The organism is Streptomyces sp. NPDC048255 (assembly GCF_040652415.1).
Classification (GTDB): domain Bacteria; phylum Actinomycetota; class Actinomycetes; order Streptomycetales; family Streptomycetaceae; genus Streptomyces.
The window spans coordinates 56358-170986 of sequence record NZ_JBEZMA010000004.1; the positions used below are offsets into that span (position 1 = coordinate 56358).

The 114629-nt window shown below is 71.4% G+C and carries 99 protein-coding genes, 5 tRNA genes and 2 pseudogenes (2 of these 106 cut by a window edge); 28 read left to right on the forward strand and 78 right to left on the reverse strand.

Going from position 1 to position 114629, the window contains the following annotated elements; all coding sequences use genetic code 11:
- The 12 genes and pseudogenes from AB0D94_RS05610 to proS form a co-directional block, all read right to left on the reverse strand.
- On the reverse strand, positions 1-266 hold the 5' portion of the coding sequence (locus tag AB0D94_RS05610; protein ID WP_362046451.1) for an NUDIX hydrolase. Its footprint begins 202 nt before the window's first position; the window shows 266 of its 468 coding nt (coding positions 1-266); it begins with the start codon at positions 264-266; its stop codon lies off the left edge, out of view.
- 67 nt (positions 267-333) lie between these two features.
- Positions 334-1116: a signal peptidase I gene (gene lepB / locus AB0D94_RS05615; protein ID WP_362045957.1), complete on the reverse strand. Its 783-nt coding sequence runs from the start codon at positions 1114-1116 to the stop codon at positions 334-336.
- Between the two features lie 44 nt (positions 1117-1160).
- The gene (lepB, locus tag AB0D94_RS05620; protein WP_362045960.1) at positions 1161-2066 is read right to left on the reverse strand and encodes a signal peptidase I; all 906 of its coding nucleotides are present in this window, start codon (positions 2064-2066) and stop codon (positions 1161-1163) included.
- 210 nt (positions 2067-2276) lie between these two features.
- A pseudogene (gene lepB / locus AB0D94_RS05625) lies at positions 2277-2984 on the reverse strand (signal peptidase I); the annotation flags it as partial.
- Positions 2985-3045: 61 nt separating this feature from the next.
- Positions 3046-3780, reverse strand: coding sequence for a signal peptidase I (gene lepB / locus AB0D94_RS05630; protein WP_362045963.1), 735 nt, complete (start codon positions 3778-3780; stop codon positions 3046-3048).
- Positions 3781-3824: 44 nt separating this feature from the next.
- A complete protein-coding gene (rplS, locus tag AB0D94_RS05635) occupies positions 3825-4175 on the reverse strand; it encodes a 50S ribosomal protein L19 (RefSeq protein WP_031144161.1) in 351 nt (116 codons plus the stop codon).
- A gap of 132 nt (positions 4176-4307) precedes the next feature.
- A complete protein-coding gene (trmD, locus tag AB0D94_RS05640; RefSeq protein ID WP_362045968.1) occupies positions 4308-5129 on the reverse strand; it encodes a tRNA (guanosine(37)-N1)-methyltransferase TrmD in 822 nt (273 codons plus the stop codon).
- Positions 5129-5698, reverse strand: a complete 570-nt coding sequence (rimM, locus tag AB0D94_RS05645; RefSeq protein WP_362045971.1) for a ribosome maturation factor RimM — start codon at positions 5696-5698, stop codon at positions 5129-5131. The genes trmD and rimM overlap by 1 nt, the downstream gene beginning before the upstream one ends.
- A 165-nt stretch (positions 5699-5863) precedes the next feature.
- Entirely contained in the window at positions 5864-6103 is a 240-nt protein-coding gene (locus AB0D94_RS05650; RefSeq protein ID WP_030011889.1) for an RNA-binding protein, read from the reverse strand.
- A gap of 2 nt (positions 6104-6105) precedes the next feature.
- Positions 6106-6543: a 30S ribosomal protein S16 gene (gene rpsP / locus AB0D94_RS05655; protein WP_215150440.1), complete on the reverse strand. Its 438-nt coding sequence runs from the start codon at positions 6541-6543 to the stop codon at positions 6106-6108.
- A 191-nt stretch (positions 6544-6734) separates the two neighbouring features.
- Entirely contained in the window at positions 6735-7331 is a 597-nt protein-coding gene (locus tag AB0D94_RS05660; protein ID WP_362045976.1) for a hypothetical protein, read from the reverse strand.
- Positions 7332-7530: 199 nt separating this feature from the next.
- Complete coding sequence (gene proS, locus AB0D94_RS05665) at positions 7531-8943, reverse strand: proline--tRNA ligase (RefSeq protein WP_362045979.1); 1413 nt, start codon at positions 8941-8943, stop codon at positions 7531-7533.
- A 131-nt stretch (positions 8944-9074) separates the two neighbouring features.
- On the opposite strand from proS, the gene AB0D94_RS05670 reads away from it, so the two are divergent.
- Positions 9075-9791 carry a methyltransferase type 11 gene (locus AB0D94_RS05670; protein ID WP_362045982.1) on the forward strand — a complete coding sequence of 239 codons (717 nt, stop codon included), beginning with the start codon at positions 9075-9077 and terminating at the stop codon, positions 9789-9791.
- A gap of 70 nt (positions 9792-9861) precedes the next feature.
- On the opposite strand, the gene ftsH is transcribed toward AB0D94_RS05670, so the two are convergent.
- The 6 genes from ftsH to AB0D94_RS05700 all read right to left on the reverse strand — a co-directional run bounded on the left by ftsH (position 9862) and on the right by AB0D94_RS05700 (position 19798).
- Complete coding sequence (gene ftsH / locus AB0D94_RS05675) at positions 9862-11724, reverse strand: ATP-dependent zinc metalloprotease FtsH (protein WP_362046454.1); 1863 nt, start codon at positions 11722-11724, stop codon at positions 9862-9864.
- A gap of 267 nt (positions 11725-11991) precedes the next feature.
- Entirely contained in the window at positions 11992-13560 is a 1569-nt protein-coding gene (ffh, locus tag AB0D94_RS05680) for a signal recognition particle protein (RefSeq protein WP_362045985.1), read from the reverse strand.
- 230 nt (positions 13561-13790) lie between these two features.
- Entirely contained in the window at positions 13791-16229 is a 2439-nt protein-coding gene (locus AB0D94_RS05685) for a [protein-PII] uridylyltransferase (protein ID WP_362045988.1), read from the reverse strand.
- An 18-nt stretch (positions 16230-16247) separates the two neighbouring features.
- The gene (locus AB0D94_RS05690) at positions 16248-16586 is read right to left on the reverse strand and encodes a P-II family nitrogen regulator (protein WP_362045991.1); all 339 of its coding nucleotides are present in this window, start codon (positions 16584-16586) and stop codon (positions 16248-16250) included.
- A complete protein-coding gene (locus AB0D94_RS05695) occupies positions 16583-17929 on the reverse strand; it encodes an ammonium transporter (RefSeq protein WP_362045994.1) in 1347 nt (448 codons plus the stop codon). The genes AB0D94_RS05690 and AB0D94_RS05695 overlap by 4 nt, the downstream gene beginning before the upstream one ends.
- A gap of 378 nt (positions 17930-18307) precedes the next feature.
- Positions 18308-19798: a hypothetical protein gene (locus AB0D94_RS05700; protein ID WP_362045997.1), complete on the reverse strand. Its 1491-nt coding sequence runs from the start codon at positions 19796-19798 to the stop codon at positions 18308-18310.
- 408 nt (positions 19799-20206) lie between these two features.
- On the opposite strand from AB0D94_RS05700, the gene AB0D94_RS05705 reads away from it, so the two are divergent.
- A complete protein-coding gene (locus AB0D94_RS05705; RefSeq protein WP_362046000.1) occupies positions 20207-20875 on the forward strand; it encodes a bifunctional DNA primase/polymerase in 669 nt (222 codons plus the stop codon).
- A 76-nt stretch (positions 20876-20951) separates the two neighbouring features.
- On the opposite strand, the gene ftsY is transcribed toward AB0D94_RS05705, so the two are convergent.
- Positions 20952-22175, reverse strand: coding sequence for a signal recognition particle-docking protein FtsY (gene ftsY, locus AB0D94_RS05710; RefSeq protein WP_362046003.1), 1224 nt, complete (start codon positions 22173-22175; stop codon positions 20952-20954).
- A 141-nt stretch (positions 22176-22316) separates the two neighbouring features.
- Between ftsY and AB0D94_RS05715 the strand changes: the two genes are divergently transcribed.
- Positions 22317-23798 carry a cytosine permease gene (locus AB0D94_RS05715; protein WP_362046006.1) on the forward strand — a complete coding sequence of 494 codons (1482 nt, stop codon included), beginning with the start codon at positions 22317-22319 and terminating at the stop codon, positions 23796-23798.
- A gap of 62 nt (positions 23799-23860) precedes the next feature.
- Positions 23861-24856, forward strand: coding sequence for an LLM class flavin-dependent oxidoreductase (locus AB0D94_RS05720; protein WP_362046009.1), 996 nt, complete (start codon positions 23861-23863; stop codon positions 24854-24856).
- A 46-nt stretch (positions 24857-24902) separates the two neighbouring features.
- On the opposite strand, the gene AB0D94_RS05725 is transcribed toward AB0D94_RS05720, so the two are convergent.
- From AB0D94_RS05725 to AB0D94_RS05740, 4 genes are all read right to left on the reverse strand, one after another.
- Positions 24903-26333 (reverse strand): sugar porter family MFS transporter, encoded by a 1431-nt coding sequence (locus tag AB0D94_RS05725; RefSeq protein WP_362046012.1) that lies wholly within the window; start codon positions 26331-26333, stop codon positions 24903-24905.
- Between the two features lie 258 nt (positions 26334-26591).
- Entirely contained in the window at positions 26592-30323 is a 3732-nt protein-coding gene (locus AB0D94_RS05730) for an AAA family ATPase (RefSeq protein WP_362046015.1), read from the reverse strand.
- A 205-nt stretch (positions 30324-30528) separates the two neighbouring features.
- On the reverse strand, positions 30529-30744 hold the full coding sequence (locus AB0D94_RS05735; protein WP_031144198.1) for a hypothetical protein: 216 nt from the start codon (positions 30742-30744) through the stop codon (positions 30529-30531).
- A gap of 349 nt (positions 30745-31093) precedes the next feature.
- The gene (locus AB0D94_RS05740) at positions 31094-31375 is read right to left on the reverse strand and encodes an acylphosphatase (RefSeq protein WP_266636384.1); all 282 of its coding nucleotides are present in this window, start codon (positions 31373-31375) and stop codon (positions 31094-31096) included.
- A gap of 130 nt (positions 31376-31505) precedes the next feature.
- On the opposite strand from AB0D94_RS05740, the gene AB0D94_RS05745 reads away from it, so the two are divergent.
- The gene (locus AB0D94_RS05745) at positions 31506-32420 is read left to right on the forward strand and encodes a CAP domain-containing protein (protein WP_362046021.1); all 915 of its coding nucleotides are present in this window, start codon (positions 31506-31508) and stop codon (positions 32418-32420) included.
- Positions 32421-32636: 216 nt separating this feature from the next.
- Here the strand turns inward: AB0D94_RS05745 and AB0D94_RS05750 are convergent, their stop codons facing one another.
- On the reverse strand, positions 32637-33248 hold the full coding sequence (locus tag AB0D94_RS05750) for a flavodoxin family protein (protein WP_362046025.1): 612 nt from the start codon (positions 33246-33248) through the stop codon (positions 32637-32639).
- Between the two features lie 117 nt (positions 33249-33365).
- Here AB0D94_RS05750 and AB0D94_RS05755 point away from each other — a divergent pair, with 117 nt between their 5' ends.
- Entirely contained in the window at positions 33366-33770 is a 405-nt protein-coding gene (locus AB0D94_RS05755; RefSeq protein WP_362046028.1) for a helix-turn-helix domain-containing protein, read from the forward strand.
- On the opposite strand, the gene mutM is transcribed toward AB0D94_RS05755, so the two are convergent.
- From mutM to AB0D94_RS05800, 9 genes are all read right to left on the reverse strand, one after another.
- Positions 33743-34603 (reverse strand): bifunctional DNA-formamidopyrimidine glycosylase/DNA-(apurinic or apyrimidinic site) lyase, encoded by an 861-nt coding sequence (mutM, locus tag AB0D94_RS05760; RefSeq protein WP_362046457.1) that lies wholly within the window; start codon positions 34601-34603, stop codon positions 33743-33745. The two genes, AB0D94_RS05755 and mutM, sit on opposite strands and share 28 nt — an antisense overlap.
- A 116-nt stretch (positions 34604-34719) precedes the next feature.
- Complete coding sequence (gene rnc, locus AB0D94_RS05765; RefSeq protein WP_362046031.1) at positions 34720-35565, reverse strand: ribonuclease III; 846 nt, start codon at positions 35563-35565, stop codon at positions 34720-34722.
- Positions 35566-35584: 19 nt separating this feature from the next.
- Positions 35585-35758, reverse strand: a complete 174-nt coding sequence (gene rpmF / locus AB0D94_RS05770) for a 50S ribosomal protein L32 (protein ID WP_003965982.1) — start codon at positions 35756-35758, stop codon at positions 35585-35587.
- Between the two features lie 2 nt (positions 35759-35760).
- The gene (locus tag AB0D94_RS05775; RefSeq protein ID WP_362046460.1) at positions 35761-36411 is read right to left on the reverse strand and encodes a DUF177 domain-containing protein; all 651 of its coding nucleotides are present in this window, start codon (positions 36409-36411) and stop codon (positions 35761-35763) included.
- 144 nt (positions 36412-36555) lie between these two features.
- On the reverse strand, positions 36556-37680 hold the full coding sequence (locus AB0D94_RS05780) for an ATP synthase F0 subunit B (protein ID WP_362046034.1): 1125 nt from the start codon (positions 37678-37680) through the stop codon (positions 36556-36558).
- Between the two features lie 103 nt (positions 37681-37783).
- Positions 37784-38263: a pantetheine-phosphate adenylyltransferase gene (gene coaD / locus AB0D94_RS05785; protein ID WP_362046463.1), complete on the reverse strand. Its 480-nt coding sequence runs from the start codon at positions 38261-38263 to the stop codon at positions 37784-37786.
- Positions 38264-38277: 14 nt separating this feature from the next.
- Complete coding sequence (gene rsmD, locus AB0D94_RS05790; RefSeq protein WP_362046037.1) at positions 38278-38856, reverse strand: 16S rRNA (guanine(966)-N(2))-methyltransferase RsmD; 579 nt, start codon at positions 38854-38856, stop codon at positions 38278-38280.
- 95 nt (positions 38857-38951) lie between these two features.
- Entirely contained in the window at positions 38952-41153 is a 2202-nt protein-coding gene (gene recG, locus AB0D94_RS05795) for an ATP-dependent DNA helicase RecG (protein ID WP_362046041.1), read from the reverse strand.
- A gap of 37 nt (positions 41154-41190) precedes the next feature.
- Positions 41191-42900, reverse strand: coding sequence for a DAK2 domain-containing protein (locus AB0D94_RS05800; protein ID WP_362046044.1), 1710 nt, complete (start codon positions 42898-42900; stop codon positions 41191-41193).
- Between the two features lie 241 nt (positions 42901-43141).
- Between AB0D94_RS05800 and rpmB the strand changes: the two genes are divergently transcribed.
- Entirely contained in the window at positions 43142-43327 is a 186-nt protein-coding gene (gene rpmB, locus AB0D94_RS05805) for a 50S ribosomal protein L28 (RefSeq protein WP_007266795.1), read from the forward strand.
- Positions 43328-43445: 118 nt separating this feature from the next.
- On the opposite strand, the gene thiD is transcribed toward rpmB, so the two are convergent.
- Both thiD and AB0D94_RS05815 read right to left on the reverse strand, forming a co-directional pair.
- A complete protein-coding gene (thiD, locus tag AB0D94_RS05810) occupies positions 43446-44246 on the reverse strand; it encodes a bifunctional hydroxymethylpyrimidine kinase/phosphomethylpyrimidine kinase (protein WP_362046048.1) in 801 nt (266 codons plus the stop codon).
- Positions 44243-45226 (reverse strand): thiamine-phosphate kinase, encoded by a 984-nt coding sequence (locus tag AB0D94_RS05815; RefSeq protein WP_362046052.1) that lies wholly within the window; start codon positions 45224-45226, stop codon positions 44243-44245. The genes thiD and AB0D94_RS05815 overlap by 4 nt, the downstream gene beginning before the upstream one ends.
- 245 nt (positions 45227-45471) lie before the next feature.
- Between AB0D94_RS05815 and AB0D94_RS05820 the strand changes: the two genes are divergently transcribed.
- Complete coding sequence (locus AB0D94_RS05820; protein ID WP_030028650.1) at positions 45472-45705, forward strand: Lrp/AsnC ligand binding domain-containing protein; 234 nt, start codon at positions 45472-45474, stop codon at positions 45703-45705.
- Positions 45706-45728: 23 nt separating this feature from the next.
- A complete protein-coding gene (locus AB0D94_RS05825; RefSeq protein ID WP_362046056.1) occupies positions 45729-46220 on the forward strand; it encodes a DUF3515 domain-containing protein in 492 nt (163 codons plus the stop codon).
- Between the two features lie 75 nt (positions 46221-46295).
- Here the strand turns inward: AB0D94_RS05825 and AB0D94_RS05830 are convergent, their stop codons facing one another.
- The 3 genes from AB0D94_RS05830 to AB0D94_RS05840 are packed head-to-tail and all read right to left on the reverse strand — an operon-like array spanning position 46296 to position 49252.
- The gene (locus tag AB0D94_RS05830) at positions 46296-47453 is read right to left on the reverse strand and encodes a D-alanine--D-alanine ligase family protein (RefSeq protein ID WP_362046058.1); all 1158 of its coding nucleotides are present in this window, start codon (positions 47451-47453) and stop codon (positions 46296-46298) included.
- A 39-nt stretch (positions 47454-47492) separates the two neighbouring features.
- Positions 47493-48503, reverse strand: a complete 1011-nt coding sequence (locus AB0D94_RS05835) for an NAD(P)H-dependent glycerol-3-phosphate dehydrogenase (RefSeq protein ID WP_362046061.1) — start codon at positions 48501-48503, stop codon at positions 47493-47495.
- Positions 48500-49252 carry a lysophospholipid acyltransferase family protein gene (locus AB0D94_RS05840; protein ID WP_362046064.1) on the reverse strand — a complete coding sequence of 251 codons (753 nt, stop codon included), beginning with the start codon at positions 49250-49252 and terminating at the stop codon, positions 48500-48502. Before AB0D94_RS05840 ends, AB0D94_RS05835 begins: the two co-directional genes overlap by 4 nt.
- 233 nt (positions 49253-49485) lie before the next feature.
- Here AB0D94_RS05840 and cofC point away from each other — a divergent pair.
- Positions 49486-50097, forward strand: a pseudogene (cofC, locus tag AB0D94_RS05845) (2-phospho-L-lactate guanylyltransferase); the annotation flags it as partial.
- A gap of 300 nt (positions 50098-50397) precedes the next feature.
- Here cofC and AB0D94_RS05850 read toward each other — a convergent pair.
- The 4 genes from AB0D94_RS05850 to leuC form a co-directional block, all read right to left on the reverse strand.
- A complete protein-coding gene (locus AB0D94_RS05850) occupies positions 50398-51078 on the reverse strand; it encodes an HU family DNA-binding protein (protein WP_362046067.1) in 681 nt (226 codons plus the stop codon).
- A 145-nt stretch (positions 51079-51223) separates the two neighbouring features.
- Positions 51224-51451: a hypothetical protein gene (locus AB0D94_RS05855; RefSeq protein WP_030009267.1), complete on the reverse strand. Its 228-nt coding sequence runs from the start codon at positions 51449-51451 to the stop codon at positions 51224-51226.
- Between the two features lie 137 nt (positions 51452-51588).
- Positions 51589-52182 carry a 3-isopropylmalate dehydratase small subunit gene (gene leuD / locus AB0D94_RS05860; protein WP_362046071.1) on the reverse strand — a complete coding sequence of 198 codons (594 nt, stop codon included), beginning with the start codon at positions 52180-52182 and terminating at the stop codon, positions 51589-51591.
- A 5-nt stretch (positions 52183-52187) separates the two neighbouring features.
- Entirely contained in the window at positions 52188-53612 is a 1425-nt protein-coding gene (gene leuC, locus AB0D94_RS05865; RefSeq protein ID WP_362046074.1) for a 3-isopropylmalate dehydratase large subunit, read from the reverse strand.
- A gap of 184 nt (positions 53613-53796) precedes the next feature.
- On the opposite strand from leuC, the gene ndgR reads away from it, so the two are divergent.
- Positions 53797-54513: an IclR family transcriptional regulator NdgR gene (ndgR, locus tag AB0D94_RS05870; RefSeq protein WP_112450208.1), complete on the forward strand. Its 717-nt coding sequence runs from the start codon at positions 53797-53799 to the stop codon at positions 54511-54513.
- Positions 54514-54710: 197 nt separating this feature from the next.
- Here the strand turns inward: ndgR and AB0D94_RS05875 are convergent.
- The 9 genes from AB0D94_RS05875 to AB0D94_RS05915 form a co-directional block, all read right to left on the reverse strand.
- Positions 54711-54783 (reverse strand) — tRNA-Glu (locus AB0D94_RS05875).
- A 23-nt stretch (positions 54784-54806) separates the two neighbouring features.
- A tRNA-Gln gene (locus tag AB0D94_RS05880) sits at positions 54807-54878 on the reverse strand.
- Between the two features lie 24 nt (positions 54879-54902).
- A tRNA-Glu gene (locus tag AB0D94_RS05885) sits at positions 54903-54975 on the reverse strand.
- Positions 54976-55036: 61 nt separating this feature from the next.
- Positions 55037-55109, reverse strand: a tRNA-Glu gene (locus tag AB0D94_RS05890).
- A gap of 27 nt (positions 55110-55136) precedes the next feature.
- Positions 55137-55208: transfer RNA gene (locus AB0D94_RS05895), tRNA-Gln, on the reverse strand.
- A gap of 87 nt (positions 55209-55295) precedes the next feature.
- Complete coding sequence (locus tag AB0D94_RS05900) at positions 55296-56024, reverse strand: HAD family hydrolase (protein ID WP_362046079.1); 729 nt, start codon at positions 56022-56024, stop codon at positions 55296-55298.
- A 134-nt stretch (positions 56025-56158) separates the two neighbouring features.
- Positions 56159-57637, reverse strand: a complete 1479-nt coding sequence (gene gltX / locus AB0D94_RS05905) for a glutamate--tRNA ligase (RefSeq protein WP_362046082.1) — start codon at positions 57635-57637, stop codon at positions 56159-56161.
- Positions 57630-58424 (reverse strand): fumarylacetoacetate hydrolase family protein, encoded by a 795-nt coding sequence (locus AB0D94_RS05910; RefSeq protein ID WP_362046085.1) that lies wholly within the window; start codon positions 58422-58424, stop codon positions 57630-57632. Before AB0D94_RS05910 ends, gltX begins: the two co-directional genes overlap by 8 nt.
- Positions 58425-58521: 97 nt before the next feature.
- Positions 58522-58716 carry a hypothetical protein gene (locus AB0D94_RS05915; protein WP_362046088.1) on the reverse strand — a complete coding sequence of 65 codons (195 nt, stop codon included), beginning with the start codon at positions 58714-58716 and terminating at the stop codon, positions 58522-58524.
- Positions 58717-59284: 568 nt separating this feature from the next.
- Here AB0D94_RS05915 and AB0D94_RS05920 point away from each other — a divergent pair.
- The 8 genes from AB0D94_RS05920 (at position 59285) to AB0D94_RS05955 (ending at position 69673) form a co-directional block, all read left to right on the forward strand.
- The gene (locus AB0D94_RS05920) at positions 59285-63004 is read left to right on the forward strand and encodes a nitrate- and nitrite sensing domain-containing protein (RefSeq protein ID WP_362046091.1); all 3720 of its coding nucleotides are present in this window, start codon (positions 59285-59287) and stop codon (positions 63002-63004) included.
- Positions 63005-63013: 9 nt separating this feature from the next.
- Positions 63014-63427, forward strand: a complete 414-nt coding sequence (locus AB0D94_RS05925; protein ID WP_150212026.1) for a roadblock/LC7 domain-containing protein — start codon at positions 63014-63016, stop codon at positions 63425-63427.
- Positions 63428-63578: 151 nt separating this feature from the next.
- On the forward strand, positions 63579-63971 hold the full coding sequence (locus AB0D94_RS05930) for a DUF742 domain-containing protein (RefSeq protein ID WP_266940920.1): 393 nt from the start codon (positions 63579-63581) through the stop codon (positions 63969-63971).
- Positions 63952-64536: an ATP/GTP-binding protein gene (locus AB0D94_RS05935; protein ID WP_328927838.1), complete on the forward strand. Its 585-nt coding sequence runs from the start codon at positions 63952-63954 to the stop codon at positions 64534-64536. The genes AB0D94_RS05930 and AB0D94_RS05935 overlap by 20 nt, the downstream gene beginning before the upstream one ends.
- Positions 64537-64829: 293 nt before the next feature.
- The gene (locus tag AB0D94_RS05940) at positions 64830-68033 is read left to right on the forward strand and encodes a nitrate- and nitrite sensing domain-containing protein (RefSeq protein WP_362046096.1); all 3204 of its coding nucleotides are present in this window, start codon (positions 64830-64832) and stop codon (positions 68031-68033) included.
- Between the two features lie 10 nt (positions 68034-68043).
- Positions 68044-68457, forward strand: coding sequence for a roadblock/LC7 domain-containing protein (locus tag AB0D94_RS05945; protein WP_030037347.1), 414 nt, complete (start codon positions 68044-68046; stop codon positions 68455-68457).
- A 93-nt stretch (positions 68458-68550) separates the two neighbouring features.
- Positions 68551-69108, forward strand: coding sequence for a DUF742 domain-containing protein (locus AB0D94_RS05950; protein ID WP_362046101.1), 558 nt, complete (start codon positions 68551-68553; stop codon positions 69106-69108).
- Positions 69089-69673 (forward strand): ATP/GTP-binding protein, encoded by a 585-nt coding sequence (locus AB0D94_RS05955; RefSeq protein WP_161288290.1) that lies wholly within the window; start codon positions 69089-69091, stop codon positions 69671-69673. The genes AB0D94_RS05950 and AB0D94_RS05955 overlap by 20 nt, the downstream gene beginning before the upstream one ends.
- Before the next feature lie 197 nt (positions 69674-69870).
- On the opposite strand, the gene AB0D94_RS05960 is transcribed toward AB0D94_RS05955, so the two are convergent.
- Together AB0D94_RS05960 and AB0D94_RS05965 are read right to left on the reverse strand one after the other, a co-directional pair.
- Positions 69871-70071 (reverse strand): acyl-CoA carboxylase subunit epsilon, encoded by a 201-nt coding sequence (locus AB0D94_RS05960; protein WP_362046104.1) that lies wholly within the window; start codon positions 70069-70071, stop codon positions 69871-69873.
- Positions 70072-70094: 23 nt separating this feature from the next.
- On the reverse strand, positions 70095-71678 hold the full coding sequence (locus tag AB0D94_RS05965; RefSeq protein WP_362046107.1) for an acyl-CoA carboxylase subunit beta: 1584 nt from the start codon (positions 71676-71678) through the stop codon (positions 70095-70097).
- Positions 71679-71933: 255 nt separating this feature from the next.
- Between AB0D94_RS05965 and AB0D94_RS05970 the strand changes: the two genes are divergently transcribed.
- Positions 71934-72554: a YceI family protein gene (locus AB0D94_RS05970; RefSeq protein ID WP_362046110.1), complete on the forward strand. Its 621-nt coding sequence runs from the start codon at positions 71934-71936 to the stop codon at positions 72552-72554.
- 34 nt (positions 72555-72588) lie between these two features.
- Here the strand turns inward: AB0D94_RS05970 and AB0D94_RS05975 are convergent, their stop codons facing one another.
- The 6 genes from AB0D94_RS05975 to ureA all read right to left on the reverse strand — a co-directional run bounded on the left by AB0D94_RS05975 (position 72589) and on the right by ureA (position 80220).
- Positions 72589-73947 carry a hypothetical protein gene (locus AB0D94_RS05975; RefSeq protein WP_362046113.1) on the reverse strand — a complete coding sequence of 453 codons (1359 nt, stop codon included), beginning with the start codon at positions 73945-73947 and terminating at the stop codon, positions 72589-72591.
- A gap of 66 nt (positions 73948-74013) precedes the next feature.
- Positions 74014-75633 carry a citramalate synthase gene (cimA, locus tag AB0D94_RS05980; protein WP_362046116.1) on the reverse strand — a complete coding sequence of 540 codons (1620 nt, stop codon included), beginning with the start codon at positions 75631-75633 and terminating at the stop codon, positions 74014-74016.
- Positions 75634-76003: 370 nt separating this feature from the next.
- Positions 76004-76624, reverse strand: coding sequence for a TetR/AcrR family transcriptional regulator (locus tag AB0D94_RS05985; protein WP_362046119.1), 621 nt, complete (start codon positions 76622-76624; stop codon positions 76004-76006).
- 37 nt (positions 76625-76661) lie between these two features.
- Entirely contained in the window at positions 76662-77702 is a 1041-nt protein-coding gene (locus tag AB0D94_RS05990; RefSeq protein WP_362046122.1) for an agmatine deiminase family protein, read from the reverse strand.
- Positions 77703-77722: 20 nt separating this feature from the next.
- Positions 77723-79405 (reverse strand): urease subunit alpha, encoded by a 1683-nt coding sequence (locus tag AB0D94_RS05995; protein WP_362046468.1) that lies wholly within the window; start codon positions 79403-79405, stop codon positions 77723-77725.
- Between the two features lie 47 nt (positions 79406-79452).
- Positions 79453-80220: an urease subunit gamma gene (gene ureA, locus AB0D94_RS06000; RefSeq protein WP_362046125.1), complete on the reverse strand. Its 768-nt coding sequence runs from the start codon at positions 80218-80220 to the stop codon at positions 79453-79455.
- A gap of 165 nt (positions 80221-80385) precedes the next feature.
- On the opposite strand from ureA, the gene AB0D94_RS06005 reads away from it, so the two are divergent.
- Positions 80386-81804: a cytosine permease gene (locus tag AB0D94_RS06005; RefSeq protein ID WP_362046128.1), complete on the forward strand. Its 1419-nt coding sequence runs from the start codon at positions 80386-80388 to the stop codon at positions 81802-81804.
- 75 nt (positions 81805-81879) lie between these two features.
- On the opposite strand, the gene AB0D94_RS06010 is transcribed toward AB0D94_RS06005, so the two are convergent.
- The 3 genes from AB0D94_RS06010 to AB0D94_RS06020 all read right to left on the reverse strand — a co-directional run bounded on the left by AB0D94_RS06010 (position 81880) and on the right by AB0D94_RS06020 (position 84460).
- Positions 81880-82965, reverse strand: coding sequence for a branched-chain amino acid aminotransferase (locus tag AB0D94_RS06010; protein ID WP_362046131.1), 1086 nt, complete (start codon positions 82963-82965; stop codon positions 81880-81882).
- A 224-nt stretch (positions 82966-83189) separates the two neighbouring features.
- On the reverse strand, positions 83190-84230 hold the full coding sequence (locus tag AB0D94_RS06015) for a 3-isopropylmalate dehydrogenase (RefSeq protein WP_362046134.1): 1041 nt from the start codon (positions 84228-84230) through the stop codon (positions 83190-83192).
- 98 nt (positions 84231-84328) lie between these two features.
- Entirely contained in the window at positions 84329-84460 is a 132-nt protein-coding gene (locus AB0D94_RS06020; RefSeq protein ID WP_361128211.1) for a hypothetical protein, read from the reverse strand.
- A gap of 708 nt (positions 84461-85168) precedes the next feature.
- Between AB0D94_RS06020 and AB0D94_RS06025 the strand changes: the two genes are divergently transcribed.
- Entirely contained in the window at positions 85169-87196 is a 2028-nt protein-coding gene (locus AB0D94_RS06025) for a phosphocholine-specific phospholipase C (RefSeq protein WP_362046139.1), read from the forward strand.
- A 26-nt stretch (positions 87197-87222) separates the two neighbouring features.
- Here AB0D94_RS06025 and AB0D94_RS06030 read toward each other — a convergent pair whose 3' ends face one another.
- The gene (locus tag AB0D94_RS06030; RefSeq protein WP_362046142.1) at positions 87223-87768 is read right to left on the reverse strand and encodes a GNAT family N-acetyltransferase; all 546 of its coding nucleotides are present in this window, start codon (positions 87766-87768) and stop codon (positions 87223-87225) included.
- A 77-nt stretch (positions 87769-87845) separates the two neighbouring features.
- Here AB0D94_RS06030 and AB0D94_RS06035 point away from each other — a divergent pair, with 77 nt between their 5' ends.
- The gene (locus AB0D94_RS06035) at positions 87846-88547 is read left to right on the forward strand and encodes a nitroreductase family protein (protein WP_362046145.1); all 702 of its coding nucleotides are present in this window, start codon (positions 87846-87848) and stop codon (positions 88545-88547) included.
- Between the two features lie 267 nt (positions 88548-88814).
- Here AB0D94_RS06035 and pruA read toward each other — a convergent pair whose 3' ends face one another.
- Both pruA and AB0D94_RS06045 read right to left on the reverse strand, forming a co-directional pair.
- Positions 88815-90446 (reverse strand): L-glutamate gamma-semialdehyde dehydrogenase, encoded by a 1632-nt coding sequence (pruA, locus tag AB0D94_RS06040; protein WP_362046148.1) that lies wholly within the window; start codon positions 90444-90446, stop codon positions 88815-88817.
- Between the two features lie 31 nt (positions 90447-90477).
- Positions 90478-91404 carry a proline dehydrogenase family protein gene (locus AB0D94_RS06045; protein ID WP_362046151.1) on the reverse strand — a complete coding sequence of 309 codons (927 nt, stop codon included), beginning with the start codon at positions 91402-91404 and terminating at the stop codon, positions 90478-90480.
- Positions 91405-91604: 200 nt separating this feature from the next.
- Between AB0D94_RS06045 and AB0D94_RS06050 the strand changes: the two genes are divergently transcribed.
- Complete coding sequence (locus AB0D94_RS06050) at positions 91605-93017, forward strand: helix-turn-helix domain-containing protein (protein WP_362046154.1); 1413 nt, start codon at positions 91605-91607, stop codon at positions 93015-93017.
- 132 nt (positions 93018-93149) lie between these two features.
- Here AB0D94_RS06050 and AB0D94_RS06055 read toward each other — a convergent pair whose 3' ends face one another.
- The 7 genes from AB0D94_RS06055 to AB0D94_RS06085 all read right to left on the reverse strand — a co-directional run bounded on the left by AB0D94_RS06055 (position 93150) and on the right by AB0D94_RS06085 (position 103665).
- Entirely contained in the window at positions 93150-93734 is a 585-nt protein-coding gene (locus AB0D94_RS06055; RefSeq protein WP_362046157.1) for a TetR/AcrR family transcriptional regulator, read from the reverse strand.
- A 159-nt stretch (positions 93735-93893) separates the two neighbouring features.
- Complete coding sequence (gene serA / locus AB0D94_RS06060; protein ID WP_362046160.1) at positions 93894-95483, reverse strand: phosphoglycerate dehydrogenase; 1590 nt, start codon at positions 95481-95483, stop codon at positions 93894-93896.
- Positions 95484-95777: 294 nt separating this feature from the next.
- A complete protein-coding gene (gene ilvC, locus AB0D94_RS06065) occupies positions 95778-96779 on the reverse strand; it encodes a ketol-acid reductoisomerase (protein ID WP_362046163.1) in 1002 nt (333 codons plus the stop codon).
- Between the two features lie 125 nt (positions 96780-96904).
- Complete coding sequence (gene ilvN, locus AB0D94_RS06070) at positions 96905-97429, reverse strand: acetolactate synthase small subunit (RefSeq protein ID WP_031150278.1); 525 nt, start codon at positions 97427-97429, stop codon at positions 96905-96907.
- 32 nt (positions 97430-97461) lie between these two features.
- Entirely contained in the window at positions 97462-99348 is a 1887-nt protein-coding gene (locus AB0D94_RS06075; RefSeq protein WP_362046168.1) for an acetolactate synthase large subunit, read from the reverse strand.
- A 204-nt stretch (positions 99349-99552) separates the two neighbouring features.
- Positions 99553-102369: an EAL domain-containing protein gene (locus AB0D94_RS06080; protein WP_362046471.1), complete on the reverse strand. Its 2817-nt coding sequence runs from the start codon at positions 102367-102369 to the stop codon at positions 99553-99555.
- Positions 102370-102717: 348 nt separating this feature from the next.
- Positions 102718-103665 (reverse strand): 2-hydroxyacid dehydrogenase, encoded by a 948-nt coding sequence (locus tag AB0D94_RS06085; RefSeq protein WP_362046171.1) that lies wholly within the window; start codon positions 103663-103665, stop codon positions 102718-102720.
- Positions 103666-103738: 73 nt separating this feature from the next.
- Between AB0D94_RS06085 and AB0D94_RS06090 the strand changes: the two genes are divergently transcribed.
- From AB0D94_RS06090 to AB0D94_RS06100, 3 genes are all read left to right on the forward strand, one after another.
- Complete coding sequence (locus AB0D94_RS06090; protein ID WP_362046474.1) at positions 103739-104746, forward strand: aldo/keto reductase; 1008 nt, start codon at positions 103739-103741, stop codon at positions 104744-104746.
- Between the two features lie 269 nt (positions 104747-105015).
- Complete coding sequence (locus AB0D94_RS06095) at positions 105016-106185, forward strand: PQQ-dependent sugar dehydrogenase (protein ID WP_362046173.1); 1170 nt, start codon at positions 105016-105018, stop codon at positions 106183-106185.
- Positions 106186-106227: 42 nt separating this feature from the next.
- Positions 106228-106407 carry a DUF6191 domain-containing protein gene (locus AB0D94_RS06100; RefSeq protein ID WP_362046175.1) on the forward strand — a complete coding sequence of 60 codons (180 nt, stop codon included), beginning with the start codon at positions 106228-106230 and terminating at the stop codon, positions 106405-106407.
- Here the strand turns inward: AB0D94_RS06100 and AB0D94_RS06105 are convergent.
- The 6 genes from AB0D94_RS06105 to AB0D94_RS06130 form a co-directional block, all read right to left on the reverse strand.
- Positions 106370-109435 carry an AAA family ATPase gene (locus tag AB0D94_RS06105; RefSeq protein ID WP_362046178.1) on the reverse strand — a complete coding sequence of 1022 codons (3066 nt, stop codon included), beginning with the start codon at positions 109433-109435 and terminating at the stop codon, positions 106370-106372. The two genes, AB0D94_RS06100 and AB0D94_RS06105, sit on opposite strands and share 38 nt — an antisense overlap.
- A gap of 80 nt (positions 109436-109515) precedes the next feature.
- Positions 109516-109683: a hypothetical protein gene (locus AB0D94_RS06110; protein ID WP_362046181.1), complete on the reverse strand. Its 168-nt coding sequence runs from the start codon at positions 109681-109683 to the stop codon at positions 109516-109518.
- A gap of 186 nt (positions 109684-109869) precedes the next feature.
- Complete coding sequence (locus AB0D94_RS06115; RefSeq protein ID WP_362046184.1) at positions 109870-110475, reverse strand: hypothetical protein; 606 nt, start codon at positions 110473-110475, stop codon at positions 109870-109872.
- 95 nt (positions 110476-110570) lie between these two features.
- A complete protein-coding gene (locus AB0D94_RS06120; RefSeq protein ID WP_362046187.1) occupies positions 110571-111122 on the reverse strand; it encodes a GNAT family protein in 552 nt (183 codons plus the stop codon).
- A gap of 39 nt (positions 111123-111161) precedes the next feature.
- Positions 111162-113528 carry an MMPL family transporter gene (locus AB0D94_RS06125; protein ID WP_362046190.1) on the reverse strand — a complete coding sequence of 789 codons (2367 nt, stop codon included), beginning with the start codon at positions 113526-113528 and terminating at the stop codon, positions 111162-111164.
- A gap of 209 nt (positions 113529-113737) precedes the next feature.
- Positions 113738-114121, reverse strand: a complete 384-nt coding sequence (locus AB0D94_RS06130) for a signal peptidase I (protein ID WP_362046193.1) — start codon at positions 114119-114121, stop codon at positions 113738-113740.
- 60 nt (positions 114122-114181) lie between these two features.
- Here AB0D94_RS06130 and AB0D94_RS06135 point away from each other — a divergent pair, with 60 nt between their 5' ends.
- On the forward strand, positions 114182-114629 hold the 5' portion of the coding sequence (locus AB0D94_RS06135) for a GNAT family N-acetyltransferase (protein ID WP_362046477.1). 350 nt of this gene lie beyond the right edge of the window; only the first 448 of its 798 coding nucleotides appear in the window; the start codon lies at positions 114182-114184; its stop codon lies beyond the right edge, outside the window.

Genomic DNA, 114629 nt, shown 5'->3' on the forward strand with positions numbered 1-114629 from the left:
CGGGCGAGGAAGTACCACTCGTCCTGTTCCCAGCGCCGCCCGTCGAAGGGGAACGAGCAGTGCCGGCGCCACAGCACGGGCCCCAGTTCGACGTCTGTGATCCCCGTCTCCTCGGCGAGTTCCCGCAGTGCGGCCTGCTCCCGGCTCTCGCCGCCCTCCAGGCCGCCGCCGGGGGTGAACCACCAGTCGTCCGCCGGGTCCGCCGGCTCGAAGCCGTGCAGCAGCAGGATGCGGTCCGCGGGATCCAGCAGGATCACCCGGGACACCTTCCGCGCCGTCGGCGGGCCCTCCGGCCCGGGCGCCGCCGCGTCGGCGGCCGCGTCGGCGGCCGCGTCAGCGGGCACCGGCCCGCTCCCGCCGCCTCCCGCGCCCGAGGACCCGTACGAACGGCCCGTACGCGGCCCCCAGCACCACGAGGGCGGCTCCGGCCACCACCATCACCACCTGGAGGCGCAGCGGCCCCGGCTGCGAGGTTCCGCCGGGCAGGGCGGCGTAGGTCCCCGGCCGCTCCAGCATCCGCATGGACGGCCACGCCAGGGCGTCGACGCGGGCGCTGACCGCCGACCGGGCGACGGTCCCCTGCCCGGCCTCCTCGAGGTGCGCGCGGGAGTCCAGCGAGCCGCTCCGCCGGTCACCCAGCAGGAAGAGGTTGCCCTCGGGCACCGTCACCTCGAAGGGGGTCCCGGGCGCCGGGGGCTCCCCGGCCGGGGTGGGAAGGCCCGAGCTCGGTTGCTCGGCTTCGGTGTACGGCTCGTCCAGCGGTACGCCGTTCACCGTCAGCGCGCCGCCCGCGCCGCTGCTCTTCACGGTGTCGCCGCCGATGCCGACGACCCGCTTGACCATGGGCGAATCGCTCCACATGGAATCAGTAAAGACGACCACGTCCCCGCGGCGCACCTCGTCGCCGTCGATGCGCTGCGCCAGTACCCGGTCGCCGGGGCGCACGGTGGGCATCATCGAGTCGGTCGGCACCGTGTAGGGCTGGTACAGGACCGCCGCCCACACGAAGCCGCCGAGGAAGAGCGCGAAACCGATGGCCACGGCGATTCCCGACAGCACGTTGCCGAGACCGCCGTGGCCGTCCCTGCCACTGCGTATTGCTTGTGTCCCGCCCATTCCAGCGCCCCCACACTTCGGAGATCGTCGACCTGGGCGGCACCCTACCCGGCGGTACGGCCGCTGGTCAGCCTCCGTCGGCGCCACAATACGACCGGCACCGCGCCGGCGAGCCCCAGCGCCGCCGGGCCGACACCGGCCGAGGCCAGTCCGGCGGCCCCCAGGCCGAGCGCGGTCGCCGCGGCCTGGTTGCCGATGCCCGGCTGGTCGAAGGTGTCCGGGATCGGGAGGGTGGACCAGCGGGTCACCGGCCACGCGACCACGACGGCCCGCCCGACGACCTTGTCGACCGGCACGAAGCCCTGGGTGGAGTCCTGCATGTGCCAGCGGGAGTCCTGCGAGTTCTGCCGGTGGTCGCCCATGACCCAGATCTTGCCCTTGGGCACGGTGAGCGGCCCGAAGGGCATGTCGTCGCAGGGGGTGTTGCCGGGGAAGATGTACGGCTCGTCGAGCTCCTTGCCGTTGACGACGACCGGTCCCCCCTTCTTGCACTCGACCGTGTCCCCGCCGATGGCGATGGTCCGCTTGATCAGGTCCTTCTCGGAGGCGTCCGGCATCAGGCCGATCTTGCTGAGGATCTGCTGGGCAAGGTTCGGCTCCGGGGTGGGCTCGCCGGACAGCCAGTCCGCCGGGTCGTGGAAGACGACGACCTCGCCCCGCTCGGGCTCGGAGCCGAACCACGGGGTCAGCTTGTCCACCAGCACCCGGTCCCCGCGCTGCAGGGTGTTCTGCATCGAATCGGACGGGATGGAGAACGCCTGGACCAGGAAGGTCTTGATCAGCAGGGCCAGCAGCAGGGCGATGCCGACGAGGAGCGGAAGCTCCTTCCAGAAGGACCGGTGCGCGTGCGCATTGGCACCGCCGTCCTCCTCCTCGGCCTCGCGCTCGACGGCGTCGTCGTCCGGCCGCTCCTCGCCCTCGTCGCGTCCGGATCGTGCGCCTACCGCCACATCCCCCACATCCACTCCTCAATCGAGATCGCCGCCCGTGCCGATCGGACACGGGCCCTCCCCTCCCTTAACGAGCGGGAGTTCCCTAAGGCGCGGGAGACCCAGGACACACTATGCGAACGGCGCGCCCGGACCGCGCCGACGCCGCCCGCGTGCCTCGTGCCGAACGGCGCGCCGCGGCTCGCGACGTGCCTGGTCGGGCACCATGCGGAAGGTCTCGGGGGTCTCCAGACGGCGCCAGTGCCCGAACGGCCACGCGATCACCACGGCCTCGCCCACGACCTCCTTCTCGTCGATCGTGCCCTCGAAGGCCTCGTCGAGGTGGTAGCGGGAGTCGGCCGAGTTCGCCCGGTGGTCGCCCATGACGAAGAGCCGCCCGGGCGGCACCCGCACCTCGAAGCGGATCTCGGAGGGGGCGTTGCCCGGGTTCACGTACGGCTCATCGAGCGGCGCGCCGTTGACGGTGACGCGGCCCTTGGCGTCGCAGCACTTCACGGTGTCCCCGCCGACTCCGATGACCCGCTTGATCAGGTCCTGCTCGTCCGCCGAGGGCAGCAGGCCGATGAAGGTCAGCGCCTGCTTGACCTGCTTGACGCCGACCGGATCCGGGGCCGGACGGGCGGCCTCGCCCTGGAGCCAGCCTCCCGGGTCCTCGAACACCACGACGTCGCCCCGCTCGACCGGGGAACCGAACCAGGGCGTCAGCTTGTCCACCAGGACGCGGTCGCCGATCCGGATGGTCTGCTCCATCGAGCCCGACGGGATGAAGAACGCCTGGACCAGGAAGGTCTTGAGGACCAGGGCTATGCACAGCGCCACGACCACCAGCAGCGGGACCTCGCCGGCCCGCCGGGTGCGGCGCCGCCGGCGTACCCGGCGCGCGGTCCGCCGCCGCTCGGCCCGGCCGCCCTCCACCACCGGGACCTGCTCCGGCTCGGGCTCCGGATCCGGTTCCCTCGCCCCCCGCGGCCTGCCCCGGCTACCCACGCCCGCCGCCGGCCGAACCCCAGCGCGAGACCGGCCAGCCGATCCAGTCGGCCCGCCCGATCACCTTCTCCACCGGCACCATCCCCCCGCCCGGTTCCCCCAGGTGGTCCCGTGAGTCCCGGGACTGGGAACGATGATCACCCATGACCCACAGGGCCCCAAGGGGTACGACGATACGGAAGGGCACCTTGGAGGGTGCGTCTCCGGGATACAGGTACGGCTCGTCCAGCGGGACGCCGTTGACCTCGATCCGCCCGGCCGCGTCGCAGCAGACCACGTCGTCGCCGCCGACGCCCACGACCCGCTTCACGAAGTCGGTGTCGGACGGCTCCGCCAGCCCCAGCGCGGAGGCCGCGCCGCGCAGCGCGTCGCCGACCGGACTGCCGCCGGCGGGCTCCCGTACGAAGGAGCCGGTGCCGTCGAACACGACCATGTCACCGCGGCGCGGCTGGTCGCCGAAGCTGTACGCCAGCTTGTTGACCAGTACCCGGTCCCCGACCTGGAGCGTCGGCTCCATGGACCGGCTCGGGATCAGGAAGGGCTGCACGACGAAGTTGCTGAGCAGCAGCAGGAAGACGGTGCAGAGCACGCCGAGCACTCCGGCCCGCCGCAGGGTGAGCGGCCGCGGGGCCGGGCGGCGCCGGAGGGAGAACGCAAAACGCGGCCGCCCCTCCCCCTCGTCGGGGGAAGAGTGGCCGCGCTGCGTGTGAGGTGCTTCGGTGTCCATCGGGAGCGAGCCTATCCGGCCACCCCCGGACACCGGAGGAGACCTCAGTTGTCGCGCTTCTCCTTGATCTTCGCGGCCTTGCCGCGGAGCTCACGGAGGTAGTACAGCTTCGCGCGGCGCACGTCACCGCGGGTGACGAGCTCGATCTTCTCGAAGATCGGGGAGTGCACCGGGAAGGTACGCTCCACGCCGACGCTGAAGGAGACCTTGCGGACCGTGAAGGTCTCGGAGACACCGGCGCCCTGGCGGCGGATGACGACACCCTTGAACTGCTGGATACGGGAGCGGTTGCCCTCGATCACGCGGACGTGCACGTTGACCGTGTCACCCGGGCGGAAGGCCGGGACGTCCGAGCGGAGCGCGGCGGCGTTGACGCCATCGAGCAGGTGAGACATGTTCTTCGTCTGCTTTCTTCGCACGACGCCACAGGCCGCCGGGCGGGTTTCCGTAGAGAATTCGGGAGCTGTTCCACCCTGCGGGCGACGGTCCCCCTGTGGCAGGGGCGCCCGCGGGCGTACAGCAGCCGCCTATTCTTCCACGGCTTGCGGCCTGTGCCAAAATCGGCCGTCCGGGGACGGCTTCCAGCCCAGGATGCTGAGGATCTCGCGGTCCTTCTTGTCGAAGGCCGAGGCCTCGCAGCGCTCGATCAGGTCCGGCCGGTTGAGCGCGGTCCGGCGGAAGGCCTCGTCCCGGCGCCAGCGGGCGATCTTCCCGTGGTGGCCGCTGAGCAGCACCTCGGGGATGTCGCGGCCGCGCCACAGCGGGGGCTTCGTGTAGACCGGGCCCTCCAGCAGGTTCGCCATCTCGCCGGGCGCGAAGGAGTCGTCGCGGTGCGATTCGGCGTTCCCCAGGACCCCGGGCAGCAGCCGGGCCACGGCCTCGGTCACGACCAGGACGGCCGCCTCGCCGCCCGCCAGGACGTAGTCGCCGATGGAGACCTCGTACACCGGCATCCGGGTGGCGTACTCGTCCATGACGCGGCGGTCGATGCCCTCGTACCGGGCGGGGGTGAAGATCAGCCACGGCCGCTCCGAGAGCTCGACCGCCAGTTCCTGGGTGAAGGGGCGGCCGCTGGGCGTGGGCACGACCATGACCGGCCCGCGCGCACCGGCCTCGTAGCCGTCGGCCAGCGCCGCGTCGAGGGCCTCGCCCCACGGCTCGGTCTTCATGACCATGCCGGGACCGCCGCCGTACGGGGTGTCGTCGACCGTGTTGTGCCGGTCGTACGTCCAGTCCCGCAGGTCGTGGACGTGTACGTCGAGCTGGCCGCGGGCGCGGGCCTTGCCGACGAGGGAGACGTTCAGCGGCTCCAGGTACTCGGGGAAGATCGTGACGACGTCGAGACGCATCAGGCGTCGTCCCCGGAGCCCTTGAAGTCCTCGTCACGGGTCGAGTCGATGATCGCGTCGCGCTCGTCGATCAGCCCGGGCGGCGGGGTGATGACGCAGCGCTGCTCCTCGAGGTCGATCTCGGCGACGATCTCCTCCACGAAGGGGATCATCACCTCGGAGCCGTCGGGCCGCTCGACGATGAAGAGGTCCTGCGAGGGCAGGTGGGAGATCTCGGTGATCCGGCCGATCTCGGTGCCGTCTTCGAGGACCACGTCCAGGTCCATCAGCTGGTGGTCGTAGTACTCGTCGGGCTCCTCGGGCAGCTCCGCCGGGTCCACCTCGGCGATCAGCAGGATGTTGCGCAGCGCCTCGGCGCCGGTACGGTCCTTGACGCCCGCGAAGCGGAGCATCAGCCTCCCGCTGTGTACCCGGCCCGTCTCGATGGTCAGCGGTCCGGCCGACACGGGCTCGGTCTTCAGCACGGCGCCGGGGCTGAGCCGCAGTTCCGGCTCGTCCGTGCGCACCTCGACGGTGACCTCGCCCTTGATCCCGTGGGCGCGGCCGATCCGCGCGACTACCAACTCCACTGTGTTCTCCCCATCTCGCGGCCGACCTGCCACCGCTCTCGCGCGGAGGTGGTACCTCTCCGTCGTGGTTTCTCAGTCCATGGTTGCTCTGCTCGTGGGCAGAAACGACTCGGGCCGGGGTGGGCGACCAGCGCCCTCCCCGGCCCGTGCCGGTAATTCAACTTCTCAGCGGACCTGGTCCACGTCGACGAGGTCGACGCGGATCCCCCGGCCGCCGATGGCGCCCACGACGGTACGCAGGGCACGTGCGGTGCGGCCGTTGCGGCCGATCACCTTGCCGAGGTCGTCGGGGTGGACCCGGACCTCGAGCACCTGCCCGCGGCGCAGGTTGCGCGAGGCAACCTGCACTTCGTCGGGGTTGTCCACAATGCCCTTCACGAGGTGCTCAAGAGCCTCCTCGAGCATGATCAGGCCTCGGTCGACTCGGCGGCGGCCTCAGCCTCGTCCGCCTTCTTGTCGGCCTTCTTCGCCTTCTGCGTGATGGCCTCGCCCTTGGCGTCGCCACCCTCGAGGGCCTTGGCGAACTCGTCGAAGGTGCGACGCTTGTCTTCCTTCGTCGCCGGCTGGAGCAGCGGCGCGGGGGCGGGGAGGCCCTTGTGGGCCTGCCAGTCACCGGTCAGCTTCAGGATGGCGAGCACAGCCTCGGTGGGCTGGGCGCCGACCGACAGCCAGTACTGCGCACGCTCGGCGTTGACCTCGATGCGCGACGGGTTGTAGGTCGGGTGGTAGATACCGATCTCTTCGATCGCGCGACCGTCCCGGCGGGTGCGGGCGTCGGCGACGACGATGCGGTAGTGCGGCTGGCGAATCTTGCCGAGGCGCTTGAGCTTGATCTTGACTGCCACTGGAGTGGTGTCTCCTGAACTTGACGTGGTTGGGCACATGAGATGCCACGTGGGGTTGCGGTACTCGGGTGCCCGATGGACGCGTCAGCCGGAGGAGAGAGGGGTCCTATGCGACTGTCGAGTACAGCTAGCCATTGTGCCATACGCCCGCGGCGCGCTCAGCCGGGCGGGGTCGTCCGGGAGCCGGGCGGTCAGGAGGCCGCCGCGATGGTCACCTCGGGGATGCGGAAGGGCTTCATGCAGCCCCCGCACACGATCGGCGCCTGGGCCAGCACCGAGGGGACCACCCGTACGTTGCGCCCGCAGTCGCAGACCGCCTTCACGCGTACGCCGCCGCCGGAGGAGCCGTGCCGGGCGGCCGGTCCGCGGAAACTGCGCTTGGTGTCGGCGGCCGTCGCGGCCGTGTGCGCCTTCAGGGCGCGCTGGAGCCGCTCCATCGTGGGGCGGTAGCGCTTCTTCGCCTCGGGGTTGAGCGTGACCAGCGAGAAGCCGCTGCTGGCGTGCGGCTCTTCGGAGTGGTCCAGCCCCATCTCTTCGGCGATCGCGAGGAATCTGCGGTTGTGGTAACGGCCGGCGCGCGAGGTGTCGCGGACTCCGCGGGCGGCGGCGATGCCGTGGACTGCCTCGTGCAGCAGTCGCTCGAAGGAGAGCTCGGCGCCGCAGGCGGACGAGGACTCTCCGATCAGGGACTCGGGCGCGGCAAGGTCAGGCAGCTCGGGGTGGTACCGCTGAATATCGGCCCACGCCTGCGCCAGCTCTGCGGCGAGAACAGGTGGTGTCGTGCTCACGTCGTGACAACGAGCCGGGGTGCCCCGGTGTTCCGATTCCGGGCCATTCCAAATTTTTTGCACGTACCAGTCAGTTCAGTCTCATGCGTCCGGAGGAGGACGGGTGCGCCGATCTCAGGAGGAGTCGGTACGTAACGACGACCGGCAAGCATCAGCCCCGGCGTGCGGCTCGTGCCGCGCGCCGGGGCGTAGGAGCCTCTCAGTACGAGCGCGCGACGATCGCGAGGGTGCCGGGGGCGTCGTCCGTCTCCGGAACCGACCCGTCCTCGGCGATCAGGCAGCGCACGGAGACGGCCTGCTCGGCCAGCTTCGCCTCGCCCTCCGGACCGAGGTCCGCCCACGGGATCCGCGCCCAGCCACCGGCGACGGCGGCCTCGGCGGCCTCCTCGATGGTGGACACGTCGGAGGTACGGGCCTCACGGCGCTCGCGGGACTCGCGCAGCAGCTGCGCCTGGTCCTCGTCGAGCACCTTGGGCAGCAGGTCGGCGAGCGCGTCGATCTGCACCGGGGTCTTGCCGCCCGGGATCCGGCGGGCCAGCATCGCGGTGCCGGCCTCCAGGTCGCGGGGGCCGATCTCGATACGGACCGGTACGCCCTTGAGCTCCCAGTCGACGGCGCGGCGGCCGAAGGGGGTGTCCACGCGGTCGTCGACCTGTACGCGGATGCCGGCGGCCTTGAGCTGGGCGCCCAGCTCGCGGACCTTCGCCACGGCCTCGTCGCCCTTGATCGCCATGACGACGACCTGGACGTGCGCGAGGCGCGGCGGGACGCGCAGGCCGTTGTCGTCGCCGTGGGACATGATCAGGCCGCCGACCATGCGGGTCGAGACGCCCCACGAGGTCTGCCAGACGAGCTCCTGCTTGCCTTCCTTCGACAGGTACTGGGTGTTGAAGGCCTTGGCGAAGTTGGTGCCGAGCTCGTGGCTCGTGCCCAGCTGGAGGGCCTTGCCGTCGCCCATCATGCCCTCGAGGGTGAGGGTGTTGATGGCGCCTGCGAAGCGCTCCTTGGCGGTCTTGCGGCCGAGCACGACGTCGATGCCGAGCACGTTCGTCATGAAGTCGCCGTAGACGTCGCGGTGGATCCGGGCGGCGTAGTCGCGGGCGTCCTCGTACGTGGCGTGGGCCGTGTGGCCCTCCTGCCACAGGAACTCGCTCGTACGGAGGAACACGCGCGGGCGCATCTCCCAGCGGACCACGTTGGCCCACTGGTTGATGAGCAGGGGCAGGTCGCGGTAGCTCTGGACCCACTTGGAGAAGTAGTCGTTGATGATCGTCTCGGAGGTGGGCCGGACGACGACCGGCTCTTCCAGCTCCTTGCCGCCGCCGTGCGTGACGACCGCGAGCTCGGGGGCGAAGCCCTCGACGTGCTCCGCTTCCCTCGTCAGGTACGACTGCGGGATGAACAGCGGGAAGTACGCGTTCTGGGCGCCCGCGTCCTTGATGCGCGCGTCCATCTCCTGCTGCATCCGCTCCCACAGGCCGTAGCCGTACGGCCGGATGACCATGGTGCCGCGCACCGGACCGTTGTCGGCCAGCTCGGCCTTGTTGATCAGATCCTGGTACCAGCGGGGGAAATCCTCCGCCTGCGGGGTGAGAACGGGTGCCTTTGCCATGGCGCGAATGGTACGGCGCCGGGCGCATCGAGCGTGAATCGGGTGGCGCGCTCCTCTGGACGCGGGGGCGAATGGGGAGTTCTCTGGCAACGGGGGCAAGGGGGCGACATGGAATCAGGAGCGCTCTTTCGATGACACCGACGCCGACGGCGACGCTCGTCGCCCGGGACTGGGCGGAGATCCAGGAACGGATGCTGGTACCGCTGTACGAAGCGGTCTACGACCGGCTGGAGGTCGGGCCGGGCGACAGGCTGCTCGGCCTCGACTGCGGGGCCGGGCTGCCCCTGCTGCTGGCGGCCGGGCGGGGAGCCGTGGCCACGGGTGTGGAGGCGGATCCGGCCCGGCGGGCCCTGGCCCGCGAGCGGCTGCTGGAGGTGGTGGCGGCCCCGCCGGCCGCCGCGTGCGCCTACGACGCGCTGCTGGCCTTCGCTCCGGATCCCGCGGCCCTGGCCACGGCCCTGCCCGCGGTCCGGCGCGGGGGCGCCGTGGTGCTGGCGGGCTGGGGCCCGGCGGAGCGCTGCACGGTGCCCGCGGTCCTGGGCGGCGGGCCGGTCCCCCGGGACCTGGACGCGCTCGTGGAGCGGGCCGGGCTGCGCCCGGACGGGTCGGGGCGGGTCTTCTGCCCGTTCGGGTACGCGGACGTGGACAGCGCGGTGCGCGGGCTGCTGTCGACCGGGCTGTACCCCGGCGCGGGCGGCGGCGCCACCGGGGCCGCGGCGCCCTTCGGGATGGCCGACCCGGCGCTGGCGGAGAAGGAACTGGCGGAGGCGCTTCACCCGTACGAACGGCCCGACGGCGCCGTGTGGCTGCCGAACATCTTCCGGTACGTGATCGCCCGGGTGCCGTAGGAGGCGGCCGGCGCGCCGCCGGCCCTCGCCCGCGGTCAGGGGGTGTCCGGCCGGTCCCGGCCGGGCGCCCTCAGGGCGGCGTCCCGTGCTCGGGGCCCTTGGTCAGGCGCGGGATCCCGGCGGCGGCGTAGGCGGCCGCCTCGTCGAGGGTCTCGGCGGCGAGGAGGGCCTCCGCCAGGGCGTCGAGCTGCGGGCGGTGCTCGCCCAGGAGCCGGCAGGCCTCCTCGTAGCACTCGTCCACAACGCGCCGCATCTCGTGGTCCACGGCGTCGAGTGTGGCGGGGGCGGCGGACAGGCCGTAGGGGCTCTGCGCGTCGGACGGGATGGCGATGAGGCGGCCGACGCGTTCGCTCATGCCCCAGCGGCCGACCATCCCGCGGGCGATGGCGGTGACCTGTTCGAGGTCGCTCTCCGAGCCCGTGGTGATGACGTCGTAGACCACGTGCTCGGCCGCCATGCCGCCGAGCGCTCCGATGATGCGGCCGCGAAGGTACTGCTCCGTGTAGGCGTACCGGTCGGCGTCCGGGGTGGAGAGGGTGACACCGAGCGCCCGGCCGCGCGGCACGATCGTGATCTTGCGGACCGGGTCGGCGCCCGGCTGGAGCATGCCCAGGAGGGCGTGTCCGCTCTCGTGGTAGGCGGTACGGCGGCGCTCCTCCTGCGGCATGACCAGTGACCTCTCCGCGCCCAGCTGGACCTTCTCCAGGGCGTCGGACAGGTCGGCGCGGGTGACCTCCCGCTGCCCGCGTTTGACGGCCAGCAGCGCGGCCTCGTTGGCCAGGTTGGCCAGTTCGGCGCCGGTCATGCCGGGGGTGCTGCGGGCCACCTGGGTCAGGTCCACGTCCTCGGCGAGCGGGATCTCCCGGGTGTGGATGCGCAGGATGGCCTCGCGGCCGCCGCGGTCGGGCGGGGAGACGACGACCGTGCGGTCGAAGCGGCCCGGGCGGGTCAGTGCCGGGTCCAGGACGTCCGCCCGGTTGGTGGCGGCCAGGACGACCACGCCCTCGGAGCCCGTGAAGCCGTCCATCTCGGTGAGGATCTGGTTCAGGGTCTGTTCGCGCTCGTCGTGGCCGCCCATGCCCGCGCCCGCGCCCCGGGCCCGGCCGATGGTGTCGATCTCGTCGATGAAGATGATCGCGGGGGCCACCTTGCGCGCCTCGGTGAAGAGTTCGCGGACCCGGGAGGCGCCGACGCCGACGATCATCTCGATGAATTCGGAGGCCGAGGCCGAGAAGAACGGCACCCCGGCCTCGCCCGCGACCGCCCGGGCCAGAAGGGTCTTGCCGGTGCCGGGCGGTCCGGACAGCAGGACGCCCCGGGGCATCCGGGCGCCCATGTTCCGGTACTGCTGCGGGTTCTTCAGGAAGTCGACGACGTCGTTGAGCTCGCCCTCGACTTCGTCGATGCCCGCCACGTCCTCGAAGGTGGTGCGCCGGGCGCCCTCCTCCAGCTCCACCGGCTTGGGCGGGGCCTTGCGGCCCAGCCCGCCCATGCCGCCCATACCGCCCATGCGCCCGGCCATCCGGCGGGCGATGACCACCCACAGGAGGACCAGCAGCAGCATCGGGGCGAGGGAGAGCAGCAGGTTGGCCAGGAAGCTGCGCTGCACGACGACCGGGGAGGCCGTCACGTTCACGTTCTGCTTGGTGAGCTGGGCCCACAGGTCGTCGTCGGCGAAGGCCGGGCGCTGGGTGACGAACTTGCCGTACGTGCCCTTGTCCCCGTCGGGCAGCGGCTGTGCGGCCTTCAGCTGGCCCTGGATGGCGTCGCCCTTGGAGTAGATCTTCGAGACGTTGCCGCTCGCGACCTGCTTGCTGAACTCGGTGTAGGAGATGGTGGGCTCGTCGCCCTCGTTGAAGAAGGACAGCGCCAGGTTGGCGATGAGGTAGACGATCAGCGCCGCGAGGATCAGCCCCCGCCAGCCGCCCGGCATCCGCTTCTTCGGCGCGGGGGCGGGCGGCGCCCCCTCGGAGCGCCAGGGCGTATCGGCCCGGTCGCGGGGCGGTACGGGGGTGGGATTGGGCACGGGGCGCCTCCTTCAGCCGTCCTCCCGGCCGACCATAAGCGACAAACCCGATCATTGCCCCCGCAGAAACAGCGGGGCCCCGGCCGTGTGACACCGCTGGTCACGTCCCCGGCCGGGGCCCCGCACTCGCGTATCCGAGTGCGTACTGCTCGTGCGTACTGCTTCGGAGACTTCCTACTTCATGAACTTCTTGAACTCGTCCGGGAGGTCGAAGTCCTGCCCCTGGCCGCCGGCCGGGAGACCGAAGGGGCTGCCGCCGGCCGCGGGCTCGACCGCCTGCGGGCCCTGCTCCCGGCGCGCCGCGGCTGCCGCCTCTTCTTCCTTGCGCTTCATCGGGTTACCGCTCTTGCGCTTGCCCTTGGCCTGCTTGACCTGCTTCTTCTGCCGGCCGGGGCCGCCGCCCATCCCGGGGATGCCGGGCATCCCGGGCATGCCGCCGCCCTGGGCCATGCGGGACATCATCTTGCGGGCGTCGAAGAACCGCTCGACGAGCGACTTGACGGCGCTGACCTCGGTGCCGGAGCCCTTGGCGATACGGGCACGGCGCGAGCCGTTGATGATCGTCGGGTCCTGGCGCTCGGCCGGGGTCATCGACTTGATGATCGCGGCGGTGCGGTCCACGTCGCGCTCGTCGATGTTGTTGATCTGGTCCTTGATCTGCCCCATGCCGGGGAGCATGCCGAGCAGCTTGGAGATGGAGCCCATCTTGCGGACCTGCTCCATCTGGGCCAGGAAGTCGTCGAGCGTGAACTCCTTGGGGCCCTTCTGCAGCTTGGCCGCCATCTTCTCGGCTTCGGCCTGCGAGAAGGTCTTCTCGGCCTGCTCGATGAGGGTGAGCATGTCACCCATGTCGAGGATCCGGCCCGCCATGCGGTCCGGGTGGAAGGCGTCGAACTCGTCGAGCTTCTCGCCGTTCGAGGCGAACATGATCTGCTTGCCGGTGACGTGCGCGATGGAGAGCGCGGCACCGCCCCGGGCGTCGCCGTCGAGCTTGGAGAGCACGACGCCGTCGAAGCCGACGCCGTCGCGGAAGGCCTCGGCGGTGTTGACCGCGTCCTGGCCGATCATCGCGTCGACGACGAACAGGATCTCGTCGGGGCTGACGGCGTCGCGGATGTCCGCGGCCTGCTGCATCAGCTCCTGGTCGATGCCGAGGCGGCCGGCGGTGTCGACGATCACGATGTCGAACTGCTTGGTGCGCGCGTACTCGACGGAGTCCTTCGCGACCTGGACCGGGTCGCCGACGCCGTTGCCGGGCTGGGGCGCGTAGACCGCGACGCCCGCGCGCTCGGCGACGACGGAGAGCTGGTTCACGGCGTTGGGGCGCTGGAGGTCGCACGCCACGAGGAGCGGGGCGTGGCCCTGCCCCTTCAGCCAGAGGCCGAGCTTTCCGGCGAGGGTGGTCTTACCGGCACCCTGGAGACCCGCCAGCATGATCACGGTGGGCGCGGTCTTGGCGAAGCGCAGCCGCCGGGTCTCGCCGCCGAGGATCGTGACGAGCTCGTCGTTGACGATCTTGAGGACCTGCTGGCCCGGGTTCAGGGCCTTGCTGACCTCTTCACCGCGCGCGCGTTCCTTGACGTTCGCGATGAAGGAGCGGACGACCGGAAGGGCGACGTCGGCCTCGAGGAGGGCGATACGGATTTCCCGGGCCGCTGCGTCGATGTCAGCCTCGGACAGCCGGCCTTTGCCGCGCAGGCCCTTGAAGGTATTCGCCAAGCGGTCGGAGAGCGTATCGAACACGGTGGTCGCGATTCCTCGGGTCGGGGGCGTGGTGGTCGTCCCCCAGGGTATCGGGCCGCGCCACGTGGTGGACCCGGCGGTCCGATCCGGGCTCTGCCCGGACCCGCGCCTCGAACGCGGCGGGGCTCAAGAACCTGGGGCCCCGCCCCGGACCCCGCTCCTCAGACGCCGGAGGGGCCGGATGCGGGAGCGGGGGTCCGGGGGCCGGCCCCCGGCAAGGACGCCGCAGGTTACGAGAGGGCCACCTGCACCACCCCGGCCAGGGCGGCCGCGGCCGCGGGGTCCAGCGGCTTGCCGTCCGGGGACGTGACGTACAGCGTGTCCACCGCGTTCGCGCCCAGCGTGGAGACGTGCGCGCTGCGGACCCGGACTCCCCCGGACTCCAGAGCCCGGCCGATCCGGTGGAGCAGCCCGACCGCGTCCGGGGCGCGCACCTCCAGGACGGTGGCCAGCGAGGAGACCTCCGGGACCACCGTGACCCGGGGCGGCGGGGGGACCACCCCGCGGCGGCGCGGATAGGCGGCCTCGCGGTCCGCCAGCCTCGCCGGGATGTCCAGCGAGCCGTCCAGCGCGCGGACCAGGTCGGTGCGCAGCCGCGCCGCCTCGGGCAGCGAGCCGTACTCCGCCGCCACCCGCCAGCGGAGCACCAGGACCTCGCCGAGCTGGTCCGGGAGCTCCAGGGAGCGCAGCTCCGCCGCCCGTACGGTGAGCCGGTGCAGGGCGAGCACCCCGGCCGCCGCCGGGAGCACCCCGGGCTGGTCCGGGACGGCCAGGACGAGTTCCACCCCCACCGCGTCCTCCTCCTGACGGGCGTGCAGGGCCAGGACCGGCTCGCGGGTGCGCAGGGCCTCCACCGCGAGGCGTTCCTGTTCCGTCGTGGGGATCTCCAGTTCCGTGACCGACGGGGCCGCGCCCCGCAGGACGGCGGCGACCCGCGCGACGAGGTCCTCGACCAGGGACGCCCGCCAGGTGCTCCATGCCGCCGGGCCGGTGGCCAGGGCGTCCGCCTCCGTCAGGGCGTGCAGTATCTCCAGCGTGCCGACGGATCCCACGGCCTCGGCGACCGAGCGGACCGTCGCCGGGTCGTCCAGGTCGCGCCGGGTCGCGGTCTCGATCAGCAGCAGGTGGTGGCGGACGAGCGTCCCGAGCACGGCGACGTCCTGTGCGTCGAAGCCCACCCGGGCGGCGACGTCGCGCGCGATCGTCTCGCCGGCCGCCGAGTGGTCCCCCGGCCACCCCTTGCCGATGTCGTGCAGGAGCGCGGACATCAGCAGCAGGTCGGGGCGGCCCACCCGGCGGGTGAGGGCCGCGGCCCGTACCGCCGTCTCGATCAGGTGCCGGTCCACCGTCCAGGTGTGGACGGGGTTGCGCTGCGGGCGGCACCGCACCCGCTCCCAGTCGGGCAGCAGCCGTGTGATCAGGCCCTCGGCCTCCAGGGCCTCCCATACGCCGACCATGGGCTCCCCGGCCCCCAGCAGTGTGAGCAGCTGTTCCCGGGCCTGGGCCGGCCAGGGCACGGGCAGCGGCTTGGCCTGCGCCGCGAGCCTGCGCAGGGCGTGCAGCGACACGGGCAGGCCCGCCTGGGCGGCGGCCGCGCCGAGCCGCAGGGCCAGTACCGGATCGCGCTCCGGCCGCGCGGCCAGCGCCAGTACGGCCTCGCCGTCGGACTCCACGACCCCCTCGGCCAGCGGCGCCCGCTCCACGGCCGGGGCGCCCCGGGTGCCGAGGAGCCCGCGCAGCCTCGGCCGGGAGGCGCGGGCCCGCAGCACCCGCCCGACCTCCCGCCAGGTCACGTCACCGGCGTACGCGACGACCCGCGCGGCCTCGTACACCTCCCGGAGCAGGGCGTCCGCGTCGAGCAGCCCGAGGTGCGCCGCGACCTGGTCCTGTTCCTGGAGGGCGAGCCGGTCGGTGGCCCGGCCGGTCACCAGGTGCAGGGCGTCCCGCGCGTCCAGCAGCCGCCGCCGGGCCTCGGCCAGCCCCTCGCGGGGGGCGTCGGCCAGCCAGGACGCGGCCACGGCCCGCAGCGCGGTGGCGTCCCGGAGGCCGCCGCGGGCCTCCTTGAGGTCGGGTTCCAGCAGGAAGCGGAGCTCCCCGGCCCGCTCGGCCCGCTCCCGGCACAGGGAGTGCAGCTGCGGAAGCCGCTTGGCGGCCTGGTTGCGCCAGTCGGCCAGTACCGAGGTGCGCAGGCCGGCGAGCAGGCCGGCGTCCCCGGCGACGGCCCGCGCGTCCAGCAGTCCGAGGTGCACCTTGAGGTCCTCGGCGGCGGTCTTGCGGGCCTCGCCCGGGGTGCGCACGGAGTGGTCCAGGGCCAGGCCGAGGTCCCAGACGGGGTACCAGAGCCGGTCGGCCAGGGCGCTCAGGGCCCGCGGCTCCGCCTTGCCGTCGTGCAGCAGCACCAGGTCGAGATCACTGCGCGGGGAGAGTTCGGCCCGGCCGTAGCCGCCGACGGCCACGAGGGCGGCGCCCTGCACTCCGGTTTCCCGTACGGCGCTCTTGAACAGCGCGTTCAGCCAGTCGTCGGTCAGTCCGGCCAGGGCGGAACGCCGCGAAGGCCCGGACCGCGACTCCTCCTGGAGGAGTCGCAGCCGGGCCGCGGCGTAACCGCTGGGTCCCGAGCCGGAAGGATCGTTGGAATCGTCCGCCGTGGTCTCTTCGACGCTCGTCACCCAGGAGCTCCCGTCTGCCTAGAGCGCGTCAGCGCCGCGTTCGCCGGTGCGGACCCGGACCACCGATTCCACGGGAACGCTCCACACCTTGCCGTCGCCGATCTTGCCGGTGCTGGCGACGCGCACGATGAGCTCGATCAGCTCCTCGGCTTCGGTGTCGTCGACGAGCACCTCGATACGGATCTTCGGTACGAGGTCCACCTGGTACTCGGCGCCGCGGTAGACCTCGGTGTGGCCGCGCTGGCGGCCGTAGCCGCTGGCCTCGGAGACCGTGAGTCCCTGGACTCCGAAGGCCTGGAGGGCTTCCTTGATCTCGTCCAGCTTGTGCGGCTTGACGATCGCGGTGATCAGCTTCATGCGTCTACCTTCTTGCTCGCTGCGGCGGAGGGGACGGGCGCGGCGGTGCTCCGCGAGGAGGCCCCGCCGCCGGCTCCGCTGAAGTCGTAGGCGGTCTCGGCGTGTTCGACCTGGTCGATGCCGGCGACCTCGTCGTCCTCGCTGACCCGCATGCCGATCGTCTTGTCGAGGAGGAAGGCGAGCAGCGCCGACGCCACGAGAGAGTAGGCGAGGACGGAGAAGACTCCGACGGCCTGCTTGCCGAGCTGTTCCAGGCCGCCGCCGTAGAAGAGGCCGGCCACGTCGGACTGGACCCCGCCGGTGGCGAAGAGGCCCACCAGCAGGGAGCCGGCGACGCCGCCGACGAGGTGGACGCCGACCACGTCGAGGGAGTCGTCGAAGCCGAACTTGTACTTGAGGCCGACCGCCATGGCGCACAGCACACCGGCGATGGCGCCGACCGCGATGGCCCCGAGCGGGCTGACCGCACCGCCGGCGGGGGTGATGGCGACGAGGCCGGCGACCGCGCCGGAGGCGGCGCCGAGGGTGGTGAAGGAGCCGTGGCGCAGCTTCTCGTAGGCGAGCCAGGCGAGCATGGCGGCGGCGGTGGCCACCTGGGTGTTGACGAACATGACCGCGCCGACGCCGTCGTCGTTGCCGAGCCAGGAGCCCGCGTTGAAGCCGAACCAGCCGAACCAGAGGAGACCGGCGCCGAGCATCACCAGGGGAAGGCTGTGCGGGCGCATCGGGTCCTTCTTGAAGCCGACGCGCTTGCCGATGACCAGGATCACGCCGAGGGCGGCGGCGCCCGCGTTGATGTGGACGGCCGTGCCGCCCGCGAAGTCGATCACGCCCATCTCGAAGAGCCAGCCGCCGGCGCCCCAGACCCAGTGGGCGACGGGGAAGTAGACGACGGTGACCCACAGGGCGGTGAACAGGGCCCACGCGCCGAACTTCACGCGGTCGGCGAGGGCGCCGCTGATCAGGGCGGGGGTGATGACGGCGAACATCAGCTGGAAGACGGCGAAGACGTAGACCGGGATGGTGTAGCCGTCCCACAGCTCGGTGATCCCGATGCCGCTGAGGCCCACGTAGTCGGAGTTCCAGCCGATGAGGGAGCCGGAGTCGGTGCCGAAGGCGAGGCTGAAGCCGTAGAGGACCCACAGGATCGTGACGATCCCGAGGCTGATGAAGCTCATCATCAGCATGTTGAGGCTGCTCTTGACGCGGACCATGCCTCCGTAGAAGAAGGCGAGTCCCGGGGTCATCAGCATGACCAGGGCGGAGCAGATGAGCATGAACCCGGTGTTCGCGGCAGACAGCGTCGGGGCGTCTGCCGCGAGGGTCGTGATGGCTGATGCCATCGGCGTCTCCTCGTCGTCGGTACGTTCGCGTGCGGGCGATCGTGAAAACCTGAGCGGCGTTAAGGGGTGTCCGGCCGGGCCGGGGGAGCTGGCCGGTTATTGACCCCGAGATTCGCGCAGGCCGGTTTCCGGCGGCGCCGCTGGGTGTTTCGTGCCGATGACGAAGGCGTCCTGGCTGTTACGGGGTGATGAACACCGCAACCATCGATCGAGGAACCACGACGGCGGGCAGCCACCTCCGCGAGAGCGGCGGCGGTTCAGCCGCAGAAGAACGAAACCGGCCGCGGCGGTACCCGGATGTCCTGGCTGGGGGGAGCCTGATCGGGCTTCACGGGGTGACTGCCGCGGCCGGGGCCTCGGGGACGGCCGCGCGGGCCGTCAGACGGCCTCCGCGGCTTCGGGGAGCCGGGAGGCGAGGTGGTCGGTGAGCCGGACCACTTCGGCGACGTCGCCGTACTCACGGGCGGCGCTGTCGACGGTCTTGCGCAGGCGGGTGTTCACCCGTTCGGACCGCACCTTTCCCGCCACGTCGAGGGCCTGGCCGACGAGGACGGCGGCCTGCTCGGGCTCGCGCTGGAGCAGGTGCACGGTGGCCATGCCGATGAGGTTGAGGGCGTAGGAGCGCTGGTGCTCGTCGTCCTTCTCGAAGAGGGCGACGGCCCGCTCCATGACGGGTTCGGCCAGGGAGGCGTACATGGGGCTGCGCCCGGCGACGTAGGCGAGGTCGCGGTAGGAGTGGGAGTTCTCGCCGTTCAGCTCGGCCTCGGAGAAGAAACGGATCCAGTCGGGTTCGGGCTCGCCGTCGAAGCCCACGTCGCCGAAGGTGTCCTCGGCCATCCGCACGGCCCGCTTGCAGCGGCTGGGCTGGCCCATGTTGGCGTACGCGCGGGCCTCCATCGCATACAGCATGGCCTGGGTGCGGGGGCCGGCGCAGTCGCGGCTGCCGTACTGCGCGAGGTGGATGAGTTCCAGGGCGTCCTCGGGACGGCCCAGGTGGATCATCTGGCGGCTCATGCCGGAGAGGATGTACGAGCCCAGCGGCTTGTCCCCGGCCTCCTTCGCGGCGTGCAGGGCGAGGACGAAGTACTTCTGCGCGGTGGGGTGCAGGCCGATGTCGTAGCTCATCCAGCCGGCCAGTTCGGCGAGTTCCGCGGCGACCTTGAAGAGCCGCCGCATGACGGGGGCCGGGTGGTTCTCCTGGAGCAGGTCGGTGACCTCGTGCAGCTGGCCCACGACGGCCTTGCGGCGCAGTCCGCCCCCGCACTGGGCGTCCCACTGGCGGAACATCACGGTGGTGGCGTCGAGGAGGTCGAGTTCCGGTTCGGAGAGCCTGGGCGGCCGGTGGCCGCCGAGTGCGCCCGCCGGCCCCGCCTCGCGCGGTCCCGGGTCGGCGGCCGGGACCGGGACGAGCCAGCGCTGCATGGGCTCGATGAGGGCGGGGCCGGCGGAGAGGGCGAGCGAGGTCCCGAGGAAGCCGCGGCGGGCCAGCATCAGGTCGCTGCGGGAGAACTCGCCGAGCAGTTCGACGGTCTGCGGGCCGGCCCAGGGCAGGTCGACGCCGGAGACGGAGGGGGTCTGGTGGGCGGTGCGCAGGCCCAGCTGCTCGATGGCGACGACGGAGCCGAAGCGTTCGGAGAACAGCTCGGAGAGGATGCGCGGAACGGGCTCGCGGGGCTGCTCCCCGTCGAGCCAGCGCCGGACCCGGGAGGTGTCCGTGCTGATGTGGTGGGCGCCCATCTGGCGGGCCCGGCGGTTGACCTGGCGGGCGAGCTCGCCCTTGGACCAACCACTGCGGACGAACCAAGAGGTCAGCTGGACGTTCCGGTCAACTGATTCCTCGCTCGTTCCGCTTGCGCCGCTGCCGCTCACTGGAACGCCCCCATCCGCTCAGCCTCTTCCACACGAAACCCTGGCTGGGGCGGCGAGCGCCGCCACGGACCTTCACAAGTCCTTCACTCATTGCCACCGGCATACCCACGGTCGGGCCCGCCTTCGGGGTTCGTGCACCGAAAGTAATCCTACGATCACCCTCTCGGCGAGGCCGATTCCACAATCGCCACCATTCGCCACCCCTACGAATGAACTAGCCACCCGCCAGGCGCGATTCACTTGACACCAAGGCGAAACGGATCGGTTGGACTGGAGTGCGCCCGGGGCGTGCGCGGCGAGGAGTGCGCCGGGCGGCACCGGAACCCACCCCGCGAGGGGAGCTCCGCCAGCAGGTCCCGCCGACGTCGTAACCACCGGCGCGTCCGACCCGTTGGAGGGGGCATGGGCATGGGCTTCACGATCGGCGGCAGCCGCGGCACCAGGGAGTTCCGTTCCGGCGTCCGGCGCCGCGGCCGGACCTCGGAATGCACGGCGGTGGCGGAGTACACGGGACTGTGGGGCTGGGACGCGGTGCCCGGCGCCCGCGCCGCGGCGCCCGCCCGCGACTGCTCCTGCGGGGACCCGGAGTGCACCGCCCCCGGAGCGCATCCCCTGGCGTTCGCCCCCACGGTGCGGGCCGGCGCCCCCCTGGACGAGGTCACCGAGGCCTGGGGCGAGTACCCGGGCGCGGCGGTCCTGCTGCCGGCGGGCCGCTCCTTCGACGTCATCGAGGTCTCCGCGGAGGCCGGGCGGCGCGCCCTGGTCCGGCTGGAGCGGATGGGCCTCCCGCTGGGGCCGGTCATCGGCACCCCGGACGGCCGGGCCCAGTTCTTCGTGGCCCCGGGCGCGGCGGCCGAGCTGCCGCAGCTGCTGTACCGGATGGGCTGGGACGACGCCGACCTCGACCTGCGGGCCCTGGGCCACGGGGCGTTCGTGACGGCTCCGCCGTCCGACCGTGCGGGGCTCGGCCCGGTCTGCTGGCTCCGCCCGCCCGCGCTGGACTCCGCCGGGGGCCCGCCCCAGGCCCGGCTGCTGCTGGGCACCCTCGCCTACCTGTGCCACCGCTTCCGCCGCTGACCGGTGCCCGGATGCGCCGGTGCCCCCTGTTCCGGTCGGAACAGGGGGCACCGGCGTGTACGGGGCACGGCCGCGTTCAGTCGCCGATCAGGGCGTCCACGAAGGCCTCCGGCTCGAAGGGGGCCAGGTCGTCGGGGCCCTCTCCGAGTCCGACGAGCTTGACCGGGACGCCCAGCGCGCGCTGGACGGCGACGACGATGCCGCCCTTGGCGGTGCCGTCGAGCTTGGTCAGCACGATGCCGGTGATGTCCACGACCTCGGCGAAGACGCGGGCCTGGGTCAGCCCGTTCTGCCCGGTGGTGGCGTCCAGGACCAGCAGGACCTCGTCCAGCGGGCCGTGCTTCTCCACGACGCGCTTGACCTTGCCGAGCTCGTCCATCAGGCCGGTCTTGGTGTGCAGCCGGCCGGCGGTGTCGATGAGCACCACGTCGGCGCCCTCGGCGATGCCCTCCTTGACCGCGTCGTAGGCGATCGAGGCCGGGTCGCCGCCCTCGGGGCCGCGTACCGTGCGGGCGCCCACGCGCTCGCCCCAGGTCTGGAGCTGGTCGGCGGCGGCGGCGCGGAAGGTGTCGGCCGCGCCGAGCACCACGCTGCGGCCGTCGGCGACGAGCACCCGGGCCAGCTTGCCGGTGGTGGTGGTCTTGCCGGTGCCGTTCACGCCGACGACCATCACGACGGCGGGGGTGTCCACGCCGCTCTCGGTCTTCACGGCGCGGTCGAAGTCGGTGCCGACCAGGGTCAGCAGCTCCTCCTTCAGCAGGGCGCGCAGGTCCGCGGGGGTGCGGGTGCCGAGCACCTTCACCCGCTCGCGGAGCCGGTCGACCAGTTCCTGGGTCGGCACGACGCCGACGTCGGCGATGAGGAGGGTCTCCTCGATCTCCTCCCAGGTGTCCTCGTCGAGGTGCTCGCGGGAGAGCAGGGTGAGCAGCCCCTTGCCGAGGGAGTTCTGCGACCGGGCGAGGCGGGCGCGCAGCCGGACCAGACGGCCGGCGGTGGGCTCGGGCACCTCGATCTCGGGCGCGGGCGGAGCCTCCACGACCGGGTCCTCGACGGCCGCCGGCGTCGCGAGGGCGGCCTCCGCGTCGGGGAGGGCCACCTCCTCGATCGTGCGGCGCGGCTCTTCGACCGTCGGTGCGGCGTCCTCCCCCACCTGGGGTTCGGCGGGCGGGGCAGTGATGGTCGGCGTGCTCGACGGCGCCGAGGGCGGCAGCTGCTTCTTCTTGCGGCTGCTGACCACGAGCCCGCTGATCGCGCCGACCGCGACCAGGGCGATGACTACAGCAAGGATGAGGATTTCCATAACCACCCCAGTATCGGCCACGGCGGCCCGGATGCCGGGACCCCGGGGTTTCCCACTGGGACCGAAGCCTCTATTTGTGGTTTTAACGGCACATCTACGATGATGGACGACTCCCCTCCCCCGTCCCCCACGGAGTAGCGCATGCCTGCCGAGCCCGCCGACGGCGTGATAGCAGCCCCGGCCGCGAGCACCGCCGAGAGCACCGTCGAGACCCGCGGCCTGGAGCCCGTCCCGGACGGCGAGCGCACCGGCCGGGTCCGCGAGCTCGTACCCACCTGGGTCGCCGCCAACATCAGCGTGCTGCTGCTGACCATGGGTGCCGGCCTGGTGATCTTCAACAAGCTCAACATCTGGCAGGTGCTCGTCGTGGCGATCGCCGCGCCGGTCGTCTCGTACGGGATCGTCGGCCTGATCTCGATCGCCGGCAAGCGCGGCGGGGCCCCCGGCATGGCGCTCTCGCGGGCGGTGTTCGGCCAGCGCGGCAACCTCTTCCCGGGTGCGCTGATCTGGGTGGCCCGCTGGGGCTGGGAGACCATCAACGCGGTCAGCGGCGCCTACGCCGTCCTGACCGTCCTCGACCTGCTCTTCGGCATCAAGAGCAACACCACCCTCATCGTCATCACCCTGCTCTTCTTCGTGGGCTGCACCTTCGTGGTCTCGGGCCTCGGCATCAACGCCCTGCGCGTCTGCTCGAAGTGGTCCACGTACCTCTTCGGCGCCTTCAGCGTGCTCGTCCTGGGGTACCTGGTCGTCACCACGGACTGGTCCGCCGTCTTCGGCAAGCCGGCCGGCTCCACGGCGATGATGATCGCGGGCATCGGCACGATCGCCGCCGGCGGCATCAGCTGGGTGCCCTCGGGCCCCGACTTCACCCGCTACCTGCCGCGCACCGCCTCCTCCAAGGGCCTGGTCGGAGCGACGATCGGCGGCGCCGGGGTCGTCGTCCTGCCGATGGTCCTGATGGGCGCGGTCATGGCCGTGGGCACCCCGGACCTGGCGACCGCCCAGGACCCGGTCTCCTTCATCGGCGAGCTGCTCCCGACGTGGATCGCGGTCCCGTACCTGCTCATCGCGCTCGTCGGCATGCTGCTGATCAACTCGATGTCCATGTACTCGGCCGGCTTCACCGCGCAGACCCTCGGCATCAAGGTCCCGCGCGCGTGGGCGGTCAGCGTCAACGCCGTCATCAGCCTGGTCTTCGGCTTCCTGCTGATGGTCGTCGCGACCAGCTTCTTCGGCTCCTTCATCTCCTTCCTGACCCTGCTGGCCGTGGCCTTCTCCGCATGGATCGGCGTCTTCGGCGTGGACATGCTGCGCCGGACGTCCTACGACGGCCCCGCGCTGCTGGACACCACGCGGACCAGCGCCTACTGGTACCGGGGCGGCTACGCCTGGCAGGCGATGACCGCCTGGGGCGTCGCCCTGGCCGTGGGCCTGCTGTTCACGAAGGTGGACTGGTTCAGCGGGCCGCTCGCCACCACCTGGATCGGGGAGAACGGCCTGGGCTGGGTGGCCGGCATCGTCACCTCGGGCGTGCTGTACGCCGTACTGCCGCGCACGGCGGCCCCGGCCGCGCCCGCGGAGGCGGCGGAGCCCGAGCTCGCGGGATCCCTGTCCAACTGACGCTACGTCAGCTAACGTCCCCCTTCGCCCGCCCACCACATCCGGCGAAGGGGGACTTCTCCATGCCCATCACCGTGGCCCGGTTCAATCTCGTCGACCCGAACGGCACCCCCGAGTCCCTCTCCGCCCGCTACAAGGCGGCGCTGGAGATGGCGAGGTACGCGGACGACCGCGGGATCGACACCGTCCAGACCGAGGAGCACCACGGGACCCCCAACAACTGGCTGCCCTCGCCCTTCGCCTTCGCGGGCGCCGTCTTCGGCGCCACCCGCCGCATCGCCGTCACCGTCTCGGCCATCATCGGCCCGCTGTACGACCCGCTGAAGGTGGCCGAGGACATCGCCGTCCTGGACCTGCTCAGCGGGGGCCGTCTGGTCACGGTCGCGGGCATCGGCTACCGGCCCGAGGAGTACGAGCAGCACGGCGTGGAGTGGGGCCGGCGCGGCAGGCTCCAGGACGAGCTGCTGGAAACCCTGCTGAAGGCGTGGACCGGTGAGCCCTTCGAGTTCCGCGGCCGTACCGTACGGGTCACCCCGCGGCCCCTCACCCGGCCGCACCCGATGCTGCTGGTCGGCGGCAGCTCCGAGGCGGCGGCGCGGCGCGCGGCCCGGCTGGGGCTGCCGTTCTTCCCCAGCGCGCACCTGCCGGAGCTGGAGGCGTACTACCGGGCGAAGCTCGCGGAGTACGGCACGGAGGGCTTCTGCATGATGCCCGCGGCCGAGACCCCGCTGCTGCACATCGCGCAGGACCCGGACCAGGTGTGGGCGCAGTACGGCGAGCACTTCCTGCACGAGGCGGGCCTGTACGCGTCCTGGCAGTCCAAGGACATCCGCAGCGCCGTACGGTCGGCCGCGCGCTCCGTGGCGGAGCTGCGGGCGGAGGGCGTGTACCGCGTGCTCACCCCGGACGAGGCGGTCGCGTACGCCCGGGGCGCGGGCGAGGCGGGGAACCTGGTGCTGCACCCGCTGTGCGGCGGCATGCCCGTGGACGAGGGCTGGCGCAGCCTGCACCTGCTGTGCGAACAGGTGCTGCCCCGGCTGCAGGACGCGAACGCCTGAGCCGGGGCAGCACCTGCCGGAGGAGAGGGGGTGTTGGCGGGGATGATTACCCCATCTCCTCCAACGCCTTGCCCTTGGTCTCCGGCACCCACTTGAGGATGAAGGGGATCGAGAGCACGGCGAAGACCGTGTAGATGACGTAGGCGCCGGACAGGTTCCAGTCCGAGAGGGACGGGAACGAGACGGTGATGACCCAGTTGGCGATCCACTGGGCGGCGGCCGCGACGCCGAGGGCCGCGGCCCGGATGCGGCCCGGGAACATCTCGCCGAGCAGCACCCAGACCACCACGCCCCAGGACAGGGCGAAGAAGAGCACGAAGCAGTTGGCGGCGACCAGGGCCACGATGCCCTGTGCGTGCGGCAGGGCGATGTCGTCGCCGGCGCCGGACTTGTAGGAGAAGGCCCAGGCGGCGAGCGCGAGGGAGATGGCCATGCCGACGGAGCCGATGAGGGCCAGCGGCTTGCGGCCGATCCGGTCCACGAAGATCATCGCGATCACGGTGCCGATGATGTTCACGACGGAGGTCTCGAAGGAGTACAGGAACGAGGCGCTCGGGTCGATGCCGACGGACTGCCACAGCGAGGAGCTGTAGTAGAAGATCACGTTGATGCCGACGAGCTGCTGGAAGACCGAGAGGCCGATGCCGATCCAGACGATCGGCAGGAAGCCGAAGCGGCCGCCGAGCAGGTCCTTGAAGGTCGACTTGTGCTCCGAGTGGATGGCGTTGTCGATCTCGCGGACCCGGGCGTCGGCGTCGATGCCCTCGCCCTCGACCTCCCGCAGGACCGTCTTGGCCTTCTCCATCCGGCCGACGGACACGAGGAAGCGCGGGGACTCCGGGATGGCGAAGGACAGCAGCCCGTAGAGCACGGCCGGGACGACCATGACGCCGAGCATCCACTGCCAGGCTTCGAGGCCGCCGATCTCGCCGCGCTGGTCGCCGTCGGCGAGGTTGAGGATGCCCCAGTTGACCAGCTGCGAGACGGCGATGCCGATGACGATGGCAGCCTGCTGGAAGGAGGCGAGCCGGCCGCGGTAGGCCGCCGGCGAGACCTCGGCGATGTAGGCGGGGCCGATGACGGAGGCCATGCCGATGCCGAAGCCGCCGATGACGCGCCACGCGGCGAGGTCCCAGAGGGCGAAGGGCAGGGCGGACCCGAGGGCGCTCGCGGTGAAGAGGACGGCGGCGATCTGCATGCAGCGGATCCGGCCGATCCGGTCGGCGATGCGGCCGGCGGTGGCCGCACCGAGGGCGCAGCCGATGAGCGCGGCGGCGATCACCTGGGCGAGGGTGGCGGAGCCGACGTCGAAGCGGTCGCGGATGGCCTCGACGGCGCCGTTGATGACGGAGCTGTCGTAGCCGAAGAGGAAGCCGCCCATCGCCGCGGCCGCGGTGATGAAGATGACGTGCCCGAGGTGGTCGGGGGCTGCCGCCCGGCCACCGCCTGACGCGGGTGCGTTCGCTGTGCTGGTCAAGGTGCGCTCCTGGGCCCGGCGCCGACGGCGGGCGGGTGGGGGGTCCGTCTGTGCTCGTAATGCCTGCTCGTGCTGCTTTTTCGTGTTCCTCCAGTGGCGCACAGCAAACTGCGCACCACCACCTGAAGGTCAGACGCGGCACAGGAGAGCTTATGACTTCACTTTCTGAAGTCAATAGGTGATGAAGAATGCGTTAAGCGTAGGGGAGGACGCTGGATACGTTCACTTCCTGAAGGGAGCGGGGAAGGGGAGGTGCGGTCAGCGCAGCCGCTGGCTGATGACCTTGGACACTCCGTCGCCCTGCATGGAGACGCCGTACAGCGCGTCGGCGACCTCCATCGTCCGCTTCTGGTGCGTGATGACGATCAGCTGCGAGCTCTCCTGGAGCTCCTCCATGATCCGGATCAGCCGCTGCAGGTTGGTGTCGTCGAGCGCGGCCTCCACCTCGTCCATCACGTAGAACGGGCTGGGCCGCGCCTTGAAGATGGACACCAGCAGGGCCACGGCGGTCAGCGAACGCTCGCCGCCGGACAGCAGCGACAGCCGCTTGACCTTCTTGCCGGGCGGCCGCGCCTCCACGTCCACGCCGGTGGCGAGCATGTTGTCGGGATCGGTCAGGACCAGCCGGCCCTCGCCCCCGGGGAACAGCCGGGAGAACACCCCCTCGAACTCCCGTGCCGTGTCCCGGTACGCCTCGGTGAAGACCTGCTCGACGCGCGCGTCGACCTCCTTCACCACTTGGAGCAGATCGGCCCGGGTCTTGCGCAGGTCCTCCAACTGCTCGCTGAGGAACTGGTGGCGCTCCTCCAGCGCCGCGAACTCCTCCAGCGCGAGCGGGTTCACCTTGCCGAGCTGCTGGTAGGCGCGCTCGGCCGCCTTGAGCCGCTTCTCCTGCTGGGCGCGGACGAAGGGGCCCGGCTGGTTGCGCGGATGCTCCGGGTCCTCGGGCAGGGCCTCGCCCTCGGCGGGCGGGGACGGCGGCACAGGCTGGTCGGGCCCGTACTCGGCGACGAGACCCGCCGCCTCCACGCCGAACTCCTCCAGCGCCCTGGCCTCCACCTGCTCGATGCGCAGCCGCTTCTCGGCCCCCAGCACCTCGCCGCGGTGGACGGAGTCGGTGAGCTTGTCGAGTTCGCCCAGCAGTTCGCGGCCGCGGTTCCGGGCCTCGCCGAGCTCCCGCTCACGCAGGCCCTTGGCGTACTCCGCCCCGGCCCGCTCCTCGTCGGCCCGGCGCAGCGAGACCTCCACGTGCGCGAGGAGCTGCCGGGCCCCGTCGGCGACCGCGCCGGCCACCTCCGCCTCGTGCCGCAGCCGGGCCCGGCGCCGCTCGGCGCGGGTCCGGGCCTCGTGCTCCGCCCGGGCCGCGCGGTCGAGCGAATCCGCCCTGCCGGCCAGCGCCTTGACCCGTTCCTCGTGGGTCCTGAGCTGGAGGCGGGCCTCCATCTCGGTCTGGCGGGCATTGGCCCCGTCGGCGGCGAGCCGGTCCCGCCTGGAGGCGTCCAGCTCCTCCTCTCCCTCCCCGGCCGGGGACTTCTCCTCGGCCGTGGCCAGCTGCTCCCCGCACTCCTCCACGTCCATCAGCGCCTGCTCCAGCGCATCCTGGGCCTTGGCCGCCGCCATGACGCTGCGCTCGGCCTCGCCGGAGGCCCCCTTGGCCTGGCCGGCGAGCCGGCCGAGCTGCTGCGCGACCCCCGCCCGGGCCCGCTCCCCGGCCCGCCGCCGCTCGCCGAGCTCCTCGACCAGGGCTGCCGCGTCCCGTCCGCGCTCCTGCGCCGACTGCAGGGCCTCGGCCAGCTCCCGGCACTCCCCGTCCAGCCGGGCCAGCTCCCCCGACGCCTCGTCGACGGCGGCCTGCACCTCGATCAGGCTGGGCACTCCGGCGGAGCCGCCGTGCGCGAGGTGCGCCCCGAGGACGTCTCCCTCCACGGTCACCGCCACCGCGTCGGGCCGCTGAGCGACGAGTGCCTCCGCCTCGTCGAGCGTCCCGACCACGAAGTGGTCCCGCAGCACCCACGCCACGGCCCGCCGCACCTCGGCATCGCCCTGCACGAACTGCGCGGCGGCCTCACCACCGGGGCTCCGCTCCCCGACCGCCGGAGCGGCTGGGTGATGCGCCGCCTCCCGCCCCGCCGGCTGGGGCGCGGGTCCGGGCATCCGGTCCAGGGCAGCCGCGGGGTGGGGCAGGCCTCCTCCACCGGCGCCCGCCTGCCCGGGAAGCAGGCTGCCGACGGCCGGGCCCACCGGGCCCGGGGCCTGACCCGGAACCACGGTCCCGGCCGGGGCGATCAGGAGCGCGGCGCGGCCCGCGTCCGCGTCGCGGAGGTGACGGATCGCCGCCGCCGCGGCGGCCGGGGACGACACCGCCAGCGCGTCCGCCGCCGAGCCCAGCGCCGCCGCCACCGCGACCTCGTACCCCGGGGTCACCGACAGCCGCTCCGCCGCCGGGCCCAGCAGCCCCGCCAGCTGTTCCCGCGCCGCGAGCAGCGCCCCGGTGCCGTCCTTGCGCCGCAGCCCCAGCGCCAGCGCGTCGTGCCGCGCCGATACCGCCGCCCGCGACCGCTCGGCGGCCGTCACGGCATCCCGGGCAGCGGCCAGCGCGGACTGCGCCGCCGCCGATTCGGCGCGGGCCGCCTCGTACTCCCCGGTCGCCGCCGCGTCCGCGTCCAGCTCCCCGACCTCGGCCGCGAGGGCCTCGTACTCCTCCTGCGCCGCTGCCGCCCGGGCCTCGGCCTCGTCGCGCGCCGCGACCAGCCGGTCGATCTCGGCCTGCGCCGCGGCCGCCCGGGACCGGGCGGCGCCGAGGCGACCCGTCAGCCGGGCCAGCGCCTCGCGCCGGTCGGCGACGGCCCGCGCCGCGTCCCGCAGCCGCCGTTCCTCCTCGGCCAGCTCCCGTTCCAGTTCCGCCCGGTGGGCCGAGGTGTCCTCCAGGGCGTACGAGGCCGCCTCCAGGGCCGCCGTCAGCTCCGCCTCCTGCTCGCGGATCCGGGCGGCCTCCTTCTCCAGGTCCTCGGGATCGCGGCCCCGCCGCTCCTCCTCCACCGGAGCCGAGGCGCTCTTGACCCGCGCGTCCGCCAAGGACGCGGTCCCCCGCACGCGTTCGGCGAGCTGCGAGAGCTCGTACCAGGTCTGCTGGGCGAGCCTCAGCCGGGGCGCGAGCTCCCGTACCGCCTCCTCCAGCTCCGCCTCGCGCCGCTGCGCGCCCGCGAGCTGCGCCTCGGCGGCCTCCTTGCGTTCCTTGAGCGCCGCCTCGTCAGCGATCTCGGCGGCGAGGGCGCCCCGCAGCGCGACCAGGTCGTCGGCGAGCAGTCGCAGCCGCGCGTCGCGCAGGTCCGCCTGGATCACCGCCGCCCGCCGGGCCACGGCCGCCTGCCGTCCCAGGGGCTTCAGCTGGCGCCGCAGCTCGTCGCCGAGGTCCTGCACGCGTGCGAGGTTGGCCTGCATCGCGTCCAGTTTGCGCAGCGCCTTCTCCTTGCGCTTGCGGTGCTTGAGGACCCCGGCCGCCTCCTCGATGAAGGCGCGGCGCCCCATGGGATCGGCGTGCAGTACGGAGTCCAGCTGGCCCTGTCCGACGATGACGTGCATCTCGCGGCCGATGCCGGAGTCGGAGAGCAGCTCCTGGATGTCGAGCAGGCGGCAGGTGTCACCGTTGATCTGGTACTCGCTGCTGCCGCCGCGGAACATGATCCGGGTGATGGTGACTTCGGCGTAGTCGATGGGCAGCACGCCGTCGGAGTTGTCGATCGTCAGCGAGACCTCGGCGCGGCCGAGCGGCGGACGGCCGGTGGTCCCGGCGAAGATGACGTCCTCCATCTTGCCGCCACGCAGGGATTTGGCGCCCTGTTCGCCCATGACCCACGACAGCGCGTCCACCACGTTGGACTTGCCGGAGCCGTTCGGCCCCACGACGCAGGTGATGCCGGGCTCGAAGCGCAGGGTGGTGGCGGAAGCAAATGATTTGAAGCCACGCAGGGTCAGGGACTTGAGGTGCACGCCGCCGGACTCTACCTTTCGCGTTCGGTTTCACCCATGAAGGTGCAGGGCACGACTGACGTCGAAAGGAGGAGACCCCCGCCTGGCCCATTACTCCGGCAGGTGTCCACCTGGGCGAGGCTCTCCGCGGCGAAAGAAAGAAGGGACGCCGAAGCGTCCCTTGCAGATCATGCTGGGCTGGATGTGAGCGACGAATGAGCGCGGATCAGGTGAGCGCAGGCTCCGCCTGGGGTACGTCGATGTCGATGCTGTCCAGCAGCGAGTCTCCGTGCTGAGCGGCGGCCGCGTTCAGCGCGTCATTTTCGGACTGAATCCGTACGAGCTCGGACTCGAGGTCCTGGACGCGCTGCTGAAGCCGTCGCATCTCGGCGAGGAGTCGCGGATCGGAACCGCCGACGTAACCGAGAAGCGCCTTTGCCATGATGGATGGTCCTCCACACTGAGTGACCGACCGTAGCGGTGTGGGTCGTGAGGGAATCGCACCCGCGGATGTCCGGCAGCGACCGTCAGTCACTGCGCTTACTACTGCCAACACTGCCAAACAGCTCAGGTGCGCGGGGCTTCCAGCGTCTCACCAAAAAGTTTGACGGTCAACACGATCACGCCCCGTATCGGCGGGCGTCCCGGCCCTCGCAGGGGGCGTGGAGATCATCCTCATCTCCGAGCCTTCCACGGATCAGCGCCCCCGGCAACGCGTCGGCGGAGAATGCGCAGATCCGGCCGGGTGCGGACCGCCGCGAGGTGTGATCAGTACATGATCAGCCGATCGCTCATCTGATCGCGAACCCGTCGTAGCCACCGCGCGGTGTGCCCCAGATCTCTGTCACCCCGTCCACCCGCCCGGGCGTGTCGGCGGAGCGCAGCCAGTCGAGCAGCCGGTGGCAATTCTCACGTTGACCTTCGGCCACCACCTGCACTCGCCCGTCGTCGAGGTTGAGCGCGAAGCCGACGACTCCGCCGATCTCCAGAGCGTTCGCCCTGGTGAACCAGCGGAAGCCCACTCCCTGTACACGGCCGCGCACCCAGGCGGTCAGACGGACATCTTCATTCATGCGTGAACGCTAACCGGGCAAAGAGATTCGGGCCGCATCGCCCCCCGGCGTCATGGCGTACAGTCGCGCTCCAATGAGCTCACCCATTTGGGTGAGTTAAGGATGATCTTGCACGGAAGGCACGACGCCGATGGGACGCCACCGACTCCCCGCCCCGCCGCGCCCCGGCGGCAAGCGCACCACCGTTGTGCGCACCGGCCTGCTGGGCGTCGCGGTGGCGGTGGCCCTCGGGACCGCGGCCGTGACCACCGGCATGGTGCCCGTCGGCGGCTCCTTCCCCTACGTCGGCGTCAGCGGTACGGATACCTCCGCCGATCCGCAGGCCAAGGCCTCGCCGAGCCCCGACAGCGCGGTGGACCAGCAGGGCGGCCTCGCCAGCCTGTCCGGGCGCACCCCCACGGTGCCGGCCCCCTCCGCCTCCGCCACCCCGTCGGCCCCGCCCAAGCAGTCGGCCTCCCCGTCGGCTTCCCCCTCGGCCCCCGCGAGCCCGTCGGCCTCTCCCTCGCCGAGCGCCCCCGCTGCCCCGCCGGCCCCTTCCGCCAAGGCTCCGCAGAAGCCCAAGGCCCCGGCCCCGGCTCCCTCGAAGCCGGTCGCCCCCGCGCCCTCCGCTCCCGCCCCCGCGCCCTCGAAGCCGGCGCCCTCCGCACCGGCGACGCCCTCGGACGGGCACTCGGCCGAGGAGGCCGCCGTGGTGACCCTGGTGAACCAGGAGCGCGCGATGGCCGGGTGCGGTCCGGTGCGGGCCAACCCGCCGCTGGCGGCGCTGGCCGGAGCCTTCAGCAAGGACATGGCCACCCGCGGGTTCTTCAGCCACACCGACCCCGACGGCAACAGCCCGTGGGACCGCGCGGCCAAGGCGGGCCTCTCGGGCCTCGGCGGCGAGAACATCGCCCGCGGCCAGGGTGACGCCGAGGCCGTGATGAAGGCCTGGATGAACAGCCCAGGCCACAAGGCGAACATCCTCAACTGCGAGTTCCGCACCCTGGGCGTCGGCGCACACTTCGCCGACGGCGGCCCTTGGTGGACCCAGGACTTCGGCTTCTAGGTCCTGTCCGGGCGATCTTCGCGGGTCAGCCCGCGTCGTCTGGTGCGGTGCATCGCAAGGCGGAGGATCGCAGCTCGTACTCGGCCGTACTCGCGCGGTCCGACAACGCGGCGAGGCGCCGTACCAGGCGGCGCGGGCCCGCGAAGATCGCCCGGAGAGGTCCTGGCTCCAGCCGGCCGCCCCCACGACCACCGGCGGCGCTTCAGCCCCGGCCGCTCAGGCGGCGAGGGCGGACAGGGCCGCGCGTCCCGCGATCACGACGCGGGCGTGTTCGGCGACGCGGCGGCCCAGGTGCTCCGCGGTCGCGATGTCGGCCTTGTGGACGGCGTCCGGGCCCTCGTCGGAGTTGGACTGCGCGGCCGCGCCGGCGAAGACACCGAGGCGGTTGAGGTCGTTCTCGGAGGCGGTGCTGGCGTTCCAGCCCGGCTTCAGACCCAGGTTGACCCAGCTCATGCCGTGCTGCGCGGCGAGGATCTGGAAGAACTGCAGGGTGTGCAGCTTGTCGCCGCTCTTGGAGGCGGAGTTGGTGAAGCCGGCGGCCACCTTGTCCTGCCACGCGTCGCCGAACCAGCGCTTCGAGGTCGCCTCGGCGAAGACGTGGAAGGCGCCCGAGGCGGTGCCCATGTAGGTCGGGGAACCGAAGACGATCGCGTCGGACGCGTCGAGCAGCTCCCACTGCGCGTCGTCGATCTCGTCGACCTTGATCAGGTGCACGGTGGCACCGGTCCCGGCGGCGCCCGCACGGACGGCCTCGGCGACGACGGCGGTGTGACCGTAGCCGGAGTGGTAGGCGATCGAGACGACGGGGGTGTGCGTGGCTGCGGACATGACTGTTCTCCCTCGGGACGTTCGTGCGGCGTCGCGGTGCGACGAGAGAAAGAAAAGCACTAACTTTTAGAAAGCGCAACCTGCGAGTTAGCGCTACCTGGGAGTACGCTTCCCTGTATGGAGACTTCCGTCCACGCCGAGGCCGAAATGACCGAACAACCGTTCGATGTCTTTGCGCGCAGCTGCCCCTCCCGGGAGACCCTGGAACACGTCACCGGCCGCTGGGGCAGCCTCACCGTGGGCGCGCTGCGCGAAGGCCCGTGCCGCTTCAACGAGTTGCGGCGCCGGGTGGAGGGCGTCAGCGAGAAGATGCTGTCGCAGACCCTGCACGCCCTGGAGCGGGACGGCATCGTCCACCGCGAGGCACAGCCGACGAACCCGCCCCGCGTCGACTACGAACTGACCCCGCTCGGCGTCGAGGTCGCGGACCGGCTGCTCTCGCTCATCCACTGCCTGGAGGGGAGCATGCCGCAGGTGCTGAGCGCCCGGCAGGCCTACGACGCGACGCGCGGCGGCCTCTGACAGCGCGGGCAGAAGTAGCTCGACCGATTCATCCACGGCCGGCGCCGCATCGGCGTCCCGCAGCGCCGGCAGGGCTCGTCCTCACGTCCGTAGGCGTCGAGCGAGCGGTCGAAGTAGCCCGACTCCCCGTTGACGTTGACGTAGAGGCTGTCGAAGCTGGTGCCGCCCACGGCCAGGGCCTCGTTCATGACGTCCCGGACGTGGCCGAGGAGTTCCGCGCTCCGGGGGCGCGTCAGCGTGGCGGTGGGGCGCTCGTAGTGCAGCCTGGCCCGCCACAGGGCCTCGTCGGCGTAGATGTTGCCGACCCCGCTGATCAGCGACTGGTCCAGCAGCGCCCGCTTGACGGTGCTCCGCTTGGCGCGTAGCGCGAGGTGGTAGGCGACCTCGTCGAACAGCGGGTCCAGGGGGTCCCGCGCGATGTGCGCGATGACGTCGGGCACCCCGTCGGGCGTGTTCTCGTGCAGCGAGAGCCCGCCGAAGGTGCGCTGGTCGACGAAGCGCAGCTCGGTGCCGGCGGAGTCGTCGAAGCGCACCCAGATCCGCAGGTGCTTCTCGTCCGGGGCTCCCTCCGGCTGTACGAGCAGCTGCCCGCTCATCCCCAGGTGCCCGAGCACGGACAGGCCGCCGCCCTCCAGCGGCAGCCACAGGTACTTCCCCCGCCGCCGCGGCACGCCGATGGTCTGCCCGCCGAGCCGCGCCGCGAAGTCCGCCCCGCCTCCCGGATGGCGCCGCACGGCCCGCGGGTGCAGCACCTCGACGGCCTCGACGGTCCGCCCGGCCACCCACCGCTCCAGCCCCCGCCGCACCACTTCGACTTCGGGCAGCTCGGGCACGGTGTTCCTCCGGACGGGTACGGGCGTCACGCTCCGGCGAGCGTACCGGAGCCCGGAAAACGGGTCCGCCCGCCCCTGTCGAGACAGGGGCGGGCGGGGGGATCCCGAAGGAAGGGTCAGGCCTGCGGCGCCGGGTCGACGGGCGTCGGCGCCCCGCCGTCCTCCGCCTCGGCCGGAGCCGGGACCTCGGCCGGAGCGGCGGCGGCCGCGGCTGCTGCCGCGATCCGCTCGTCCGCCGCGGCGCGGATTCCGCGCCAGGCGGACTCCGCCGCCTGCTGTTCCGCTTCCTTCTTGCTGCGGCCGGTGCCGGTGCCGTACGAGACACCACCGACGCGAGCGGCAGCTGTGAAGGTCTTCTCGTGGTCCGGGCCGGTCTCGGTGACCAGATATTCCGGTACGCCAAGACCTTCGGCTGCCGTGAGCTCCTGGAGACTGGTCTTCCAGTCCAGGCCGGCCCCGAGGTTGGAGGACTTCTCGATGAGCGGGTCGAAGAGCCGGTGAACCAGCTCCGAGGCCGCGTCGAGGCCCTGGTCGAGGTAGACCGCGCCGATCACCGCTTCAAGGGTGTCGGCGAGGATGGAGGCCTTGTCCCGGCCGCCCGTGCCCTCTTCGCCCCGGCCGAGCCGGATGAAGGAGCCGAGTTCGAGGCCGCGCCCGACCTCCGCCAGCGCGCGCGAGTTGACCACCGCGGCCCGAAGCTTGGCCAGCTGGCCTTCGGGGAGATCCGGGTGGGTCGTGTACAGCGTGTCCGTGACCACCAGGCCGAGCACGGAGTCCCCGAGGAACTCCAGCCGCTCGTTGGTGGGCAGACCGCCGTTCTCGTACGCGTACGAGCGGTGGGTCAGAGCACGCACCAGAAGGGCGGACTCGAGTCGATACCCGAGCCGCCCTTCCAGAAGCGTGTGGGACGAGGCCGCGTTGTTACTGTCTGCCTGCTTCTCAGCGTTGGACAGCTCAGACATTGCGCCTCTCACCAGCCGCTCAGACCTCGAGGACCTGGCGCTTGTTGTAGGTGCCGCAGCTCGGGCACGCAATGTGCTGGAGCTTCGGCTCCTGGCAACGCTCACACGAAACCAGGGTGGGGACCGCAGCCTTCCACTGCGACCGGCGGTGGCGCGTGTTGCTGCGCGACATCTTCCGCTTCGGAACAGCCACGGCTACTTCTCCTGCTTCTCGGCGGCGCCCTGAACTCCGTCAGAGGCAGTGCCGCTCATGTTGTCCTTCTCGTCGTCCTGATCGGTCACGACGAGTCCTTGCAATGCCGCCCAACGGATGTCGACGGCGTCATGGTGGTGGTCCGGGTCGTCGTTCAGGCTGAGCCCGCAATCCGGGCACAGTCCGAGACAGTCCTCCCGGCACACCGGCTGCAGCGGCAGTGCGAGCACCACCACGTCGCGCAGCACGGGTTCGAGGTCGAACAAACCGTCCTCGAGGAAGAGCGTGTCCTCGTCGTCCTCGGCGTCGTCGGCCGGTTCCGCCTTGGAGCGGCTCCGGTCGTCGGCGTCAGGGTACGAGAACATCTCCTGGAAATCCGCCTTGAGCTCGCGCTCCACGGACTCCAGACACCTTACGCACTCGCCTACGGCCGATGCACGGGCGGTGCCTGTGACAAGCACCCCTTCCATGACCGACTCCAGACGGAGGCTGAGCTTCAGCGGGGCGCCTTCCGGCACTCCGATGACTCCGGCGAGACCGAGGTCCGCCGGCGCCGCGATCTCACGGGACAGCCGCTGCATGGCACCAGGACGCCGACCCAGCTCGTGCGTGTCGAACACGAGGGGGTTGCGGTGGTCGAGGCGGGTATTCAGGGCCGTTCCTGCTTTCACAGATCGCTGAAGATCAAAGACACTGCCGCTAAAGAGTGAGCCTCTTATGGGCAGCATGGATCGCGGTGCATACGCGCGACCGAAGAGCCAGGATACCCGGCACCGCGCTCTGCGCCCAATCCGGTGTCAGCGGCCCTGTTCGTAGGCGCGCAGCTGGTCCAGATCGATCATGCTCGTGTCGAAGAAGCTGGTCTCGTCGAGCGAGGGCTGCTGCGGGGCGTGCGGCTGCTGCTGCGTGTGCTGCTGCTGGTGGTAGCCCGCGTACGGGTCCGGCTGCTGCGCATCGTAGTGCGCGGCGTAAGCCGCTCCGGTGGAGCCGCCGCCTGCGGCGGAATAGGGGTCGGGCTGCTGCTGGTAACCCGCGTACGGGTCCTGGTAGGCGTAGCCGTCCTGCTGCTGTGGCTGGCCGGCGTAGTGCCCCGCGTACCCCGCCCCGGTGGAGGCGGCGCCCGCAGCGGAGTACGTGTCGTACCCGGGCTCGGACTGCGCCGGGACCGGCGCCTGCGCCGCGGCCGCCGGTCCGGGATCCGCCAGCCCCGCCAGGAAGTCCGCATCGCTCGTCGAGCGCGAGGACTGCCCCGCCGCCGCGTCCTGGGCGGCCATGTGCACGCCCAGGTCGTCGGAGGGGACCCGGCCCAGAAGCTTCTGGCGGCCCCGCCCGACGGCCTCCAGGGTCTTGGAGAGCACCGCCTCGAAGGTCGCCAGCTTGGTGTCCACGTATGCGTCCGCCTGCTGCCGCTGCGTCTCGGGGTCGTGGCTGCGCTCGGGCGCGTCCGCGTCCGAGTAGCCGTGCTCGTCCAGGCCCGGGCCGCGGCCCAGCAGCTTCTCCCGGCCGCGGTCCACGGAGCCGATCGTCTTGGTCAGCACGACCTCGAAGTTCGCGAGCTTGCTGTCGACGTAGTCGTCGGCCTCGGCGCGGATCTCCTCGGCCTCCCGCCGGGCGTCCTCCAGGATCCGGTCCGCCTCGGCCTGGGAGCGCCGCGCGACCTCCGTGTCGGAGATCAGCGAGCCCCGCTGGCTGTGAGCGGACTCGATGATCCGGTCCGCCTCCCGGCGGGCCTCCTCGACCAGCTGCTCGCGGCCGCCGATGAGCTCCTGAGCCTGCGCGAGCGAGCCGGGGAGCGCTTTGCGGACCTCTTCGAGCTGTTCGAGCAGCTCGGCGCGGTTGATCACGCAGGAGGCCGACATGGGCATGGACCGGGCGCTGCCGACGGCCGCGACGATCTCGTCGAGCTTCTTCTGCACGTCCATGGGGGCTCGCACTCTCTCGGCCTCAGGCGGATCCTGAGACGGACGGGACGACTGTAAGGCCACCGGGCGGGCCCCCGACACTGACTGACGGCCCGTCAGGCGGTCAGCGGTTGCGCAATCGTTCCATCAGCGCCGTGTGCACGTGCGCGGGCAGCAGGTGGGCGACGTCGCCGCCCCATGCCGCGACCTCCTTGACCAGCGAGGAGGACAGGAAGCTGTAGGTCGGGATGGTGGGGACGAACAGCGTCTCGACGCCCGACAGGCCCATGTTCATCTGCGCCATCTGGAGCTCGTAGTCGAAGTCGCTGACCGCGCGCAGGCCCTTGACGATGGCCGGGATGTCCCGCTGCTTGCAGAAGTCGACGAGCAGGCCGTGGAAGGACTCCACCTCGACGTTGCCGTAGTCGGCCGTCGCCTCGCGGATCAGCTCGATCCGCTCCTCGACGGTGAACAGGCTCTGCTTCGACTTGTTGATCATCACGGCGACGTGCACGACGTCGTACAGCCTGGAGGCGCGTCCGATGATGTCGAGGTGTCCGTTGTGGATGGGATCGAAGGACCCCGGACAGACGGCGCGGCGCAACTGAACTCCCTCGTTCATGAGTCTTCGCTGGTGAAGGCGGCGCGGCCGTACCACAGGGTGCCCTCGCCGTACTTGCGCGACCGGAGCGGCTCGAAGCCTTCCGGCCACGGGAAGGCGCCACTCCTGGTGCTGCGCTCCACGGTGACGAGCGCATCGTCCGTGATCCAGCCATTGGACCGGAGTGTGAGCAGGATCTCCCGCAGGTCATCGCTGTCCACGACGTACGGCGGGTCCAGGAAGACGATGTCGTACGGGTCCCCGCCCGCCCGGGCCGCCACGATCTGCTCCGCCTTGCCGGGCCGGAACTCGGCGCCGGGCAGGCCCACCGCCTTGATGTTGTCCCGGATGGACTTGGCGGCCTTGGGGTCGGTCTCGACCAGCAGGGCGTGGTCCGCGCCGCGGGAGAGGGCCTCCAGGCCGACGGCGCCCGAGCCCGCGTAGAGGTCGAGCACCCGGGCCCCCTCGACGCCGTGCAGGGACTCCCAGGTGGAGAAGAGGCCTTCGCGCATCCGGTCCGAGGTCGGCCGGGTGCCGGTGCCGGGTGGCACGGCCAGCCGTCGCCCGCCGGCGCTGCCGGCGATCACGCGGGTCATCTGGGTCCTTCGCTACGGCGGTCGGGGCTGCCGCAGGGCAGCCGTGGGAGGTGCCGCGGGCAGAGCCGCGGCAGTCCAACGATAGGTCGTGCCGCTCAGCCCTTCTCCAGGTACTGCTCCCGGTCGGTGTCGAGCAGGGCCTCCAGCGCGGTCCTCAGGCCCGGCAGCCGCTCCAGCTCGGGGTCGTCGGCGACGACGCGGGTGGCCTCCTCCCGGGCCTGGGCGATGACCTCCTCGTCCTCGATGACGGCCAGCATCCGCAGCGAGGAGCGCACCCCCGACTGGGCCTGTCCCAGTACGTCGCCCTCGCGGCGCTGTTCCAGGTCGATCCGGGAGAGTTCGAAGCCGTCGAGGGTGGCGGCGACGGCGGCCAGCCGGGCGCGGGCGGGGCTGGCCTCGTGCATCTCGCTGACCAGCAGGCACAGGCCGGGCGCGGAGCCGCGGCCGACGCGGCCGCGCAGCTGGTGGAGCTGGGAGACGCCGAACCGGTCCGCGTCCATGATCACCATGACGGTGGAGTTCGGCACGTTCACCCCGACCTCGATGACGGTGGTGGCCACCAGCACCTTGACCTCGCCCGCGGCGAAGCGGCGCATGACGTCGTCCTTGTCGGCCGGGTCCATCCGGCCGTGCAGCACCTCGACCGGGAGCCCGGCGAGGGGGCCGCGGGTGAGCTGCTCGGCGATCTCCAGGACCGCGAGCGGGGGCCGCCTGTCCGCGTCCTCCTCGGCGGCCTTCCTCTTGGCGTTCTTCGGGTCGTCCTCGCCGTCGCCGATGCGCGGACACACCACGTACGCCTGGTGGCCGTTCTCCACCTCCTCGCGGACCCGCTCCCAGGCCCGGGTCAGGAAGTGCGGCTTGTCCTTGGCGGGCACCACGTGGGTGGCGATCGGGGAGCGGCCGGCGGGCAGCTGGTCGAGGACGGAGGTCTCCAGGTCGCCGAAGACGGTCATGGCGACCGTCCGCGGGATCGGGGTCGCGGTCATCACCAGCAGGTGCGGGGGCTGCTTGCCCTTGGAGCGCAGCGCGTCGCGCTGTTCCACGCCGAAGCGGTGCTGTTCGTCGACCACGACCAGACCGAGGTCGTGGAACTGCACCTTGTCCTCGATCAGGGCGTGCGTACCGATCACGATCCCGGCCTCGCCGGTGACCAGGTCGAGCAGGGCCTGGCGGCGCGCGGGCATCCCCATCGAGCCGGTGAGCAGCACCACCTTGGTGCCCTGGTCGGAGCCGCCGAGCATTCCCCCCTCGGCCAGTTCGCCCATCATCTCGGTGATGGACCGGTGGTGCTGCTGGGCGAGCACCTCGGTGGGCGCGAGCATCGCGGCCTGTCCCCCGGAGTCGACGACGGCGAGCATCGCCCGCAGCGCGACCATTGTCTTGCCCGATCCGACCTCGCCCTGGAGGAGGCGGTGCATGGGGTGGCTGGTGGCCAGGTCGTCGAAGATCTCCTTGGAGACGGTCTGCTGGCCCTCGGTGAGGGTGAAGGGCAGCTTGGCGTCGAAGGAGTCGAGCAGTCCGCCGGGTGTGGGTCGCCGCGGGACGGCCGGGAGCTGGGAGTCGGCGTGCCGGCGGCGGGCCAGGGCGACCTGGAGGACGAAGGCCTCGTCCCACTTCAGGCGCTGGCGGGCCTCCTCGATGTCGGCCTTGGTGCCCGGCCGGTGGATCTTGAGCAGGGCCTCGGTGAGGGGGATCAGGCCGCGGCCGTCGCGCAGGGCGGCCGGCAGCGGGTCCACGACCTCCTCGACGCGGGGCAGCACGGCGTCCACGCACTTGGCGATCTTCCAGGACTCCAGCTTGGCGCACGCCGGGTAGATGGGGATGAGCTGGTTCGCGAAGGCGGTGGCCGCGTCCCGGTCGGAGGCGTCGGCGCCCAGCGGCTCGTAGGCCGGGTGGGAGAGCTGGAGCTTGCGGTTGAACATGCCGACCTTGCCCGCGAACATGGCGCGGGTGCCGGGCAGCAGGTCCTTGTGCGGTTTGTGGACGCCCGCTCCGAAGAAGACGAGCTGGAGCCGTCCGCTGCCGTCGGTGATGGTGACTTCAAGGCGTTTGCCGCGGCCGCCGTTGAAGGTCAGGATCCGGGCGTCGGCCACCTGGGCGACGACCGTGACGTGCTCGTCGAGCTGGTCGGACAGCTCGGCCAGCGGGGTCAGCTCACCGCGCTCCGCGTACCGCCGGGGGTAGTGGTGGATGAGGTCCAGGGCCGTGTGCAGGCCGAGCTGCTCGGCCAGCACCTTGGCGGTGGCGGGGCCGAGGGTCTTCTTGAGGTCTTCGTCGAGCGCGGGCACGTGTTCCATTGCACACCATGGCGCCGACAAGCCCGCCTTTCGACCCCTACTCCACCCCGATGAGGAGCGGCGCCGAGTAGCGGCCGCCGCGGTACGTGACGGTGTCCACGGCGAGGTGTCCGTGCTGGACGTACGCCTCCAGGCGCTCGGCGAGGGCGTCGGGGACCTCGGGTCCCAGGACCAGCGTGACGAGTTCGCCGCCGGAGCCGAGCATCCGCTCCAGGACGGCCTCCGCGGTCTCGGTCAGGCCGGATCCGATGACGGCGACGTCGCCGTCGATGAGCCCGAGGACGTCGCCGGCCTGGCAGATGCCGGCGGAGGTGAAGGACCGGCGTTCGGCCACGGCCAGCTCCGCGTACCGGGTGGCGCCGGCCGCCGAGGTCATGGCGACCACGTCCTCGTCGAAGCTGCCGTCCGGGTCGTGCACGGCGAGGGCGGCCAGGCCCTGGACCGCCGACCGGGTGGGGATCACGGCCACGCGTACGCCGTCGGCGCGGGCCTGCTCGGCCGCCGCGGCGGCGACCGCGCGCAGCTCGGCCCCGCCGGGCAGCAGGACCACCTCGCGGGCGTGGGCCCGCCGGACGGCGTCGAGCAGCTCGGCGGCGGCCGGGAGCTCCCCGGGGCGTACGAGCACGGTGGTGGCGCCCGCCTCGGCGCAGAGCCCGGCCAGCCCCTCGCCCGGGACGACGGCGACCACGGCCCGCTGGGCGCGCTCGCCGCGGGCCCGGCGCCGCTCGTCGCCGAAGTGGCTGATGCGTATCCGGTACGGCCGCCCGGCGACCACGCCGGCCTCCACGGCCGCCCCGGGGTCGTCGACGTGGACGTGGACGTTCCACAGCCCGTCGCCACCGACGACGACGAGGGAGTCGCCGAGCCCGTCGAGCCGCGTGCGCAGCTCCCCGACGGCCGCGTCGGAGGCCTCCAGCAGGTAGATCACCTCGTACGCGGGCCCGTCCTGCTCCTGCGCGCAGGGCTCCGGCGGCTGCGGCACGGGCACGGCCCGGCCCGGCACCGGTTCGGCGGCGGGCTCCTGGCCGGACAGCGCCTGCCACAGGGCCCCGAGGACGGCGACCACGCCGCAGCCTCCGGCGTCGACCACTCCGGCCCGGCTCAGCACGGCCAGCTGCCCGGGGGTCTCGGCCAGGGCGGCGCGGGCTCCGTCGTAGGCGGCGCGGGCCACGTCCGCGGCGGTCCCGGCGGCGGCTCCGGCGGCCTCACCGGCCCGCGCGGCGGCGGTGGCGACGGTGAGCATGGTGCCCTCCACCGGGTGAGCCACGGCCGCGTACGCCGATTCCGCGGCCCGGGTCAGCGCCTGGGCCAGCAGCCGGCCGGGGCCGCGCTCGCCGGGCCCCGGCTCCTCGGGCTCGCCGCCGAGTACGTCGGCCACGCCGCGCAGCAGCTGGGCCAGGATCGTCCCGGAGTTGCCGCGGGCCCCGACGAGCGCCCCGTGCGCGTAGGCCCGTACGGCCTCGGCGAGGGAGGCCGGGGCTGTGGCGTCGGCCACTCCGCCGGGGCCGGGGAGGTCCGGGCCGTCGGCGCCGACAGCACCGTTGAGGGTCTCGGCCAGCGCGCGGTCGGCCGACTCGGCGGTCAGGTAGAGGTTGGTGCCGGTGTCGGCGTCGGCGACCGGGTAGACGTTGATCGCGTCGATGTCCTCGCGGGCCCGGCCCAGCGCGGCCACGGCCAGCGAACTCCAGGTGCGCACCGCTTCGGCGTCGAGCTCGTCAGGGGGCTGCGGCTGCGGCTCGTACGGCACCGGGCGTTCCTCCTTGTGCGGGCCAGGGTTCACCGCAGGGTAACGAAGGACCGCCCGGGCGTCTGGACCGCGGGGCGGGGTCGGCGGCGGCCATGGTAGTTTTCTTGGACCGACGCAGTCGTTGTATGCTGCTCCGGTTGCCCGATGAGAATCGGGCCATTCCCCCGGCAAACCACTTCAGATCTCTGATTCCGGTGCGCCGGTTTCACTGTAATTGCATCTGAAGTCTTTGGAGTGACCTGTGGCTGCCAACTGCGACGTTTGCGCCAAGGGGCCGAGCTTCGGCAACAACATCTCCCACTCGCACCGCCGCACCTCGCGTCGCTGGAACCCGAACATCCAGCGCGTCCGTGCCGTGGTCAATGGGACGCCGAAGCGCCTCAACGCCTGCACCTCGTGCATCAAGGCCGGCAAGGTCTCGCGCTGACGCCTCCCGTCGTAGCGCAGCCCTTTCCGGTTGCCAAGAAGGCCGGTTCACCTCTGGTGAACCGGCCTTTTGCCTTGCCCGCCGCGGCTCCGCGAAGCCGCGCTCCGCGAAGCCGCTCTCAGCGGTACTGCCAGGCGTGGTCCACCGGGCCTACGCCCCCGCCGAGCGCGAAGCCGGCGGCGATGGCTCCCGTGACGTACTCCTTGGCGGCCGCGACCGCGTCCGGGACGGCCAGTCCCTTCGCCAGGCCCGCCGCGATGGCGCTGGCGAGGGTGCAGCCGGTGCCGTGGGTGTGCCGGTTGTCGTAGCGCGGGGCCCGCAGCCACCGCTCTTCGGTCCCGTCGGTCAGCAGGTCCACGGCCTCGTCCCCGTGCGCCGCGAGGTGTCCGCCCTTGATGAGCGCCCACCGCGGCCCGTACCCGAGGATCGCGTCGGCGGCCCGCCGCATGTCGTCCTCGCTCCGCACGGCCAGGCCCGTGAGCTGCGCCACCTCGTCGAGGTTGGGCGTGGCCACCGTGGCCCTCGGGAGCAGCTCCTTGCGTACGGCGTCCAGCGCCGAGGCGGCGAGCAGCGCGTCCCCGTGCTTGGAGACGCCCACGGGGTCCACGACGGCCGGGGCGTCGGTGCCGGCCAGGAGGGCGGCCACCGTCTCCACCAGCACGGCGGAGGACAGCATGCCGGTCTTCACGGCCCGTACGCCGATGTCGTCCACCACGGCCCGGTACTGGGCCGTCACGGCCTCGGCGGGGAGCTCCCAGGCTCCCCGTACCCCGAGCGAGTTCTGCGCGGTCACGGCGGTCACCACGCTCATGCCGTGGACGCCGAGCGCCATCATCGTCTTCAGGTCGGCCTGGATGCCCGCGCCGCCGCCGGAGTCGGATCCGGCGACGGTCAGACAGAGCGGCGGCGCGCCGGTCATCGCGGGTTCTCCTCGGCGACCGGGTCGGAGCCGAAGTGGTCCCAGCCGCCGACGCTGGCCCAGGGCGCGCCGTCCACGGTCACCTGGGGCAGGGCGGAGCGGTTGAGCACCTCGCCGATGACCTTCCAGCGGGCGGGCAGTTTCACGTCGGGCGGGAAGGTCGCCACGATCGCGTGGTCCTCTCCCCCGGTGAGCACCCACTGGAGCGGGTCCACGCCGACGGCCTGTCCGATGTCGTGCATCTGCGTCGGGATGTCCACGGCGGCCGTGTGCAGGTCGATCCGCACCTTGCTGGCCTCGGCGATGTGCCCGAGGTCGGCGATCAGGCCGTCGCTGACGTCGGTCATGGCCGTGGCGCCGAGTCCGGCGGCCGCGGGGCCCGCGTGGTACGGCGGCTCGGGGCGCCGGTGCGCCTCGACGAAGGCCCGCGGGGAGCGGAAGCCGCGCGAGAGCACGGCGAAGCCCGCGGCGGACCAGCCCAGCCAGCCGGTGACGGCCACGACGTCCCCGGGCTGGGCGCCGGAGCGCAGCACGGGTTCGTGGTTGCGCAGGTCGCCGAGGGCGGTGATCGCGACGGTGATGGTGTCCCCGCGGACCACGTCCCCGCCGACCACGGCCGCGCCGGCGACCTGGCACTCGTCGCGGATGCCGTCCATCAGCTCGGTGGGCCAGGTGACCGGCAGCTCGGCCGGGACGACCAGGCCGAGCAGGAGCGCGGTCGGCACCGCGCCCATGGCGGCGATGTCGGCGAGGTTCTGCGCGGCGGCCTTGCGGCCGACGTCGTAGGCCGTGGACCAGTCGCGCCGGAAGTGCCGTCCCTCCAGCAGAATGTCCGTGCTCGCCACGACCCGCCGGTCGGGGGCCGACACGACCGCGGCGTCGTCGCCCGGTCCGAGCCGGACCGCCGGGGTGGTGGTGAGCCGTGAGGTCAGTTCACGAATGAGCCCGAACTCCCCCAGCTCGCCCACAGTGCCCTTCATCGCTGTGCCCCTTCTTGCCCAGTCCGCTTGCGGTCGCGAGCCGTCACAGCTCTGGGTACCGTCAACAGATACGTCAACTTCTGCTCTCCGTACGCCCCGCTGTGCGTGGCGCCTCGCACCCGGGTCTCCCCGCGGCGCGCGGCGACGCGGTACCGTGGCGTCCCTTCTTCCCCCGGCCCTGTCCATCGTGTGGGGTCCACCCGAAGATTAGGGGAAATGATCCTCGTGGCCGCCCTGGAGGTTCCGTGGTACAGGCGTACATCCTTATCCAGACCGAGGTGGGCAAGGCGTCGTTCGTCGCCGAGTCCATCGGGCAGATCCCGGGGGTGATCCAGGCCGAGGACGTGACGGGCCCGTACGACGTGATCGTGCGCGCCCAGGCCGACACCGTGGACGAGCTCGGCCGCATGGTCGTCGCCAAGGTCCAGCAGGTGGAGGGGATCACCCGCACCTTGACCTGCCCGGTGGTCCATCTGTAGCCCCCGTCTACTCTAGGCCGGTGATGTCCCTCCACCGCCGGCCCCTGCGTCTCCTGGTCATGCCCACCGCGATGGCCGTCGCGGCCCTCGCGGGCTGTACCCCGGGCAATTCCGAGGCCCGGGTCGACCCTCCGCCCACGCCGCCCGCCGACATCGCGGGGCTCTGTGCAGCGCTGCACGAGGAGCTCCCGGAGACGGTGGCCGGCCTGGCGCGGACCAGGACCGAACCGGAGTCCGCTCTGACGGCCGCGTGGGGCGGCTCGGCGATCGTACTGCGGTGCGGTATCCCCAAGCCCCCCAAGATGACGGATCCGAAGCAGGAGGGCGTTCACGTCGACGACGTGGCCTGGCTGCTGGAGAAGCGCGGTGACGGGGGGTTCCGGTTCACCACCGGGATGCGGGCGGCGTACACGGAGGTCCAGGTCGACAAGGAGCATGCCACGGACGCGGGGATGCTGGTCGGGCTGTCCGCCGCGATCGCCAAGACCGTGCCGGAGGACGTCTCCTCGTACTGAACCCACAGCGACCGCCCGCCGGGAATCCCGGCGGGCGGTCGGCCGTGGTACGTCGCGTTCCGGAGGCGGTCCCCTCTAGCGCAGGCCGGTGGAGCGGCGCAGCGCCGCCTGGATGAGGCGGTCCACCAGCTCCGGGTACTCGATGCCCGACTCCTGCCACATGCGCGGGTACATGGAGATCGGCGTGAAGCCCGGCATGGTGTTGATCTCGTTGATCACGAAGGTGCCGTCCTCCGTGAGGAAGAAGTCGGCGCGGACCAGTCCCTCGCAGGAGGCGGCGTCGAAGGCCTCGATCGCGAGCTTCTGCACCTCGGCGGTCTGCTCCGGGGTGAGCGGGGCGGGCACGATCCCGGAGGCGGAGTCGATGTACTTCGCCTCGAAGTCGTAGAAGTCGTGGCTGGAGACCGGCGGGATCTCGGCGGGCGCGCTCGCGCGCGGTCCGTCCTCGAACTCCAGGACCCCGCACTCGATCTCGCGGCCGCGCAGCAGCGCCTCCACGATGATCTTCGGGTCGTGGCGGCGGGCCTCTTCGACGGCTTCGTCCAGGCCGGAGACGTCGTCGACCTTGGTGATGCCGATGGAGGAGCCGGCCCGGGCGGGCTTGATGAACAGCGGCCAGCCGTGCTCGGCGGCGAAGTCCAGGATCCGGCCGCGGGCGGCGTCCCGGTCGGCTTCCCATTCGCGGGGGCGGATGGTCACGTACGGGCCGACGCGCAGCCCGAAGGACGTGAACACCCGCTTCATGTAGTCCTTGTCCTGGCCGACGGCCGAGGCGAGGACGCCCGAGCCGACGTACGGGATGCCGGACAGCTCCAGGAGGCCCTGGAGGGTGCCGTCCTCGCCGTAGGGGCCGTGGAGCACGGGGAAGACGACGTCGACCTCGCCCAGGGCCTTGGGGACGGCGCCCGGCTCGGTGTAGAGCACCTCGCGGTTGGCGGGGTCGACCGAGAGCACGACGGAGCCGTCCTCGGAGTCGGCCAGCTGCTCGACGCTCGGGAGCCGGCGGTCGGCGATGGCCATCCGCGCCGGCTCGTCGGCGGTCAGGGCCCACCGGCCGTCCGTGGTGATGCCGATGGGCAGCACCTCGTACTTGGAGCGGTCGATGGAGCGCAGCACGGCGCCCGCGGTGACGACCGAGATGGCGTGTTCCGAGCTGCGGCCGCCGAACACGACGGCCACGCGGGGCTTGCGGCCCTGCTGCTCAGGGGTCTGGGGGAGGTTCTCGCTGCTCATATCGCCACGAGAGTACCCGCTCAGACGTCCGGATTGGAGTCAGCGGCGTTCCGCTTTGGCGCTGCGTCCCATCAGTTCCTTGAGCGCGACCAGCGTGGGCTTGCCGTGGTGGACGATGTCCACCACCGTGTCGGTGATCGGCATGTCGACCCCGTGGCGCCGGGCCAGATCCGCCACCGACTGGCAGGACTTGACCCCTTCGGCGGTCTGCTTGGTGACCGCGATGGTCTCCTCCAGGGTCATGCCCCGGCCGAGGTTGGTGCCGAAGGTGTGGTTCCGGGAGAGCGGCGAGGAGCAGGTGGCGACCAGGTCGCCGAGGCCCGCGAGGCCGGAGAAGGTGAGCGGGTCGGCGCCCATCGCCACGCCCAGCCGGGTCGCTTCGGCGAGCCCGCGGGTGATGAGGGAGCCCTTGGTGTTGTCGCCCAGCCCCATGCCGTCCGCGATGCCGACGGCGAGGCCGATGACGTTCTTGACCGCGCCGCCGAGTTCGCAGCCGATGACGTCGGTGCTCGTGTACGGGCGGAAGTACGGGGTGTGGCAGGCGGCCTGGAGGCGCCGGGCCACGCCCTCGTCCACACAGGCGACCACGGAGGCGGCGGGCTGCCTGGCGGCGATCTCGCGGGCCAGGTTGGGGCCGGTGACGACGGCGACGCGCTCGGCGGGGACCTTGGCCACCTCCTCGATGACCTCGCTCATCCGCTTGGCGGTGCCGAGTTCGATGCCCTTCATCAGGGAGACGAGCACGGTGTCGGGGGCCAGCAGCGGCGCCCACGCGGCGAGGTTGCCGCGCAGGGTCTGGGAGGGGACGGCGAGGACGGTGAAGTCGGCGCCGGCCGCGGCCTGCGCCGGGTCGGTGGTGGCCCGGATGCCCGCGGGGAGTTCGACGTCGGGGAAGTAGTCCGGGTTCGTCCGGCCGGTGTTGATGGCGTCGACCAGCTCCTGGCGGCGGCCCCACAGGGTCACCTCGCAGCCGGCGTCGGCGAGCACGATGGCGAAGGCCGTGCCCCAGGAGCCTGTTCCGAAGACGGTGGCCTTCACGGCGGGTGTCACTTCTTGCCCTCCCCTGCGGCCTTGCGCCGCTGCTGCTCCCTGGCCTTGCGATGGTCGTACGGCTGCTCGGGCGCGGATTCGCCCCGCACTTCCTCCAGCAGTTCGGTGATGGCCGCCATGATGACCTCGGTGGCCTCCTTGAGCACGTCCGGGGTGGGTTCCCGGTCGTAGAAGGCGGAGAGGTCCACGGGCGGTCCGGCGAGCACCTGGAGGGTCTTGCGCGGGAAGAGCCGGACCTTGTCCTGCTTGGCGTAGGGAGGCATCGCGAGGTTCGCTCCCCACTGGGCCACCGGAATGACGGGGGCCCTGGTGATCAGCGCGACACGGGCGGCGCCGGTCTTGCCGGCCATCGGCCACATGTCGGGGTCGCGGGTGAGGGTGCCTTCCGGGTAAAAGGCCACGCATTCGCCGTGCTCGATCGCCGCCACCGCGGCCCGGAATGCGTCCAGGGCGTTGGTGCTCTCCCGGTACACGGGGATCTGCCCGGAACCGTGCAGGATCGCTCCGACAATGGGCACCTTGAAGAGGGCGGCCTTCGCGAGCAATCGGGGCACCCGACCGGTGTTGTACTGGAAGTGCGCGTACGAGAGCGGGTCCAGATACGAGTTGTGATTGACGGCGGTGATAAAGCCGCCCTCGGCCGGAATGTGCTCCATTCCCCGCCAGTCCCGCTTGAAGAGCACTACCAGCGGCGGTTTCGCGATGACCGCCGCCAGGCGGTACCAGAAGCCGATTCTGCGGCGGGACACTCGGACACCTTCCTCTAGGACCGGTGCGCGGCTTGGGCACCTCGTCGGCCGGACAAGTGTCGCTCCAGGCCCGGTCTCTGTCGAGAACACCGTACGCCCCGCTCAGAGCACCGGGCTCCCGGGTTGCCCGGGCGGGGGCGACAATGGGCCGACACATGACCCGGCCATGACCTGACCATGGCACGAGGCCGTGCCGGAGCGCGCCGGAGGGAAGGGGAGCCGTCACGAACGCCGTGTGGAGCCTGGTGGTCCCGCTGAAGCCGCTGGCGATGGCCAAGAGCCGTCTGGCGGCGGCCGCGGGCGCGTCCCGTCCGGGACTCGCGCTGGCCTTCGCGCAGGACACCGTGGCAGGGGCCCTGGCCTGCGCGGCGGTCGCGGATGTGGTGGTCGTCACGGACGACGCCCTGGCCGGGACGGAACTGGCCCGGCTGGGGGCGCGGATCGTCCCGGACGCCCCGGGGGCGGGGCTCAACGCGGCGGTGGCCCACGGGGCGCGGGCGGTGCGCGCGGCCCGTCCCGCCGCGGCGGTGGCCGCGATGAACGCGGATCTGCCCGCCCTGCGGCCACCCGAATTGCTACGGGTGCTCGAAAACGCCGCGGCATTTCCCCGGGCATTTCTGGCGGATGCCGCCGGAATCGGGACGACGCTGCTTTCCGCCGCTCCGGACGTCGAATTGGCACCCTCGTTCGGCGGCCCGTCGCGGGCCCGGCATTCGGCCTCGGGGGCAGTGGAAATCGCCTTGTCGGGCGTCGACAGCGTGCGCCGGGACGTGGACACGGCAGCGGACCTGCGGACGGCGCTCGCCCTCGGCGTGGGCCTCCACACGGCCCGATACAGTGCCGGTATGCAGGCGACCGCGTACACGTACGACTCCCAGACCCGCAGCGGCAGTGTGCTGCTGGACGACGGCACCCCGGTGCCCTTCGAGGCCCCGGCCTTCGACGCGGGCGGCCTGCGGCTGCTGCGCCCGGGGCAGCGGGTGCGGATCGAGACGGACGGCGAGGGCGCGGACCTGCGGATCACCCTGGTGACGCTCCAGACCTTCTGACCGGCGGGCGTTCGTACCCCGTCCGACCTGCGAGAACAGCACCGCGGGCCGGCTTCCCCGGGAGGGAAGCCGGCCCGGCGTGTGTGACTCGTGCCCCTACTTCTTGCGGGCGGTGGTCTTCTTCGCGGTGGCCTTGCGCGTCGCCGTCTTCTTGGCGGGCGCCTTCGTCGCGGCGGTGGCCTTCTTGGCCGCCGGGGCGGTCTTCTTCGCGGTGGCGGTGGTCTTCTTCGCCGCGGGAGTGGCCTTCTTGGCGGTGGCCGTGGCCTTCTTCGCCGTCGCCGTCGCCTTCTTTGCGGTGGCGGTGCTCTTCACCGCGGCCTTCTTGGCGGTGGCGGTGGTCTTCTTGGCCGTGACCTTCTTGGCGACCGCGGTCTTCGCCGCCGCCTTCTTGGCGGTGGTGGCCTTCTTGGCGGCGGCCTTCTTGACCGTCGCGGAAGCGCCACCGGTGAGGCTGCCCTTGGGTGCCTTCTTCACGGACACCTCGCCGCCCTTGGGCAGCTTCTTGGTGCCGCTGACCAGGTCCTTGAAGCCCTGGCCCGCACGGAAGCGGGGCACCGAGGTCTTCTTGACCCGGACGCGCTCACCCGTCTGCGGGTTGCGGGCGTAACGGGCCGGGCGGTCGACCTTCTCGAACGAGCCGAAGCCCGTGACCGAGACCCGGTCGCCCGCGACGGTAGCGCGGACGATCGCGTCCAGTACCGCGTCGACAGCGTCCGCGGCCTGCTGGCGGCCGCCCAGCTTGTCGGCAATCGCTTCTACGAGCTGCGCCTTGTTCAACGTCTTCCCCTTCGGAGACTTCGCCAGAACGAATGTGTTCAAGCTTATTTCGCACGTTAGGCGGATATATACCGCAAATCAAACACGAAACGGGCTAATCACCCTAGTGCCGCAACGCTGGAGGCCGTTACGGAGTTCCTTCGCATCAGTCGCCTTCAGGGAATCGACCCTCGTCGAGGTCCTTCATCAACCTGTCCAGGCGCCTTGCCGCATCGGCGAGATCGTGCTTCGCCGCGGCTGTGACGACCAACAGCTTCCGGGACAGCGCCATCCTTACGCCCTCCGGGACTTGCAGTGAGCGCACCCGTGTGTGTGCTTCTTTCAACCGGTCCGCGACGAGTTCGTAGAGCTCGAGTTGACTGTCGCGTTCCATGCACAGATTGTGCCATCTGGGGCGAGTTGTCGCCTCACGGGGCCTCAACAAACGCCTGTGCCCCCCGCCGGAAGGCGGGGGGCACAGTGTTGCCTATGTGATCACCCGAAGGCGAATAAGCGCTGATCAGGCCGGAATCAGGCCCTAATCGTGCGCGGCTTGAAGCCCGGGCGCGCGCTTTCGTAGGTCGCGATGTCCGCTTCGTTCTGAAGGGTGAGTGAGATGTCGTCCAGCCCCTCCAGCAGCCGCCAGCGGGCGTTGTCGTCGAGTTCGAACTCCGCTTCCACGCCTTCCGCTCGCACCTGGCGGTCGACCAGGTCGACGGTGATCTCCGCGGTCGGGTCGGCCTCGGTCAGCTGCCACAGCCGCTCGACGGTCTCCTGCGGCAGGACGACGGTCAGCAGGCCGTTCTTCAGCGAGTTCCCGCGGAAGATGTCGGCGAAGCGGGAGGAGATGACCGTCTTGAAGCCGAAGTTCTGCAGGGCCCAGACGGCGTGCTCGCGCGAGGAACCGGTACCGAAGTCGGGGCCGGCGACCAGCACGGTGGCGCCGGCGCGCTCCGGACGGTTCGTGATGAACTCCGGGTCCTTGCGCCAGGCCTCGAAGAGCCCGTCCTCGAACCCGTCGCGGGTGATCTTCTTCAGCCAGTGGGCCGGGATGATCTGGTCGGTGTCGACGTTGCTGCGGCGCAGCGGTACGGCCCGGCCGGTGTGGGTGGTGAAGGCTTCCATGGTTCTCAGACTCCGGCGGTCGCGGTGGCGTCGGACAGGTCGGCGGGAGAGGCCAGGTGGCCCAGTACCGCGGTGGCGGCGGCCACCTGCGGGGAGACCAGGTGGGTACGTCCGCCCTTGCCCTGCCGGCCCTCGAAGTTGCGGTTGGAAGTGGACGCGGAGCGCTCACCGGGCGCCAGTTGGTCGGGGTTCATTCCCAGGCACATCGAACAGCCCGCGTGCCGCCATTCGGCGCCGGCCTCCTTGAAGACCTTGTCCAGGCCCTCTTCCACGGCCTGGAGGGCCACCCGGACCGAGCCGGGGACGACCAGCATCCGTACGCCGTCGGCGACTTTGCGGCCTTCGATGATCCCGGCGACGGCGCGCAGGTCCTCGATGCGGCCGTTGGTGCAGGAACCTACGAAGACGGTGTCGACCTTGATGTCGCGCAGCGGCTGCCCGGCGGTCAACCCCATGTATTCCAGGGCCTTTTCGGCGGCGTGGCGCTCCGAAGCGTCCTCGTACGAAGCCGGGTCGGGGACGCTGGCCGACAGCGGTGCACCCTGGCCCGGGTTGGTGCCCCACGTGACGAACGGGGACAGCGTGGTCCCGTCGATGACGACCTCGGCGTCGAAGACCGCGTCCTCGTCGGTGCGCAGGGTCTGCCAGTAGGCGACCGCCGCGTCCCAGTCCGCGCCCTCGGGGGCGTGGTCGCGGCCCTTCAGGTAGTCGAAGGTGGTCTGGTCGGGGGCGATCATGCCCGCCCGGGCGCCGGCCTCGATCGACATGTTGCAGATGGTCATGCGGGCTTCCATCGACAGCTTCTCGATGGCCTCGCCGCGGTACTCCAGGATGTAGCCCTGGCCGCCGCCGGTGCCGATCTTGGCGATGATCGCCAGGATCAGGTCCTTGGCGGTGACGCCCTCGGCCAGCGCGCCGGTGACGGTGATCGCCATCGTCTTCGGGCGGGCCAGCGGCAGCGTCTGGGTGGCCAGCACGTGCTCGACCTGGCTGGTGCCGATGCCGAAGGCCAGCGCGCCGAAGGCGCCGTGCGTGGAGGTGTGCGAGTCGCCGCAGACCACGGTGGTGCCGGGCTGGGTCAGGCCCAGCTGCGGCCCCACGACGTGGACGACGCCCTGCTCCACGTCGCCCAGCGAGTGCAGGCGTACGCCGAACTCGGCGCAGTTCGCCCGCAGCGTCTCCAGCTGGGCCCGGGAGACCGGGTCGGCGATCGGCTTGTCGATGTCGATGGTGGGGGTGTTGTGGTCCTCGGTCGCGATGGTGAGGTCGAGGCGTCGGACCTTGCGGCCGGCCTGGCGCAGACCCTCGAAGGCCTGCGGGCTGGTCACCTCGTGCAGCAGGTGCAGATCGATGAAGAGGAGGTCGGGCTCGCCTTCGGCGCGCCGGACGACATGGTCGTCCCAGACCTTCTCCGCGAGTGTCCTACCCATCGCTTTCCCTCCGGCCGGCCGGTTGTGCCGGCGCTTCATAGAGATCTGGTGCGCCTGATCGCCCGTACCCCACGTACCGGACGACGGCTCGGACCCAGTGGTTCGTGGACCCGCACATACAGACTCGCTGGTTCTTGGAAAAATTGAACTTGCGTTTCACAGTGTGAGACGTGAATATCGTTTCATGGACAACTCTAGCGGCGTCGGCGTTCTCGACAAGGCAGCTCTGGTACTGAGCGCACTGGAGTCCGGTCCGGCCACCCTCGCCGGGCTGGTCGCGGCGACAGGGCTCGCACGACCCACGGCACATCGCCTTGCCGTGGCACTGGAACACCACCGGATGGTGGCGAGGGACATGCAGGGCCGGTTCATCCTCGGTCCGCGGCTGGCGGAGCTCGCCGCCGCGGCCGGCGAGGACCGCCTGCTGGCCACGGCGGGACCGGTACTCACCCACCTCCGTGACGTGACGGGCGAGAGCGCGCAGCTCTACCGCCGTCAGGGAGACATGCGCATCTGCGTGGCCGCCGCGGAGCGGCTGTCGGGCCTGCGGGACACCGTCCCGGTGGGCTCGACGCTCCCGATGAAGGCCGGCTCGGCCGCGCAGATCCTGATGGCCTGGGAGGAGCCCGAGCGGCTCCACCGCGGCCTCCAGGGCGCGCGCTTCACGGCGACGGCGCTCTCGGGCGTACGGCGCCGCGGCTGGGCGCAGTCGATCGGTGAGCGGGAGCCCGGCGTGGCCTCCGTCTCGGCGCCGGTGCGCGGGCCCTCGAACCGCGTGGTGGCCTCCGTGTCGGTCTCCGGGCCGATCGAGCGCCTGACCCGGCACCCGGGCCGGATGCACGCGCAGGCCGTGATCGACGCGGCCGCACGCCTCACGGAGGCGCTGCGCCGCTCCAGCTGAGCCCCTCCCCGGTCTGCTGACCCCTTCCCTTTTCCACCCCCGGGCCCGGGGGCGCGTACGACGCCGCACACGTCCGAACACGCGCCGCCGGGCCCGTACTTGTACCTGGGGACCGGTGACGGGTGGCAGGTGACGGGGGGCGGCCGGAAACGGCGAAGAGGCCCTCCGCGATGATCGCGGAGGGCCTCTTCGATGCGTACCCCCGACCGGATTCGAACCGGCGCTACCGCCTTGAGAGGGCGGCGTGCTAGGCCGCTACACAACGGGGGCTAGCTGGTGCTGCTGTTACTGCGCTGGGCTACCAGGACTCGAACCTAGAATAAGGGAACCAGAAACCCTCGTGTTGCCAATTACACTATAGCCCAAAGTGGTCTAGACCAGACCAACAGTACCCCCGACCGGATTCGAACCGGCGCTACCGCCTTGAGAGGGCGGCGTGCTAGGCCGCTACACAACGGGGGCCCTAGCGATCCTGCATCAAGACGTCCGGGTGCGACCCTGGAGATCTCGCGGGAAGGATCTGTACCCCCGACCGGATTCGAACCGGCGCTACCGCCTTGAGAGGGCGGCGTGCTAGGCCGCTACACAACGGGGGCAAAGCACTGCGTTACTGCTGCACTGCGCTGGGGTACCAGGACTCGAACCTAGAATAAGGGAACCAGAAACCCTCGTGTTGCCAATTACACTATACCCCACCAAAAGTCAACCCCCTGAGGGGCTTTCCTTTTTTGGTGGCGCCTCCGTCCGGCCTTTCGGCCCGCTCCGGCGGCGCAGAAAGAACATTACCGGATGCCTGACCGTGCTCCAAAACGGGTATCCCCGGCCAGCAGCTGCGGCAGGTGTTCGAGCCCGGTGATCCGGTGGACGCCGTCGGGCCCCGGCCCGCGGCCCCCGTCGCGGTCGAGCCAGACCGCCACCAGCCCGGCATCCCGGGCGCCGCGCGCGTCGATCTCCGGCTGGTCCCCCACGTACGCCACCTCTCCGGGCGGCAGCGCGAGCGCCTCGCACGCGGCGAGGAAGGCCTCCGCGGCGGGCTTGCTGACGCCCAGCTCGGCGGCGCACACGAGCACCTCGAAGCGCTCCCGCAGCCCGAGGTGGCGCAGCTTGGGGTCCTGGTTGGCCAGGCTGGAGTTGGAGAGCACCCCGTGCCGGTACGTGGCCGCGAGGGCGTCCAGTACGGGCAGCACGTCGGGGAAGAGGGCCCAGGCGGCCTGGTAGTGCTCGACGTAGCGGCCGAACCAGAGCTCGGCCTCGGCGTCGGTCATCCCCGGCGCCTCCAGGAAGTCCCGCACCCGGTCCCGGCGCTGTCCCTGGAAGGTGACCTCACCGGCCGCGAAACGCTCCCAGTGCCGGTCGGTGATCTCCCGCCAGACGGCGAGCGCCCGCTCGGGGGTTCCGTACCGCTCCCGCAGGTGCTCCGCGTCCAGCTGCCGCGCGAGCCCGGCGGCATCGGCCCCCGTGTAGTCGAAGAGGGTGTCGTCGATGTCCCACAGCACGGCGCGGATCGGCATGAGGCCGACGTTACCCGGACCCGGCGGCGCCGGGAGTGCGAATACCCGTACCGGCCGGTACCGGGGCCGGGAACGCCGCAGGGGGCGGCGGCCGGGGATCCGGCCGCCGCCCCCTGCGGGGCCTACGGAACGAGCTACGCGGCGAGCTTGGCCAGGGCCGCGTCGATGCGGGCCAGGGACTTCTCCTGGCCCAGGATCTGGAGGGACTCGAAGAGCGGCAGGCCGACGGTGCGGCCGGTGACGGCCACGCGCACCGGGGCCTGGGCCTTGCCGAGCTTGAGGCCGTGGGCCTCGCCGGCGGTCAGGACGGCCTGCTTGAGGGACTCGGGGTCGTTCCAGTCGGCGGCGGCGAGGTTCTCGCGCGCGGTCGTCAGGAGGGCCGCCGGGTCGCCCTTCATGGCCTTGTCCCAGGAGGGCTGGTCCTCGACCGGCTCCTTGCGGAACAGGAAGTCGACGTTGGCCGTGATGTCCGACAGGACGGTGACGCGGGTCTGGGCGTACGGCGCGATGGCCGCCCAGGCCTCGGGGTCGAAGTCCTCGGGCTCCCAGTTGGCGTGCGGGGCCTTGAGCCACGGGGTGCAGGCGTCCGCGAAGGCCTTCGGGTCGAGCAGGCGGATGTGGTCGCCGTTGATCGACTCGGCCTTCTTCAGGTCGAAGCGCGCCGGGTTGGCGTTCACCCCGTCGATGTCGAACCTCGACACCATGTCCTCGATCGAGAAGACGTCCTGGTCCTTGGAGAAGGACCAGCCCAGGAGCGAGAGGTAGTTCAGCAGGCCCTCGGGGAGGAAGCCTCGCTCGCGGTAGAGGTTGAGCGAGGCCTCGGGGTCGCGCTTGGAGAGCTTCTTGTTGCCCTCGCCCATCACGTACGGCAGGTGGCCGAAGGCGGGGGTGGTCTTGGCCACGCCCAGCTCGATCAGCGCCTTGTACAGCGCGATCTGGCGGGGGGTGGAGGACAGCAGGTCCTCGCCGCGCAGGACGTGGGTGATCTCCATCAGCGCGTCGTCGACCGGGTTGACCAGCGTGTACAGGGGGGCGCCGTTGGCCCGGAGGATGCCGAAGTCCGGCACGTTCTCGGGGGTGAAGGACAGCTCGCCGCGGACCAGGTCCGTGAAGGTGATGGTCTCGTCGGGCATTCGGAAGCGGACGATCGAGGCGCGGTGCTCGCCCTGGTACGCCTCGAGCTGCACCTGGGTCAGCTCGCGGCAGTGGCCGTCGTAGCCGGAGGGCTTGCCGGCGGCGCGGGCGGCGGCGCGGCGGGCGTCCAGCTCCTCGGTGGTGCAGTAGCAGTGGTACGCGTATCCGCCGTCCAGGAGCTTCTGCGCAACGTCCTTGTAGATGTCCATGCGCTCGGACTGGCGGTACGGGGCGTGCGGGCCGCCCACCTCGGGGCCTTCGTCCCAGGTGAAGCCGAGCCAGCGCAGCGAGTCGAGCAGCTGCTCGTACGACTCCTCGGAGTCCCGGGCCGCGTCGGTGTCCTCGATCCGGAAGACGAACGTACCGCCGTGGTGGCGGGCGAACGCCCAGTTGAAGAGGGCGGTGCGGACCAGGCCCACGTGGGGGTTGCCGGTCGGGGAGGGACAGAAACGTACGCGGGGGGAGTTCGCGTTAGCCACGCTTGATCACCTTGTTGGTGAGAGTGCCGATGCCTTCGATGGTGACGGCGACCTCGTCGCCGACGTTGAGGGGGCCGACTCCGGCCGGGGTCCCCGTGAGGATGACGTCGCCCGGGAGCAGCGTCATGGCCTCGGTGATGTGGACGACCAGGTCCTCGATGGAGCGGACCATCTGGCTGGTGCGGCCGAGCTGGCGCTGTTCGCCGTTGACCGTGCACTGGATGGTCAGGTCGGACGGGTCCAGGTCGGTCTCGATCCAGGGGCCGAGGGGGCAGGCGCTGTCGAAGCCCTTGGCGCGGGCCCACTGCTTCTCCCGCTGCTGGACGTCGCGCGCGGTGACGTCGTTGGCGCAGGTGTAGCCCAGGATGACGTCCTTGACGCGCTCCCGGGGCACCTCGCGGCACATGCGGCCGATCACCACGGCGAGCTCCGCCTCGTGGTGGACCTCCTGGGAGAAGGAGGGGTACGCGATCGGGTCGCCGGAGCCGACGACCGAGGTGGAGGGCTTGAAGAAGGTGATCGGCGCCTCGGGACGGCCTTGATCGTCAAAGATGGCATTGCCCAGCTCCGCCGCGTGCTCCGCGTAGTTGCGGCCGATGGCCACGACCTTGTTCGGGAGCACGGGCGGCAGCAGCCGGACCTTGCTGAGCGGAACCTTCGTACCGGAGAGCTCGAAGTCCGCGAACGGAATGCCCTTGATGATGTCGAGGACGAGTTCGTCGGGGGCTGAGCCCTCTACGGCGCCGAAGGCGACATTGCCGTCGATCGAGAACCTGGCGATGCGCACGTGTTGCGTCTGCCCCTCTGTATTTCCGCTGGCTGGAGTCTGCGGACCCCAGGCTAACGCGGCGGGCCGGGACGCTTCGCGTTCCGTTGCGCCGTGGTTACTGCGCGGCGGCGGCGACCGGCGCGTCCATCAGGATCGTGCGGCGCGGGTTCGCGGTCTGGGTCGGCAGCTCGACGGCGTGCTCCGGGGCCAGGGGCGCCTGGAGCTCCTCGGCGTCCTTGAGGTGGGCGAGGGTGGTGCGGCGGGGGTTGGCTATGTTGCGGAACAGCGGCCGCGTCGTCTTCGCGTTCATCGGAGTTTGGGGACCCTCGGTCTGTCGTATGGGCGTCGGTTGTCGCATGCGCCAACCCTTTAAGGGGCAAGGCTAAACATCTGAATCCCCCGCGGAACCAGGAAGTAATGGCCACGGCTGTGTGAGTTTGCTCACCAGTGACCAGGCATTGCGGGCATAACGGACAGTCAATTCCACCCCCAGAAACGGACATTGCGCCACTGAATGCGCCATTCCGCTCCTGATCATCTCGACTGGGACACCTTGCCAGCAGCGCTGTTTGGATGGCGTAAGTCCGGTTTTTCCCGAAACCGGAAGCACATCGCGTAGCGCATCTGTCACATGCCGTAACCGACTCTCCGGGCCGACACCCGCACCTTGTTGGAGATCCTCCACTGTGCTGGAATTCGCGGGACCGCCGCGGGAATCAGCCGGCGCGCAGGTGGCGCGACTCAGCGCCGAGCGCGGCGGCAAGGAGAGGGAAACGCGCCGGTCACCGACGACCACCATGGGGCCGTTAGTGCCCCACGACTCGACACCGTCCCACCGGTCGCCCGGCGGGACGCCTGGTCCAGAGGTTGCGACGCTAGTGCAGGGACGATTCAAGAGGGATGGCAGCGCTGCGGCGGAGCAGGAGCCGCGCGGCGGGACCGACCGTGGCTCCTCGCCCCAGCACGCCCAGAACCGCGGGCCGGCTGTCGAAGGCACACGCCCCGACGCCTCCGCCACGGTGAAGGCGAAGGGCCGCGGGAAGTCCGCCAAGGACAAGGTCAAGGCCAAGGCCAAGGCCGGGCCGGTCGAGCAGCAGGACGTGGCGATACCCAAGGCCCCCAGCGGGCCCGGCTCTCGCCTCGCCATGCAGAACTGGCGCATCAGCACGCGACTGGTGTCGCTGCTGACCCTGCCTGTCGTCGCCGCCACCACGCTCGGTGGCTTCCGCATCAACGACTCGCTCAATGACATCTCCCAGCTGGAGCACATGCAGCTGCTGACGACGATGACCCGGCAGGCCACCAACCTGGCCGCCGCGCTCCAGGAGGAGCGGGACAAGTCCGCGGGTCCGCTGTCAGTGGCCCCCGGCAAGGCCAACAGCATCGTCGACGGCGTCCGCGAGACGACCGACTCCGCGGCCAAGGCGTTCAACGCCGCGACCGACAAGGTCGACAGCGCGCAGGACAAGGACGAGACCCTCAAGTCGATCCGCAACAACGTCCTGCAGATCGGCCGCCAGCTCACCAGCATCAAGGACATCCGCGAAAAGGCGTACGTCAACGGCGCCCAGCAGACCGTCACCGAGTACAACTCCCTGATCGTCTCGCTGCTCTCGCTCTCCCAGGACATGGCGCAGGCCACCTCCAGCCCGGAGATGATCAAGCGCACGCGCGCCCTGGCGGCCTTCTCCTCCGCCAAGGAGTACGCCTCCATCCAGCGGGCGATCATCGCCGCCGCCCTCCCCGACAGCAGCGAGAAGCAGGGCAAGCTGCTGGAGAACGACCGCCTGTTCGCCCTCTCCGCGCTCCGCGGTGAGAGCCAGTCGAAGAAGACCTTCGAACTCGTCTACCAGGGCAAGCCCGAGGAACTCCTCGCCGCGCTCGGCGACGGCAACACGGAGATCGGCAGCGCCGACCACTACGCCCGCCGCGTACTGAGCAACGAGGGGCAGTTCACCAAGGAGAAGAACCGGTCCTGGATGGACTGGTACGACGCCGACGACACCAAGCTCCAGGCGATGAAGGTCATCGAGCTGACCCTGCTCGAGGACATGGAGCAGAAGGCCCGCGAGCTCAAGAACGAGTCCCAGCAGGACGCCATCATCAACGGTGCCCTGATCCTGCTCGTCCTCGGTGTCTCCCTCGTCGGCGCCTTCGTCATGGCCCGCTCGATGATCCGCTCGCTGCGCCGCCTGCAGGACACCGCGACGCGCGTGGCCCAGGACCGGCTCCCCGAGCTCGTCAAGCAGCTGTCCGAGTCCGACCCGCAGGACGTCGACACGTCCGTGGAGTCGGTCGGTGTGCACACCCGCGACGAGATCGGCCAGGTGGCCGCGGCCTTCGACGACGTGCACCGCGAGGCCGTCCGCCTCGCCGCCGAGCAGGCCCTCCTGCGGGGCAACGTCAACGCGATGTTCACCAACCTCTCGCGCCGCTCGCAGGGCCTCATCCAGCGCCAGCTCTCGCTGATCTCCGAGCTGGAGTCGCGCGAGGCCGACCCGGACCAGCTGTCCTCGCTCTTCAAGCTCGACCACCTCGCGACCCGCATGCGCCGTAACGGCGAAAACCTCCTCGTCCTCGCGGGCGAGGAGCCGGGCCGCCGGTGGACCCGCCCCGTCCCGCTCGTCGACGTGCTCCGCGCCGCGGCGTCCGAGGTGGAGCAGTACGAGCGCATCGAACTGTCGTCGGTGCCCGGCACCGACGTCGCCGGCCGCGTCGTCAACGACCTCGTGCACCTCCTCGCCGAGCTGCTGGAGAACGCCACCTCGTTCTCCTCCCCGCAGACCAAGGTCAAGGTCACCGGTCACGCGCTCCCCGACGGCCGCGTGCTCGTCGAGATCCACGACACCGGTATCGGCCTCTCCCCCGAGGACCTCGCCGCGATCAACGAGCGGCTCGCCTCGCCGCCGACCGTGGACGTCTCCGTCTCCCGCCGCATGGGCCTGTTCGTGGTCGGCCGCCTGTCCCTGCGACACGGCATCCGCATCCAGCTGCGTCCCTCCGACTCGGGCGGTACCACCGCCCTCGTCATGCTGCCGGTGGACGTGGCCCAGGGCGGCAAGAAGCCGGGCCCGATGCCCGGCGGCCAGGGCGGTCCCTCGGGCGGTCCCTCCGCCGGTCAGGGCGGTCCCGGTGGACAGGCCTCCGTACCCGGTGCGGGCGCGCGTCCGACCGTGGGCGCGGCCCCGCAGCGCGGCCAGGTCGCCGGTGGCGCCCAGCGTGCCGCCCTGCCCGGACGTGACGGCGCCGCCGCGGGCCAGCAGCGTCCGCAGGGGCAGCAGGGCCAGCAGAACCAGCAGGGTCTCCAGAGCGGCCGGCCCCAGCAGCAGGGCGGCCCCGGTGCTCCCGGCGCCCGCCAGCAGCCGGGTCCGACCACCGCGGGGCAGGGCCAGGGCGCGTTCGGCGCCGGTGCGCCGCTGCCGGGCCGCGGCCCCGCCGGTGGTCCGCAGGCCCGCCCGGCGTCCGGTCCCGCCGGATTCCCCCAGGGCACCGGCTTCGAGCGGCCCCAGCCGCAGCAGCAGCCGCAGCCTCAGCAGGCCCAGCAGGCACAGCAGCCGCCCGCCGCACCGGCTCAGCGCGGCCCGCGGCCGCAGCTGCCGCCCCGCGGTGGCTCCCCCCGTCCCGAGCTCCCGGGTCCGCAGACCCCGAGCTGGGGCACGGACCAGGCACGCGGCCACGACGAGCTGTCGGGCCCCGGCTCGACGGCCGAGTTCGCCCGCCCCGACTTCAACGCCCCGCTGCCCGCGGCGGACGGCGGCAACAGCACGACCGGGCAGTTCGAGCGTCCCGACGTACGGGGCCCCCTGAGCCCGTCCGCCACCGGACAGTTCGAGCGCCCGGAGCTGCGCGGCCCCGCGGATCCCTCCACGACCGGGCAGTTCGCCCGCCCGGGCACCCAGGCCCCCCGGCCCGGCGGTCCCGGCGTCGGCGGCTTCGCCCGGCCGGCCCAGGCCCCGCAGCAGCAGGCTCAGGCCCCGCAGCACGGCGGCGACTACGCACCCGTACCGCAGGCCCGTCCCGAGGCTCCCCGGCTGCCGCAGGCGCACCGTCCGGAGGCCCTGCCCCCGGCGCAGAGCTCCGGCGACGCCCGCAGCCCGATCTTCGACACGCTGGAGTCGAACTGGTTCCGCGAGGAGGGGCAGCAGCCCCCCGCGCAGGGACCGTCGACGGGCGTACCCCCGCAGGGCCAGCAGCCGCAGCAGTCCGCTCCGGTGGCTCCGGCTCCGCAGCAGCCGCAGCGCGGTCAGGAGTACGCGGATCCCGCCTCGGCGGCGACCGGCACCACGCCGACCGTCAGCTGGCGGTCCTCGCCCAACGACGAGCTGATGCGGCAGGCCGAGCGCGTGCGCCAGCCCGCCGCCGGCGGCATCACGACTTCGGGGCTGCCCCGCCGGGTCCCACGGGCGAACCTCGTGGCCGGCACCGCGCAGCAACAGGCCGAGGCCCAGTCCGGTCCTCAGGTCTCGCGTGCGCCCGACGACGTGCGCGGCCGTCTGACGAACCTCCGACGCGGTATCCAGCAGGGCCGTCAGGCCGGCAACAGCGGCCCGGCGACCGGCAGTTACCACATCGACCCCACATACCAGCAGGAGCGATAGTTGAGTTCGATGAGCCAGGCGGCACAGAACCTGAACTGGTTGATCACCAACTTCGTGGACAACACCCCAGGGGTGTCCCACACCGTGGTGGTCTCCGCCGACGGACTCCTTCTGGCGATGTCCGAAGGTTTCCCGCGTGACCGTGCCGACCAGCTGGCGGCCGTGGCCTCCGGCCTGACCTCGCTGACCGCCGGGGCCTCCCGGATCTTCGAGGGCGGCGCCGTCAACCAGACCGTGGTCGAGATGGACCGGGGATTCCTCTTCCTCATGTCCGTCTCGGACGGATCCTCGCTGGCCGTACTGGCGCACCCCGAGTGCGACATCGGCCTCGTGGGCTACGAGATGGCCCTCCTGGTGGACCGAGCGGGCAGCGTCCTCACCCCGGACCTGCGCGCGGAGCTGCAGGGAAGCCTGCTCAGCTGACTTCCACTCTTCCGGCCGGACGGTACTTCCGGCCGGAAGACCGGGGCCCCTCCCCCGGAACCAAGTACCCCCGCCAGGCCGTCATACCGTCCCCCCACCGGCCGCCCCGTCAGACGGCACGCTGACCACTGCTGTCCAGCCCGGAGGATCAATGACCCCGCCCCCCGCCTATCCCGATGCGTACGGAGATTCGTACTCGGATGGCGACCAGCCGCTGGTGCGTCCGTACGCGATGACCGGCGGCCGGACCCGGCCCCGCTACCAGCTCGCCATCGAGGCGCTGGTCAGCACCACGGCCGATCCGATGCACCTGTCCGGCCTCCTCCCTGAGCACCAGCGCATCTGCACCCTGTGCCGGGAGGTCAAGTCGGTCGCGGAGGTCTCCGCACTGCTGTCGATGCCGCTCGGTGTCGCCCGGATCCTCGTCGCCGACCTGGCCGAGGCCGGAATGGTGGCCATCCACCAGCCGGGCAATGGAGAGGCCGGCGGCACGCCGGATGTAACGCTGCTCGAAAGGGTGCTCAGTGGCCTTCGGAACATCTAGCGGTGGAGCGGCTCCCCGCTCCACCACCTCCGCGAAGATCGTGGTGGCGGGCGGCTTCGGCGTGGGCAAGACCACGTTCGTCGGCGCGGTCTCCGAGATCAACCCGCTGCGCACCGAGGCCGTGATGACGTCCGCGAGCGCGGGCATCGACGACCTGACCCACACCGGTGACAAGACGACCACCACGGTCGCCATGGACTTCGGCCGCATCACCCTGGACCAGGACCTGATCCTGTACCTCTTCGGTACGCCGGGCCAGGACCGCTTCTGGTTCATGTGGGACGACCTCGTCCGCGGTGCGATCGGCGCGATCGTGCTCGTGGACACGCGCCGTCTCGCCGACTGCTTCCCCGCCGTCGACTACTTCGAGAACAGCGGCCTGCCGTTCGTCGTGGCCCTCAACGGCTTCGAGGGACACCAGCCGTACACCCCGGAGGAAGTCCGCGAGGCCCTGCAGATCGGCCCCGGCGCCCCCATCATCACCACCGACGCCCGCCACCGCGCGGACGCCAAGAGCGCGCTCATCACGCTCGTCGAGCACGCCCTGATGGCACGGCTCAAGTAACACGGTTTCAACTGTCGCGCGTGAGGGGCGGGCTGTGTCATGCGACACGGCCCGCCCCTCTGCTTCATAACGTTTCGACAGAGAATTACGGCCAGGTGGACACAGGGTGCGTTCGGTTGGTGCCGCTACGCGCACAACTCCCCCCATTTTTGCCGCAGGAAGGACTTTATGTCCGGTTTATGTGGGGCATAAGGCTCTGGGAATGGCCGGTTCCAACTGTTTGGAACACGGCCGTTAACCGTGCTGGAATTCAACGAACTAGCTAGTAGCACCGCCGAGAGGTTGTTGGTCGAGTGAGGCGAAGCAACACGAGCCCCGCGGATGAACCCGCGCGCGGCAACTTCACCCCGCCGCCGCGAGCGGCCGCGTCGCCCGTCGACGTGCCGTTGGACCCACCCGCGCGCAACGGGAGCACCAGCAGGTTCTCGCCCCGCAACTGGCGTGTGCCGACCCGCCTGAACGCCATCCTGCTCGTGCCCGCCCTCGTCGGCCTGGTCATGGGCGGCTTCCAGGTGAAGGGCTCCGTAGACACCTGGAACGAGGCCAAAGACGCCGAGAAGATAGCCAGGGTCGTCCAGGCCGCCTCCGAGTACAGCCAAGCGCTGCTCAACGAGCGCGACCTCACCGCGGAGCCGCTGCTGAACGGCGACACCAAGAGCGAGGTCGTCTCCAAGGCGTACGGGGCGACCAACTCGGCCAAGGTGAAGTTCGACAAGGCCGTCCAGGACATGCCCAAGGCACAGGGCCTGGAGCGCCGCCTCGAACTCTTCCGCGCGGACGAGCCCAAGCTGGAGCAGGTCCGCAAGACCGCGTACCAGGCTCCGCTCGAGAGCGCCAAGAAGAACCTCCCCTCCTCGGCGGGCCCCATCCCGACCGAAGAGGGCTACGTGCTGGTCCAGCACTACCTCATGCAGTTCGCCAACGAGCTCGGCCTCGGCACCGGCAACGTGACCTCCTACGGCCGCATGGTCTACGCGATCCAGCTGGCCAAGGCGGCGAACTCCCTCCAGCGCTCCGTCGGCACCCACCTGCTGGTGCGCCCGAGCGCGGACGAGAACATCCGCAAGTCGCAGCTCATCGCCTTCTCCTCCTACGCCTACCTCGAGGAAATCGCCATCGGCGAGTACGTCGCGGCGGGCACCGAGGAGGACGTGAACCGCCTCAAGGAGGTCATGGGCAAGAAGGCGCAGGAGGGCGCGGTCAAGATCACCGAAGCCAAGACCAAGGCCGAGCAGGCCGGCGTCCGCTTCGTGCCCCCGCCCATGGGGGTCAACAACTCCCCGCTCGCCAGCATGACCGACATGATCGCCAGCGGCGACAACAAGGCCAAGCTCGCCGCGGGCGGCACCACTCCCCTCAACTGGCAGGCCGCCGCCACCGCCAAGTTCGACGGCTACGACGAGGTCGAGAAGGAACTCCTCGACAAGGCCGTCAAGGACGCCATCGCGGTCTCCGACGAGGCCCGCAACGACGCCATCATCAACGGCGCCATCGTCGTCGTGGCCCTGCTCGCGGCGTTCATCCTGGCCGGCATGATGGCGCGCCAGATGAGCCGCGCCATGTCCCACCTGCGCTCCGCCGCCTTCGAGGTCGCCGAGCAGCGTCTGCCGGCACTCGTCGACCAGCTCTCGCGCACCGACCCCGGCAAGGTCGACACCCGGGTCATGCCGATCCCGATCAACTCCCAGGACGAGATCGGCGAGGTCGCCCGCGCCTTCGACCAGGTCCACCAGGAAGCGGTACGGCTCGCCGCCGAGCAGGCGCTCCTGCGAGGGAACGTCAACGCGATCTTCACGAACCTCTCCATGCGCAACCAGTCGCTGATCGAGGGCCAGCTGACCCTCATCACCGACCTGGAGAACAACGAGGCGGACCCGGACCAGCTGGAGAACCTCTTCCGCCTGGACCACCTGGCCACCCGTATGCGCCGCAACGGCGAGAACCTCCTCATCCTCGCGGGTGAGGAACCGGGCCGCCGCTGGGACCAGCCGGTCCCCCTCGTCGACGTCCTGCGCGCCGCCTCCTCCGAGGTGGAGCAGTACGAGCGCATCGAGCTCTCGGGCGTCTCCGAGGCCGAGATCCACGGCCAGGCCGTGACCGACCTCGTGCACCTGCTCGCCGAGCTCCTGGAGAACGCCACCACGTTCTCCTCCCCGCAGACCAAGGTCCGCGTCAACGCCACGCGTCTGCCCGACGGCCGCGTGATGGTCGAGATCCACGACAAGGGCATCGGCCTCACCGCCGAGGACTTCGCGGACATCAACCACAAGCTGGCCAACCCGCCGACCGTGGACGCCGCGATCTCGCAGCGCATGGGTCTGTTCGTGGTCGGCCGGCTGGCGGACCGCCACAGCATCCGCGTCCAGCTGCGCCCCTCGGGCGAGGCGGCCGGCACCACCTCGCTGGTCATGCTCCCCGACGCCATCACCCACGGTGGCGGTGGCGAGGGCATCCCGGACGACGACTTCACGGTCTCCTCGATCATCCCGGAGCAGAAGGCCCAGCAGGCCGCTCCGCTGCGTACGGCCGCCGAGCTCGGTTTCGACGACTCCCGGTACGACCAGCAGGGCGCCGAGGGCCGCGAGCTCGACCCGGTGGGCCGCTCCCTCCTCGCCGAGGAGCGCAGGGCCGCGCTGAAGGCCCAGGTGAGCTTCCCGCAGGAACAGCAGCCGTACGCCGAGCCCGCCACGCAGGACTATCCGGAACCTCAGCCTGAGCACGGCTACCAGCCGTACCAGGGCTACGAGCAGCAGCCCGAGCAGGGCTACGAGGCTCCGTACGAGGCTCCCGAGGAGTTCGCGGCGCAGCCGGGCTACGAGGGGTACCCCCAGCAGGGCTACGCCTATCCGGAAGCCGGCTACCAGGATCAGCAGCAGAGCACCGCGAGCTACGACGACGGCTACGAGGCCCAGCCGCAGCAGGCCGATTGGCCTGGGCAGAACTCCTACCCGGGCGACTACCAGCAGAATTACGGGACCGAATCGGAATCCCAGGCCGGTCCCGAACAGGCCCCGGAACGCGTAGGCTTCGACCGTCCGGGCGCCGCTGCCGACACCGGCCACCAGTTGACCGGAGCGGGCCTGCCGCGTCGCGGCAGCCAGCAGCAGTGGCAGCCGGCACAGCAGGAAACGGAGTCCACCGGATCCCTCTTCGAGCAGCGGCCGCAGCGTCAGCAGCAGCCCGCCGCCCCGGAGCGGGCCCCGGAGGAGACGGAAGGCACGGCGGCCTGGCGTTCGCGTAACGACGAGCGCTGGCAGCAGGCCGGAAAACTCCGTGAGCCGAAGGCAGGCGGGGTCACCCCGTCCGGTCTCCCTCGGCGGGTACCCAAGGCCAACCTGGTCGAAGGCACCGCGGAGTCGACCCCGCAGGGCGGCCCTCAGGTCTCCCGCGCCCCGGAGGACGTCCGTGGCAGGTTGAGCAACCTGCGGCGCGGTGTCCAGCAGGGACGCAATGCGGGTTCCGAGCAGTCAAGTAACAGCTATGACCAGGAGCGTTAGTGTGAGCCCGATGAGCCAGGCGGCACAGAACCTGAACTGGTTGATCACCAACTTCGTGGACAACACCCCAGGGGTGTCCCACACCGTGGTGGTCTCCGCCGACGGACTCCTTCTGGCGATGTCCGACGGTTTCCCTCGCGACCGCGCCGATCAGCTGGCGGCCGTGGCCTCCGGTCTGACCTCGTTGACCGCCGGGGCCTCCCGGATCTTCGAGGGTGGCGCCGTCAACCAGACCGTGGTCGAGATGGACCGGGGATTCCTCTTCCTCATGTCCGTCTCGGACGGATCCTCGCTCGCGGTGCTCGCGCACCCCGAGTGCGACATCGGCCTCGTGGGCTACGAGATGGCCCTCCTGGTGGACCGAGCGGGCAGCGTCCTCACCCCGGACCTGCGCGCGGAGCTGCAGGGAAGTCTTCTCAACTAGCAGACAGGCAGTGCGTTTCGCGTCATCGCACCATAGGGTGCGGTGGCGCGGTTCCACAGGGAGTACTGCGTACTTGGAGTCGGAGGAGGAAACGTGACAACACCCGGAGGACATCCTTATGGCGGCGCGCAGCAGCCGCAGGGTGGGCACGACCAGAACCGCTTCAACTTCCCCTCCTCGCCGAGCCAGCCCGTGCCGGGGCACAGTCCCTACCAGCAGCAGCCGTACGGCCAGCCCCAGCAGCCTCAGCAGCCCTACATGCCTCCGCAGCAGCCTCCGCGCGCCGTGCGGCAGCCGGCTCCCAAGGCCCACAACCCGCTGGTGCGCCCGTACGCGATGACCGGCGGCCGTACTCGGCCGCGCTACCAGCTCGCCATCGAGGCGCTGGTCAGTACCACGGCCGACCCCGCGCGGCTGCAAGGGCAGTTGCCCGAGCACCAGCGCATCTGCCGTCTGTGCCAGGAGATCAAATCCGTCGCGGAGATCTCGGCACTCCTCTCCATTCCTCTTGGTGTCGCCCGCATCCTCGTCGCCGACCTGGCGGAGGCGGGCCTTGTCGCCATTCACCAGCCCGGCGGCGACGAGTCTGCCGGCGGCCAGCCAGATGTGACACTGCTCGAAAGGGTGCTCAGTGGACTTCGCAAGCTCTAACGGCGGAGCGGCTCCCCGCTCCACCACCTCCGCGAAGATCGTGGTGGCGGGCGGCTTCGGCGTGGGCAAGACCACGTTCGTCGGCGCGGTCTCCGAGATCAACCCGCTGCGCACCGAAGCCGTCATGACCTCCGCCAGCGCGGGAATCGACGACCTCACCCACACCGGTGACAAGACGACCACCACGGTCGCCATGGACTTCGGCCGCATCACCCTGGACCAGGACCTGATCCTGTACCTCTTCGGTACGCCGGGCCAGGACCGCTTCTGGTTCATGTGGGACGACCTCGTCCGCGGCGCCATCGGCGCCGTCGTGCTCGTGGACACGCGCCGTCTCGCCGACTGCTTCCCCGCCGTCGACTACTTCGAGAACAGCGGCCTGCCGTTCGTCGTGGCCCTCAACGGCTTCGACGGGAACCAGGCCTACACCCCGGAGGAAGTCCGCGAGGCCCTGCAGATCGGCCCGGACGCCCCCATCATCACCACCGACGCCCGCCACCGCGCGGACGCCAAGAGCGCGCTCATCACGCTCGTCGAGCACGCCCTGATGGCACGCCTGCGGTAGGCGGCGCCCCCAGCCCGTGCGAGGCCCCCGCGTCACCTGACGCGGGGGCCTTCGCGTGCGGGCGGCAGGCGGTCGGCGGGCAGCGCGCCGGGGGGTGCGAGGCGGGCCCGGGCGGTGAGGCAGGGCTCACCCCCGCCGGGCAAGACGAAGGCCCCGCACCCTGGACGGGTGCGGGGCCTTGCGTCGTGCCGAGGGGCTCAGCCCTGCCAGCTGTGCGGGGCGCGGAAGCCCGGGGTGCGCTCCAGGCGGCGCCAGCCGGCCTGGGAGCGGGGGGCGCTGACCGCGGTCTCGGGGGTGGCGGCGGCGCGGGCGAGCAGGATCGCGGTGATCGCGGCCAGCTCCTCGGGCTCGGCGTTGCCCTTCTCGACGCGCAGCAGGGTGTCCGTGGCGATGCTCATGTGGTGGCAGGTCTCCTTCGCGGTTACTGCGGCGGGTTGCCGTGCTTGCGGGACGGCAGATCGGCGTGCTTGTTGCGGAGCATCGCGAGGGCGCTGATGAGCACCTCGCGGGTCTCGGCGGGGTCGATGACGTCGTCGACGAGGCCGCGCTCGGCCGCGTAGTACGGGTGCATCAGCTCGGCCTTGTACTCCTTGACCATGCGCACACGCATGGCCTCGGGGTCCTCGGCGTCCGCGATCTGCTTGCGGAAGATGACGTTGGCGGCACCCTCGGCGCCCATGACGGCGATCTCGTTGGTGGGCCAGGCGTAGGTGATGTCGGCGCCGATGGACTGGGAGTCCATGACGATGTACGCGCCGCCGTAGGCCTTGCGCAGGATCAGCGAGATCCGCGGGACGGTGGCGTTGCAGTACGCGTACAGCAGCTTGGCGCCGTGGCGGATGATGCCGCCGTGCTCCTGGTCGACGCCCGGCAGGAAGCCGGGGACGTCCAGCAGCGTGATGATCGGGATGTTGAAGGCGTCGCAGAGCTGGACGAAGCGCGCGGCCTTCTCGGACGCGTGGATGTCCAGGACACCGGCGAGGTGGCCGGGCTGGTTGGCGACGATGCCGACGACCTGGCCGTTCAGCCGGCCCAGGGCGCAGATGATGTTGCGGGCCCAGCGCTCGTGGATCTCCAGGACGTCGCCTTCGTCGACGAGTTCCTCGATGACCTTGAGCATGTCGTACGGCCGGTTGCCGTCGGCGGGCACCAGGTCCAGCAGGACCTCCGAGCGGCGGTCCGCCGGGTCGGTGGTCTCGTGGACCGGGGGGTTCTCCCGGTTGTTGGAGGGGAGCATCGAGATGAGGTAGCGGACCTCGGCGATGCAGGTCTCCTCGTCGTCGTACGCGAAGTGCGCGACGCCCGAGGTCTCGGCGTGCACGTCCGCGCCGCCGAGGCCGTTCTGGGTGATCTCCTCACCGGTCACCGCGCGGACCACGTCCGGGCCGGTGATGAACATCTGCGAGGTGTCGCGGACCATGAACACGAAGTCCGTGAGGGCGGGGCTGTAGGCCGCGCCGCCGGCGCAGGGGCCCAGCATGACCGAGATCTGCGGGATCACGCCCGAGGCCTTGGTGTTGCGCTGGAAGATGCCGCCGTAGCCGGCCAGCGCCGAGACGCCCTCCTGGATACGGGCGCCCGCGCCGTCGTTGAGGGACACCAGCGGGGCCCCGGCCGCGATGGCCATGTCCATGATCTTGTGGATCTTCGTCGCGTGGGCCTCGCCCAGCGCGCCGCCGAAGATCCGGAAGTCGTGCGCGTAGACGAAGACCGTACGGCCCTCGACCGTGCCCCAGCCGGTGATCACACCGTCCGTATAAGGCTTCTTCGACTCCAGGCCGAAACCGGTGGCCCGGTGCCGGCGCAGCTGCTCGACCTCCTTGAAGGAACCTTCGTCGAGCAGGAGCGCGATGCGCTCGCGAGCGGTCAGCTTGCCCTTGGCGTGCTGGGTCTCGGTCGCCCGGTCACTCGGGCCGCGACGCGCCTGCTCGCGCAGGGAGTGCAGCTCGGCGACCCGCCCGCGGGCGTCGGTCGGCTCGCTCGGAGTCTGGTCCACAACGGTCATGTACCGACCTTACGAAGCCGTACCTGAAAAACCTCCGTTGATTCCTCACAGTCTCGGAAGTGTTCCGCTGTCCGGGCCGGACAGAACCGCCGGGCGATGCATCGACTCCGCCAGACGGGGCCTTCGTCCTTTGTCGAGACCGCACAAAACCGCGTGACACCTCGCCTAGAAGTTGAAATTTGAACGGAATGGGTCTAGCGTCATTCTCGTTGAAACTTCAACAACCACCAGCAGCACACTACCGAGGAGGAAGCCATGGGTCTCTTCACCCGCCGCAGCCAGGAGTCGCAGGTCAAGGACGGCGCCGCCGTCGCCACACTCGAAGTCGACCCGGCCCTCGCCGCGCTCACCGGGGACTACGTCATCGACGCCGCCCACAGCAGCATCGGCTTCACCGTCCGCCACGCGATGGTCACCAACGTCCGCGGCTCCTTCACCGAGCACGAGGGCACCCTGCACCTCGACGGCAGCGACCCGGCACGCTCCACGGCCGCCATCGACATCAAGATCGCCTCCGTGGACACCGGCATCGCCGACCGGGACGGCCACCTGCGCAGCGGTGACTTCTTCGACGCCGAGACCTTCCCCCTGATGAGCTTCCGCTCCACCGGGGCGCGTCAGCTCGGCGGCGACGCGTACCGCATCACCGGCGACCTGACGATCAAGGACGTCACCCGTCCGCTCTCCATCGACCTGGAGTTCAACGGCTCCGCCACCGACGTCTACGGCAACGAGCGCGTCGGCTTCGAGGGCAGCGCCGAGATCCTGCGTTCCGACTGGGGCCTGACCTGGAACGCCGCGCTGGAGACCGGCGGCGTGATGGTCAGCGACAAGGTGAAGCTGACCTTCGACATCTCGGCCGTCAAGCAGGCCTGACGCCCGCCCACCGGGCCCTGTCCGGTGACAGGGCCTAGAAGCCTCCGCCGTCGAAGCCTCCGCCGCCGCCGAAGTCGCCGCCGCCGAAGTCGCCGCCGCCGAAGCCGCCGAAGTCGGAGGGGTTGAAGTCCGCCCCGGAGACGTCCCCGCCCTCGAAGCCCGCGCCGCCGCCGAAGTCGGAGGCGTAGGCGGGGCTGGACATCATCGAACCGAGCATCGTGCCCATGAGCAGGCCGGGCAGGATGCCGCCGCCGAAGTAGCCGCCGGCCCAGGGGCCGTACGCCGCCCCGGCGTCGTAGTACGGGCGCGGCCCGTACTCGGTGTCGACCTTGCGCACCGCCGGGTCCAGCCCGTCGCGCAGCCGCACGGCATCGGCCGTGCAGACCGGCACGGTACGGCGTGCACCGCCGGCCGGGGCCCAGGCGGCGTCCTCCGTGCTCGGCCCGTGGCGCGGGTCGAAGAAGCAGGGGGCGCGGCGCTCGGGGAGCGGCTCGCCCTGGCGGCGCGCGTCGAGACAGGCCAGGGAGTACCGGCCGTCCTCCAGCGCCTGGGTCACTCCCTTGACCTCTTCGGGGTGCTGGACGGAGGCCATGATCCGCTTGGCCTTCTCGTAGGAGTCGAGCCCCTGCTCGTAGTCCTTGCGCATGGCGTCGTCCGCGCCCGGCTCACCGGGGTGGAAGTCGAGGCGTTCGAGCTCCTCGCCGAAGGCGGTGATGTCCTCGTCCACGACCACGCCGAGACGTTCGATGGCCTCGCGCCGGACCTCTTCCTTCTTCTTGCGGTTGCGGCGCACCAGTGTGTACGCGCCGCCGCCGCCGATCACGGCCACCGCGCCGAGCGCGATCAGGGCGCCGACGGGGGCGCCGGTGTCGCCGTCGCTGGTCCCCCAGGAGGCGGGCGCCCCGCCCTTGGCCTGGCTGAGGGCCTGGTCCACGAAGTTGTTGAGCTGGGTGGTGGCGTCCACCGGCGCGCCGGTCTTCACGGCGGCGGTGAGGTTGCGTACGGCGTTGGCCGGCATGACGGCCGGGTCGGCGCCGGCGTCGAACCCGTCGCCGAGCCGGACCGCGTAGAGCCCGGTGATGCCGGTCTGCGCGCGCAGCGCGGACAGCAGCCCGTCGGCCGGGAACTCGCTCGTGGCGGGCAGCACGGCGACGAACACCGGCTTCCCGGCGTCCTTGATCTTCTGTGCGAGCGCGTCCGCGTCCGCCTTGGGCAGTTGCGCCTCGGCGCGCGGATCGACGTAGACCGGGCCCTCCTTGAGGGCCTCCGCCACGGCGGCCGGGCCGGTGGCGGCCGACGCCTGCGGGGCGACCGCGAGGGCGCTCGCCGACAGGGCCAGCAGCAGACCGGACAGCAGCGTTCCGAAGCGTACGGATATCAGCCTGGTCCTCATATCCATGACGCTACCCGAATCGCCACTTTCCTGTGTGAGCTGGACATAAGGGCAGCTCAGCCCGGCCTACTCGGCCGGTTCGACCCCGGCGTGGAGCAGACCGTAGGTGAAGGCGTCCTCCAGGGCCTGCCAGGAGGCCGCGATCACGTTGGGGGCCACGCCGACCGTGGACCACTCGCGGACCCCGTCGGTCGTGGAGACCAGTACGCGGGTCGTGGACTCCGTGCCGTGCGTGCCCTCCAGGATGCGGACCTTGTAGTCGACCAGCTCGAACTTGGCCAGCTGCGGGTAGAACCGCTCCAGCGCCACCCGCAGGGCCCGGTCCAGCGCGTTGACCGGGCCGTTGCCCTCGGCCGTCGCGACGATCCGCTCGCCCTTGGCCCACAGCTTGACCGTGGCCTCGTTGGCGTGGGTGCCGTCCGGGCGGTCCTCGACGATGGCCCGCCAGGACTCGATGCGGAAGTACTTGCGGGCGCGGCCCTCGGCCTCGGCGCGCAGCAGCAGCTCGAAGGAGGCGTCGGCCGCCTCGTAGGTGTAGCCCTGGAGCTCGCGCTCCTTGACCCGCTCCACGACCCGGGAGATCAGCGCGCGGTCCCCGCCGAGGTCGACGCCGAGCTCCTTGCCCTTGAGCTCGATGGAGGCGCGGCCGGCCATGTCGGAGACGAGCATCCGCATGGTGTTGCCGACCCGCGCGGGGTCGATGTGCTGGTAGAGGTCCGGGTCCACCTTGATCGCCGAGGCGTGCAGGCCCGCCTTGTGCGCGAAGGCGGAGACGCCCACGTACGGCTGGTGCGTGGCGGGCGTGAGGTTGACGACCTCGGCGATGGCGTGCGAGATCCGGGTCATCTCGCAGAGCGCCCCGTCGGGGAGCACCTTGCGGCCGTACTTGATCTCCAGGGCCGCGACGACGGGGAAGAGGTTGGCGTTGCCGACCCGCTCGCCGTAGCCGTTGGCGGTGCACTGGACGTGGGTGGCGCCCGCGTCGACGGCGGCCAGGGTGTTGGCGACGGCGCAGCCGGTGTCGTCCTGGGCGTGGATGCCCAGCCGGGCGCCCGTGTCGGCGAGGACGGTCGCGACGGTCGCCGTCACCTGCGCCGGCAGCATGCCGCCGTTGGTGTCGCAGAGGATGACGACGTCGGCGCCGGCCTCGTAGGCGGTGCGTACGACGGACTTGGCGTACTCGGCGTTGGCGCGGTAGCCGTCGAAGAAGTGCTCGCAGTCGACGAAGACCCGGCGGCCGCGGCCGACCAGGTAGGAGACGGTGTCGCGGACCATCTCCAGGTTCTCCTCGAGCGTGGTGCGCAGGGCCAGCTCGACGTGGCGGTCGTGGGACTTGGCCACGAGCGTGATCACCGGGGCGCCCGACTCCAGCAGGGCCCGCACCTGCGGGTCCTCGGCGGCCGAACCGCCGGCGCGGCGGGTCGCGCCGAAGGCGACCAGCTGGGCGTTCTTGAAGTCGATCTCGGCGCGGGCGCGGGCGAAGAACTCGGTGTCGCGGGGGTTGGCGCCCGGCCAGCCGCCCTCGATGAAGCCCACTCCGAAGTCGTCCAGGTGCCGGGCGATCGTCAGCTTGTCCGCGACCGTGAGGTTGATGCCCTCACGCTGGGCACCGTCGCGCAGGGTGGTGTCGAAGACGTGGAAGCTGTCGTCGAGGACCGCTACTGCCGCCTCTGGTGTCGTCGTCATGCTGATCTGACTCCTGTCGGATGAGTGGTTCCGGATACCCGGGATCCACTGCCCCCATCATCGCGCGCGTCCAGCTCCCGGCAGGGATGAGGCCGGGAAACGAAAAAACCTCTCGCGGGTGCGAGAGGTTTGCGCGCGGGTCTGGGGCACGGTGGCCGCTTCCCGCGAAGGTCTTCCACGGTTCAGCGGCCACTGGGGACCGGCGCGCTGCTGGCGATAATCATGAGCTGAGCAGGCACGCTCGCAGTGTGCCATAACGCCTGCGGCTCGCGGACACGGATCTCAGCATTCGGGCAGCGGGCCCGCCCGCCGGGTGCGGCACCGTTGCCGGGGCTCCGCCCCGGGCCCCGCGCCTCAAACGCCGGCGGGGCTACTCGTGGGGGGTGAGGGTTTCGGTGAGGAACTCGCGGACGTGGTCGAGGATGGCTTCCCGGTCCAGCGTCGGCAGACCCACCGCCAGCTGGATGCTGAAGCCGTCGAGGAGGGCCCGGATGCGGGCCGCCACGCGGTCGGGGTCCACCGGGCGGAACTCGCCGCGCGAGATGCCCTCGGCGAGCAGCGCGACCAGGTCGCGGTGCCAGGCGCCCTCGATGGCCGCCTGCCGGTCGCGTTCCTGGGGGCCGGCGTTCTGGGAGCGGTTCCAGACCTCCAGCCACAGCGTCCAGTGGGGGTCGCGGGGCTTGATGGGCACGTACAGGTCCACGTACGCCTCCAGGCGCTCGCTGACCGGGCCGCGGCGCGCGAGCAGGGCCCTCCGCTCGGTGCCGAGCGCGGCCTCGCTCCACTCCAGGGTCTGCAGCAGGAGCTCGTCCTTGCTGCGGAAGTAGTAGAGGAGGTGGCCGCTGCTCATGCCTACCTCACGGCCCAGCCCTGCCATGGTCAGGCCTTCGAGGCCGCGCTCGGCGATCGTGGCCATGGCGGCGACGAGTACGTCCTCGCGCGGGGGCGCGTTCTTGCGCGCCGCCCGTACCGGTACTCCACCCGCCGTCATGGCCCACTCCTCGTCGGTCTGCCGCCGGTCCTTTCGGTCAGACCTTCGGCTGCTGCTGGGTGATGCAGTGGATACCGCCACCCCCGGCGAAAATCGTACGTGCGTCAACGAGGGTCACGGTCCGCTCGGGGAACAGTCCGCGGAAGATCTCGGCCGCCTCCTCGTCGCGCGGGTCGTCGAAGGAGCACAGCACCACGCCGCCGTTGCACAGGTAGTGGTTGATGTAGGAGTAGTCCACCCACTCCCCGTCCTCTTCCAGCACGGTCGGCGCCGGGATCTCCACGACCTGCAGCTGCCGGCCCCGGGCGTCGGTGGAGGCGCGCAGGATGGCGGCGATCGTCTTGCAGCGCTCGTGGTCCGGGTGGGCCGGGTCGGGCTGGGTGTGCACCATCACGACACCGGGCCGGGCGAAGGCGGCGACGATGTCCACGTGCCCCTGGGTGCCGTAGGTGCCGTAGTCGCCGGCCAGGCCGTACGGCAGCCAGATGGCCTTGGTGGTGCCGAGGTGCGCGTGGATCTCGGCCTCGACCTGCTGGCGGGTCCAGCCGGGGTTGCGGCCCTCGCCGAGCTGCACGGTGTCGGTGAGAAGCACGGTGCCCTCGCCGTCGACGTGGATGGCGCCGCCCTCGTTGACCAGCTCGGTGCTGTACGTACGGGTGCCGGCCACGTCGGAGACGTGCCGGGCGATCTTCGAGTCGTGGTCCCAGCGGGCCCACTCCTGGGCGCCCCAGCCGTTGAAGGTCCAGTCCACGGCCGCGAGCTCGCCCGCGTCGTTGGTCACGAAGGTCGGGCCGATGTCGCGCATCCAGGCGTCGTCGAGCTCCTGCTCGACCAGCTGCACGTCGTCGCCGACGATCGCCCGGGCGCTGTCGGCGTCACCGGGCGAGACCACGAGGGTCACGGGCTCGTACGCGCGCACCGCGCGGGCCACGGCGCCCCAGGCCTCGCGGGCCTCGGCGAGCTCCTGGGCGGTGGTGAAGGTCGGGTTGGGGCTGGGCCAGGCCATCCAGGTGCGCTCGTGCGGGGTCCACTCGGCGGGCATCCGGAATCCGGCGTCGACGGGCTTGTTCGTGGTCATGGCAGGGGTCCTTAGGGGCTTCACAGGAAGTACAGGCGGTTGAGGGAGACCGATTCGGCGGCTTCGGAGCGCAGCGGTTCCCCGTCGAGGGAGACGAGGCCGCTGCGCGCGTCCACATCGACCGCGCCCACCCGGGAGTTGAGGAGCAGGTTCCCGGGGCCGATGCCGCGGGTGCCGCGGACGGCGACGCGGCGCCTGCGGGTGGGCATCTCGTCGCTGCCGAGGGCCGCGGCGGCGGCCGAGACGAAGGCCACGGAGATATCGGCCGCGGTGGCCCCGTAGGAGCCGAACTGCGGTCCGAGGACCAGCGGTTCGCAGGTGTCGGTGGCGGCGTTGGGGTCGCCCGTGACTCCGTAAGCCGGGAAGCCGGACTTGAGGACGAGCTGCGGTTTGGCGCCGAAGAACTGGGGGCGCCACAGCACGATGTCGGCGAGTTTGCCGACCTCGATGGAGCCGATCTCGTGGGCCAGGCCGTGGGCGATGGCGGGGTTGATGGTCAGCTTGGCCATGTAGCGCAGGACGCGGGCGTTGTCGTCGCCCTCGCCGTCGCCTTCCAGGGGGCCCAGCTCGCCCTTCATCTTGGCGGCCATGGCGAAGGTGCGGCGGATGGTCTCGCCGGCGCGGCCCATGCCCTGGGCGTCGGAGGAGGTGATGCCGATCGCGCCCAGGTCGTGCAGGACGTCCTCGGCCCCCATGGTGCCCGCGCGGATCCGGTCGCGGGCCATGGCCGCGTCGCCCGGGAGGTCCGGCTTGAGGTCGTGGACGGAGACGATCATGCCGTAGTGCTCGGCGACCGCGTCCCGGCCGAAGGGCAGGGTGGGGTTGGTGGAGGAGCCGATGACGTTCGGCACGCCCGCCATCTTCAGCACGTTGGGTACGTGTCCGCCGCCGCAGCCCTCGATGTGGAAGGCGTGGATCGTCCGGCCGTCCAGCACGCGCAGGGTGTCCTCTACGGAGAGGCACTCGTTGAGGCCGTCGCTGTGCAGGGCGACCTGGACGTCGTACTCCTCGGCCACCCGCAGGGCCGTGTCCAGGGCGCGGGTGTGCGCGCCCATGTCCTCGTGGACCTTGAACCCACTGGCGCCGCCCTCGGCCAGGGCCTCCACCAGCGGGGCCGCGTCCGAGGAAGAACCGCGGGCCAGGAAGCCGATGTTGACGGGCCAGGCGTCGAAGGCGTTGAAGGCGTGCTTCAGCGCCCACGGGGAGTTGACGCCGACGCCCCAGACGGGACCGAACTCCTGGCCGATGATCGTGGTGACACCCGCGGCGAGCGAGGCCTCCATGATCCGCGGGGAGAGCAGGTGCACGTGGGTGTCCACGGCTCCGGCGGTCGCGATCAGGCCCTCGCCCGAGACGATCGAGGTACCGGTGCCGACGACGACATCGACACCGTCGAGGGTGTCGGGGTTGCCGGCCCGGCCGATCGCGTGGATCCGGCCCTCGCGGATGCCGATGGAGACCTTCCGGATACCGAGGACGGCGTCGATCACGAGAACGTTGCTGATCACGACGTCGCAGGTCTCGCGGACCGCGGCCGCCTTCAGGTGCAGACCGTCACGGGCCGTCTTGCCGAAACCGGCCAGGAACTCATCGCCCGGCTTCTGCGCGTCGTACTCGACCCGGACGGTCAGCCCGGAGTCACCGAGCCGGACCCGGTCCCCGGCCCGCGGGCCGAAGACGGAGGCGTACTCGTGCGGGTCGATGTGCCGGCTGCCCGGCGCGCAGTGGTCGCTGTGCGGGGTCTTCTTGCTCACGCCTGGTCTCCGTCCGCGTGCTCGGTGGTTCCGGTGCCGGGGGCCTGACCGGCCGGGCCGCCGGTGGCGGGGTCCTGGTGCGCGTCTGCGCCCAGGTACCCGCACGCCACCGCGCGGCGCAGTGCCTCTTCCCTGGCGCCCGGGGCGTCCAGGGGCCCGTCGACCAGGCCTGCGAAGCCGATCGCGATGCGGTCGCCCCCGATGGGGACCAGCCCGACCTCGCCCTCGCCGTGCGGGTCGAACCGTACGGAGGAGCCCGCGGGGACGCACAGCCGCATCCCGTAGGCCGCGGCGCGGTCGAAGTCGAGACGCGGGTTGGCCTCGAAGAAGTGGAAGTGCGAGGTCACGCTGACCGGCACGGCCGCGGTGTTGCGCACGCGCAGGTGCAGGGCGGGCTCCGGCTGGGGGGCGCCGGGGCCGGGGACGATCGCGCCCGGGGCGTCCTCGCCCAGCGAGGCGGCGCCCTGGATCGGGGACGAGACCACCGCGAGGCGGGATCCGTCGTCGAAGACGGCCTCCACGTGCACCTCGGTGACCACGTCGGCGACGCCGGGCAGGACGTCGCCGGGGCCCAGCACGCTGCGGGCCTCCTCGATGGCCTCCGCCAGCCGCTTGCCGTCGCGCGCGGCCTCGCAGACCGTGTCCGCGATGAGCGCGGTGGCCTCCGGGACGTTGAGCCTCAGGCCCCGGGCCCGCCGGGCCCTGGCCAGTTCCGCTGCGCTGCGGAGCAGCAGCCGGTCGCGCTCCGTAGGGGTCAGCCGCACGCCGATCCACCACCTCTTGAGTCGATGGGTTAGAGCATCACTCTAACTCTTCATTTCCTTGCTGGGAATCATTGACCTGGGCGCAGGGCTTGAGTCACATTGAGTGTCGCTCAAACACCTCGCGTCTCTCCTGTACCCCCGCCGCCCTGCCAAGGGAGTCCCCCCATGCCCATCGAACAGCGCGGAGTCGACACCATCCCCGAGGAGGAGCGGACGAGCGGTCCCCGCGACCTCGTCTCGATCCTGCTCGGCTCCAACCTCTGTCTCGGCGTGATCGTCTTCGGCTGGCTGCCCCCGTCCTTCGGACTGGGCCTGTGGCCCTCGGTCACCGCCATCGTGACCGGCACCCTCGTCGGTATCGCCTTCACCGCGCCGCTCGCGCTGGTCTCCCTGCGGACCGGCACCAACCTCTCCACCTCCAGCGGAGCCCAATTCGGCGTCCGCGGCCGCCTCGTCGGCTCGGTGGTCGGCCTGCTGCTCTCACTCGGCTACACGGCGCTCACCCTGTGGATCGGTGGCGACGTGATGGTCGGCACCCTCTCCCGGCTCACCGGCCTCCCGGACACCGGCGTCTCGCGGGCCGTGATGTACGGGGCCCTGGCCGCGTTCACCGTCGTCGCGGCCGTCTTCGGCTACCGGCTGCTGCTGCGCATGAGCAAGATCCTCTCCGTCGGGATGCTCGTCCTGCTGGCCGTCGGCGTCTTCGCCTACGCCGGGGACTTCACCACCGCCGCGCCGCCGGAGACCCCGTACCTGCTCGGCTCCTTCTGGCCGACCTGGCTGCTCGCGACCGTCGCCGCGGGCCTCAGCGGTCCGGTCGCCTTCATCACCCTGCTCGGCGACTACACCCGCTACGTCTCCCCGCGCAGGCACGGCTCCCGCAAGGTGCTCTGGGCCACGGGCCTCGGCCTGCTGGCCGGGCTGCTGATCCCCCAGCTCTTCGGCACCTACACCGCGCTCGCCGCCCGGGCCGGTGCCGACTACGCCGGTCCGCTGGTCGAGGCCGCGCCCTTCTGGTTCCTGGTGCCGCTGCTCGCCGCCGCCGCGGCCGGCTCGGTCGGCAACGCCGGCCTGATGCTGTACTCCATGGGCCTCGACCTCGACGCGATCGTGCCCAGGGCCACCCGGACCACCGCCACGCTGGTCGCGGCGGCCGTCGCCACCGCCTTCGTCTTCATCGGCTCCTTCGAGTGGGACGTGCAGTCCGCGATGACCTCGTTCGTCCTGCTGCTGACCGCGCTCGGCACCCCGTGGGCCGTGATCACCCTCATCGGCTACGTGCGCTGCCGCGGCCGGTACGACGCCGACGCCCTCCAGGTCTTCAACCGCCGTTCCGTGGGCGGGATCTACTGGTACCGGGGCGGCTGGAACGTGGCCGCCACCGCCTCCTGGGCGATCGGCGCCGGGGTCGGCCTGCTCTCCGTGGCCACCCCCTTCTACGAGGGCCCGCTGCTCTCCCTCACCGGCGGCGTGGACTGCTCCTTCGTCCTGTCCGGCCTGGTGGGCGCACTGGTCTACGCGGCCCTGACCGCCCGCACCGCACCGGCACCCGCCGCCGCGGCCGAGGAGCCCGCCGCCGTGTAGGGCTCCCCGTACGTACGAAGGCCCGCGCTCCTGGATCAGGAGCACGGGCCTTCGTACGTACGGGGAGCAGATGCCCTAGCCGAGCGGGTGCATCCAGCCGTGGCTGTCGGCGGCGTGGCCGGTCTGGAGGTCCAGCAGGGCCTTGCGGAGCCTGAGGGTGACCTCGCCGGGCTCGCCGTTGCCCTGGGTCCAGTCGGCGCGCTCGGACTTGACCGAGCCGACGGGGGTGATGACGGCGGCGGTGCCGCAGGCGAAGACCTCGGTCAGGGTGCCGTTCTCGTTGTCGCGCTTCCAGTCCTCGGTGGTGATCCGGCCCTCCTCGGCGGTGTAGCCGAGGTCGCGGGCGATGGTGAGGAGGGAGTCGCGGGTGATGCCGGGAAGGAGCGAACCGGTCAGCTCCGGGGTGACGATGCGGTCGCCGTACACGAAGTACAGGTTCATGCCGCCCATTTCCTCGATCCACCGGTGCTCGACGGCGTCGAGCCAGACCACCTGGTCGCAGCCGTGCGAGGCGGCCTGGGCCTGGGCGACGAGCGAAGCCGCGTAGTTGCCGCCGGTCTTGGCCGCGCCGGTGCCGCCTTTGACCGCGCGGACGTACTCCTCGGAGAGCCAGACCGAGACGGGCTTGACGCCGCCGGGGAAGTACGCGCCGGCGGGCGAGGCGATCACGATGAAGAGGAACTCGTTGGCCGGGCGGACGCCGAGGCCGACCTCGCTGGCGAACATGAACGGCCGCAGGTACAGGGAGGCCTCGCCGGAGTCCGGAACCCAGGCGCGGTCCTGCTTGATGAGCGCGTCGCAGGCCTCGATGAACAGCTCGGACGGCAGCTCCGGCATCGCCATGCGGCGGGCGGAGGCCTGGAAGCGGGCGGCGTTGGCCTCGGGGCGGAAGGTGGCCACGGTGCCGTCGGGCTGGCGGTAGGCCTTCAGACCCTCGAAGATCGTCTGCGCGTAGTGCAGCGTCATGTTCGCCGGGTCGATCGCCAGCGGCGCGTACGGGACCAGCTCGGCATCGTGCCAGCCGCGGCCCTCGGTCCACTTGATCGTCACCATGTGGTCGGTGAAGTGGCGGCCGAAGCCGGGGCTGGCCAGGATCGCCTCGCGCTCCGCATCGGACAGCGGGTTCGAGGAGGGCTTGAGCTCGATCGTGGGCGTCGTCATGAGTGCTTGTCCTTCACCGGTTGTGTATGGCGGACCGCGCTCACGGCGTACTAGGACGTCCGAGCTTCCCCGCATTCCGCGGCCTCGCGTTCGATTATCGCGCGCGGGCAGGCTTCGGAGAAGCGGGGGAGCGGCCCAGGGGAGATGGTGGCACCCGGGGCCGCACAGGAAAAGCCGCCGGGCATCTTGTTGCCTGGCGGCTTCCCGAGGTCGAGCTGCCAGGGTCAGCCGGCTACTCGCGCGGCGAGGGCGTCGCCGATCGCGTCGGTGGAGCGGAAGGTTCCGTCGCGCTCGGCCAGGTCGGCGGAGACCGCGTCCTCGATGCGGGCGGCCTGGGGCTCGTAGCCGAGGTGGCGCAGCAGGAGGGCGACGGAGAGGATCGTCGCGGTCGGGTCGGCCTTGCCGGTGCCGGCGATGTCCGGGGCCGAGCCGTGGACGGGCTCGAACATGGACGGGAAGGCGCCGGTCGGGTTGATGTTCCCGGAGGCGGCGAGGCCGATGCCACCGGTCACGGCGGCGGCCAGGTCGGTGAGGATGTCACCGAAGAGGTTGTCCGTGACGATGACGTCGAAGCGCTCGGGCTGGGTGACGAAGAAGATCGTCGCGGCGTCGACGTGCAGGTAGTCGGTGGTGACCTCGGGGTACTCCTGGCCGACCTTGTCGAAGATGTTCTTCCACAGGTGGCCCGCGTACACGAGGACGTTGTTCTTGTGGACCAGCGTCAGCTTCTTGCGGGGGCGGGCGTTCGCCCGCTCGTACGCGTCACGGACGACGCGCTCGACGCCGTACGCCGTGTTGAGGCTGACCTCGGTGGCCACCTCGGCGGGGGTGCCGGTGCGCAGGCTGCCGCCGTTGCCGGTGTACGGGCCTTCGGTGCCCTCGCGGACCACGACGAAGTCGATCTCCGGGCGGCCGGCGAGCGGGGTGGCCGTGTTGGGGAAGAGCTTCGACGGGCGCAGGTTGATGAAGTGGTCGAAGGCGAAGCGGAGCTTCAGCAGCAGGCCGCGCTCCAGCACGCCGGACGGGACCGAGGGGTCACCGATGGCGCCCAGCAGGATCGCGTCGTGGTGCCGCAGGGCCTCGAGCTCCGCGTCCGGGAGGGTCTCACCGGTGCGGTGCCAGCGCTGGGCGCCGAGGTCGTACTGCTTGGTCTCCAGCTTCACATCCTGGGGCAGGACCGCGGTAAGGACCTTGAGTCCCTGAGCCACGACTTCCTGGCCGATGCCATCACCGGGGATCACTGCGAGATTGATGCTGGTCGACATGGCGAAACCGTACTCCGTGTCCCAGCCCTCAGACATATTGCGTCCAGCATTTGGACCAATGGGGACGCAACATGTCCGGGCGGGCCAGTGGTCGGGGATCAGTGGCCGGTCGAACCGCCGTTGTCACGGCGGTCGAGGGCCCGCTGGAGGGCTGCGGCGGCGTTCTTGCGGTCGGCGTCGGCCGTGGAGGAGTGGCGGACGCGGCGGACGGCAGCGGTGGTGGGGGTCATGTGGATCGACTCCTTGAGATCACGGCGTGGCTGGGCCACGGATGAGGGGTTCCTTCAAGGCGCCGGAAGAGGCGGGGAGCGGTGCGCCGCAGGGGTTGCCTGCCAGGGGCGCGCGCTCTCGACCGCCATTCGCCTGATCGGCGAGACGTTCGGCTCCTACAAAGCTAGGGCAGGTCCCGCTGTATGTCTTCGCAATTACTCGGACTTCCTAGTATCTGAGACGCCGAACCCCTCGGAAGGCCCCCTTCACGGGCTCCCCTTCCAGCCCCGAGCGGGCCGAAATTCCCTGGTCAGAGCCCTTACGGCCCGGATGAGGGTCCGTTCCGGTGGGGTGACGCATCCCACCCTCCTCACCGGCCTCCGGGGGATCACCCGGACCGGTGACCTCCACCGCCTCACCCGCCCCGTGGAGCGACCGCCCGGGCAGGACGGCGCTGCGCCTGGACGGGGTATTGGTTCGGAATCACACCAATATGCGGCAGGGTGCTGAGCAGGGTTTCGGCCACCTGATGGACTCCTTCCCGGGCCTGTTCGGCGGGGAGGAGCCGGGGAAGATCCGGGCAGGACGCCCGTCCGGACCGACGGCTGGATCCAGCCACCCGGATGTTCACCGACTTCTTACCGCATGGCTGTAGACCTTTGGTCCGGGCGCCGCCACTCTTGCCGTCAATGTGCCAGCGGGGCACTTGAGTTGGAGGCGAGGGGCCAGTGACACCGATCAGCCGCAGAGGTTTCGTGGGAATCGGCGCCGGGCTGGTGGCGGGGGCGGCCGTGCCCGCGCTCACACCGACGGCGGCCGCGGCCGCGGCGACCGGCACCATCACCGATGTGAAGCACGTGGTGATCCTGATGCAGGAGAACCGCAGCTTCGACCACTACTTCGGCAGGCTCAAGGGTGTCCGCGGCTTCGGCGACCGCGCCGCCGGCAACATCCCGGGCGGCTGGGGCATGTTCAACCAGCCCAACTGGGGCGGCCGCCAGTACCCGTGGAAGCTCGCCGCCACCCCGCCGGCGGGCGGCGTCGACGGCGAGACCCTGGCGCAGTGCAACGGCGACCTCCCGCACAGCTGGACCTCGCAGCACGCCGCCTGGAACAAGGGCCGGATGGACAACTGGGTCACCGGCGTCGGCAACACCCGCACCCTCGGCTACCTGGACCGCGGCGACATACCCTTCCACTACGGCCTCGCCGACAGCTACACGGTCTGCGACGCCTACTTCTGCTCCGCGCTCAGTGCGACCGGCCCCAACCGCACCTTCCTGTGGAGCGGCAAGATCGACGCCTCGAGCAAGGACGGCGGCGACGAGTCCGGGCTGACCTGGGAGACGTACGCGGAGGCCCTCCAGCGGGCCGGCATGAGCTGGAAGGTCTACCAGAACGCCCAGGACAACTACGGGGACAACGGTCTGGCGTACTTCAAGAAGTTCACGGACGCCGCTCCCGGCAACCCGCTGCACGACCGCGGCATGTCCTCCGTCCCGCGCGTCACGGGCTCCACACCGGACGACATCGCGGCCGCCATCCGCGCCGACGTCATCGCGGGCACCCTCCCCCAGGTGTCCTGGGTCGTGGCCAACGAGGCCTTCTCCGAGCACCCGTACGCCCCGCCCGGCGACGGCGCGCACTTCGTGGACCTGGTCTACCGCGCGCTGGCCGCGAACCCCGAGGTCTTCGACTCCACGGTCCTCTTCCTCAACTACGACGAGAACGACGGGTTCTTCGACCACGTGCCGCCGCCGGTCGCCCCGCCCGGCACCCCCGGCGAGTACCTGGACGGCCTCCCGATCGGTCTGGGCTTCCGGGTCCCGATGATCGTGATGTCTCCGTGGACGCGCGGCGGCTTCGTGAGTTCGGAGGTCTTCGACCACACCTCGGTGCTGCGGTTCATGGAGAAGTGGACGGCCGCCCTCGGCACCCCCGCCACCTGCCCGAACATCAGCGCGTGGCGCCGCAAGGTCACCGGCGACCTGACCGGCGTCTTCGACTTCGCCCACCCGGTCTACGGGGTCCCCGCGGGCCTGCCGTCCACCGCCAAGGTCATCGGCCAGGCGACCTGCGCCCCGCTCCCCAACCCGGTGCCGCAGGACAACGCCCTCCCGGCGCAGGAGCCCGGCACCCGCCCGGCGCGGGCCCTCCCCTACCAGGTGAACGGCAACCTGGACCGGCTGGAGTTCGGCTCGGCGGGCAAGATCCTGGCCTGGTTCTCGATGACGAACCAGGGGGCGCAGGCCACGCGGGCGGCGCACTTCTCGATCCACCCGCACCAGCACCGGGACACGGCCGCCTGGCAGTACACGGTGGACGCCGGGGCCACCGCGTCCGACTACTTCAACATCGGCCTGGGCCACGGCTCCGGCAAGTACGACATCTCGATGCACGGCCCGAACCGCTTCCTGCGCCGCTTCATCGGTGACGCCTCGAAGCCGGGCGAGGCGGTCGAGGTGGCGGCCCGCTTCGCGGTCGAGCCGGGCACCGGCAAGACGGCGGTCTACTTCAAGATGACCAACACCTCCGCCGCCCCGGTCACCTTCACCATCCGCGCGAACGCCTACCGGACGGACGGCCCGTGGACCTACACGGTCCCGGCGAACTCCTCCCGCGAGGACTACTTCAACGCCGTCGCCTACCAGAGCGGCTGGTACGACTTCACGATCCTCGCGGACAACGACGGCACCTGGTCGCGCCGCTACACGGGCCACATCGAGACGGGCGCCCCCAGCATCTCGGGCTCCTAGCTCCCCTGGCTGCTGGCTGCTGGCCGCTACAGCACGTCCCCGTTCCGCCAGTCGAAGTCGAGCCGCCCGGCCGGGTCCAGCCGGACCCCGCCGGGCGGCTGCCACACGTAGGTGGAGCCCTCCTCCTCGGCCAGCCGCTCGGGGCCGTCCGGCCCCAGGACCCCGATCGGCCCCGGATGCGGGCTCCAGCCCCGGCTCCCGTACAGGGCCGCCCCGGCCTCGGACGCCGACAGCGCGCCCAGGACGTAGGCCCCGCCGATGACCCGCTCCAGCTCGGCCATCACCCGCCCGGCGAATCCGCGCCGGCGCAGGTCGGCGCGGACGGCCACGGCCTCCACGTACCCGGTGCGCAGGGCCCGGCCGCCGTGCACGACCCGCCGCTGCACCACGCTCCCGTGGGCCACGAGCTCGCCGCCCTCGTACACCAGGACGTGCATCCCGCCGAGCCCGTGCTCGAAGTCCTCGTCGGAGAAGTCCCCCTCGAACGCCGCGTCGAGGAGGGCCCGGATCTCCTCCAGCGTGCCGGGGCCCAATTGGGAGGTGTGCGCGAGGCGTGTCCGTGTATCGGTCATGGAACCAGTGTCCTCCCGCCACGATTCGGCCTGCGCCTCGCTGGCCGTCCGCGGGGCCTCGCCACGACACTCACTCCATGTCGCCTGAGACCGAGCAGTGGACCCCCACCCACGGTGAGCCGTACCGTCCCGTCGCCTACCGGCCCGCCCGGATGCCGAGTCAGGAATCCCTGGCGCGCGCCGCCGAGTTGCGGGCCCGGATGGACGAGCGGCGCACCGTACGTCGATTCTCCCCCGACCCGGTGCCCGAGCAGGTCGTCCGGGACGCCATCGCCTGCGCCGCGACCGCCCCCTCCGGGGCGCACCAGCAGCCGTGGACCTTCGTCCTGGTCAAGGACCCGGCCGTACGGCAGCAGATCCGCGCCGCCGCCGAACAGGAGGAGCTGATCTCCTACGACGGCCGCCTCGGCGACGAGTGGCTCGCGGCCCTGCGCCCCCTGGGCACCGACGCGGTGAAGACGCACCTCACGGACGCCCCGGCCCTCGTCGTGGTCTTCCAGCAGCGCTACTGGCTCGGCCCGGACGGCACCAAGCGGAAGCACTACTACGTGGACGAGTCGGTCGGCATCGCGGTCGGCATGCTCCTGTCCGCCCTCCACCTGTCGGGCCTCGCCGCCCTGGTCCACACCCCGAGCCCGATGCGCTTCCTGGGCCACGTCCTGAACCGACCGGAGAACGAGAAGGCCTTCGCGGTCGTCCCGGTCGGCTACCCGGCGGACGACTGCGAGGTCCCGGACCTGGTCCGCAAGTCCCTCGACCAGGTCATCGTGGAGGTGTGATCACCTCGCCGGCGGGCGGCTCCGGGGGGCGCCGTCCCGGTACGGGCGCGTAGAGGTCTCGTATCTCCTGGCACTGCGGTCCCACCCCGTACGGGAACTCGTGAGAGCCCTCGGCTCCCTCGGGAAGCCGGCCCCGAGTTCTGGAGCGTGTCGCCGTACACGACAACTGGCTTCAGGCCAGCAGGAGTCGGGCGCACCGGGAACTGGGACCGCCCCCGCTCCGGACTTGGGGGTACCGGAGCGGGGGCGGGGTTCAGCGGGGCCTGGTCAGCCCATGTGCGGGTAGCCGTACTCGGTCGGCGCGACCAGGGTCTCCTTGATGGAGCGGGTCGAGGTCCAGCGCTGGAGGTTCGTCGCCGCGCCGGCCTTGTCGTTCGTGCCCGAGGCACGGCCGCCGCCGAAGGGCTGCTGGCCGACCACGGCGCCGGTGGACTTGTCGTTGATGTAGAAGTTGCCCGCCGCGAAGCGGAGCTTCTCCATCGCGTCCGCGGCCGCGTACCGGTCGGCGGCGATGATCGAGCCGGTCAGGGCGTACGCCGAGACGGACTCCATCTGGGCCAGCATCGCGTCGAAGTCGGCGTCCTCGTAGACGTGCACGGCGAGGATCGGGCCGAAGTACTCGGTCGTGAAGACCTCGTTCTCCGGGTCGGTGCAGGCGATGACGGTCGGGCGGACGAAGTAGCCCTCCGAGTCGTCGTACGTGCCGCCCGCGACGATCTCGCAGGTCGGGTCCGCGATCGCGCGGTCGATCGCGGCCTTGTTCTTCGCGAAGGAGCGCTCGTCGATGACGGCGCCGATGAAGTTGGTCAGGTCGCGGACGTCACCCATGGCGATGCCGTCGACCTCGGCCGCGAAGGCCTCCTTGAAGCCGTCGTTCCAGATCGAGGCCGGGACGTAGGCGCGCGAGGACGCCGAGCACTTCTGGCCCTGGAACTCGAAGGAACCGCGGGTCAGGGCGGTCTTCAGGGTGGCGCGGTCCGCGGAGGGGTGCGCGACGACGAAGTCCTTGCCGCCGGTCTCGCCGACCAGGCGCGGGTAGGACTTGTACTTCTCGATGTTGTTGCCGACCGTCTTCCACAGGTACTGGAAGGTCTTGGTCGAGCCGGTGAAGTGGATGCCGGCCAGCTCGGGGTGGTTCAGGGCCACCTCCGACACCGCGATGCCGTCGCCCGTCACCAGGTTGATGACGCCCTTGGGCAGGCCGGCCTCTTCGAGGAGCTCCATGAGGAGGACCGCGGAGTGGGTCTGCGTCGGGGACGGCTTCCAGACGACCACGTTGCCCATGAGGGCGGGGGCGGTCGGCAGGTTGCCCGCGATGGCCGTGAAGTTGAACGGCGTGATCGCGTAGACGAAGCCCTCGAGCGGACGGTGGTCGCTGCGGTTCCACACGCCGGCGGAGTTCGCGACCGGCTGCTCGGCCAGGATCTGGCGGGCGAAGTGGACGTTGAAGCGCCAGAAGTCGACGAGCTCGCAGGGGGTGTCGATCTCGGCCTGCTGGGCGGTCTTCGACTGGCCCAGCATGGTGGAGGCGGCGAGCTTCTCGCGCCAGGGGCCGGACAGCAGCTCGGCGGCGCGCAGGATGATCGCGGCGCGGTCGTCGAAGGACATCGAGCGCCAGGCCGGGGCGGCGGCGAGGGCGGCGTCGATGGCCTCCTGCGCGTCGGCCTGGGTGGCGTGGGCGAAGGTGCCGATCACGGACTTGTGGTCGTGCGGCTGGACCACGTCGAAACGCTCGCCACCGCCCATCCGCTTGACGCCGTTGATCGTCATCGGGAGGTCGATCGGGTTCTCGGACAGCTGCTTGAGCTGTGCTTCGAGGCGCGCGCGCTCCGGGGTACCGGGGGCGTACGAGTGGACCGGCTCGTTGACCGGCGCGGGGACCTGGGTCACAGCATCCATGGGGCTGGTAACTCCTTGACCTGGTTCTTGGCTAGTTCTTGGTGATCATCGAGCGGAGGAAGAAGAGGAGGTTGGCCGGCTTCTCCGCCAGGCGGCGCATGAAGTAGCCGTACCAGTCCGTCCCGTACGCGGTGTAGACGCGCATCCGGTGTCCTTCGGCGGCGAGCCGCAGGTGCTCCTCGCTGCGGATGCCGTACAGCATCTGGAACTCGTACTCGTCCAGCTTTCGCCCGGCCTGCCGGGCCAGCTCCTGCGCGATGGCGATCAGACGCGGGTCGTGGGACCCGATCATCGGGTAGCCCTCGCCCTCCATCAGGATCTTCATGATCCGGACGTACGCCTTGTCGATCTCGCCCTTGTCCAGGTACGCGACCTCGGCGGGCTCCTTGTAGGCGCCCTTCACGATCCGGACGCGGCTGCCGGCGGCGGCCAGGCGGCGGGCGTCGGCCTCCGTGCGGAAGAGGTAGGCCTGGATCACGCAGCCGGTCTGCGGGAAGTCACGGCGCAGTTCCTCGTGGATGGCGAACATCGAGTCGAGGGTGGTGTGGTCCTCTGCGTCCAGCGTAACGGTGGTGCCGATGGCGGCGGCGGCCTCGACGACCGGGCGGACGTTGGCGAGCGCGAGCTCGTGGCCGCCCTCCAGCGCCTGGCCGAACATCGACAGCTTGACCGACATCTCGACGGTCTCGCCGAGGCCCAGGGCCGCGAGGTGCTCGATGAGTTCGAGGTAGGCGTCGCGGGCGGCGTAGGACTGCTCCACCGCGGTGATGTCCTCGCCGACCACGTCGAGGGTGACCTCGAGGCCCTTGCGGGTGAGGTCCTCGACGATCGGGATGACCTGGTCGACCGTCTCGCCGGGGATGAACCGGGTCACCACGGGCTTGGTCACCGGGGCGGCGGAGACGATACGGCGCATCTTGTCGCTGCGCGAAGCGGCGAGGATCACGGGACCCAGCACGGGGGCACCTCCAACGGGTGGCAGAAGCAGACATACGGGTCCGTCGCCGGTCGGGCGGGGCCGTAAGGAAAACGCAAGTAAAACCACCGTGAAACCTAAGGATCGCTTTGATCCTCTGCCATCGACAGCTGTCACGCATCCGTGCTCGGGATCTCATACATATGTCTGAAGGGCCGGTCCGGAGGTGGGAGAATGTCCGGGTGAAAGGCGATTACCAGGACCTGGTGGACGAGATCTCGGCGCTGCTCGGCGCCCCGGCGACGCTGGAGAACCGGGACTTCCGCCTCATCGCCTTCGGCGCGCACGACAGCGACGACGACGCGGCCATGGACCCGGTCCGCACCCGCTCGATCCTGACCCGGCAGTCGACGGCGGCCGTACGGTCCTGGTTCGAGGGCTTCGGCATCGCCCGCGCCACCGGACCGGTACGGATCCCCGCGGCCCCGGAGGCCGGGGTGTTCCGGGGGCGGATCTGCCTGCCGGTGCGGTACCGGGGCATCGTGCAGGGCTACGTGTGGCTGCTGGACCAGGAACCCGGCCCCGGGCCGGAGGCGCTGGCCGCGGCCATGGAGGTGGCCCAGCGGATCGGGGTGCTGCTCGCCGAGGAGGCGAAGGCCGGGGCCGACCTGTCACGGGAGTTCCTCGCGGTGCTCACGGCCGGGCGGGGCTGGCAGCAGGACATGGCGGTGGCCGCGCTGCGGGCGGCGCTGGGCGCGGGCGGGGAGGGGACGCACGCGGTGGTGTGCCTGGCCCCCTGGTCCGGGGAGGCCCCGCAGTCGGTACCGGGCGCGGCGGCCGTGTGCGTGGCGCCCTGGCGGGCGGCCGGCGGCCCGGATTCCGGCTCGGCGCCCGAGGCGGGCCGGGGCGGCGGACGTGCGCTCGCGGTGCTGGTCCGGCTCCGCTCGACGGACACGCTCACGCCTGCCGTGAACGTGGCGTCACGCCTCCTGCCGGGCTCGGGACACGGCACGGGCCACGGCACGGGCCCGGGCAACGGCTCCGGCTCCGGCTCAGGGCCAGGTGTTGGCTCGGCCCACGGCTCCGGTCCGGGGAGCGGCCCCGGTCCGGGGAGCGGCTCCGGATCGGGCGGCCCCGCCGGCTCCGGATCGGGCAGCGGCTCCGGCCCAGGTCATGGATCCCGCTCGGGCCGCGGCCCCGGCCCGGCGGGGGTCGCCGGAGGCGCCGGTGTCCCGGCGGCGCCCTCGGCGGGGGTCGCCGACCCGGTCAGGGCCCTCGCGGACCTGTCCACCGCCTGGCGGCAGGCGACCGCCGCGGCCCGGGCGGCCGCCGCGCAGCCCCGGCTCGGCCCCGTGGCCGAGTGGTCGGCGATCGGCCCGTACCGGATGCTGGCGGACCTCGCCTCCGATCCGGCACACGACCCGGCGGCCCGCGCCCTGTTGACCCCGGCCCACCGGGAACTCGCCCGCACCGCCGAGGTGTTCCTGGACTGCGCCGGCCAGGCGGGCCGCGCGGCGGCGGCCCTGGGCATCCACCGCCAGACCTTGTACTACCGCCTCGCCCGGGTGGAGCAGCTCACCGGCCTCGACCTGGACGAGGGCGAGGACCGCCTGCTGCTCCACATGGCCCTGAAGGCGGCCCGCCTGCACGGCTGACCCCCTGCGAGATTGCCCCCGACCCCACATGACTGCCCGTCAAGGTCCGGGCCGCCACCGGTCGACGGCCGGCCGGACAGACGGGTCGGGAGGGGCCGGGCCGGGCCAGGCCCGGCGGAGGTTCCCGCTCCGTCAGGCGGTGTCCGCGGGCCCCGTCACCGCTTCGGCGGCCCGTCGCATGCCCTCGGTGAACTCCTCCGCCGTGACCGCCGAGTCCGGGTCGAACAGCCTCTGGACCATCAGGCCGTTCAGCAGCGCCTGGTAGAAGGCGCCCAGCGTCCGCTCGTCCCGCTCGTCGAGCTCGTCCTCCGGGGTGCCGGTCAGCATCGAGATCAGCCCCCGGCGCCCCTCGGCCTGCGAGGCCGCGAGCATCGCCCGCAGCTCCGGCCGCTCGTCCCGGCCGAGCGCGACCTCCAGGCCGGCCGCCCAGACGGGACCGGACTCCTCGTGCTGGGCGAGGACGCCCTCCCAGACCGCGCGGAACCGCTCCAGGCTGCCGCCTCCCCCCGGCAGGCCGGCCTGGAAGACCTCGCCCCACTCCCCCATCAGGGCGATGAACGCCTGGCTGAGCAGGGCGTCCTTCGACCCGTAGTGGTAGCCGATCGACGCCAGGTTCGTACCCGAGGCGCTGACGACGTCGCGCGCGGTGGTGCGCACGAAACCCTTCTCGACCAGGCACTTCTTGGCGCCTTCGAGCAGATCTTCGCGGTGTCCCATGGGCGCCACGGTAGCAAGACAGCTGTCCTAGACGGAGGTCCTATACACATGTCATAGACGGACGGTTATGACGTCTGTGCATTGCTGCCCGGGGTCCGGCGGGCGCAACGCGAAAGGGCCCGGGGGATTCCCCCGGGCCCTTCGCCTGTGCGGGACGGCTCAGCCGAGGCTGACCGTACGCGCCGAGACCGCGCCGATCTCGGCGGAGATGTCCGCGAGGACTCCGCCCGGGACCTCGGCGTCGACGGTGAGCACCGCGAGGGCCTCGCCGTGCTCCTCCGCGCGGGCGACCTGCATGCCCGCGATGTTCAGGCCGGCCTCGCCGAGGAGCTGGCCGACCTTGCCGACCACGCCCGGGCGGTCGGTGTAGCGCAGCACGACCATGAAGTCGGCGAGCGCCAGGTCCACGTCGTACTCGCCGATGCCGACGATCTTCTGAAGGTGCTTCGGGCCCGCGAGCGTGCCGGAGACCGAGACCTCCTGGCCGTCCGACAGGGTGCCGCGGACGGTCACCACGTTGCGGTGGTCCGGGGACTCCGAGCTGGTGGTGAGGCGGACCTCGACACCGCGCTCCTGCGCGAACAGCGGGGCGTTGACGTAGGAGACCGTCTCGTCCACGACGTCCTCGAAGACGCCCTTGAGCGCGGAGAGTTCGAGCACCTTGACGTCGTGCTGGGTGATCTCGCCGCAGACCTCCACGTCGAGACGGACCGCGACCTCGCCCGCGAGGGCGGTGAAGATGCGGCCGAGCTTCTCGGCGAGCGGCAGGCCCGGACGGACGTCCTCGGCGATGACGCCGCCCTGGACGTTGACCGCGTCCGGCACGAGCTCACCGGCGAGCGCGAGGCGCACCGACTTGGCGACCGAGACGCCGGCCTTCTCCTGGGCCTCGTCCGTGGACGCGCCGAGGTGCGGGGTGCAGACGACCTGGTCCAGCTCGAAGAGCGGGGAGTCCGTGCAGGGCTCCTTCGCGTACACGTCGAGACCGGCGCCGGCGACGCGGCCCTCCTTGATGGCCGAGTACAGCGCGGCCTCGTCGACGATCCCGCCGCGGGCGGCGTTGACGATGCGCACGGACGGCTTCACCTTGTGCAGGGCCTCGTCCCCGATGAGACCGAGGGTCTCGGGGGTCTTGGGCAGGTGCACGGTGATGAAGTCGGCGACCTCGAGGAGCTCGTCCAGCGTCAGCATCTTGACGCCCATCTGGGCGGCCCGCGCGGGCTGTACGTAGGGGTCGTAGGCGACGACCTTCATGCCGAAGGCCGACATGCGCTGGGCGACCAGGACGCCGATGCGGCCGAGGCCGACGACGCCGAGGGTCTTCTCGCTGAGCTCGACGCCCGTGTACTTGTTCCGCTTCCACTCACCGTTCTTCAGGGCGGTGTTGGCCTGCGGGATGTTGCGGGCGGTCGCGACGAGCAGGCCGCAGGCGAGCTCGGCGGCGGTCACGATGTTCGAGGTCGGGGCGTTGACGACCATCACGCCGGCCTTGGTGGCGGCGGAGACGTCGACGTTGTCCAGACCGACACCGGCACGGGCCACGACGCGCAGCTTCTTGGCGGCGGCGATGGCCTCGGCGTCGACCTTGGTCGCGGAGCGGACGAGGATCGCGTCGACGTCGACGATGGCGGGCAGCAACTCGGCGCGGTCGGCGCCGTTGCAGTGCCGGATCTCGAAGTCCGGGCCGAGCGCCTCCACAGTGGCGGGCGACAGCTCTTCGGCGATGAGTACGACAGGTTTCGAGCTCACGTGGGTCCTCACAAGTCCAGTGCGGACGGCCGTCCCGACGGCCGCAGGCGGTGGAGGGGGTAGCCGCGTGGAAGACGCACGACACTGTGGGCCTGACGCGTATGTGTTGAGCAGTGTAGTGGCGCTGAGGGGCCGGATTTCCGCCTGTACGGAAGGATCACCCGTCCGTGGTTGGCCGAGGTGGACAAGGAACGCGTGTGGAGGGCCGGATTCCCGGCCGTCCGGGCGGTTCCCGCCCTCCGGTGGAGTGCGGCGGGGCCGGGACGCACCGCCCCGGCCCCGCCGCCCACGAGATCAGCTCTCGTCGCTGTCGACCCAGCTCATCAGCTTGCGCAGCTTCTTGCCGGTGGTCTCCAGCAGGTGCGCCTCGTCGGCCTTCTTGTACTCGTTGTACTTCGGCAGACCGGCCTTGTACTCGGCCATCCAGGTGTTGGCGAACTCGCCGCTCTGGATCTCCGCGAGGACCTTCTTCATCTCGGCCTTGGTGGCGTCGGTGATGACGCGGGGGCCGGTGATGTAGTCGCCCCACTCGGCGGTCTCGGAGACCGACCAGCGCATCTTCTCCAAGCCGCCCTCGTACATGAGGTCCACGATGAGCTTCAGCTCGTGCAGGCACTCGAAGTACGCGATCTCCGGCTGGTAGCCGGCCTCGGTCAGGGTCTCGAAACCGGCCTTCACCAGGGCGGAGGCACCACCGCAGAGGACGGCCTGCTCACCGAACAGGTCGGTCTCGGTCTCCTCGGTGAAGGTGGTCTTGATGACGCCGGCGCGGGTGCCGCCGATGCCGGCCGCGTACGAGAGCGCGAGGGCGAAGGCGTTGCCCGAGTGGTCCTGCTCGACGGCCGCGATGCACGGAACGCCGCGGCCCTCCTCGTACTGGCGGCGCACCAGGTGACCCGGGCCCTTCGGGGCGACCAGGGCGACGTCCACGTTGGCCGGGGGCTTGATGAAGCCGTACCGGACGTTGAAGCCGTGGCCGAAGAACAGCGCGTCGCCGTCCTTGAGGTGGTCCTTGATGGACTCCTCGTAGATCTCGGCCTGGAGCGGGTCCGGGGTGAGGATCATGATGACGTCGGCCCAGGCAGCGGCCTCCGACACGGAGACGACCTTGAGACCCTGCTCCTCGGCCTTGGCCTTGGACTTCGAGCCCTCCTTCAGGCCGACGACGACGTCGACGCCGGAGTCACGCAGCGACAGCGCGTGGGCGTGGCCCTGGCTGCCGTAGCCGATGACAGCGACCTTGCGGCCCTGGATGATGGACAGGTCGGCGTCGTTCTCGTAGAACAGCTCGGCCACTGGGATATCTCCTTGGTGCGCTGGTGTTGCTCCCACCGTACGGTGGGGAACGGAATCTAAGTTTCTCGGTCTCGCTATACGAACGGTCGAGCCGTTCAGGGGTGTCGCGGAGTTGTCGCGGGGGGTCAGGCGCTGCGGTCGAGGGCGCGCAGACTGCGGTCCGTGATCGACCGGCCGCCACGCCCTATGGCGATCGTGCCGGACTGCACGAGCTCCTTGATGCCGAACGGCTCCAGCATCTTGAGCATGGCGCCGAGCTTGTCCGCGCCGCCGGTCGCCTCGATGGTGACGGCCTCCGGGGAGACGTCGACCGTCTTGGCGCGGAACAGCTGGACGATCTCGACGATCTGCGAGCGGGTCTCGTTGTCGGCGCGGACCTTCACGAGGACGAGCTCGCGCTCGATGGCGTTGTGCGACTCCAGCTCGACGATCTTGAGCACGTTGACCAGCTTGTTGAGCTGCTTGGTCACCTGCTCGAGCGGGAGGTCCTCGACATTCACGACGATGGTGATGCGGGAGATGTCGGGGTGCTCGGTGACACCGACCGCAAGGGAGTCGATGTTGAACCCGCGGCGGGAGAACAGCGCGGCGATCCGGGCGAGGATGCCGGGCGTGTTCTCGACCAGGACGGAGAGCGTGTGCTTGGACATGTGAGGCGTTCTCTCTCTCAGGCTCTCTCGGCTCAGTCGTCTTCGTTGTCGCCGAAGTCGGGACGGACGCCCCGGGCTGCCATGACCTCGTCGTTGGAGGTGCCGGCGGCGACCATCGGCCACACCATGGCGTCCTCGTGGACGATGAAGTCGACGACGACCGTACGGTCGTTGATCGCGTTGGCCTCGGCGATGACCCGGTCCAGGTCGGCCGGGTCCTCGCAGCGCAGCGCCACGCAGCCCATGGCCTCGGACAGCTTGACGAAGTCCGGGACGCGGGTGCCCTGGCGGGGGGCGATCGACTCGCCGAGCTGGGAGCCGACCGCGTCGTGGCCGGTCTCGTCCGCGTGCAGCACGGTGCTGGAGTACCGCTGGTTGTAGAAGAGGGTCTGCCACTGGCGGACCATGCCCAGGGCGCCGTTGTTGATGATGGCGACCTTGATCGGGATGTTGTTCAGCGCGCAGGTGACCAGTTCCTGATTGGTCATCTGGAAGCAGCCGTCGCCGTCGATCGCCCAGACCGTGCGCTCCGGCATGCCGACCTTGGCGCCCATCGCGGCCGGGACCGCGTAGCCCATGGTTCCGGCGCCGCCGGAGTTCAGCCAGGTGCGCGGCTCTTCGTACTTGACGAAGTGCGAGGCCCACATCTGGTGCTGGCCGACGCCCGCCGCGTAGATGGTGCCCTGCGGCGCGAGCTCGCCGATCCGCTCGATGACCTGCTGGGGCGAGAGCATGCCGTCCTCGGGCAGGTCGTAGCCCAGCGGGTAGGTGTCGCGCCAGCGGCTGAGGTCCTTCCACCAGGCGGTGTAGTCCCCGGCGTTGCCCTCGGTGTGCTCGGCCTGGACGGCCTGGATCAGGTCGGCGATGACCTCGCGGGCGTCACCGACGATCGGGACGTCCACGGCGCGGTTCTTGCCGATCTCGGCCGGGTCGATGTCCGCGTGGATGATCTTGGCGAAGGGGGCGAAGCTGTCCAGCTTGCCCGTGACGCGGTCGTCGAAGCGGGTGCCGAGCGCGATCAGCAGGTCCGACTTCTGCAGCGCGGTGACGCCGGTGACCGAACCGTGCATGCCCGGCATGCCGACGTGCAGCGGGTGGCTGTCGGGGAAGGAGCCCAGCGCCATCAGGGTGGTGGTGACCGGGACGCCGGTCAGCTCGGCGAGGACCTTCAGTTCGGCGGTCGCGCCGGACTTCATGACGCCGCCGCCGACGTACAGCACCGGGCGCTTGGCCTGGCAGATGAGCTTGGCGGCCTCGCGGATCTGCTTGGCGTGCGGCTTGGTGACCGGCCGGTAGCCGGGGAGGTCCATGGTCGGCGGCCAGCTGAAGGTGGTCTTCGCCTGGAGGGCGTCCTTGGCGATGTCGACCAGGACCGGGCCGGGGCGGCCGGTGGAGGCGATGTGGAAGGCCTGCGCGATCGTCCGCGGGATGTCCTCGGCCTTGGTGACCAGGAAGTTGTGCTTGGTGATCGGCATCGTGATGCCGACGATGTCCGCCTCCTGGAAGGCGTCGGTGCCGATCGCCTTGGAGGAGACCTGGCCGGTGATCGCGACGAGCGGGACGGAGTCCATGTGCGCGTCGGCGATCGGGGTGACCAGGTTGGTGGCGCCCGGGCCGGAGGTGGCCATGCAGACACCGACCTTGCCGGTGGCCTGCGCGTAGCCGGTGGCGGCGTGGCCGGCCCCCTGCTCGTGGCGGACCAGGATGTGACGGACCTTCTTGGAGTCCATCATCGGGTCGTACGCGGGAAGGATGGCGCCGCCCGGGATGCCGAAGACGGTGTCGCACCCCACCTCTTCGAGAGAGCGGATGAGGGACTGCGCACCCGTGACGTGCTCAACTGCGGTGGACTGGTGTCCGCCGGAACGGGGCCGCGGCTGCGGATGGTGGGCCCCGGTGGCCTGCTCGGTCATCGGCATTCTCTTCTCGAAGCTGAGGGTTTAACGAAGGTTCGACTCTGTGCCAGTGCAACAAAAAACCCCTCGTGCCGGGGGGCAAGCGAGGGGAGCGCGTCGGGTGCGTTGAGCGGGGACATGCTGGCCCCAGCTTCAGCCGACGCGCTTTCCAAGTACGAGAATTCGGGTGCGCATGGCACTGACCCTCCCTCCGGCGAGAGGTTGATGTCAAGTAGGTGGGACGGGCGTCTCATTATGTGAGCCTCTACGGATGACCATCGAGCCTCCGGTGGAGCCTCCGGCCAAGGCCGGCTGGGCAGCTCCGCCCGGTACTGGGAACGTACCGCGCACCAGCGCCCGCCGCAGCCTGTACTCGTCAAGGGGGCCAGAAAATGCCACTCCCTGCCCGTGGGTGCATCCCATCGCCCGCAGGGCCATGACCTGCTCCGGGAGGTCGACCCCGTCGGCCACCGACTGCATGCCGAGGTCGTTCGCGATCCGCAACAGGCCTGCCGTGATCTTGTGGAGGCGGGCGGACTCTACGACCCCCTCCACCAGGCCCCGGTCGAGCTTGAGCATGTCGACCGGAAGGCGGCGCAGGGCGCTGATGGCCGCGTAGCCGCTGCCGAAACCGTCCAGGGCGATTCCCACGCCCAGCCGGTGCAGGGCCGCGAGACGCCGCTCCAGGTCCTCGAAGGGCACCCTGGGGTCGGAGACGGCCAGCTCGAGGATCAGGGCGCCGGAGGGCAGCCCGTGCCTGGTCAGCAGGGCTTCGACGGAGCCCAGGGGCATGGCGCGGTCCAGGAGCCGCTGGGCGGTCATCCGTACGGCCACCGGTACGTCGTGCCCGGCCCGCTGCCGGTCGGCGGCCTGCTCCACGGCCTCCTCCAGCAACCAGCGGCCCAGCTCGGCGGTGCGCGAGGCGTCCGCTCCCGCGGGGGCGGGGGCGCCGCCCTCGCTGTACTCGGCGACCCGGAGGAACTCGGCGGGGGTGAAGAGGATCCCCTGGGCGGAGCGCCAGCGGGCCTGCGCGGCCACGGCCGAGATCTCCCCGGTGGCCAGCGAGACCACCGGCTGGTGCAGCAGGGCGAACTCTCCCTCGTGGAGGGCGGTCCGCAGCCGCCCTGCCAGCTCGGCCCTGCGGACCACCTCGGCCTGCATCTGGGGCGCGTACATCTCGACGCGGTCCTTGCCGCCCGCCTTGGCCCGGTACATCGCGAGGTCCGCGTTGCGCATCAGGTCCGATGGGGTGATGCCGGGGTCGGCGAAGGCCACGCCGATGCTCGCGGCGACCCGGACCTCGCTGCCCGCGATCCGGTACGGCTGGGACAGGGTGGTGCGCAGCCGGTCGGCGATCTCGTGCACCTGGTACTCGCGGGCGCTGCGGTCCCGGCTGCCGTCGCCCAGGATCAGCGCGGCGAACTCGTCACCGCCCAGGCGGGCCGCGGTGTCGCCGGCGCGGACGGAGTCCTGGAGCCGGCGCGCGGCCTCGACGAGCAGCTCGTCGCCGGCCTGGTGGCCGATGGTGTCGTTGACCGCCTTGAAGCCGTCGAGGTCGATGAAGAGCACGGCGGTGCTGTGGTCGCCCGCCCTGCGGCCGGTGAGGGCCTGGCGGACGCGGCGGGTGAACAGGGCCCGGTTGGGCAGGTCGGTCAGCGGATCGTGTTCGGCGCTGTGCTGGAGCTGCGCCTGGAGCCGGACCCGCTCGGTGACGTCCCGGCTGTTGAGGATGAGCCCGCCCTGGTGCCGGTTGACGGTGGACTCCACGTTGAGCCATTCGCCGCCGCCCGACTTGAAGCGGCACTCGATGCGGGTGGTGGGCTCCTCCGCGGGCGGTGCGGCGAGGAAGCGGCGTACCTCGTGGACCACGCGGCCGAGGTCGTCGGGGTGGATCAGGGTGGCGAGCTCGGTGCCGACCAGCTCCTCCGCCTCGCGTCCGTAGACCCCGGCGGCGGCGGGGCTGACGTAGCGCAGGGTCCCGGTGGGGGCGGCGATCATGATCACATCGCTGGACCCCTGGACCAGGGAGCGGAAGTGGTTCTCCTTCTGGGCCAGTTCCTGGGTCAGGGCGATGTTGTCGAGGAGCATGATGCCCTGCCGGATGACGAGGGCGAGCACGACCGTGCAGCCGGTGAAGACGACCATCCGGTCGACCTTCCGGCCGTCGACGACGTTGTAGAGGATGCCGAGGGTGCAGACGGCGGCCGCGAGGTACGGGGTGAGGGCGGGCAGCGAGCCGGTGATGGGACGGCTGTGCGTGCGCTCCCCGCGCGGGTGGCCGACCGGTTCCTGGCCGGGGTGCATGCGCCGGGCGCCCCAGGGCGCGTAGGCCAGGAGCAGGGAGCCGGCGAACCAGCCCGCGTCGAGCAGCTGGCCGGACTGGTACCCGGCGCTGAGCAGCGGCGAGGTGAACAGGGCGTCGCTGAGCACGGTCAGGGCGAGCGCCGCGATGGCCGTGTTGACGGCGGAGCGGTTGGTCTCGGACCGCCGGAAGTGCAGGACCAGGACCATCGAGACGAGCGCGATGTCCAGCAGCGGGTAGGCGAGGGAGAGGGCGGCGCGCGGAACGCTGCCGGGGGCGCCGGACTGGGCCGTCTGCGCGGCGTGCGCGAGGGCCAGGCTCCAGGACAGGGTGAGCAGGGAGCCGCCGATGAGCCAGGAGTCGAGGCCCAGGCACACCCAGCCGGCCCGGGTGACCGGCCGCTTCGCGAGGACGAGCAGGCCCACGATGGCGGGCGGGGCGAAGCAGAGGAAGGCGAAGTCGGCGACGGAGGGTTTGGGCACCTCCTGGCCGAGGATCACCTCGTACCAGCCCCAGACCGCGTTGCCACAGGCGCCCATGAGGGAGGAGAAGGCGAAGAGCAGCCACGCGGGGCGTTCACGGCTGTCGATCGCCCGCGCGTAGGAGTAGCAGGAGAGCGCGGCGAGTATCCCTGCCGCACTGAGTCCGAAGTCGCCCATGATCTCGGCGACTTCCTCGGACCCCCAGTTGAGGGCGGCACCGACCGCGTACCCGCCGCTGACCACCGCGAGGAGCACCTGCATCGCCAGGCTTCTGCCTCCGTCCGCGCCGGGCGGCCGGTTCAGGAGCGCCGCCCCCTGGGCGCTCACCGGTCCCCCTCGCCGGCTGGTTCCGGTGCAGCCCAGTCTCGGCAGCGTCGCCTCCGGCGGCTCTGCCGCGTCGGATCCTTCGTCCATTGGCCGTGCATCGCCCGTCGCCCCCCAAAGTGTCCGATCACTCCCCAGCGCCAGACGTTCGTGGCGCAGCCCCTTCTTCCGGACGATACACCACTTTCGTCACTCAGGGACATACCTTCTCTACTCTCCGTTACCACCTGGAGAGTTGCTGCGACTGCATGCATTCGGGCGAATGCGGAGCGTGCGCGGTGTCCGTCACTCGGCGATCAGTACGGTGTGCTCCACGGGCTCGCCGGCGGCGAACCGGGTCAGCTGGCGGGCCAGCAGGCGCTTGGCCCGTGGCTCGAACGCGCTGCTGCTCCCGCCCACATGAGGTGTGATCAAGACGTTCGGCGCATGCCAGAGCGGGTGGCCGGCGGGCAGCGGTTCCGGGTCGGTGACGTCCAGCGCGGCACGCAGCCGGCCGGACTCCACCTCCGCCAGCAGGGACTTGGTGTCGACCACGGGTCCGCGCGCGACGTTCACGAGCAGGGCGCCGTCCTTCATCCGGCTCAGGAATCCGGCGCCGGCCAGGCCGCGGGTGTCCTCGGTGAGCGGGGTCGACAGGATCACCACATCGGCCCGCGGCAGGAGTTGGGGCAGGTCGGCGAGGGCGTGCACCGGCCCGCGCGCGGTGGTGCGCGCCGACCGTGCGACCCTCGTGACGGGCCCGCACTCGAAGGGCACGAGCCGGTCCTCGATGGCGGCGCCGATCGATCCGTAGCCGACGATCAGGACGGACTTGTCGGCGAGGGCCTCGTAGAAGCCGCCGTGCCACTGCTCGCGGTCCTGCCCGCGGACCATGCCGGGAATGCCGCGCAGCGAGGCCAGCGTCAGGGCGAGGGCCAGCTCGGCGGTACTGGCCGTGTGGACCCCGGCGGCGTTGCACAGCCGGACGCCGGGGCGCAGGTGGCCGAGGCCGCCGAGGACGTGGTCGATGCCGGCGGTCAGGGTCTGGACGACCTGGACGGCGGGCATCGCGGCCAGCGGCCGCACGGTGACCTCGGGGGACTTCATGTAGGGGGTCACGTAGAAGACGCAGTCGGCCGGATCGGCCGGGAAGTCCTCCTCGCCGTCCCACTGGCGGTAGCGGAAGGAGTCGGGGAGGCCTTCGACCTCTTCGGCGGGGAAGGGGAGCCAGACGTCCGGGGTGTTTGCAGTCATGATCCCGAGGCTATGCCAGGCCATCCGGATCAAGCCGTTAGTTTGGGGGCGGCAGCAGGAGGGGGACGCAGGGGTGGAGCGCAGGTCGATCGGGGCGGGGGCGCTGGCGGTGGGCGCCGTCGGGCTCGGCTGCATGCCGATGAGCTGGGGGTACGCGCCTTCGCGCAGGCGGGGCCACGAATCGCTGGCCGCGGTGCACGCGGCGCTGGACCTGGGGTCGAACCTGCTGGACACGGCCGATCTGTACGGGCCCTACACCAACGAGCTGCTGCTCGGCCGGGTGCTGCACGAGCGGCGGTCCGAGGCGTTCGTCTCGGCCAAGGTCGGACTGCGGGCCGGCGACCAGCACGTGGTGGCCGACGGGCGGCCGGGCTACATACGGCGGGCCTGCGACGCCTCGCTGCGGCGGCTGCGGACGGATGTCATAGACCTCTATCAGCTGCACCGGGTCGATCCGGACGTGCCGGTGGAGGAGACCTGGGGGGCCATGGCCGAGCTGGTGGGCGCGGGCAAGGTGCGGGCGCTCGGCTTCTGCGCGCTGGGCGCGGGGGCCGGGCCGGGGGCCGGGAGGCGCGGGGACCGGGCGTACGGGACGACCCTGCGGCACCTGGAGCGGGCGCAGCAGGTGTTCCCGGTGAGCGCGGTGCAGGCGGAGCTGTCGGTGTGGTCGCCGGAGGCCGCCTGGCAGCTGCTGCCGTGGTGTGCGGCGCGGGGGGTGGGGTTCCTGGCGGCGATGCCGCTGGGCAGCGGGTTCCTGACCGGGACGCTCACGCCGGGCCAGGGCTTCGAGTCGCAGGACGTGCGGGCGCGGCATCCCCGGTTCACGGCGGATGCGATGGCCTCGAACCAGGTGCTGGTGGCGGGGCTGCGGCGGGTGGCGGCGGGGCACGGCCCCGAGGTCACGGCGGCGCAGGTGGCGCTGGCCTGGGTGCTGGCGCAGGGGCCGCAGGTGGTGCCGGTGCCGGGGGCCGACCGGGCGCACTGGGCGGCGGAGAACGCGCGGGCGGCCGAGGTGAGGCTGACGGCCGGGGACCTCGCCGAGATAGCGGCCCTCCCGGCCGCGGTGGGAGCCTGGGACTGACCCGGCCGGTCGGGACGGCCCCCACAACCACTCGATCGGGTGTACGAGTGACGGAACTTCGGGAACTGCCTCGGCTGTTGAGACAGATGAAAGGCACGACCGAAGGACCGGAAGGGAGCAGGGCGATGCGATACGGACGGGTTTTCCGAGCGGGGTACGGGGCCGGGGCCTCGGGAACCGGTATGCCGGCGGCCGGGTTGTCCGGGCCGGGGCGGTACGCGGACGCCGGTACGGGTGCGGGGGCGGTTACGGGCACGGGGCGTCGGTGGGTGCTGGCGGCCGTCGCCCTGGCCGGGTGCGGCGCCCTGCTGGCGACGGGATGCTCCCCGGGCGGCGGTGACGCGCTCCCCGGCAGCTCACCACCGGGTACGGCTTCCCCGGGGGCCGGATCACCGGCCCCCTCCGGGAGTGCCTCCGCGTCGCCCGGGGCGGTCGCACCGCCCGCCAAGGGCGCGGTGACGGTGACCGGTGAGGTGGCCAAGGGGCTGGAGTCGCCCTGGGGCGTTGCACCGCTGCCGGGCGGGGACCTGCTGGTGGCCTCCCGGGACAAGGGGACGATCAGCCGGGTCGCGGTGGGGTCGGGCGCGGTGACGCAGATCGGCGAGGTGCCCGGGGTGGCCCCGGGCGGGGAAGGCGGGCTGATGGGCCTGGCCCTGTCCCCCACGTTCGCCTCGGACCGTCTGGTGTACGCGTACTTCACCACCGAGTCCGACAACCGCATCGCCCGGATGCGTTATGACGAGCAGAGACCTGCCGGACAGCAACTGGGGGCGCCCGACACGGTGTTCCGGGGCATCCCCAAGGGCCTGATCCACAACGGCGGCCGGATCGCCTTCGGCCCGGACCGGATGCTCTACGCGGGCACGGGCGAGACCGGTGACACCGGGCTCGCGCAGGACAAGAAGTCGCTGGGCGGCAAGATCCTGCGCATGACCCCGGACGGGAAGCCGGTGCACGGCAACCCGGAGGCGGATTCGGTCGTCTACTCCTACGGGCACCGCAATGTGCAGGGGCTCGCCTGGGACAAGGACAAGCGGCTGTGGGCGGCCGAGTTCGGCCAGAAGGCCTGGGACGAGCTGAACCTGATCGAGCCCGGCGGGAACTACGGCTGGCCGGAGGCCGAGGGCAAGGCGGGCAAACCCGGTCTGCGGGATCCGGTGGCCGTGTGGAAGACGGACGAGGCCTCGCCCAGCGGGATCGCCTGGGCCGAGGGGTCGGTGTGGATGGCGGGTCTGAGGGGTGACCGGCTGTGGCGGATCCCGCTGGCGGGGACCGAGCTGGTGGCGGAACCGGAGGCGTTCCTGGAGGGGAAGTACGGCCGGCTGCGCACGGTGGTGGCCCTCGGCGGGGACAGATTGCTGCTGGTCACGAGCGAGACGGACGGGCGCGGGTCGCCGGAATCGGGCGACGACAGGATCCTGACACTGACGGTGCGGTGACCGGCGTGGCCCCGCTGGGGGGCGAAGGGTGCGGTGGGTGCGGTGTTCAACCTGATCGAGGAGCTTTTCAACCCGGGACGCAAGCACACGGACGAGGAGAAGAAGCGGCTGGAGCTGTCCCGGGTCGACCTCAATGACGGGGACCCGGGACGGGGTCCGATAGACCTGGAGTCCGGCAAGGTGGTCATACGCGTGGAAGAGCAGCCTCCGGACTCCGGCTGACGGGTCCGGCCGGGGCGAAGAGCCGTAGCCGGTGGGCGAGGGCGGCCGCCTCGCCGCGGCCGGAGACACCCAGCTTCGCCAGGATGTTGGAGACGTGCACGCTCGCCGTCTTCGGGGAGATGAAGAGCTCCCCGGCGATCTGGCGGTTGGTGTTGCCGGCCGCGACCAGGCGCAGCACGTCCCGCTCGCGGCTGGTGAGGCCGAGCGCTTCGGCCGGGTCGGTCTCGGGTGCGGGCGGGGCCGGGGGCGCGTCGGCGTCGGTGAGGGGGAGGCGGGCGCGCTGCGCGAGCAGGGCCAGGTCCTCGCGCAGCCGTCGTGAGCCGAGGCGGTCGGCGGTGGCGTGGGCCTCGCGGAGCAGGGCAGCCGCGGACTCCCGGTCGGCGCCGGCGGTCAGCAGGGCCTCGGCGAGCCGGTAGCGGGCCCGGGCCAGCAGGTACGGGCGGTCCAGCGGGCGGATGGCCTCCTCCACGGCGGTCCAGTCGGCGACGGTGTCCCGGGCCTCGGCCCGGAGCAGCTCGGCCCGCAGGAACTCGGCGTGGGCGGCCCACACCGGTGCCGGGGTGGCCAGCGTGCGGGTGGCGGTGCGCAGCAGGCCCAGGGCGGCTTCCCGGCCGGCTTCGGCGGCGGGCAGTCCCCGGGCGTCCGCCTCGGCGGAGGCGGCGGCCAGCAGCAGCGGCCAGGCGTAGCGGTGCTGTCCGAGGGCGAAGCCGAAGGCGACGGCCTTGGTGATCTCGGCGCGGACGTCGGCGATGCGCCCCTCGCCCGCGGCCACTCCGACTGCGAGGCGGAAGAGCGGCAGGCGGTGCTGGGGCTGTGTCTCGTGGGTGCCGAAGTGGGCGTGGGCCGCTGCGAGCTGCTGGGCGGCCTCGGCCAGTTCGCCGCGGGCCAGGGCCAGGTAGGCGATGCGGGCGGAGGCGGAGCCGCGGGGCGCCGCGCTCTGGCCGACGAGCAGGGTGCGCCGGGCCGCCTCAGCGGCCTCGTCCCAGCGGCCGAGGCTGTACAGGCTCTCCGCCATGTTGCCCCGCAGCCATGCCTCGGTGTCGAACAACCTTGATCTGCCGACGAGTTCGGCTCCCTGTTCGGCCAGCTCCACGGCTTCGCGTGAGCGGCCCATGCTTTCCAACTGAGAGGTGAGGTTGATATGAGCACGTCCCGCCAGCGCCGTGAGCCCGAGTGCGGTGGCCCGGTCCTTGACCGCGTGCATCTCGCTGAGTCCGCCTTCGGCGTCGCCGGCGTCGGTGAGCAGTGCGCCTGCCGTGATCCGGGCGTTGAGCTCGATGTCCTCGGCGCCGAGCATCCGCGCGTACTCGACGGCGCGTTCGGCGGCGGCGAGGTTGGCGCGGCCCGGGTTGTGGAGCATTCCCCAGCTCGCGGCCCGGACCAGGACCTCGGCGTGCACCTGGGACGGGGGCAGCCCCCGGACGAGCTCCTGTGCCTTGGCGATCTCCTCCCAGCCGTCGCCGCGGGCCAGGCTGGAGACGAGCCGGGAGCGTTCGGTCCAGAACCAGGCGGCCCGCAGCGGGTCCGGGTCCTCATCCAGCAGGCGCAGCGCCGTCTTGGTGAACTTGAGCCCGCGCTCGCGCTCCCCTCCGTAGCGGGCGGCCACCGTGGCCTCCGCGAGCAGGTCGAGCCGCCTCAGCGGGGTGGTGGCCGGGTCGCAGCCGCACGGCGGGTACACCTCGGTGTAGTCCGCCGGGCGCAGCGACTCGCGGACCTCCTCCGGGGCGCTCTCCCACAGGTCCATGGCCCGCTCCAGCAGCCGCAGCTGCTCGGAGTAGGCGTGCCGGCGGCGGGCGGCGACGGAGGCGGCGAGCACGGCGGGCAGCGCCTTGGCCGGGTCGTTCGCGTGGTACCAGTAGCTGGCCAGCCGGATGATCCGCTCCTCGGCGCGGATCAGGACGTCGTCGGCCTCCATGGCTTCGGCGTACCGGCGGTTGACGCGGGAGCGCTCGCCGGGCAGCAGGTCGTCGCTGACGGCCTCGCGGACCAGCGAGTGGCGGAAGCGGTAGCCGTCGCCGTCCGGGGTCGGGAGCAGGATGTTGGCCCCCACGGCGGCCCTGAGTGCTTCGATCAGCTCGTCCTCGGCCAGCCCGGTGACGGCGCGCAGGAGGGGGTACTCCACGGTCGAGCCGCCCTCGGCGACGATCCGCACCACGCGCTGGGCCGCGTCGGGGAGCACCTCGACGCGGACGAGGAGCAGGTCGCGCAGGGACTCGGTGAGGCCGGCGCGGCAGCCGTTCTCCCGGGAGGCGACGAGCTCCTCGACGAAGAAGGCGTTGCCGTCGGAGCGGTCGAAGACGGAGTCGACGAAGTCCTCTTCGGGCTGCGAGGCGAGGATGCCCGCGAGCTGGCGGCGTACTTCGGCCCGGTTGAAGCGGGGCAGTTCGATGCGCTGGACGGTGCGCAGCCGGTCCAGTTCGGCGAGCAGCGGGCGCAGGGGGTGGCGGCGGTGGACGTCGTCCGCGCGGTAGGTGGCGACGACGACGAGCCGGCCGCTGGCGAGGGTGCGGAAGAGATAGGAGAGCAGGTGGCGGGTGGAGGTGTCCGCCCAGTGCAGGTCTTCCAGGACGAGCACGACGGTGCGGTCGGTGGCGAGCCGCTCGAGCATGCGGGCCGTCAGTTCGAAGAGCCGGGCGGTGCTCTCCTCGTCGTGCGGTCCGCGCGGGGTGTCGCCGAGTTCGGGGAGGATCCGGGCGAGTTCGTCCTCCTGGCCCGCGGCCGCGGCGGCCAGTTCCCCGGGGAGCCGGCGGTGCAGGGTGCGCAGGGCCGTCGAGAACGGGGCGAAGGGAAGTCCCTCCGCCCCGATCTCCACACAGCCCCCGACGGCGACCACGGCGCCGTGCCGGTCCGCCTCGCAGAGGAATTCCTCCGTGAGGCGGGTCTTGCCGACCCCGGCCTCTCCCCCGATGAGCAGGGCCTGCGGCTCCTGGCCGGCGGCGCGTGTCAGGGCGTCGGTGAGTGCGGCCAGTTCGTCGGCTCGGCCGACGAACACCGGGCTGACAGATCTGGTCTCCACGCCGCCGAGCATCGCACAGCCGTCCTGTCCAGCGGCACTCGTTATCGGTGCGCTCCTCATCACGCGTCAGTCCACGGGGGCCGCGACGCGGTTCACGCGGCGCGGGTGAAGCGGCTGCGGACCCCTCTCACCAGCCCTTCGGGTTCCTGGCTTCGCGAGGAGGCGCGGCGCGCGTTGCGGGCCTCCCGGACCAGGCGGTACGCGTCGGCCTGGCGGATGAGGTCGGCGTGGCGGGCGGAGACCATCTCGTGCTCGAACATTTCGTACTCCCTGGTTGCTTCTCTCGGACACCTCGTTCGGTGTGATCCAAGATTCGCTTCCCAGGGGGTGCGGGCACATCGGGATCATGCCGCATCTACGGGCGCCAGGGGGCCTTAGTCCGGGGCCGGAGGTCTCCGACGGGGACTAAGGCATCTCCGCACGGCAGACCCCGCCGGGGGAAGGGCTTAGGCGGGGACCTTCGGGAGGGGGAGGAAGTACAGGAAGCCGAAGACCAGCGCGCCGAGGGCGCCGAGCACCACGGCTGCCCAGGAGACGGCCCGGACCCAGGCCGGAAGGGTGCGGCCGGGAGCGCCGAAGGCGGGGCGGGCCAGGACGAAGACGGCGATGAGGAGGGCGAGGGTGGACAGGACGCCGTTGACGAGGGCGGTGAGCTGCCAGCCGTCACCGTAGAGCGCGGCGATCTGCTCCGCTGCCGGGGCGGACTTGTCTCCCTCTATCTGGCCCATGAGGCCCTGGCGCTCGGCCAGGACGCGGGAGCCCCAGGTGCCGCTGAGGGCGACGAGGGAGAGTCCGGCCGCCACGATCGCGGAGGCCGCGGCGCCGACGCCGCCGGGCTGCTCCTCGTCCTCGGCCAGGTCCTCGTCGAACTCCTCGTCGTCCGCGTTCTCGTCCGCGTTCTCGTCCGTGAGTTCGGCGTCGGTGGCGGTGTCCGCGGCGGTCGCGGTCGCGCTCCCGGCCTCGGCGGGCCGGGGGGCCTCGGCCTTCACGAGGTCGGCCGGGGTGGTGTCCGCCTCGGGGGCGTTCGGGGCGGGGGTCTTCGTGGTGTCCATGCGGGGCACCGTAGGCGGCCCGCATGAGAGCTGCCTGAGAATCCGGTGACGGATGCGACACGGGCCCCGCCGTCGGCGGGGCCCGGCCTGAGATCCTAGGCGCGGGAGGCGGACCATTCGGGGGCGAGGATCGCCCAGATCTCGGTGTCCTGCCGGACGCCGCGGTGGAGGTGGTTCTGGCGCATGACACCTTCGCGGGTCATACCGAGGCGTTCGGCCACGGCGAGGCTCTTCTTGTTGCCGGTGGCGGCGTGCCACTCGACGCGGTGCATGCCGCGCTCGCCGAAGGCGTAGTCGATCAGGACGCGGCAGGCTTTCGTCACGAGGCCGCGGCCGGCCGCGGCGGGCTCCAGCCAGCAGCCGATCTCGCAGTTGCCGGTCTCCGCCTCGAACGCCGGGAAGAGGACCCCGCCCACCAGGGTGCCGTCGAGCCGGATGCCGAAGAACCGGGCGCCGTCCTCGCCGGCCTTCACGGCGTACTTGGCCAGCAGGGCCCGGGCGGACTCGACGTCCGGGGACCGGTCCGGGAAGCCGACGTACTGGCCGATGAATTCACGTCCGCGTTCGATGTGCGCGAAGAACTCCTCCGCGTGCCGGGCTTCCAGCGGGAACATCTGGGCGTCGTCAGCGAGGTCTATCGAGAACATGCGCGTTCTTCCTTGGGTCTCTTGCGGCGGATGGCCGGATCACCGGGAGCTGGTCGCGGACTCGGCGCCGTCCTCGCTCGTGGCGGGGTCCGAACCGGGCCGCTGCACCGGAAGTTTCGCATGGGGACCGCGCTCGGGCGGCTCGATGCTGATCTTCGGCAGCCGTCGGTCGAGCCAGGCGGGCAGCCACCAGTTGGCGCCGCCGAGCATGTGCATCAGGGCGGGCACGAGAAGGGTGCGCAGCACGAAGGCGTCGAGGGCGACGGCGGCGGCGAGCGCGATGCCGAACATGGCGATGATCCGGTCGCCGCTGAGGACGAAGGCCAGGAAGACGGCGATCATGATCACGGCCGCGGAGTTGATCACCCGGCTGGTCTCGGCCAGACCGACGCGGACGGCCCGCTGGTTGTCGCCGGTCTCCAGCCACTCCTCGTACATCCGGCTGACGAGGAAGACCTGGTAGTCCATGGACAGTCCGAAGAGGACCGAGACCATGATCACGGGCAGGAAGGGTTCGATCGGTCCGGCGCTGCCGAGGCCCAGCGTCTCGCTGCCCCAGCCCCACTGGAAGATGGCCACGACGACGCCGAAGGAGGAGGCCACGGCCGCGACGTTCATGGCGGCGGCCTTGAGCGGGATGCCGATGGAGCGGAAGGCCAGCAGCAGGAGCACGCAGCCGAGGGCGATGACCACCCCGACGAAGAGCGGCAGTTTGCCGATGATGACCTCGGCGAAGTCGTCGTAGCCGGCGGTCACCCCGCCGACGTGGACCTCCATGGAGGTGCCGTGCCCGGCGCGCGGGACGACGTCCTCGCGGAGCCGGTCGACGAGGTCGCTGGTGGCCCTGGACTGGGGTGCGGAGTCCGGGACCACGGTCAGTACGGCGGTGTCACCGCTGCGGTTGAAGACGGCCGGGCCGGTGGAGGCGACGCCCTCGGCCGTACGGAGTTCCTCGGCCAGGCGGTCGACGGCGAGCCGGTCGGCGGCGCCGTCGAGGCGGGCGACGACGGCGAGCGGGCCGTTCATGCCCGGCCCGAAGCCCTCCGCCAGGAGGTCGTAGGCCTTCCTGGTAGTGGACGTGGCCGGGTTGTTGCCCTGGTCGGAGGTGCCCAGGTGCAGCGAGAGCGTGGGCAGGGCGAGCACCAGCATGACCACGGTGGCGAAGACGCCGAGGAGCTTCGGGTGCCGTTCCACGAAGGCGGACCACCGCACGGCGAAGCCGGTGGTCCGCTCGGGCCGCGGGCCCTCGGCGGCGAGCCGGCGGCGCTCGCGGCGGGAGAGGGCGCGCATGCCGATGTACGAGAGCAGGGCGGGCAGCAGGGTGACCGAGGCGGCGACGGTCAGCACCACCGTCACGGAGGCGGCGATCGCGACGCCGTTCAGGAAGTTCAGCCGCAGCACGAGCATGCCGAGCAGGGCGATGCAGACGGTGGCCCCGGCGAAGACGACGGCCCGGCCGGTGGTGGCGACGGCGCTCTCGGCCGCCTCCTCGACCGGCAGGCCGCGCAGCAGTCCCTTGCGGTGGCGGGTGACGATGAACAGGGCGTAGTCGATGCCGACGCCGAGTCCGATGAGGGTGCCGAGCATCGGCGCGAAGTCGGCGACCGGCATGGCGTGCCCGAGCAGGGTGATGCCGAAGTAGGCGGTGCCCACGCTGACCAGGGCGGTGGCGATGGGCAGCAGGCTGGCCGCGAGCGAGCCGAAGGCGAGGAAGAGCACGAGCGCCGCGACGGCCACGCCGATGACCTCGGCGAGGTGTGCGGTGGGGGCCTCGGTCAGGCCGATGGCGCGGCCGCCGAGTTCGACCCGGAGGCCGTCGGCCTCGGTGGTCGGGTTCTTCGCCGCGTCGACGACGGCCTTGGCCTGCGCCTTGGGTACGGCGTCGCCCTGCTGGTCGAACGTGACCACGGCGTAGGCGGTGCGCCCGTCGGGGCTGATCTGGGCGGCGCTCTCGGGGCCGGCCCCGTACGGGCTGCTGACGGATCCGACGCCGGGGAGTTGGGCTATCGCGTCGAGGGCCCGGGTCATGCGCTGCTCGACCGCCGGGCTGCGGACGCCCTGCCCGTCCGGCCGGCCCTGCTGGTCCGGCTGGCTCTGCTGGTCCGGCTGGCTCTGCTGGTCCGGCCGGCCCTGCTGGTCCGGCTGGCTCTGACCGCCCTGTTGACCCTGCGGGTCCTGCCGGTCCGGGACCCGCCACACGATGGTGTCGGTGTCCCCGCCCTGGCCGTGGAAGCCCTCGCGCAGGAGGTCGCCCGCCTTGCCGGACTCGGTGCCGGGGACCGCGTAGTCATTGGAGAACGCCGCTCCGGCGCTCCCCGCGGCCGCCGCGGTCCCACCGAAGGCGATCAGCCAGATGAGGACGGCGAGGAGACGGTGGCGCATACACCACCGCGCGATTGCTGCCAACGGACGTGCTCCCTGGTGGTTCGGATCTTTACCGGGAGGCAGCCCGTCGCAAAGAACACTTGAACTCGTGAAGGCCCGGCCGAGGACCCGGGGGATCGCCCCGGGGATTCGGCCCATTTGGTCTACACCTGAACGATCTCAGCCATTCGTGATCGTTGGCCCCTTACGTGTGCATCGTCACAGGGGCTCGGGCAGGTGCGGGACCTCGGTCAGGACTGCTCGGGCTGATCGGCCCGGTAGCCCGGGATCGAAGGCCAGCGGACCGTGAGGACCACCGCCTCCTCCTCCGCGTACCAGGAATGGTCGACGCCGCGCCCCCAGAGCACGTAGTCCCCCTGTTCGGCGAGGACGACGGTCCGCCCCGGGAACTCCAGCCGGAAGCGCCCGCTGATGAGCACCAGCAGCGCGGTGCGCTTCTCCCCGGTCGCCCACCGCTCCCGCGCGTCGCCCTTGGGGTGGACGCCCCATTTGATCTCCACGTCCTCGCTGTGACGCGGATCCGCGGGGTCCTTGAAGTGACCGAGGAGCCAGCCGCGGTCGGCGGCGGCATCGGGGGTGGCCTTGCCGGTGTAGATGGTGGAGTCGTCGTTCACGGGGTGAGGTTAATGCAGTTGTGCGGCAGGCCCGGACACTGGTGAGCTGAGCCGATGACCATGAATGCGGAAGAACTGCTCAAGGTGCGCGACCTGTACGACGCCGAGATGCGGCGGGGCGCGCAGGCCGACGCGGCGCAGGCCCGCGTGGAACGGGTGGGCGCGGTCGTCCGGCAGACCGTGCCCGGGCCCGGATGGAACGCGGTGCTCTGGTCGGACCTCGACGAGGAGAGCGCGGACGCGGAGATCGCGGCGCAGGTGGCGTTCTTCGCCGGCCGCGGGGTGCCGTCCGAGTTCGAGTGGAAGCTGTACGGCCACGACCGCCCGGCGGACCTCGGGCAGCGGCTCCGGGCCGCCGGTCTGGTGCCGGAGCCGGCCGAGACGCTGATGGTGGCGCGGGTGGCCGACCTCGCGGAACTGCCGGTGGAACCGCCGGAGGGGATCACCCTGCGGACGGTCACCGACGAGGCGGGGGTGGACCTGATGATGGAGGTCCACACGGGGGCCT

Bases quoted from the DNA above. Each gene is read 5' to 3' on its own strand.
- AB0D94_RS06110 (WP_362046181.1), bottom strand. From the start codon at position 109,683: ATGTTCGAGCACGAGATGGTCTCCGCCCGCCACGCCGACCTCATCCGC.
- AB0D94_RS05705 (WP_362046000.1), top strand. From the start codon at position 20,207: ATGGGCTTCACGATCGGCGGCAGCCGCGGCACCAGGGAGTTCCGTTCC.
- AB0D94_RS06115 (WP_362046184.1), bottom strand. From the start codon at position 110,475: ATGGACACCACGAAGACCCCCGCCCCGAACGCCCCCGAGGCGGACACC.
- AB0D94_RS06085 (WP_362046171.1), bottom strand. From the start codon at position 103,665: ATGACTGCAAACACCCCGGACGTCTGGCTCCCCTTCCCCGCCGAAGAG.
- AB0D94_RS06075 (WP_362046168.1), bottom strand. From the start codon at position 99,348: ATGCCGATGACCGAGCAGGCCACCGGGGCCCACCATCCGCAGCCGCGG.
- AB0D94_RS06120 (WP_362046187.1), bottom strand. From the start codon at position 111,122: ATGTTCTCGATAGACCTCGCTGACGACGCCCAGATGTTCCCGCTGGAA.
- AB0D94_RS05745 (WP_362046021.1), top strand. From the start codon at position 31,506: ATGGGACGCCACCGACTCCCCGCCCCGCCGCGCCCCGGCGGCAAGCGC.
- trmD (WP_362045968.1), bottom strand. From the start codon at position 5,129: ATGCGTCTCGACGTCGTCACGATCTTCCCCGAGTACCTGGAGCCGCTG.
- AB0D94_RS05945 (WP_030037347.1), top strand. From the start codon at position 68,044: ATGAGCCAGGCGGCACAGAACCTGAACTGGTTGATCACCAACTTCGTG.
- AB0D94_RS05930 (WP_266940920.1), top strand. From the start codon at position 63,579: ATGACCCCGCCCCCCGCCTATCCCGATGCGTACGGAGATTCGTACTCG.
- AB0D94_RS05735 (WP_031144198.1), bottom strand. From the start codon at position 30,744: ATGGCAAAGGCGCTTCTCGGTTACGTCGGCGGTTCCGATCCGCGACTC.
- thiD (WP_362046048.1), bottom strand. From the start codon at position 44,246: ATGACCGGCGCGCCGCCGCTCTGTCTGACCGTCGCCGGATCCGACTCC.
- AB0D94_RS05970 (WP_362046110.1), top strand. From the start codon at position 71,934: ATGGGTCTCTTCACCCGCCGCAGCCAGGAGTCGCAGGTCAAGGACGGC.
- AB0D94_RS06080 (WP_362046471.1), bottom strand. From the start codon at position 102,369: ATGCAGGTGCTCCTCGCGGTGGTCAGCGGCGGGTACGCGGTCGGTGCC.
- AB0D94_RS05925 (WP_150212026.1), top strand. From the start codon at position 63,014: ATGAGCCAGGCGGCACAGAACCTGAACTGGTTGATCACCAACTTCGTG.
- AB0D94_RS05715 (WP_362046006.1), top strand. From the start codon at position 22,317: ATGCCTGCCGAGCCCGCCGACGGCGTGATAGCAGCCCCGGCCGCGAGC.
- AB0D94_RS05815 (WP_362046052.1), bottom strand. From the start codon at position 45,226: ATGAAGGGCACTGTGGGCGAGCTGGGGGAGTTCGGGCTCATTCGTGAA.
- ftsY (WP_362046003.1), bottom strand. From the start codon at position 22,175: ATGGAAATCCTCATCCTTGCTGTAGTCATCGCCCTGGTCGCGGTCGGC.
- AB0D94_RS06020 (WP_361128211.1), bottom strand. From the start codon at position 84,460: ATGACCCCCACCACCGCTGCCGTCCGCCGCGTCCGCCACTCCTCCACG.
- lepB (WP_362045957.1), bottom strand. From the start codon at position 1,116: ATGGGCGGGACACAAGCAATACGCAGTGGCAGGGACGGCCACGGCGGT.
- AB0D94_RS06010 (WP_362046131.1), bottom strand. From the start codon at position 82,965: ATGACGACGCCCACGATCGAGCTCAAGCCCTCCTCGAACCCGCTGTCC.
- AB0D94_RS05780 (WP_362046034.1), bottom strand. From the start codon at position 37,680: ATGGACGTGCAGAAGAAGCTCGACGAGATCGTCGCGGCCGTCGGCAGC.
- AB0D94_RS05965 (WP_362046107.1), bottom strand. From the start codon at position 71,678: ATGACCGTTGTGGACCAGACTCCGAGCGAGCCGACCGACGCCCGCGGG.
- AB0D94_RS05690 (WP_362045991.1), bottom strand. From the start codon at position 16,586: ATGAAGCTGATCACCGCGATCGTCAAGCCGCACAAGCTGGACGAGATC.
- AB0D94_RS06005 (WP_362046128.1), top strand. From the start codon at position 80,386: ATGCCCATCGAACAGCGCGGAGTCGACACCATCCCCGAGGAGGAGCGG.
- AB0D94_RS05990 (WP_362046122.1), bottom strand. From the start codon at position 77,702: ATGACCACGAACAAGCCCGTCGACGCCGGATTCCGGATGCCCGCCGAG.
- AB0D94_RS05900 (WP_362046079.1), bottom strand. From the start codon at position 56,024: ATGCCGATCCGCGCCGTGCTGTGGGACATCGACGACACCCTCTTCGAC.
- AB0D94_RS05755 (WP_362046028.1), top strand. From the start codon at position 33,366: ATGGAGACTTCCGTCCACGCCGAGGCCGAAATGACCGAACAACCGTTC.
- AB0D94_RS06035 (WP_362046145.1), top strand. From the start codon at position 87,846: ATGTCGCCTGAGACCGAGCAGTGGACCCCCACCCACGGTGAGCCGTAC.
- ndgR (WP_112450208.1), top strand. From the start codon at position 53,797: ATGGACAACTCTAGCGGCGTCGGCGTTCTCGACAAGGCAGCTCTGGTA.
- ilvN (WP_031150278.1), bottom strand. From the start codon at position 97,429: ATGTCCAAGCACACGCTCTCCGTCCTGGTCGAGAACACGCCCGGCATC.
- AB0D94_RS05975 (WP_362046113.1), bottom strand. From the start codon at position 73,947: ATGAGGACCAGGCTGATATCCGTACGCTTCGGAACGCTGCTGTCCGGT.
- leuC (WP_362046074.1), bottom strand. From the start codon at position 53,612: ATGGGTAGGACACTCGCGGAGAAGGTCTGGGACGACCATGTCGTCCGG.
- ftsH (WP_362046454.1), bottom strand. From the start codon at position 11,724: ATGCCGGGCGGCTGGCGGGGGCTGATCCTCGCGGCGCTGATCGTCTAC.
- AB0D94_RS06105 (WP_362046178.1), bottom strand. From the start codon at position 109,435: ATGCTCGGCGGCGTGGAGACCAGATCTGTCAGCCCGGTGTTCGTCGGC.
- AB0D94_RS05960 (WP_362046104.1), bottom strand. From the start codon at position 70,071: ATGAGCATCGCCACGGACACCCTGCTGCGCGTCGAGAAGGGCAACGCC.
- AB0D94_RS05750 (WP_362046025.1), bottom strand. From the start codon at position 33,248: ATGTCCGCAGCCACGCACACCCCCGTCGTCTCGATCGCCTACCACTCC.
- AB0D94_RS05740 (WP_266636384.1), bottom strand. From the start codon at position 31,375: ATGAATGAAGATGTCCGTCTGACCGCCTGGGTGCGCGGCCGTGTACAG.
- AB0D94_RS05825 (WP_362046056.1), top strand. From the start codon at position 45,729: ATGTCCCTCCACCGCCGGCCCCTGCGTCTCCTGGTCATGCCCACCGCG.
- rplS (WP_031144161.1), bottom strand. From the start codon at position 4,175: ATGTCTCACCTGCTCGATGGCGTCAACGCCGCCGCGCTCCGCTCGGAC.
- cimA (WP_362046116.1), bottom strand. From the start codon at position 75,633: ATGACGACGACACCAGAGGCGGCAGTAGCGGTCCTCGACGACAGCTTC.
- recG (WP_362046041.1), bottom strand. From the start codon at position 41,153: ATGGAACACGTGCCCGCGCTCGACGAAGACCTCAAGAAGACCCTCGGC.
- AB0D94_RS05855 (WP_030009267.1), bottom strand. From the start codon at position 51,451: ATGGAACGCGACAGTCAACTCGAGCTCTACGAACTCGTCGCGGACCGG.
- lepB (WP_362045963.1), bottom strand. From the start codon at position 3,780: ATGGACACCGAAGCACCTCACACGCAGCGCGGCCACTCTTCCCCCGAC.
- AB0D94_RS06055 (WP_362046157.1), bottom strand. From the start codon at position 93,734: ATGGGACACCGCGAAGATCTGCTCGAAGGCGCCAAGAAGTGCCTGGTC.
- AB0D94_RS05915 (WP_362046088.1), bottom strand. From the start codon at position 58,716: ATGAACGCGAAGACGACGCGGCCGCTGTTCCGCAACATAGCCAACCCC.
- AB0D94_RS05695 (WP_362045994.1), bottom strand. From the start codon at position 17,929: ATGGCATCAGCCATCACGACCCTCGCGGCAGACGCCCCGACGCTGTCT.
- AB0D94_RS05985 (WP_362046119.1), bottom strand. From the start codon at position 76,624: ATGACGGCGGGTGGAGTACCGGTACGGGCGGCGCGCAAGAACGCGCCC.
- pruA (WP_362046148.1), bottom strand. From the start codon at position 90,446: ATGGATGCTGTGACCCAGGTCCCCGCGCCGGTCAACGAGCCGGTCCAC.
- rsmD (WP_362046037.1), bottom strand. From the start codon at position 38,856: ATGACCCGCGTGATCGCCGGCAGCGCCGGCGGGCGACGGCTGGCCGTG.
- leuD (WP_362046071.1), bottom strand. From the start codon at position 52,182: ATGGAAGCCTTCACCACCCACACCGGCCGGGCCGTACCGCTGCGCCGC.
- AB0D94_RS05720 (WP_362046009.1), top strand. From the start codon at position 23,861: ATGCCCATCACCGTGGCCCGGTTCAATCTCGTCGACCCGAACGGCACC.
- AB0D94_RS05650 (WP_030011889.1), bottom strand. From the start codon at position 6,103: ATGCTCGAGGAGGCTCTTGAGCACCTCGTGAAGGGCATTGTGGACAAC.
- proS (WP_362045979.1), bottom strand. From the start codon at position 8,943: ATGGCAAAGGCACCCGTTCTCACCCCGCAGGCGGAGGATTTCCCCCGC.
- AB0D94_RS05670 (WP_362045982.1), top strand. From the start codon at position 9,075: ATGACACCGACGCCGACGGCGACGCTCGTCGCCCGGGACTGGGCGGAG.
- AB0D94_RS06015 (WP_362046134.1), bottom strand. From the start codon at position 84,230: ATGTCGACCAGCATCAATCTCGCAGTGATCCCCGGTGATGGCATCGGC.
- AB0D94_RS06030 (WP_362046142.1), bottom strand. From the start codon at position 87,768: ATGACCGATACACGGACACGCCTCGCGCACACCTCCCAATTGGGCCCC.
- rnc (WP_362046031.1), bottom strand. From the start codon at position 35,565: ATGTCTGAGCTGTCCAACGCTGAGAAGCAGGCAGACAGTAACAACGCG.
- AB0D94_RS05830 (WP_362046058.1), bottom strand. From the start codon at position 47,453: ATGAGCAGCGAGAACCTCCCCCAGACCCCTGAGCAGCAGGGCCGCAAG.